The organism is Streptomyces sp. NPDC002793 (genome assembly GCF_040295485.1).
Lineage (GTDB): Bacteria > Actinomycetota > Actinomycetes > Streptomycetales > Streptomycetaceae > Streptomyces.
The window spans coordinates 1-115,343 of sequence record NZ_JBEOVL010000016.1 but is presented as its reverse complement, the minus strand read 5'-3'; the positions used below and the strand labels follow the sequence as shown (position 1 = coordinate 115,343).

At 71.2% G+C, this 115,343-nt stretch carries 92 protein-coding genes and 3 pseudogenes (1 of these 95 running past the window's edge); 35 read left to right on the top strand and 60 right to left on the bottom strand.

Annotated features, from left to right (window positions below; genetic code table 11):
- The 3 genes from eccD to ABT001_RS18145 form a co-directional block, all read right to left on the bottom strand.
- Positions 1–1,161 carry the 5' portion of a type VII secretion integral membrane protein EccD gene (gene eccD / locus ABT001_RS18155; RefSeq protein ID WP_351278353.1) on the bottom strand. It extends 180 nt beyond the left edge of the window, so the window shows 1,161 of its 1,341 coding nt (coding positions 1–1,161); it begins with the start codon at positions 1,159–1,161; its stop codon lies off the left edge, out of view.
- 170 nt (positions 1,162–1,331) lie between these two features.
- The gene (locus tag ABT001_RS18150; protein ID WP_351278227.1) at positions 1,332–1,595 is read right to left on the bottom strand and encodes a hypothetical protein; all 264 of its coding nucleotides are present in this window, start codon (positions 1,593–1,595) and stop codon (positions 1,332–1,334) included.
- 109 nt (positions 1,596–1,704) lie between these two features.
- On the bottom strand, positions 1,705–3,189 hold the full coding sequence (locus tag ABT001_RS18145) for a PucR family transcriptional regulator ligand-binding domain-containing protein (protein ID WP_351278224.1): 1,485 nt from the start codon (positions 3,187–3,189) through the stop codon (positions 1,705–1,707).
- A gap of 188 nt (positions 3,190–3,377) precedes the next feature.
- Between ABT001_RS18145 and speB the strand changes: the two genes are divergently transcribed.
- The 5 genes from speB (at position 3,378) to ABT001_RS18120 (ending at position 12,026) form a co-directional block, all read left to right on the top strand.
- Positions 3,378–4,349, top strand: coding sequence for an agmatinase (gene speB, locus ABT001_RS18140; protein WP_351278222.1), 972 nt, complete (start codon positions 3,378–3,380; stop codon positions 4,347–4,349).
- Positions 4,346–6,019: a thiamine pyrophosphate-binding protein gene (locus ABT001_RS18135; RefSeq protein WP_351278219.1), complete on the top strand. Its 1,674-nt coding sequence runs from the start codon at positions 4,346–4,348 to the stop codon at positions 6,017–6,019. Before speB ends, ABT001_RS18135 begins: the two co-directional genes overlap by 4 nt.
- 131 nt (positions 6,020–6,150) lie before the next feature.
- On the top strand, positions 6,151–9,939 hold the full coding sequence (locus tag ABT001_RS18130) for an ABC transporter ATP-binding protein (RefSeq protein WP_351278217.1): 3,789 nt from the start codon (positions 6,151–6,153) through the stop codon (positions 9,937–9,939).
- 132 nt (positions 9,940–10,071) lie between these two features.
- Positions 10,072–10,461, top strand: a complete 390-nt coding sequence (locus tag ABT001_RS18125) for a hypothetical protein (protein ID WP_351278215.1) — start codon at positions 10,072–10,074, stop codon at positions 10,459–10,461.
- A 77-nt stretch (positions 10,462–10,538) separates the two neighbouring features.
- Positions 10,539–12,026, top strand: a complete 1,488-nt coding sequence (locus ABT001_RS18120) for a S28 family serine protease (RefSeq protein WP_351278213.1) — start codon at positions 10,539–10,541, stop codon at positions 12,024–12,026.
- Positions 12,027–12,067: 41 nt separating this feature from the next.
- Here ABT001_RS18120 and ABT001_RS18115 read toward each other — a convergent pair.
- The 6 genes and pseudogenes from ABT001_RS18115 to ABT001_RS18090 form a co-directional block, all read right to left on the bottom strand.
- Positions 12,068–12,706, bottom strand: a pseudogene (locus tag ABT001_RS18115) (hypothetical protein); the annotation flags it as partial.
- A 98-nt stretch (positions 12,707–12,804) separates the two neighbouring features.
- A complete protein-coding gene (locus tag ABT001_RS18110; RefSeq protein WP_351278210.1) occupies positions 12,805–12,972 on the bottom strand; it encodes a hypothetical protein in 168 nt (55 codons plus the stop codon).
- A gap of 46 nt (positions 12,973–13,018) precedes the next feature.
- Positions 13,019–13,348 (bottom strand): hypothetical protein, encoded by a 330-nt coding sequence (locus tag ABT001_RS18105; protein ID WP_351278208.1) that lies wholly within the window; start codon positions 13,346–13,348, stop codon positions 13,019–13,021.
- On the bottom strand, positions 13,345–13,833 hold the full coding sequence (locus ABT001_RS18100; protein WP_351278206.1) for a DUF6232 family protein: 489 nt from the start codon (positions 13,831–13,833) through the stop codon (positions 13,345–13,347). The genes ABT001_RS18105 and ABT001_RS18100 overlap by 4 nt, the downstream gene beginning before the upstream one ends.
- 207 nt (positions 13,834–14,040) lie before the next feature.
- The gene (locus ABT001_RS18095; RefSeq protein ID WP_351278203.1) at positions 14,041–15,873 is read right to left on the bottom strand and encodes a glycoside hydrolase family 3 protein; all 1,833 of its coding nucleotides are present in this window, start codon (positions 15,871–15,873) and stop codon (positions 14,041–14,043) included.
- A gap of 144 nt (positions 15,874–16,017) precedes the next feature.
- Positions 16,018–16,926, bottom strand: coding sequence for a LysR family transcriptional regulator (locus ABT001_RS18090; RefSeq protein ID WP_351278201.1), 909 nt, complete (start codon positions 16,924–16,926; stop codon positions 16,018–16,020).
- Positions 16,927–17,026: 100 nt separating this feature from the next.
- On the opposite strand from ABT001_RS18090, the gene ABT001_RS18085 reads away from it, so the two are divergent.
- On the top strand, positions 17,027–17,938 hold the full coding sequence (locus tag ABT001_RS18085) for an EamA family transporter (protein ID WP_351278198.1): 912 nt from the start codon (positions 17,027–17,029) through the stop codon (positions 17,936–17,938).
- Positions 17,939–17,941: 3 nt separating this feature from the next.
- On the opposite strand, the gene ABT001_RS18080 is transcribed toward ABT001_RS18085, so the two are convergent.
- Together ABT001_RS18080 and ABT001_RS18075 are read right to left on the bottom strand one after the other, a co-directional pair.
- Complete coding sequence (locus ABT001_RS18080) at positions 17,942–18,730, bottom strand: sugar phosphate isomerase/epimerase family protein (RefSeq protein WP_351278195.1); 789 nt, start codon at positions 18,728–18,730, stop codon at positions 17,942–17,944.
- A gap of 59 nt (positions 18,731–18,789) precedes the next feature.
- Complete coding sequence (locus tag ABT001_RS18075; protein ID WP_351278193.1) at positions 18,790–19,857, bottom strand: LacI family DNA-binding transcriptional regulator; 1,068 nt, start codon at positions 19,855–19,857, stop codon at positions 18,790–18,792.
- Between the two features lie 111 nt (positions 19,858–19,968).
- Here ABT001_RS18075 and ABT001_RS18070 point away from each other — a divergent pair, with 111 nt between their 5' ends.
- The 4 genes from ABT001_RS18070 to ABT001_RS18055 all read left to right on the top strand — a co-directional run bounded on the left by ABT001_RS18070 (position 19,969) and on the right by ABT001_RS18055 (position 23,870).
- The gene (locus ABT001_RS18070; protein ID WP_351278191.1) at positions 19,969–21,120 is read left to right on the top strand and encodes a Gfo/Idh/MocA family protein; all 1,152 of its coding nucleotides are present in this window, start codon (positions 19,969–19,971) and stop codon (positions 21,118–21,120) included.
- The gene (locus ABT001_RS18065) at positions 21,117–22,259 is read left to right on the top strand and encodes a dihydrodipicolinate synthase family protein (protein WP_351278189.1); all 1,143 of its coding nucleotides are present in this window, start codon (positions 21,117–21,119) and stop codon (positions 22,257–22,259) included. The genes ABT001_RS18070 and ABT001_RS18065 overlap by 4 nt, the downstream gene beginning before the upstream one ends.
- The gene (locus ABT001_RS18060; protein ID WP_351278186.1) at positions 22,256–23,089 is read left to right on the top strand and encodes a sugar phosphate isomerase/epimerase family protein; all 834 of its coding nucleotides are present in this window, start codon (positions 22,256–22,258) and stop codon (positions 23,087–23,089) included. The genes ABT001_RS18065 and ABT001_RS18060 overlap by 4 nt, the downstream gene beginning before the upstream one ends.
- A 214-nt stretch (positions 23,090–23,303) precedes the next feature.
- Positions 23,304–23,870: a hypothetical protein gene (locus ABT001_RS18055; RefSeq protein ID WP_351278183.1), complete on the top strand. Its 567-nt coding sequence runs from the start codon at positions 23,304–23,306 to the stop codon at positions 23,868–23,870.
- Positions 23,871–23,929: 59 nt separating this feature from the next.
- Here the strand turns inward: ABT001_RS18055 and ABT001_RS18050 are convergent, their stop codons facing one another.
- Positions 23,930–24,316 (bottom strand): winged helix-turn-helix transcriptional regulator, encoded by a 387-nt coding sequence (locus tag ABT001_RS18050; RefSeq protein WP_351278180.1) that lies wholly within the window; start codon positions 24,314–24,316, stop codon positions 23,930–23,932.
- A gap of 123 nt (positions 24,317–24,439) precedes the next feature.
- On the opposite strand from ABT001_RS18050, the gene ABT001_RS18045 reads away from it, so the two are divergent.
- Positions 24,440–24,847 carry a RidA family protein gene (locus ABT001_RS18045; RefSeq protein WP_351278178.1) on the top strand — a complete coding sequence of 136 codons (408 nt, stop codon included), beginning with the start codon at positions 24,440–24,442 and terminating at the stop codon, positions 24,845–24,847.
- A gap of 374 nt (positions 24,848–25,221) precedes the next feature.
- Complete coding sequence (locus ABT001_RS18040) at positions 25,222–26,526, top strand: hydrogenase expression protein HypA (protein ID WP_351278175.1); 1,305 nt, start codon at positions 25,222–25,224, stop codon at positions 26,524–26,526.
- 109 nt (positions 26,527–26,635) lie between these two features.
- Here ABT001_RS18040 and ABT001_RS18035 read toward each other — a convergent pair whose 3' ends face one another.
- Complete coding sequence (locus ABT001_RS18035) at positions 26,636–27,271, bottom strand: SMI1/KNR4 family protein (RefSeq protein WP_351278172.1); 636 nt, start codon at positions 27,269–27,271, stop codon at positions 26,636–26,638.
- Between the two features lie 144 nt (positions 27,272–27,415).
- On the opposite strand from ABT001_RS18035, the gene ABT001_RS18030 reads away from it, so the two are divergent.
- On the top strand, positions 27,416–28,039 hold the full coding sequence (locus tag ABT001_RS18030; RefSeq protein ID WP_351278169.1) for an RNA polymerase sigma factor: 624 nt from the start codon (positions 27,416–27,418) through the stop codon (positions 28,037–28,039).
- On the top strand, positions 28,036–29,091 hold the full coding sequence (locus tag ABT001_RS18025; protein ID WP_351278166.1) for a CU044_5270 family protein: 1,056 nt from the start codon (positions 28,036–28,038) through the stop codon (positions 29,089–29,091). The genes ABT001_RS18030 and ABT001_RS18025 overlap by 4 nt, the downstream gene beginning before the upstream one ends.
- A gap of 306 nt (positions 29,092–29,397) precedes the next feature.
- On the opposite strand, the gene ABT001_RS18020 is transcribed toward ABT001_RS18025, so the two are convergent.
- The 14 genes from ABT001_RS18020 to ABT001_RS17955 form a co-directional block, all read right to left on the bottom strand.
- Entirely contained in the window at positions 29,398–30,150 is a 753-nt protein-coding gene (locus ABT001_RS18020) for a metallophosphoesterase (RefSeq protein WP_351278163.1), read from the bottom strand.
- Entirely contained in the window at positions 30,147–31,124 is a 978-nt protein-coding gene (locus ABT001_RS18015) for an EamA family transporter (protein WP_351278161.1), read from the bottom strand. Before ABT001_RS18015 ends, ABT001_RS18020 begins: the two co-directional genes overlap by 4 nt.
- Complete coding sequence (locus tag ABT001_RS18010; RefSeq protein WP_351278160.1) at positions 31,114–32,373, bottom strand: ATP-grasp domain-containing protein; 1,260 nt, start codon at positions 32,371–32,373, stop codon at positions 31,114–31,116. Before ABT001_RS18010 ends, ABT001_RS18015 begins: the two co-directional genes overlap by 11 nt.
- A 102-nt stretch (positions 32,374–32,475) precedes the next feature.
- Positions 32,476–33,843, bottom strand: coding sequence for a cation:proton antiporter (locus ABT001_RS18005; protein ID WP_351278158.1), 1,368 nt, complete (start codon positions 33,841–33,843; stop codon positions 32,476–32,478).
- Entirely contained in the window at positions 33,830–34,357 is a 528-nt protein-coding gene (locus tag ABT001_RS18000) for a dCTP deaminase (RefSeq protein WP_351278157.1), read from the bottom strand. The genes ABT001_RS18005 and ABT001_RS18000 overlap by 14 nt, the downstream gene beginning before the upstream one ends.
- Positions 34,354–34,914, bottom strand: coding sequence for a hypothetical protein (locus ABT001_RS17995; protein ID WP_351278154.1), 561 nt, complete (start codon positions 34,912–34,914; stop codon positions 34,354–34,356). The genes ABT001_RS18000 and ABT001_RS17995 overlap by 4 nt, the downstream gene beginning before the upstream one ends.
- Positions 34,911–35,984, bottom strand: a complete 1,074-nt coding sequence (locus ABT001_RS17990) for a hypothetical protein (protein ID WP_351278152.1) — start codon at positions 35,982–35,984, stop codon at positions 34,911–34,913. Before ABT001_RS17990 ends, ABT001_RS17995 begins: the two co-directional genes overlap by 4 nt.
- Positions 35,985–35,986: 2 nt before the next feature.
- On the bottom strand, positions 35,987–36,436 hold the full coding sequence (locus tag ABT001_RS17985) for a type II toxin-antitoxin system RatA family toxin (RefSeq protein WP_351278150.1): 450 nt from the start codon (positions 36,434–36,436) through the stop codon (positions 35,987–35,989).
- A 32-nt stretch (positions 36,437–36,468) separates the two neighbouring features.
- The gene (locus ABT001_RS17980; RefSeq protein ID WP_351278148.1) at positions 36,469–37,089 is read right to left on the bottom strand and encodes a DUF6031 family protein; all 621 of its coding nucleotides are present in this window, start codon (positions 37,087–37,089) and stop codon (positions 36,469–36,471) included.
- Entirely contained in the window at positions 37,086–38,195 is a 1,110-nt protein-coding gene (locus ABT001_RS17975) for a DUF6001 family protein (protein WP_351278146.1), read from the bottom strand. Before ABT001_RS17975 ends, ABT001_RS17980 begins: the two co-directional genes overlap by 4 nt.
- Before the next feature lie 5 nt (positions 38,196–38,200).
- Positions 38,201–39,892, bottom strand: coding sequence for an alkaline phosphatase family protein (locus ABT001_RS17970; RefSeq protein WP_351278143.1), 1,692 nt, complete (start codon positions 39,890–39,892; stop codon positions 38,201–38,203).
- Entirely contained in the window at positions 39,889–40,671 is a 783-nt protein-coding gene (locus tag ABT001_RS17965) for an HAD-IIA family hydrolase (protein WP_351278140.1), read from the bottom strand. Before ABT001_RS17965 ends, ABT001_RS17970 begins: the two co-directional genes overlap by 4 nt.
- Positions 40,668–41,921: a hypothetical protein gene (locus ABT001_RS17960; protein ID WP_351278137.1), complete on the bottom strand. Its 1,254-nt coding sequence runs from the start codon at positions 41,919–41,921 to the stop codon at positions 40,668–40,670. The genes ABT001_RS17965 and ABT001_RS17960 overlap by 4 nt, the downstream gene beginning before the upstream one ends.
- Positions 41,918–44,431 carry a dCTP deaminase domain-containing protein gene (locus tag ABT001_RS17955; RefSeq protein ID WP_351278136.1) on the bottom strand — a complete coding sequence of 838 codons (2,514 nt, stop codon included), beginning with the start codon at positions 44,429–44,431 and terminating at the stop codon, positions 41,918–41,920. Before ABT001_RS17955 ends, ABT001_RS17960 begins: the two co-directional genes overlap by 4 nt.
- A gap of 395 nt (positions 44,432–44,826) precedes the next feature.
- Here ABT001_RS17955 and ABT001_RS17950 point away from each other — a divergent pair, with 395 nt between their 5' ends.
- The 3 genes from ABT001_RS17950 to ABT001_RS17940 all read left to right on the top strand — a co-directional run bounded on the left by ABT001_RS17950 (position 44,827) and on the right by ABT001_RS17940 (position 50,443).
- Entirely contained in the window at positions 44,827–45,822 is a 996-nt protein-coding gene (locus ABT001_RS17950) for a LuxR C-terminal-related transcriptional regulator (protein WP_351278133.1), read from the top strand.
- A 73-nt stretch (positions 45,823–45,895) separates the two neighbouring features.
- Positions 45,896–47,071, top strand: coding sequence for a serine hydrolase domain-containing protein (locus tag ABT001_RS17945; protein ID WP_351278132.1), 1,176 nt, complete (start codon positions 45,896–45,898; stop codon positions 47,069–47,071).
- 312 nt (positions 47,072–47,383) lie between these two features.
- The gene (locus ABT001_RS17940; protein ID WP_351278129.1) at positions 47,384–50,443 is read left to right on the top strand and encodes an AfsR/SARP family transcriptional regulator; all 3,060 of its coding nucleotides are present in this window, start codon (positions 47,384–47,386) and stop codon (positions 50,441–50,443) included.
- 28 nt (positions 50,444–50,471) lie between these two features.
- Here the strand turns inward: ABT001_RS17940 and ABT001_RS17935 are convergent, their stop codons facing one another.
- The 11 genes from ABT001_RS17935 to hemA form a co-directional block, all read right to left on the bottom strand.
- Complete coding sequence (locus ABT001_RS17935; RefSeq protein ID WP_351278126.1) at positions 50,472–50,663, bottom strand: hypothetical protein; 192 nt, start codon at positions 50,661–50,663, stop codon at positions 50,472–50,474.
- Positions 50,664–50,761: 98 nt separating this feature from the next.
- Positions 50,762–51,412 carry a hypothetical protein gene (locus ABT001_RS17930; RefSeq protein WP_351278124.1) on the bottom strand — a complete coding sequence of 217 codons (651 nt, stop codon included), beginning with the start codon at positions 51,410–51,412 and terminating at the stop codon, positions 50,762–50,764.
- Positions 51,409–52,674, bottom strand: a complete 1,266-nt coding sequence (locus tag ABT001_RS17925) for a M20 metallopeptidase family protein (RefSeq protein WP_351278121.1) — start codon at positions 52,672–52,674, stop codon at positions 51,409–51,411. Before ABT001_RS17925 ends, ABT001_RS17930 begins: the two co-directional genes overlap by 4 nt.
- Positions 52,671–53,945 carry an aminotransferase-like domain-containing protein gene (locus ABT001_RS17920; protein ID WP_351278119.1) on the bottom strand — a complete coding sequence of 425 codons (1,275 nt, stop codon included), beginning with the start codon at positions 53,943–53,945 and terminating at the stop codon, positions 52,671–52,673. Before ABT001_RS17920 ends, ABT001_RS17925 begins: the two co-directional genes overlap by 4 nt.
- A 49-nt stretch (positions 53,946–53,994) precedes the next feature.
- Positions 53,995–55,257 (bottom strand): MFS transporter, encoded by a 1,263-nt coding sequence (locus ABT001_RS17915; RefSeq protein ID WP_351278116.1) that lies wholly within the window; start codon positions 55,255–55,257, stop codon positions 53,995–53,997.
- Positions 55,254–56,252: an NADP-dependent oxidoreductase gene (locus ABT001_RS17910; protein WP_351278113.1), complete on the bottom strand. Its 999-nt coding sequence runs from the start codon at positions 56,250–56,252 to the stop codon at positions 55,254–55,256. The genes ABT001_RS17915 and ABT001_RS17910 overlap by 4 nt, the downstream gene beginning before the upstream one ends.
- Positions 56,253–56,333: 81 nt before the next feature.
- The gene (locus tag ABT001_RS17905; protein ID WP_351278110.1) at positions 56,334–58,256 is read right to left on the bottom strand and encodes a phenylacetate--CoA ligase family protein; all 1,923 of its coding nucleotides are present in this window, start codon (positions 58,254–58,256) and stop codon (positions 56,334–56,336) included.
- Positions 58,253–59,461, bottom strand: coding sequence for an ATP-grasp domain-containing protein (locus ABT001_RS17900; RefSeq protein WP_351278107.1), 1,209 nt, complete (start codon positions 59,459–59,461; stop codon positions 58,253–58,255). Before ABT001_RS17900 ends, ABT001_RS17905 begins: the two co-directional genes overlap by 4 nt.
- The gene (locus ABT001_RS17895; protein ID WP_351278104.1) at positions 59,458–60,411 is read right to left on the bottom strand and encodes a 3-oxoacyl-ACP synthase III family protein; all 954 of its coding nucleotides are present in this window, start codon (positions 60,409–60,411) and stop codon (positions 59,458–59,460) included. Before ABT001_RS17895 ends, ABT001_RS17900 begins: the two co-directional genes overlap by 4 nt.
- Entirely contained in the window at positions 60,399–61,286 is an 888-nt protein-coding gene (locus tag ABT001_RS17890) for a TauD/TfdA dioxygenase family protein (RefSeq protein WP_351278101.1), read from the bottom strand. Before ABT001_RS17890 ends, ABT001_RS17895 begins: the two co-directional genes overlap by 13 nt.
- A 40-nt stretch (positions 61,287–61,326) precedes the next feature.
- On the bottom strand, positions 61,327–62,547 hold the full coding sequence (gene hemA / locus ABT001_RS17885) for a 5-aminolevulinate synthase (protein WP_351278098.1): 1,221 nt from the start codon (positions 62,545–62,547) through the stop codon (positions 61,327–61,329).
- Positions 62,548–62,743: 196 nt separating this feature from the next.
- Between hemA and recD2 the strand changes: the two genes are divergently transcribed.
- Positions 62,744–65,005 (top strand): SF1B family DNA helicase RecD2, encoded by a 2,262-nt coding sequence (gene recD2 / locus ABT001_RS17880; RefSeq protein ID WP_351278095.1) that lies wholly within the window; start codon positions 62,744–62,746, stop codon positions 65,003–65,005.
- 168 nt (positions 65,006–65,173) lie between these two features.
- On the top strand, positions 65,174–66,472 hold the full coding sequence (locus ABT001_RS17875; RefSeq protein ID WP_351278092.1) for a citrate synthase: 1,299 nt from the start codon (positions 65,174–65,176) through the stop codon (positions 66,470–66,472).
- A gap of 773 nt (positions 66,473–67,245) precedes the next feature.
- Here the strand turns inward: ABT001_RS17875 and ABT001_RS17870 are convergent.
- Both ABT001_RS17870 and ABT001_RS17865 read right to left on the bottom strand, forming a co-directional pair.
- The gene (locus tag ABT001_RS17870) at positions 67,246–67,551 is read right to left on the bottom strand and encodes a heavy-metal-associated domain-containing protein (protein WP_351278089.1); all 306 of its coding nucleotides are present in this window, start codon (positions 67,549–67,551) and stop codon (positions 67,246–67,248) included.
- Between the two features lie 278 nt (positions 67,552–67,829).
- Positions 67,830–68,756, bottom strand: a complete 927-nt coding sequence (locus ABT001_RS17865) for a sugar phosphate isomerase/epimerase family protein (RefSeq protein WP_351278086.1) — start codon at positions 68,754–68,756, stop codon at positions 67,830–67,832.
- 170 nt (positions 68,757–68,926) lie between these two features.
- Between ABT001_RS17865 and iolC the strand changes: the two genes are divergently transcribed.
- Genes iolC through ABT001_RS17835 form a run of 6 tightly spaced genes read left to right on the top strand, consistent with a single transcriptional unit; the run spans position 68,927 to position 76,285 of the window.
- On the top strand, positions 68,927–69,946 hold the full coding sequence (gene iolC, locus ABT001_RS17860; protein WP_351278084.1) for a 5-dehydro-2-deoxygluconokinase: 1,020 nt from the start codon (positions 68,927–68,929) through the stop codon (positions 69,944–69,946).
- Positions 69,943–70,833 carry a Cgl0159 family (beta/alpha)8-fold protein gene (locus ABT001_RS17855; protein WP_351278082.1) on the top strand — a complete coding sequence of 297 codons (891 nt, stop codon included), beginning with the start codon at positions 69,943–69,945 and terminating at the stop codon, positions 70,831–70,833. Before iolC ends, ABT001_RS17855 begins: the two co-directional genes overlap by 4 nt.
- A gap of 44 nt (positions 70,834–70,877) precedes the next feature.
- Entirely contained in the window at positions 70,878–71,762 is an 885-nt protein-coding gene (iolB, locus tag ABT001_RS17850) for a 5-deoxy-glucuronate isomerase (protein WP_351278079.1), read from the top strand.
- 32 nt (positions 71,763–71,794) lie between these two features.
- Positions 71,795–73,675 (top strand): 3D-(3,5/4)-trihydroxycyclohexane-1,2-dione acylhydrolase (decyclizing), encoded by a 1,881-nt coding sequence (gene iolD / locus ABT001_RS17845; protein WP_351278351.1) that lies wholly within the window; start codon positions 71,795–71,797, stop codon positions 73,673–73,675.
- Positions 73,676–73,687: 12 nt separating this feature from the next.
- Complete coding sequence (locus ABT001_RS17840) at positions 73,688–75,187, top strand: CoA-acylating methylmalonate-semialdehyde dehydrogenase (RefSeq protein WP_351278076.1); 1,500 nt, start codon at positions 73,688–73,690, stop codon at positions 75,185–75,187.
- A 51-nt stretch (positions 75,188–75,238) separates the two neighbouring features.
- On the top strand, positions 75,239–76,285 hold the full coding sequence (locus tag ABT001_RS17835) for a phosphotransferase family protein (RefSeq protein ID WP_351278074.1): 1,047 nt from the start codon (positions 75,239–75,241) through the stop codon (positions 76,283–76,285).
- On the opposite strand, the gene ABT001_RS17830 is transcribed toward ABT001_RS17835, so the two are convergent.
- The 4 genes from ABT001_RS17830 to ABT001_RS17815 form a co-directional block, all read right to left on the bottom strand.
- On the bottom strand, positions 76,286–77,233 hold the full coding sequence (locus ABT001_RS17830) for a hypothetical protein (protein ID WP_351278072.1): 948 nt from the start codon (positions 77,231–77,233) through the stop codon (positions 76,286–76,288).
- 272 nt (positions 77,234–77,505) lie between these two features.
- Positions 77,506–78,021, bottom strand: a complete 516-nt coding sequence (locus ABT001_RS17825; protein ID WP_351278069.1) for a YwqJ-related putative deaminase — start codon at positions 78,019–78,021, stop codon at positions 77,506–77,508.
- 13 nt (positions 78,022–78,034) lie between these two features.
- On the bottom strand, positions 78,035–78,508 hold the full coding sequence (locus ABT001_RS17820; RefSeq protein WP_351278067.1) for an SUKH-3 domain-containing protein: 474 nt from the start codon (positions 78,506–78,508) through the stop codon (positions 78,035–78,037).
- Positions 78,509–78,838: 330 nt separating this feature from the next.
- Entirely contained in the window at positions 78,839–79,432 is a 594-nt protein-coding gene (locus tag ABT001_RS17815; RefSeq protein WP_351278064.1) for a hypothetical protein, read from the bottom strand.
- Positions 79,433–79,509: 77 nt separating this feature from the next.
- Here ABT001_RS17815 and ABT001_RS17810 point away from each other — a divergent pair, with 77 nt between their 5' ends.
- Genes ABT001_RS17810 through ABT001_RS17800 form a run of 3 tightly spaced genes read left to right on the top strand, consistent with a single transcriptional unit; the run spans position 79,510 to position 82,295 of the window.
- Positions 79,510–80,121 (top strand): DUF4291 domain-containing protein, encoded by a 612-nt coding sequence (locus tag ABT001_RS17810; RefSeq protein ID WP_351278062.1) that lies wholly within the window; start codon positions 79,510–79,512, stop codon positions 80,119–80,121.
- 52 nt (positions 80,122–80,173) lie between these two features.
- Entirely contained in the window at positions 80,174–81,604 is a 1,431-nt protein-coding gene (locus ABT001_RS17805) for a sensor histidine kinase (RefSeq protein WP_351278060.1), read from the top strand.
- A 7-nt stretch (positions 81,605–81,611) separates the two neighbouring features.
- A complete protein-coding gene (locus ABT001_RS17800) occupies positions 81,612–82,295 on the top strand; it encodes a response regulator transcription factor (RefSeq protein ID WP_351278057.1) in 684 nt (227 codons plus the stop codon).
- An 87-nt stretch (positions 82,296–82,382) separates the two neighbouring features.
- Here the strand turns inward: ABT001_RS17800 and ABT001_RS17795 are convergent.
- A pseudogene (locus ABT001_RS17795) lies at positions 82,383–82,964 on the bottom strand (phosphatase PAP2 family protein); the annotation flags it as partial.
- A gap of 90 nt (positions 82,965–83,054) precedes the next feature.
- On the bottom strand, positions 83,055–83,489 hold the full coding sequence (locus ABT001_RS17790; RefSeq protein ID WP_351278055.1) for a GNAT family N-acetyltransferase: 435 nt from the start codon (positions 83,487–83,489) through the stop codon (positions 83,055–83,057).
- A gap of 131 nt (positions 83,490–83,620) precedes the next feature.
- Here ABT001_RS17790 and ABT001_RS17785 point away from each other — a divergent pair, with 131 nt between their 5' ends.
- From ABT001_RS17785 to ABT001_RS17775, 3 genes are all read left to right on the top strand, one after another.
- Positions 83,621–86,305: an alpha/beta fold hydrolase gene (locus ABT001_RS17785; protein ID WP_351278052.1), complete on the top strand. Its 2,685-nt coding sequence runs from the start codon at positions 83,621–83,623 to the stop codon at positions 86,303–86,305.
- Positions 86,302–87,192: an ABC transporter permease gene (locus ABT001_RS17780; protein WP_351278051.1), complete on the top strand. Its 891-nt coding sequence runs from the start codon at positions 86,302–86,304 to the stop codon at positions 87,190–87,192. The genes ABT001_RS17785 and ABT001_RS17780 overlap by 4 nt, the downstream gene beginning before the upstream one ends.
- Positions 87,193–87,317: 125 nt before the next feature.
- Positions 87,318–88,907: a vWA domain-containing protein gene (locus ABT001_RS17775; protein WP_351278049.1), complete on the top strand. Its 1,590-nt coding sequence runs from the start codon at positions 87,318–87,320 to the stop codon at positions 88,905–88,907.
- A gap of 370 nt (positions 88,908–89,277) precedes the next feature.
- On the opposite strand, the gene ABT001_RS17770 is transcribed toward ABT001_RS17775, so the two are convergent.
- From ABT001_RS17770 to ABT001_RS17760, 3 genes are read right to left on the bottom strand one after another with little or no spacing between them, the layout of a single operon-like run.
- Positions 89,278–89,835 (bottom strand): hypothetical protein, encoded by a 558-nt coding sequence (locus ABT001_RS17770; protein ID WP_351278046.1) that lies wholly within the window; start codon positions 89,833–89,835, stop codon positions 89,278–89,280.
- 50 nt (positions 89,836–89,885) lie between these two features.
- Entirely contained in the window at positions 89,886–92,198 is a 2,313-nt protein-coding gene (locus ABT001_RS17765; RefSeq protein ID WP_351278044.1) for a DUF6571 family protein, read from the bottom strand.
- A 21-nt stretch (positions 92,199–92,219) separates the two neighbouring features.
- Positions 92,220–92,729, bottom strand: coding sequence for a hypothetical protein (locus ABT001_RS17760; RefSeq protein ID WP_351278041.1), 510 nt, complete (start codon positions 92,727–92,729; stop codon positions 92,220–92,222).
- A 325-nt stretch (positions 92,730–93,054) separates the two neighbouring features.
- Here ABT001_RS17760 and ABT001_RS17755 point away from each other — a divergent pair, with 325 nt between their 5' ends.
- The 3 genes from ABT001_RS17755 to ABT001_RS17745 all read left to right on the top strand — a co-directional run bounded on the left by ABT001_RS17755 (position 93,055) and on the right by ABT001_RS17745 (position 95,453).
- Positions 93,055–93,201: a hypothetical protein gene (locus tag ABT001_RS17755; RefSeq protein WP_351278039.1), complete on the top strand. Its 147-nt coding sequence runs from the start codon at positions 93,055–93,057 to the stop codon at positions 93,199–93,201.
- A gap of 43 nt (positions 93,202–93,244) precedes the next feature.
- Positions 93,245–94,201, top strand: coding sequence for an STM4015 family protein (locus ABT001_RS17750; RefSeq protein ID WP_351278037.1), 957 nt, complete (start codon positions 93,245–93,247; stop codon positions 94,199–94,201).
- 61 nt (positions 94,202–94,262) lie between these two features.
- A complete protein-coding gene (locus tag ABT001_RS17745) occupies positions 94,263–95,453 on the top strand; it encodes a wHTH domain-containing protein (protein ID WP_351278034.1) in 1,191 nt (396 codons plus the stop codon).
- 79 nt (positions 95,454–95,532) lie between these two features.
- On the opposite strand, the gene ABT001_RS17740 is transcribed toward ABT001_RS17745, so the two are convergent.
- From ABT001_RS17740 to ABT001_RS17700, 9 genes are all read right to left on the bottom strand, one after another.
- Positions 95,533–95,847, bottom strand: a complete 315-nt coding sequence (locus tag ABT001_RS17740; protein ID WP_351278032.1) for an L-rhamnose mutarotase — start codon at positions 95,845–95,847, stop codon at positions 95,533–95,535.
- A gap of 17 nt (positions 95,848–95,864) precedes the next feature.
- A complete protein-coding gene (rhaS, locus tag ABT001_RS17735) occupies positions 95,865–96,956 on the bottom strand; it encodes a rhamnose ABC transporter substrate-binding protein (protein WP_351278029.1) in 1,092 nt (363 codons plus the stop codon).
- A 53-nt stretch (positions 96,957–97,009) separates the two neighbouring features.
- Positions 97,010–98,062, bottom strand: a complete 1,053-nt coding sequence (locus ABT001_RS17730; RefSeq protein ID WP_351278027.1) for an ABC transporter permease — start codon at positions 98,060–98,062, stop codon at positions 97,010–97,012.
- Positions 98,046–99,098: an ABC transporter permease gene (locus tag ABT001_RS17725; protein ID WP_351278024.1), complete on the bottom strand. Its 1,053-nt coding sequence runs from the start codon at positions 99,096–99,098 to the stop codon at positions 98,046–98,048. The genes ABT001_RS17730 and ABT001_RS17725 overlap by 17 nt, the downstream gene beginning before the upstream one ends.
- Positions 99,095–100,618, bottom strand: a complete 1,524-nt coding sequence (locus ABT001_RS17720; protein ID WP_351278021.1) for a sugar ABC transporter ATP-binding protein — start codon at positions 100,616–100,618, stop codon at positions 99,095–99,097. The genes ABT001_RS17725 and ABT001_RS17720 overlap by 4 nt, the downstream gene beginning before the upstream one ends.
- A 339-nt stretch (positions 100,619–100,957) precedes the next feature.
- Positions 100,958–102,685: an alpha-L-rhamnosidase gene (locus ABT001_RS17715; RefSeq protein ID WP_351278018.1), complete on the bottom strand. Its 1,728-nt coding sequence runs from the start codon at positions 102,683–102,685 to the stop codon at positions 100,958–100,960.
- Positions 102,686–102,700: 15 nt separating this feature from the next.
- Entirely contained in the window at positions 102,701–104,236 is a 1,536-nt protein-coding gene (locus ABT001_RS17710; protein WP_351278015.1) for an alpha-L-rhamnosidase N-terminal domain-containing protein, read from the bottom strand.
- Between the two features lie 32 nt (positions 104,237–104,268).
- Positions 104,269–107,673 carry a glycosyl hydrolase gene (locus ABT001_RS17705; RefSeq protein WP_351278013.1) on the bottom strand — a complete coding sequence of 1,135 codons (3,405 nt, stop codon included), beginning with the start codon at positions 107,671–107,673 and terminating at the stop codon, positions 104,269–104,271.
- 44 nt (positions 107,674–107,717) lie between these two features.
- Positions 107,718–110,381: a glycoside hydrolase family 127 protein gene (locus tag ABT001_RS17700; protein WP_351278010.1), complete on the bottom strand. Its 2,664-nt coding sequence runs from the start codon at positions 110,379–110,381 to the stop codon at positions 107,718–107,720.
- 378 nt (positions 110,382–110,759) lie between these two features.
- Between ABT001_RS17700 and ABT001_RS17695 the strand changes: the two genes are divergently transcribed.
- Positions 110,760–113,846, top strand: coding sequence for a glycosyl hydrolase (locus ABT001_RS17695; RefSeq protein ID WP_351278007.1), 3,087 nt, complete (start codon positions 110,760–110,762; stop codon positions 113,844–113,846).
- 18 nt (positions 113,847–113,864) lie between these two features.
- Here the strand turns inward: ABT001_RS17695 and ABT001_RS17690 are convergent, their stop codons facing one another.
- Together ABT001_RS17690 and ABT001_RS36085 are read right to left on the bottom strand one after the other, a co-directional pair.
- A complete protein-coding gene (locus ABT001_RS17690) occupies positions 113,865–115,139 on the bottom strand; it encodes a phosphoribosyltransferase family protein (protein ID WP_351278004.1) in 1,275 nt (424 codons plus the stop codon).
- A gap of 15 nt (positions 115,140–115,154) precedes the next feature.
- Positions 115,155–115,343, bottom strand: a pseudogene (locus ABT001_RS36085) (acetylornithine transaminase); the annotation flags it as partial.

The following is a 115,343-nucleotide window of genomic DNA, read 5'->3' as shown; positions in this document are numbered from 1 at the left end:
GATCGGCCCGGCGCCCCCGCCGTGCTCCATCCACAACATCACCAGGCGTACGAAGAGGACCGCCGCGGCGGCGAAGAGCGCCACCACCTCGGCGACCAGGGGAAACGCGCGCGCCCGGGACAGCAGGACCACGGCGACGACCGTGGTCAGCACCACGGTCCACACCGTCTGCGTCCCTGCCCGGGTGATCAGCCAGCCGGCGCCCGCGGCCGAGACCGAGGCGGCCAGCGTCGCGAGAGCGAGGCCGCGGTGCGTGGCCGCGAGGGCGTTCCCCACCTCGTGACGGCTGACGGAGACGCCGCCCGAACGGCGGTCGTCGAGTGCGGTCAGCCCCGACGCCATCAGCGCCAGGCGGGGCAACAGGCCGAGCAGGACCACCGAGACGACCGCCATGACCGCTCCGAGCCGGGCCGGGTCACCCTGGACGGCGGCGACACCCTCCCACACCACGGTGAGCGCGGCGGTCGTCGCGGCGCCGATGAGCCCGCCGCGGCCGAGCGGTGAGAAGTGACCGAGCAGCACCAGCGTCAGGATCACCGCGGCCGCGACGGCGGCGAGACGCAGGGCGCCCGGCCACGTGTAGGCGTCGGCAGCGGTCCACGCGGCGAGGATGCCGAGCGTGCCGGAGAGAACCAGGAGCGCCGTCGCCAGGCCGCGGTTCCCCTGCCCGGCCTTCGCGACGAGGGCACCGGTCGCCATCAGTACGCACGTGACCGCGGCGAGGGAGACGGCCAGGGTTCCGAGCGGGAATTCGCGGCGGGCGAGCAACGCGGAGATCACGGCGAGGACGACGGCGGCCACACCCCCCGCGGCCCGGCGTGCGGCGGGCCGCCAGCGCCATGCCCGCAGATCGAGGTCGTCGGCCACCTGGTCGGTGACGTCGTGCACCACCGGGGCGGGCGGCGCGGAGTGCGTCCGGACGAGCCGGAGCACGGCCCCGTCGGCGACCCCGGCCGATGCCAGTGTGCTGTCGTGCGGCAGCGCCGATCCGTCCGCCGTCATCAACTGCCGTGTCAGCGGGCGCGAGGCGACCCGGTCGTCGAGCACGTGGAGGATGTCCGGGAGCAGTTGGCCGATCGGGGTGTCCGACGGGAGGACGATGTCGGCCCGGCGCCGCTCGCCGACCAGGGTCACCCGGCTCAGTTCGGTCCGGGAAGTTATCGCTGTGGTCACCACTTACGGGAACCTATCATCACGGCTTCGAATACTTTCGGGGTCAAAGGTGCGTAACGGTATCGGCGGTCATTCCGCTCAACTCGGCTGAATCATCCGGTATTTCCCCGGAACTCCTGGAACTCCCGGAACTCCATGAGTGCTTCCGCCGCTTCCTCTCAGCCGGTGCGGTCGTACTGCTGCGCCTGGCGTTGCTGCCCCTCCTGCTCCGCCTTCTGCTTGTCCAGCGTGTGCTGGAGGAAGGACCACCCGACGCACCCCGCGCACATCACGGCTGCCAGGGCGATTCCCGCGAACACCTTCCCGAGCCGCTCGTCGGCCGTGCGCCGCGCCCGTTGCGCGCCGAACAGCAGCGCGTCGCGCATTCTGCGTCGGCGTACTCCCACCGACTCCAGCAGCTGGCTGTCGTAATCCCGTGCCATTGGTCGTCCGTCGCCTCGGTCGCTCGTTGCGTCAGTCGTCGCCCTGAAACATGTCGTCGCCCTGAAACATAAGGCACGGGTGGGACACACGGGTGGGACAGGGGCGGGTTCAGGGCCTGCGGTCCCGCAGCGCGAACCACAACTCCGTGCGTACGTCCATGTCGTCCAGGTCCATGTCCAGCAGCGCCCCGCACCGCGCGATGCGCTGGCGGACCGTGTTGCGGTGGACCCGCAGGGCCACCGCCGTGCGGTCCCAACTGCCGTGCAGGCTGAGCCAGCAGCGCAGCGTCCCGGCCAACGGCTCGGTGAGGGGGGCCAGCAGGGCGCGGGCGTGGGCCTCGGCGCGGTCGGGCGGGATCAGGGCGGCGAGGCCACCGGTGCCCGGGCGGTGCGTGGTCAGCGCGGTGCGGGTCGCCTCCGCGTGCCCCAGGGCGCGGGACGCCTCGGCGTCGGCGTCGGGCAGGGCCGTGACCGGGCCGGGGCCCGAGACGCCGAGGGTCCAGCCGGGCTGCGCGGTCACCGCCTCGTGGGGGCCGGGCAGCAGGACCCGTACCGTCTCACGGTCCACGTCCGACAGTGCGGAGCCCAGCGCCGCGCCGAGGGCCCCGGCGTTCAGCGCTCCGGCCGGGGTGCCGTCGGCGCGGCGGGCGTGGACCACCGTCCAGGAGTCGCCGTCACCCAGCAGCGGTGCCACGTCCTGCGGGGTCGCGCCCAGCAGCAGCCGTACGAGCGCCGCCGAGCGGCCCGCGCCGTCGGCGCCCTGGTGCGGGGCGGTGAGCAGGGAGAGCAGCACGACGGCGATCCCCGCGACGGTGTGGTCGCCGGCGTCGCGGCGGGGCGTCGCCAGGGTGAGGGCCAGCCCCTGTCCGCCGCCCAGCGCGTAGGCGGACAGGTGGGTGCCGTCCAGGGTGTCGGCCGCCGACGACGGGCTCGGCTGCCGGGCGGGAGCGGTGGCGGGCGGTCCGGCGGGAGTGGCGGGAGCCACCACCCGTGCCAGCCGGACCAGGGCCGCCCGTACGCCGGCCGGCGGGACGTCGCCCGCTCCGTGCAGCACGTCACCGTCCGCCGAGAGGAGCTCGACCCGGCCCTCCAGCTGTACGGCGAGCTGGCGCAGCACCGCGGGCACCGGGTCCGGCCGGGCCGCCGCCGTCGCCAGGGCCTGCTGGGCCCGGGTCACGCGGCGCAGTTCGCGGTGGCGTGCCTCGGCCATGAGCTGCCACACCGCCCGTGCGACGGCGGCGAAGCGGGTCCCGGGATCCACCTCCAGGAGCGGCAGCCCGTGCCGGTCGCACGCCTCCACCAGGGCGTCGGGCACCGTGTCGTGCACCGGTGCCAGCCCGAAACCGAGCGCCGACGCCCCTCCCTGGACGAGCCGGGACACAAAGGTGTCCGGGTTCGCGAGCTGGACACCGGCGGTCAGCAGCAGCTCACCGCCCAGCAGATACGGATACGGATCGGCCATCTCCGAGGTGTGCACCCACAGCAGCTCCGCGTGGTCCGGACCGGCGATCCGCCGCAGCCCGAGTTCCTCCCGGGCCAGCAGCGCGGCGAGCGGGATGGGAGGAGCGGGAGGCCCGGCGGGGGAGTCCGGCATGGACGATCCCTCCATTCGGTGTGACAAGAATGGAGGAAACGTACACTTCAGCGTCGGCTTCCGGCCACCTACCGTCTTGACCACCACACCCGACCCCGGAGGGGCCGCCACCCGTCGGCCCCTGACCGGAATCGAGCCGGAGAAGAGCTCACGGCTGTCGACCGGTTCAACGAAAGGCACCCGCACCCATGAGCAACAGCAACGGAGCGCCGCGCGGCCCCGTCGACTCCTCCCGCGTCCCGCGCTACGCCGGACCCGCGACGTTCGCGCGGCTGCCCCGGCTCGACGAGGTCGGCTCCGCCGATGTCGCCGTCGTCGGTGTGCCCTTCGACAGCGGGGTCTCCTACCGGCCCGGCGCCCGCTTCGGGGGCAACGCCATCCGCGAGGCATCCCGCCTCCTGCGCCCCTACAACCCGGCGCAGGACGCCTCCCCCTTCGCGCTCGCCCAGGTCGCCGACGCGGGCGACATCGCCGTGAACCCCTTCGACATCAACGAAGCCGTCGAGACCGTCGAGGCCGCCGCCGACGCCCTGCTCTCCACCGACGCCCGGCTGATGACACTCGGCGGCGACCACACCATCGCGCTGCCGCTGCTGCGTTCCGTCGCCAAGAAGCACGGCCCGGTCGCCCTGCTCCACTTCGACGCCCACCTGGACACCTGGGACACCTACTTCGGCGCCGAATACACCCACGGGACCCCGTTCCGCCGGGCCGTCGAGGAAGGCGTCCTCGACACGGAGGCGCTGTCCCACGTCGGCACCCGCGGCCCGCTGTACGGCAAGCAGGACCTCACCGACGACGCCAAGATGGGCTTCGGCATCGTCACCTCCGCCGACGTCATGCGGCGCGGCGTCGACGAGATCGCCGACCAGCTCCGGCAGCGCATCGGTGAACGGCCGCTCTACATCTCCATCGACATCGACGTCCTCGACCCGGCGCACGCCCCCGGCACCGGCACCCCCGAGGCCGGGGGTCTCACCTCGCGGGAGCTCCTGGAGATCCTGCGCGGACTCTCCTCCTGCCACCTCGTCTCGGCCGACCTGGTCGAGGTGGCCCCGGCGTACGATCACGCGGAGATCACGTCCGTCGCCGCCTCGCACACGGCGTACGAGCTGACGACGATCATGTCCCGCCAGATCGCGGAGGGCCGCAACCGGTGAGTCACGACCACGACGACCGGCCGCAGCTCACGGCCGCACAGGCCGAGGCGGCCCTGAACGTCCAGCCCGGGCGCAACGGCGGAGACCTCGTGGTGGAGACCCTCCAGGGCCTCGGCGCCACCGCCGTCTTCGGGCTGCCCGGCCGGCACCCGCTCGGCATGTCCGACGCGCTGAGCCGCTCCTCCCTGTCGTACGTCGGACTGCGCGTCGAGAACAACGCGGGCTTCGCCGCCGACGCCTACGGCCGCATCACCGGCGAGGTGGCGACCCTGCTCCTCTCCGCAGGTCCGGGCGCCCTGACCTCCCTGGCCGCACTCCAGGAGGCGGCCGCCGCGTCGGCGCCCGTGCTGGCCGTCTCCAGCCAGGTCCCGACCGCCGGGCTCGGCGGCGGGCGCCACGGCCATCTGCACGAACTCCGCGACCAGCAGGCGTCGTTCCGCGACATCGTGAAGTCCGTGCACACCGTGCGCACGGCGTCGCAGATCCCCTCCGCGATCGCCGCCGCCTGGGAGTCCGCGCTGACCGCCCCGCACGGGCCGGTCTGGGTGGAGATCCCGCAGGACGTGCTGCTCGCCGAGACCGTCCTGCCCGTCGTCAGCGCGCTCGACGCCACCCCGCGCGAGCTGTACCCACGCCCCGAGCTGACCCTCGTCGCCGCCGATCTGCTGTCGAAGGCCGAGCGTCCGGCGATCATCGCGGGCGGCGGAGTCGTACGCTCCGACGCGTCCGGCAAGCTGCGCGCGCTCGCGGAGAAGCTCGACGCCCCCGTCGTCACCACCTTCGGCGGCAAGGGCGCCTTCCCCTGGCAACACCCGCTCTCGCTCAGGTCCTGGCTGGAGGACCGGCACACCACGGAGTTCCTGGAGTCCGCGGACGTGCTGCTCGTCGTCGGCTCGGGACTGGGCGAGCTCTCCTCGAACCACCACACGTTCGCCCCGCGCGGCCGGGTGATCCAGATCGAGGCCGACGCCGGGAAGCTGGAGTCCAACCACCCCGCGCTCGGCATCCACTCCGACGCCCGCGAGGCCCTCGCCGACCTGCTGGACGCGGTGGAGCCCCGCGAGGACGACACCGCGGCCGAGCGTGTCCGGGCGCTGCTTGATCAGGTCCACGCGCGGATCGCGGCCCAGGACCTCACGCCGGAGCAGCGGGTGCTCGCCTCCGTCCGCGAGGCGCTGCCCGACACCTCACCCAGCTTCTGGGACATGACGCCCCTCGCCTACTGGGCCTGGTCCGCCTTCGACGCCCGGCATCCCAACACCATGCACTCGGCGCAGGGCGCGGGCGGCCTCGGCTACGGCTTCCCCGCCGCGATCGGCGCCGCCGCGGCCGACCCGACGAAACCGGTGCTCGCGGTCTCCGGCGACGACGGTGCGATGTACTCGATCGCGGAGCTCGCCACCGTCCGGCAGTACGGCCTGCCCGTCACCTGGCTGATCGTCGACGACGGGGGCCACGGCATCCGGAGTACGCACCTGACGGGCGCCTTCGGTGAAGCGACGGCGCCCGGACACTGCCGCCCGGACTTCGTCGCCCTCGCCGAGTCCTTCGGCGTCCCGGCCGTCCGCACGACGCCGGAATCCCTGGCCACCGACCTCGGGAAGGCCCTGGCGGCCCCGGGGCCGTCGGTGGTGGTGCTCCCGGTGCTGCTGAGGGGGCCGTCCGGCTGACGCCCTAGGACCATCCGCCCTCCGCCTCCGCCCCCCGGCCGAGATTTGTTGCGGAAGGATGAAATCCGCTGCTGACCGCGTTGGGGACATGCGGTAGATCAGGCGGGGCGACGGGGAAAGCTGGAGGCACGATGCCGGGCGCTGAACAACAGGCCACGGAACGACAGGCCACGGAAGGACAGGGCGCGGAGAAGCGGGACGCCGGCCGGCAGGGCTGGGGCCGTCGGCTGACCGGGTACGCCTGGCGCTACCGGCGCAACGTCGTGCTGGCACTGGGCTCGTCCCTCGCGGGGATGGCCGTGATGGCGCTCGTCCCGCTCATCACCAAGGTGATCATCGACGACGTCGTCGGCAGCCACACCCGCTCCCTCGGCGTCTGGACCGGCCTCCTCATCGGCGCCGCCGTCCTCGTCTACATCGCCACGTTCATCCGCCGCTACTACGGCGGCAAGCTCGCCCTCGACGTCCAGCACGACCTGCGGACCGAGATGTACGGCACCCTCACCCGGCTCGACGGGAAGCGGCAGGACGAGCTCTCCACCGGACAGGTCGTCGGGCGGGCCACCAGCGACCTGCAGCTGATCCAGAGCCTCCTCTTCATGCTCCCGATGACCATCGGGAACATCCTGCTCTTCCTCATCTCCCTGGTGATCATGGCGTGGCTCTCGCTGCCCCTGACCCTCGTCGCCCTCGCCGTCGCCCCCGCCCTGTGGTTCATCGCCCGCCGCTCCAGGACCCGCCTCTTCCCCGCCACCTGGTACGCCCAGAGCCAGGCCGCCGCCGTCGCCGGAGTGGTCGACGGGGCGGTCTCCGGGGTCCGGGTCGTCAAGGGCTTCGGCCAGGAGGACCAGGAGACCGGCAAGCTCCGTGAGGTCAGCCGCCGGCTCTTCGCGGGCCGGCTGCGCACGATCCGCCTGAACTCCCGCTACACCCCGGCGCTCCAGGCCGTCCCCGCGCTCGGCCAGGTCGCGATGCTGGCCCTCGGCGGCTGGCTGGCCACCCGGGGCGAGATCACCCTCGGCACGTTCGTCGCCTTCTCCACCTACCTCGCCCAGCTCGTCGGCCCGGTCCGGATGCTCGCCATGGTCCTCACCGTCGGCCAGCAGGCCCGGGCGGGCGTGGAGCGTGTCCTGGAGCTGATCGACACCGAGCCGTCCATGGAGGACGGCACCAAGGAACTCCCCGCCGACGCCCCCGCCCGCGTCGAGTTCGACGACGTCCGCTTCGGCTACGACGACGAACGTCCGGTCCTGGACGGCTTCTCCCTCACCATCGAGCCCGGCGAGACCGTCGCCGTCGTCGGTGCCTCCGGAAGCGGCAAGTCCACCGTCTCGCTCCTGCTGCCCCGCTTCTACGACGTGTCGCACGGAGCCGTCCTGGTCGGCGGCCACGACGTACGCGAACTGACCCAGGACTCGCTGCGGGCCGCGATCGGCCTCGTACCGGAGGACAGCTTCCTCTTCTCCGAGTCCGTCGGCGCCAACATCGCGTACGGACACCCGGACGCCACCCAGGAACAGATCGAGCGGGCCGCGAGCGCCGCCCAGGCGCACGGCTTCATCTCCGAGCTGCCCGAGGGGTACGACACCAAGGTCGGTGAGCACGGGCTCACCCTCTCCGGCGGCCAGCGCCAGCGCGTCGCCCTCGCCCGCGCCATCCTCACGGACCCCCGCCTGCTGCTCCTCGACGACGCCACGTCGGCTGTCGACGCCCGGGTCGAGCACGAGATCCACGAGGTCCTGGCCCAGGTCATGGAGGGCCGCACGACCCTGCTCATAGCCCACCGGCGGTCCACGCTCGGCCTCGCCGACCGCATCGCCGTACTCGACCGGGGGCGTCTCGCCGACATCGGCACGCACGCGGAGCTGGAACGCCGCTCGGCGCTCTACCGCCGGCTGCTCACCGACCCGGACGAGCTGGGCGGGACCTCGCCCGGCCACCAGCCGTCGGCGTCCGCGGCACCCGAGGACGACCGGGCGCTCCAGGAGGAGCTGGACGCCGAGTTCGACGCCGAGCGCGGGGTCACCCCCGAGCTGTGGATCCGCAAGGAGGAGCAGCGCGACGCGGCGGCCGCCGGGATGCCCGCCACCCCCGAGCTGCTCGCCCAGGTCGAGGCGCTGCCGCCCGCCACCGATGCCCCCGGCATCGACGAGGCGAGCGCGGTGCGCCCGGAGAAGTCGTACGGCCTGCGCAGGCTGCTGCACGGCTTCGGGGCCCCGCTGCTGGTGAGCCTCGCGCTGGTCGCCGTCGACGCGGGCATGGGCCTGCTGCTGCCCGTGCTGATCCGGCACGGCATCGACGACGGTGTCACCAAGATGGCGCTCGGCGCGGTCTGGGCCGCCGCCGGACTCGGACTGCTCGCCGTGCTCGTCCAGTGGGCCGCGCAGATCGGCGAGACCCGGATGACGGGCCGCACCGGCGAACGCGTGCTGTACTCCCTGCGCCTCAAGATCTTCGCGCAGCTCCAGCGGCTCGGTCTCGACTACTACGAGCGCGAGCTGACCGGCCGCATCATGACCCGGATGACGACGGACGTGGACGCGCTGTCCACGTTCCTCCAGACCGGCCTGGTCACCGCCTTCGTCTCCCTCGTCACCTTCTTCGGCATCACGGTCGTCCTGCTCGTCCTCGACGTCCAGCTGGCCCTGGTCGTCTTCGCGACGCTGCCGCTGCTGATCGTCGGTACCTTCTTCTTCCGCCGCACGAGCGTGAAGGCCTACGAGCTCGCCCGGACACGCATCGGTGTCGTCAACGCCGACCTCCAGGAGTCCGTCTCCGGGCTCCGCATCGTCCAGGCGTTCCGGCGCGAGCGTGACGGCGCCGAGCGGTTCGCGGCCCGCAGCGACCACTACCGTGAGGCCAGGGTGCGCGGGCAGTGGCTGATCTCGGTCTACTTCCCGTTCGTGCAGCTGCTGGCCTCGGTCGCGGCTGCCGCCGTGCTGATCGTCGGCGCGGGCCGTGTCGACGACGGCACGCTGACCACGGGCGCCCTGGTCGCCTACCTGCTGTACATCGACCTGTTCTTCGCCCCCGTGCAGCAGCTGTCCCAGGTCTTCGACGGGTACCAGCAGGCCAGCGTCTCCCTCGGCCGGATCCAGGAACTCCTGCGGGAGCCGACCTCCACGGCCGACGACGACGAGCCGCAGGGCGTGACATCGCTGCGCGGCGAGATCGCCTTCGAGGGCGTGTCGTTCGCCTACGCCGACGAGGACGAGGCGCTCAGCGGCATCGACCTGCGGATCCCGGCGGGCCAGACGGTCGCCTTCGTCGGGGAGACCGGGGCGGGCAAGTCCACGCTGGTCAAGCTCGTCGCCCGGTTCTACGACCCGACGAGCGGACGGGTCACGGCCGACGGCACGGACCTGCGGAAGCTCGACAGGACGGCGTACCGGCACCGGCTCGGTGTGGTGCCGCAGGAGGCCTACCTCTTCGAGGGCACGGTCCGCGACGCCATCGCGTACGGCCTCCCGGAGGCCACCGACGCCCAGGTGGAGGCGGCGGCCCGTGCGGTCGGCGCGCACGACATGATCGCCACCCTGGAGGACGGCTATCTGCACGCGGTCGCGGAACGGGGCCGCAACCTGTCCGCCGGTCAGCGCCAGCTGATCGCGCTCGCCCGCGCCGAGCTGGTCGACCCCGACATCCTGCTGCTCGACGAGGCGACCGCCTCCCTCGACCTCGCCAGCGAGGCCCAGGTCAACCAGGCCACCGACCGGCTCGCGGGACGGCGCACCACCCTGGTGGTCGCCCACCGGCTGACGACGGCCGCCCGTGCCGACCGGGTCGTGGTGATGGACCGGGGCAGGGTCGCGGAGGACGGCACGCATGACGAGCTGCTGGCCAGGGGAGGCACGTACGCACGGCTGTGGCGCACCTTCATAGGGGAGGGCATAGGCGAGGACGCCCCGGCGGGCGTGTGACCTCGCACCGCAACCTGAAGGCGCGCCTTCAGCGTCGTACGCCCATACGTATACGGGTGTGACGGGGGTCGATGTGTGCGAAGGGGTGACGGTGTGGCACGACGACTGAGGCGGCCATCGGGGCGACGGGGGATGCCGGACGTCCGGCGGACGGCGGCGGCGCTCCTCGTCGTGCCGCTCCTCGGGGCGTTCGGCCTGGTGCTGGGGCCCGCCGGATCGGCCCCGGCGCAGGCCGCGTCGTCCTGTTCCGGACGGCTGGTCAAGACGGTGGCGTTCTCCACGGGTTCGCTGCGCGTCTACGAGAGCCGCGCCTACGCGTGCGCCGTCACCGTCGCCAAGAAGCCGGGCACGCGCCGGGCGATGCGGGTGTCGTTGCAGCCCCGGGGCGGCCGGGCGGTCGTCGACAGCGGCAGGTTCACCGAGCTGGCCGGTCCGGTGAAGGTGCACGCGCTCAACCGCTGCGTCCGTGCCACGGGTTCGATCGGGGGATCCTCCGGCTCGACGGGATGGATCATGTGCTGACGTGCGCGTGGGTCTGGCGTGGCAGGTGTCACCCCCGCTAAGTTCACGGCGACTGTCGTGAATCAAGGGGAGGGTGCATGCGCAAGGCGCTCAGAGGCGTTCTGTCGCTCGCGGTGCTCATAGGCACAGTGAGTGCGACCGGGGCCTCGGCCGGTGCGGCCACCGCCGCGGAACCGGCCGCGAAGCAGAGCAGCGGCTTCACCACCAGCAGCAGCGAGAGCAGCGGCGAGGACATCAAGGACCGCATCCTGGCCATCCCGGGAATGAGTCTGATCGAGGAGAAGCCCTACCCCGGCTACCGCTTCTTCGTCCTCGGATACACCCAGCCCGTCGACCACAAGAACCCGTCGAAGGGCACCTTCCAGCAGCGCGTCACCCTGCTGCACAAGGACACGAACCGGCCCACGGTCTTCTTCACCAGCGGCTACAACGTCTCGACCAACCCGAGCCGCAGCGAGCCGACGCAGATCATCGACGGCAACCAGGTCTCCCTGGAGTACCGGTTCTTCACCCCGTCGCGCCCGGCGCCCGCCGACTGGTCGAAGCTCGACATCTGGCAGGCCGCCAGCGACCAGCACCGGGTCTTCAAGGCGCTGAAGAAGATCTACTCGAAGAAGTGGCTCTCCACCGGTGGCTCCAAGGGCGGCATGACCGCCACCTACTTCGAACGCTTCTACCCGAAGGACATGGACGGCGTCGTCGCCTACGTCGCCCCCAACGACGTCGTGGACAGGGAGGACTCGGCGTACGACCGGTTCTTCGCGGGCGTCGGCACCGAGGAGTGCCGGGACCGACTGAGCGGCGTCCAGCGCGAGGCCCTCGTCCGCCGGGAGCCGCTGGAGAAGAAGTTCGAGGCCTTCGTCGCCGAGAACGGCCTGACGTTCGACACGGTCGGCACGCTCGACAAGGCGTACGAGGCCGTCGTCCTGGACTACGTCTGGGCGTTCTGGCAGTACAGCCTGCTCGCCGACTGCGAGGCCATCCCGGCCGACGCCCCGAACGCCACCGACCAGGAGATCTGGGACTCCGTCGACGGCATCTCGGGCTTCGCGGCCTTCGCCGACCAGGGGCTCAACACGTACACGCCGTACTACTACCAGGCCGGCACCCAGCTCGGTTCTCCCGACATCGAGCAGCCCTGGCTGGGCGATCTGAGCCGCTACGGCTACCAGCCGCCGCGCAACTTCGTGCCGCGCTCCATCGCGATGAAGTTCCAGCCCTCGGTGATGCGTGACGTGGACCGCTGGGTCAGGAACAACGCCAGGCAGATGATGTACGTCTACGGCGAGAACGACCCGTGGGGCGCCGAGCCCTTCCACCTCGGCAAGGGCGCCCGGGACAGCCACGTCTATACCGTGCCCGGCGGTAATCACGGCTCGAAGGTCTCCGGTCTCGTCGCCGACGAGAAGGCCGAGGCCACCGCGGCCATCCTGCGCTGGGCCGGGGTCGCGCCCGCGGCCGTCGAGGCCGATCCGGCGAAGGCCAGGCCCCTCGCGAAGTTCGACGCGCGTCTGGACGTGCGGGACGCCGAACTCCAGCGGGACCGGGGCACGCTGCGACCGTAAGGCGCGTTCCGAAGTGGGCCGTGCCCGCCGGGTGTTGTTCGCACCCGGCGGGCACAGCCCACCGGCTCGTCCCCGCCCAGCTGCACGAAGAGATCCGTCGTGTCGGGGCAGAGGGCTCGCCGGGTCACCGCCGAGCCCACCTCGAACTGCGGGGGCCGCTCGCCCGATCCGTCGCAGGCCGTCTCCCGCACCTCGCCCTCGCGGAAGCTGTAGACGCAGTCCCCCACGATCGTCAGCGGGCCGCCGCCCTGCCCCGGATCGCCGGGGTGCGGGGACTCCAGATTGCGCATGCACGCGTACCCACGGGGCACGGCGGGGCTGCTCGACGATGCCTCAGGCCCGCTCCGGGACGGCACCGGTGGGGTGGTGGGGCCGTTCTGCCCGATGTGCAGGACGAAGTCCGTCGTCGGCGGACAGACCGGCCCGCCCGACGGTGCGCCCGTGTACCGGGCCAGCACCCGCGCATGCGCCTTCTCGCTGCCGCACCACACCTCGCGGAACACCTCGCCGCGCGAACTGCAGTCGGCCGGCCCGAGGAACTCCACCCCGTAGCCCGAAGGTGCAGTGCCGACGGGCGTGTCCGACGCGCTGTTCGCCGGTTGCCGACAGGCGCCCAGGCAGAGCACCGCGACGACGGGCACGAGGGCGCGCAACACCCCCACGGCACGGCGCTCTCCCATGATCAACCCCCCGATGCGCCCGCAAGGGCGTGCACCCAGCGTGACCCGCAGGAGCGGGGCACGCCAGGTGCACGGGTGTTTTTAGCTCTTTGGGGTGATTAGGTCGAGGGTGTGGCGTAGGGGCGGTACGACAGTCCGTAGCCGACGGGGTACAACGCCTGTGTGGGGGCGTCCGCCCGCTGCACCGGGACCGGCTGCCTGCTCTCCGGCCGTGTGCCCGGAACGTCGAGATCGGCGCCGGCCACACGGCCCGCGGGTTCTGTCATGCCCCTGAGTCGCCGCGGTCGAGGCGGGGGTCCCAGGTGATGCGTGTCAGCCGAGCATCAGACTTCTGACAGCCGCGACCACAGGGGCACCCGCCTCCACGAGCCCCGCGATCCCGTTGATCTGCTGGAGCATCCTTCTGAAGCGACCTGGCTCGGGGTCGGAGCCGAGTTCCGCGACCGCCTCTTCCATACCGGCCCGGTCCTCGTCGCTCAACTGCGGCATGAGCGATTCGATCCGGTCCAGCAGTTCCCGGAGTCTCGGGTCCGCCGAGGCGGGCCCTGCGCTCTTGCCCCCCGCGACGATGTCACCCGAACCGTGGTGTTCGGCCTTGCCGATGTTGTGATCACCGGTCTGCTGGAAGACGTCACCGGTCATCGTCCACCGATATTTCCCGGCCCGCTGTGCTGGGCCTTGCCGATGTTGTGGTTTCCGTACTGCTTGATCAGGTCACCGTGCACCGCGTGCTCCACGTTGAAGACCACTTGTGCCGCCTCGGGCTTGCCGACCGCGCTGGTGACCGTGTGCACCAGTTCGTCGATCTCGCTCTGCCGCGTGGACCAGACCGCGTCGAACTGCGTGCCCGACGTGTTGAGGATCAGGCCGTACAGGGGCGGCTTGCGCAGGTCGCCCACGAGTGACCAGATGATCAGCCCTTCCACCGCGAGCAGGATGAGCGTGCCGATCACATCGAAGACGGCGGCGATGATCCCGCCGATGAACAGCCAGCCCAGCGAGATGAGGAAGAATTCCTTCCAGGCCTTGCCCAGGTCGACCGTCAGGCGCCGCTGTGCCACATGCGAGATGTTCCGCATCGGATAAGCCTCGCCTCCCACCCACAACACACCCTCTTTTATGCGCACTTGAACCACGAGACGCGCCCCCCCCAGGTTGTTTTCGGTGTGCCTCGATTGTGCCTGAGGCGACGCGTGGCAGCGTATGGAAACGGAGGCCCGTGATGCTTCGGTTACCAGCGGGACGTCCGCGTGGCTACCCACCCGGCCGAGAGGCCCGGCACACGCTGATGTGCCGGGCTCCCGGTCGTGTCATCGGCCGGCCGGTCGGAGCGCTCAGTACGACAGTCCGTAGCCGACGGGGTACAACGCCTGTGTGGGGGCGTCCGCCCGCTGCACCGGGACCGGCAACCGCCCCTCCGGCCGGGCCCGCCCCGCGATCACGCGGGCGGCGGCCCGCAGTTCGACGTCCGTCCAGGAGTACGCGGCGAGGCTCGCGGCGTAGCCCGTCCCGGCCAGCTGGGCGATGTCGTACGGATTGCGGATCGCCAGTGTGATCACCGGGACGCCGGTCGCCGCGAGGGCGCTGACCAGGGTGCGCTGGGAGCTGGTCGCGGTCACGTTGTACGTGCCCACGATCACCGCGTCCTTGCCCTCCGCTGCGGCCACGGCCTCCGCGATCTTCGCCTGGGAGGGCGCCGTGCCGGTGGACAGGGCGGTCGCGGTGTACCCCAGCTCCTCGAAGGCCCCGGCCAGCGTGGCCGTCGGGGGGCCGGTCGTACCGGAGGGCGAGGCCGGGTCGGCGCCGACCACCAGGAGCTTCCGGTGGGACCGTCGGGAAAGGGGCAGCACCGCACCGGTGTTGGCCAGCAGTGTGGTGGTCCGCTCGGCGATCCGGTCGGCCGCGGCGAGGTGCGCGGGGACGCCGACGGTCCGGTCGACGCCCCGGCGGGTGACGTACGGGTCGCGGAACAGCCCGAGCTTCGCCTTCAGCCGCAGGATGCGCAGGATCGATTCCTCGATGCGGGCCTCGCTGATCTCGCCGCTCCTCACGGCGTTCAGGACGGCGGTCCACGCGACCTTCAGATCCGGCGGGTTGAGGAGCTGGTCGACCCCGGCGAGCAGGGCGAGGACGGGGACGCGCTCGTCGCCGTACTTCGTGCGGACGCCCTCCATGCCCAGGGCGTCCGTGACCACGACACCGTCGTAGCCGAGTTCCTCACGCAGGATGCCGGTGAGGATCGGGCGGGACAGGGTGGCCGGGTCCTCCGACGGGTCCAGGGCCGGCACCACGATGTGCGCCGTCATGATCGAGTCGATACCGGCCGCGACGGCTGCCCGGAACGGCGGTGCGTCCAGCTCGGCCCACTGCTCGCGGGTGTGGTGGATGTAGGGCAGACCGGTGTGGCTGTCGGTGCTGGTGTCGCCGTGGCCGGGGAAGTGTTTGGCGGTGGAGGCGACCCCGGCGCTTCGGTACCCCTTCACCTGCGCCGTGACCAGCCCGGCCACCGACTCCGGGTCGGAGCCGAAGGAGCGTACGCCGATGACGGGGTTGGCCGGGTTGACGTTGACGTCCGCGTCCGGCGCGTAGTTCTGGTTGATGCCCAGCGCCGCCAGTTCGGCACCGGCGATCCTGCCCGCCCGGCGCGCGTCGGAGCGTGAGCCGCCCGCGCCCAGGGCCATCGCGCCCGGCAGCAGCGTCGCGGGTTCACCGACGCGGCACACGATGCCGTGTTCCTGGTCGGTGGAGACGAGGAGCGGCAGCGGCGTGGGCCCGGCGAGCCCGGCCCGCTGGATGCCGTTGGAGAGCTCGGCGATCTGGTGCGGGTCACGGGTGTTGTGCGCCCAGGCGAAGTAGATGATGCCGCCGACGTGATACGTCGAGATCAGCTCGGCCGCGTCCCGGACCCCGATCTCTTCGAGGTTGGCGTCGACGTCCGCCTGGTCCGGCTCGGTGGCCGAGTGCCCGTACACCCGCATCACGAAGAGCTGGCCGACCTTCTCCTCCAGGCTCATCCGGGCGATGAGCCGCTTGAGGCGGCTGTCCGGGGAGGTGGCCGAGCCGGCTGCCTGTGCGGCGCCGGGAAGAGCGGCGACGCCGGTCGCCGCGGCTGCGGCGGTTGCCGCGGTGGCGGTGAGGAGGGTGCGTCTGGAGGTGCGGTGGTGCACGTGAGCCCCTTCCGGTGCTGAAAGAAACTTCCAAGAAGGTACGGATATATGGAAAGTAACTACCAGTCAAGGGGGCGGCCCGGAAACGGCGTGACTCGCGGAGGGACGAGTGGTGTCCCGGCGGGACGGGCACCGGGCACGGCCTCAGGAGAGACCCGCCCCTGTGCCGTGCCCCTGCAGCGCCGACACCGCGGCGATGATCGCGGGCCGTCGCGCCGCCTCCGTGCGCCACAGCGCGTACAGCCGCCGCACCGGCACGGGGTCCAGCCGCACCGCGATCACGCCCGGCGGCAGCGGCCCCCGGCCCAGCCGGGGGATCATCGCCACGCCGAGCCCCGCCGCGACCAGGGCCAGCTGCGTGTGGTTCTCCTCCGCCCGGTGCCGGATGTCCGGCTCGTACCCCGCCGCCCGCAGCGTCCGTACGAGCCAGTCGTGGCACACCGTGCCGGGCGGCTGGCACACCCACCGCTCCTTGGCCAGCTCCTCCCGTCGCACCGCCTCCCGGCCGGCGAGCGGGTGCCCCTCGGGCACCAGCAGATCGCAGCGGTCGTCGCCGAGCACCGCCTGCGCGACGCCCTCGGGGGCGGGCAGCGGGCTGATGTCCCAGTCGTGGGCCACCGCGAGATCGATCACGCCCTTCGCCACCAGGTCCACCGAGAGATGCGGATCGACCTCGGTGAGCCGCGCGTCCAGCGCCGGGTGCTCCCGCTCCAGCTCGGCCAGCACGCCCGGCAGCAGCCCTCGCGCCGCCGAGGCGAAGGCGGCGATGGACAGCCGCCCCGTCGGCTGCCCCCTGCGCTGTTCCAGCGTCGTCTCGGCCTGCTCCACGATCGCCAGCAACCGCTGGGCGGTCTCCGCGAGATGAAGGGCCTCCTCGGTGAGCGCCACCCCGCGCCCCCGCCGCTCCAGAAGCATCGTACGGGTCTCCCGCTCCAGTTTGGTGATCTGCTGGGAGACCGCGGAAGCGGTGTAGCCGAGTGCGGCGGCAGCACCCGCGACGGAGCCATGGACGGAGACGGCGTGCAGGGCACGCAGCCGGGACAGGTCGAGCACGGGGGCCTCCGGGCGGAGCGGAAACAGTAAGCGGTACTCAATCGAACCATGAAGGAATCCGCGCTGGTGCTACACGGTCCTGGCGTCGGATGCTCGGTCCATGCGTCCCCTCCACATCGCCCTGGCCGCGCTGGTCGCCGCCGTCTGGGGTGTGAACTTCGTCGTCGTCGAGCTGGGTCTCGACCACTTCCCGCCGCTGCTCTTCTCCGCCCTGCGCTTCCTCGTCGCCGCGGTGCCCGCCGTGTTCCTCGTCGGCAGGCCCACGGTGGCCTGGAGGTACATCGTCGGCGTGGGTCTCGCCCTGGGGGTGGCCAAATTCGGGCTGCTCTTCATCGGCATGGACCAGGGGATGCCGGCGGGGCTCTCCTCCCTGGTCCTCCAGGTGCAGGCCGTCTTCACCGCACTGTTCGCGGCCCTGGTCCTGTCCGAACGGCCCGGCAGGACACGGGTCCTGGGCATGGGTGTCGCGCTCGCGGGCATCGGCGTGGCCGCGGTCGACGAGGGGGCGGGCGGGCCCGTCCTCGCCTTCGTCCTGGTGATCGCGGCGGCTGCGTGCTGGGGCGTCTCCAACGTGATCACCCGCAAGGCGGCCCCGCCCGACTCCCTCAACTTCATGGTCTGGGTCTCGACCGTGCCCGTACTGCCGCTCCTCGCGCTGTCCCTGCTCTTCGAGGGCTGGGACCGTGACATGGCGGCCCTGGCCGCGCTCGACCGGAGCGGCGTCGGCATCATCGTCTACGTCGCCTGGGTCTCCACCGTCTTCGGCTTCGCGGCCTGGGGCTTCCTGCTCCGCCACCACCCGGCCTCGTCCGTGGCGCCGTTCACCCTGCTCGTGCCCGTCTTCGGGATGTCCTCGGCCGCGCTCCTCCTCGGCGAGCCGGTCAGTCCCCTGCGGTGGTGCGCGGCGGTGCTGCTGGTCGGGGGAGTGGCCCTGACCTCGCTCACCGGGCCCCGCCGCGCTGCCGCACCACCGCTGCCGGAGCCCCAGGAGGTTCAGGAGGCGCGGGCCTGAAACCTACTGCTTCGGCGCGCCCAGCCGCAGCAGGTGCTCCCGGCCCGCCGCCAGCAGCCCCGGCAGCTCGGCGGCCCCGGCGTACCAGCGCTTCTCGTACTCCCAGCAGACCCAGCCGTCCGTGTCCACGGTGTCCAGGCAGGCCTTCAGCGGCAGGACCCCCGCTCCGAGGGGCAGGGGCAGGGTGTCCTCGGCGGAGGCGATGTCCTTCACCTGTACGTATCCCAGGTGCGGGGCCAGCACCGCATGCGAGGCCACGGGCTCCTCGCCGGCCAGCCAGGTGTGCATGACGTCCCAGATGGCGCCGATCTGCCCGTGCCCGACGGTGCCGACCACCCGGGCCACATCAGCACCGGCGCGGTGCGAGTCGTGGGTCTCCAGGAGGATGCGTACGCCGTGATCGGCGGCGTGCGGGGCGGCGGCCCCCAGCCGCCGTGCGCCGATCGCATCGGCCTCCGCGGGGTCCTGGTCCCCGCCGCCCGGGAACACCCGGACGTACGCCGCGCCCAGGTCGTGGGCCAGCTCCACCAGCTGGGCGAGCTCGGCGAGCACCGGTTCGTCCTCGCCCTCGGCGGCGACCCGCGCATACCCGGCGACGGTCAGGATCTCCACCCCGCCCTGCGCGAACTCCTCGACCACGGAGGCCCGTTCGGGCCGCGTGAGGCCGGGGTGGACCGGCTCCTCCGGGTGGGCGCGCAGCTCCACGCCCTGGTAGCCGGTCCCGGCGGCGAGCCGCACCACGTCCGCCATGGGCATCCCCGGGACTCCGAGGGTCGAGAAAGCGAGCTTCACGGTCTGTGTCCTTTCGTCGGCGCGGTCTGACCGGTACCCGTGATCCCGGCGGAGAATCCTCAGTCCGCCCGGGGCGGCGCCGTCGAGCCCCGTTCCATCAGCTCCGCGGCGATGGTCGCCACGCCCCCCGGCGGGGGTGTCTCCTTGTCCATCGCCAGCCGGCCGGCCCGGGCCCCCGCCTCGAACAGCGGCAGCCGCACGGTCGTCAGGGCGGGTACGGCGTCCACCGAGAACGGCAGGTCGTCGAAGCCGGCCACCGAGACGTCCTCCGGGATGCGGAGCCCGAGGTCCCGGACGGCCGCGCAGGCACCCAGTGCCACCGTGTCGTTGGCGGCGACCACGGCCGTCACACCGGGCTCGCGGCGCAGGAGTTCGAGCGTGGCGTCGTAGCCGGAGCTCCGGTCGTACGGGCCGTGCACGGTGACGTTCTCCTCGTCGCCGTACAGCCCTGCGGCCTTCATGGCCTCGCGGTGCCCCTCCAGCCGGTGCCGGGTCGTGGTGCGTTCCACGGGGCCGGCGACGTAACCGATGCGGCGGTGCCCCAGGGCGATCAGGTGCTCGGTGAGACGCCTGGCGCCGACCCGGTTGTCGAAGGTCAGCGCGGCGACCACCGCGTCGGAGTCGGGCAGCGGGGGCCGGCCGCAGAAGACGATCCGGGTTCCGGCGTCCGCGAGCTTGGCCAGCTTCGCGGCCATCGCCGCCTGGTGGGCCGGGTCCTCCAGCGCGCCGCCGGTGAGGACGACGGCCGCGGCGCGCTGGCGCTGGAGCAGGGTGAGATAGGTGAGTTCGCGCTCGGGGGAGCCGCCGGTGTTGCAGACGACGGCGAGCTTCTCGCCGCCCGCGCGGCCGGAGCCGTCACCCGGGCCGCCGATCTCGCTCTGCGCCGCTCCGGCCATGATGCCGAAGAACGGGTCGGCGATGTCGTTGACCAGGATGCCCACCAGATCGGACGTGGCGGCGGCGAGCGAGCTGGCCGGCCCGTTCAGCACGTAGTCCAGGTCGTCCACGGCGCGCAGGACCCGCTCCCGGGTGGACGAGGCCACCGGATAGTTGCCGTTCAGGACACGGGACACGGTGGCCGGGGACACCCGGGCGCGGGCCGCAACGTCCGCCAGGGTGACTGTCATCGCTCTCCTCCGGGGAGTTGTGAAGCGGCCCCCCTTGTCCGGGCCGCTGTCGGCAGGCTAGCGTCATACTGCATAGAAAGCGCTTGCTACGGCTGTATGGAGGGAACTTTCGTGACACGCAGGACAGTGCGCATCGCCATGAACGGCGTCACAGGACGCATGGGGTACCGGCAGCACCTGGTGCGCTCGATCCTCGCGATCCGCGAGCAGGGCGGCCTCGATCTCGGTGACGGCGACGTGCTGTGGCCGGAACCCGTGCTCGTCGGCCGCCGCGCCCACGCCCTGGAGGCGCTCGCCGCGCGGCACGGCCTGACCGAGTGGTCGACCGACCTGGACGCGGTGCTCGCCGACGAGTCCATCGACATCTACTTCGACGCCCAGGTCACCTCGGCCCGTGTCGAGGCGATCAAGAAGGCGATCGCCGCGGGCAAGCACATCTACACCGAGAAGCCCACCGCCACCGACGTCGAGGGCGCGCTCGAACTGGCCCGCCTCGCCCGTGACGCCGGCATCAAGCACGGCGTCGTCCAGGACAAGATCTTCCTCCCCGGGCTGCTCAAGCTGAAGCGCCTCATCGACGGCGGCTTCTTCGGCGAGATCCTCTCCGTGCGCGGCGAGTTCGGCTACTGGGTCTTCGAGGGCGACTGGCAGGACGCCCAGCGCCCGTCGTGGAACTACCGCGCGGAGGACGGCGGCGGCATCGTCGTCGACATGTTCCCGCACTGGGAGTACGTCCTGCACGAGTTGTTCGGCCAGGTCACGAGCGTCTCCGCGCACGTGCAGACCCACATCCCGCAGCGCTGGGACGAGCAGGGCAAGCCCTACGCCGCCACCGCCGACGACGCCGCGTACGGCACCTTCCAGCTGGCGGGCGGCGCCGTCGCCCAGATCAACTCCTCCTGGGCCGTGCGCGTCAACCGTGACGAGCTCGTCGAGTTCCAGGTCGACGGCACCCACGGTTCCGCCGTCGCGGGCCTCCGCAACTGCCGTGTCCAGCACCGCTCGGCGACCCCCAAGCCGGTCTGGAACCCGGACCTCCCGGTCACCGAGCCCTTCCGCGACCAGTGGCAGGAAGTCCCCGACAACGCCGAGTTCGACAACGGCTTCAAGGCCCAGTGGGAGCTCTTCCTGCGCCACATCGTCCTCGACGAGCCCTACACCTGGGACCTGATGGCCGGCGCCCGCGGCGTCCAGCTCGCCGAGCTCGGCCTCAAGTCGTCCGCCGAGGGCCGCCGCTTCGACGTACCGGAGCTGAGCCTGTGACCATCCATCTCCCCCAGGGGCCCTACGAACCCCGGGCCACCCCGCTCGACCTGGCACCGTCCGGGGTGCCGCTCGCCTCCCGCACGGTCTTCTCCGCCGCCCATGTCGTCGCCGACCCGTACGCCGACATCAGCCCCGACGACCCCGTCGCCGTCGACTGGGACGCCACCCTCGCCTTCCGCCGGCACCTCTGGGCGCACGGCCTGGGCGTCGCCGAGGCCATGGACACCGCGCAGCGCGGCATGGGCCTGGACTGGGCCGGAGCGGCGGAGCTGATCCGCCGCTCGGCCGCCGAGGCGAAGTCCGTGGGCGGCAGGATCGCCTGCGGCGTCGGCACCGACCAGCTCACCGGCCCCGCCACCCTGCCCGAGGTGCGCGCCGCGTACGAGGAGCAGCTCGCCCTGGTCGAGGAGAGCGGCGCGCAGGCCATCCTGATGGCCTCCCGCGCGCTCGCCGCCGCGGCGAACGGCCCGGAGGACTACCTGGAGACGTACGCCCATCTCCTGCGCCAGGCCACGGAGCCGGTCGTCCTGCACTGGCTCGGCCCCATGTTCGACCCGGCGCTGGAGGGCTACTGGGGCAGCTCGGACCTCGACGCCGCCACGGACACCTTCCTGAAGGTCATCGGCGAGCACCCGGACAAGGTCGACGGCATCAAGATCTCGCTCCTGGACGCGGAGCGCGAGATCGACGTACGGCGCCGCCTTCCCAGCGGGGTGCGCTGCTACACCGGCGACGACTTCAACTACCCCGAGCTGATCGCGGGTGACGACCGGGGCTTCAGCCACGCCCTGCTCGGCATCTTCGACCCGCTGGGCCCGCTGGCCGCGCACGCGGTGCGGGTCCTGGACACCGGGGACACCGAGGGCTTCCGCGCCCTCCTGGACCCCACGGTCGAGCTGTCGCGCCACCTGTTCGAGGCCCCGACCCGCTTCTACAAGACGGGCGTCGTCTTCCTCGCCTGGCTCGCGGGCCACCAGGACCACTTCACGATGGTCGGCGGTCTGCAGTCCGCCCGGTCGCTGCCGCACCTGGCGAAGGCGTACGAACTGGCGGACCGGCTCGGGCTGTTCCCGGACCCCGAGCTGGCCGAGGCGCGCATGCGGGCGCTGCTGTCCGTCCACGGAGGAAGCCGATGAGCACCGATCTCTCCCGCCTGTCCATCAACCAGGAGACGGTCCGGCAGCTGTCACTGCCGGAGCTCGTCGAGGGCTGCGCCAAGGCGGGCATCGGCAACGTCGGCCTGTGGCGCGCGCCGGTGCAGGAGTACGGCGTCGAGCGCGCGGGACGGCTGATGAAGGACGCCGGCCTCACCGTCACCAGCCTCTGCCGCGGTGGCTTCCTCACCGCGACCGACCCCGCCGAGCGCGCCCGCGCGCTGGACGACAACCGTGCGGCGGTCGACGAGGCGGCCGGGCTGAACACCGACACCCTGGTCCTGGTCTCCGGCGGGCTCCCCGACGGGGAGAAGGACCTGTACGCCGCGCGGGAGCGCATCGCCGAGGCGCTGGGCGAGCTCGCCCCGTACGCCTTCGAGCGTGGCGTCCGGCTCGCGATCGAACCGCTGCACCCGATGTTCGCGTCGGACCGCTGCGTCGTCTCCACGCTGTCGCAGGCCCTGGACCTCGCGGAGCGCTTCCCCGCCGAGCAGGTCGGGGTGGTCGTGGACGCCTACCACATCTGGTGGGACGACCAGGTGCCCGCGCAGATCGCGAGGGCGGGGGCCGGTGGCCGGATCCACTCGTTCCAGCTGGCCGACTGGGTCACTCCGCTTCCGGCGGGCGTTCTGGTGGGCCGGGGCCAACTGGGGGACGGGAGCGTGGACTTCCGCGCGATGCGCCGTCAGGTCGAGGCGACCGGCTTCGACGGGCCGATCGAGGTGGAGATCTTCAACGAAGGGCTCTGGGCCCGTGACGGCGCCGAAGTGATCGCCGAAGTGGCCGCCCGGTATCTGGAACACGCCTGCTGAGAGCCGGTTGGTCACGCAAAGGTAAAGAGATCGTCAAGGCGTGCAACCTTTGCGTACCTCCCCCGGTCGTACTCAGCGTCGGGACTTCCGGGGAGGGGTCCGGGGGGATCGGGAAGCCCGACGGAGGGGGAGAGCGAGGGGGGTCCGGCCTGTGGGCCGGGCCCCATTCCGCTTTCCGGACCGCGCGCGTTCTGCGGCTGGCAGGATCTCCAGGATGCCGAAAGAATTCACCAAGACCTACAGGTGCATAGGCGCGCTCCTCCACGAGACCGGCATGGTGTCCGAGGAGAAGGCGCACAGCGTTCTCGAACGCGCCGCCGCCTATGCGGACGTCCAACTGGACCAGTACGCGGCGGCCCAGGCGTTGGAGAGCTTCGGAGTCGCGGTCTCGGTGCACGCCGACGACATCGACTCCCTCCGCGACGGTTACGCGAGCCTGCTGGCGGCTGCCGCCGAGGCCGCCGGCGGCAGGGTCACCATCTCCGACGTCCGGATCGTCGCGGGCGAAGGCGACTTCGCGGGCGGCCGCCGCGATGCTCTCGCGTTCGAGAGGGACGGTGAGCCGGTGTCCGTCCCGGCCGAGCACTTCGCGGAGGACTACTACGACCACGGGGCGGCCTGCCGGGCCATCGCCGAAACCGCCCACGGCGACGATCCGCGCTCTTGGCGCCAGGTCGGCTTCGCGCGCGAGTCAGGCGCCGGCTACGGCAGCGTCATGGTCCTCGCCACGCCCGACCAACGGGAAGCGCTCCACCAGTACCTGGGTCTGACGTCCACCTGAGGGGCGGGCGCCGGGCTCCGGGGCAGGGATCCTCGGGCCCGGCGGCGCGTCGTCCGGCGTCAGCCGCCGTCGAAGCCGCTCCGGGCCGCCTCGATGTGCCCGATGTTCCGGTGGGTCCAGTCACACATCACGTCGACCGTCTTCCGTAGCCCCTGGCCCGGCTCGGTCAGGGTGTACTCGACCTTCGGCGGAACCGTGGGGTACACGGTCCTCTCGACCAGGCCGTTGCGCTCCAGCATGCGCAGGTTCTGGGTGAGCATCTTGTGGCTGATCCCCTCGACCTCGGACCGCAGCTCGCTGAAGCGCAGAGTTCCCTCGCCCAGGACCTCGATGATCAACAGCGCCCATTTGTTGGCGACGTCCGAGAAGATCTCCCGCGCGAGCGAATCCGCCCGCCTCAGGTCGGCCTGTTCCTCGGGAGTGCCGCTGAACTGCTTGGTCACCATGAGGTTCCCCTGTCACTGAAAAGTGCGTTCTTCCACGTCAGCGCTCACTCTCCTACAGTTCCTGAGTAACCACAAGAGAGCAAGTGTGGGCCGCTCGGCCTGCGCGACAAGGAGGCGTACGACATGGCCATCACCCTGGTGAACCCCGCCGGACTTCCCGAGACCGGTATCTACCACCACGTGTCCGTCGCGACCGGCACGAAGCTGGTCTCCGTCGCCGGCCAGGTCGCCTGGGACGTCGACGGCGTCACGGTCGGCGAAGGCGACCTCACCGCCCAGGTCGAGCAGTGCTACGTGAACGTCAGCACCGCGCTGGCGGCAGTCGGCGCCACCTTCGACGACGTGACGAAGCTGACGGTGTACGTCGTCGACTGGACCCCCGACAAGATGGACCTGGTCCTCGCGGGCATCGCCCGGGCCACCGAGAGGCTGGGGATCACCGCGGCTCCGCCGGCCTCGCTCTTCGGGATCGTGGCGCTCGACATCCCGGAGCACCTGGTGGAGGTGGAGGCCACGGCGGTCATCGACTGAAGCGGCCGGGCACGCTCCCCACCGGGGGTGGGGTGCGCTCCTCCAGCTGACGCGCCGGTGGGACGGCAGATGGTGGGAACAGCCCGAGACGGAGATCAAGTATCCCCGCAGCGGGCGGACACACTTCCAGCCACCCGGGGGCTCGAAGGGGCGGGCCGTCGGTGGCAGGCTCCGTCGGCCGACCATGGCCGACGGAGTTCCTGTACCGTCGCCCCGGGCTCGAACCGTTCAGGAGTGTCAGCCCTTACTGCCTGCCAATATGCTGGCTCCGCCCGGGACTTCGCTCATCCGTCGACGGGGGAGACCGAGGTCCGGTCGTGCGTGGGTGCGGAGCGGGACACGACGCCGAACCCACATATGAGTGAGGAAATTGCATGGCACGTGAGCATGATCCTTCCAGACGCATACCGCCGAGTTCGGGCACGTCCTCCGGTGCGTCCGGGAGTTCGCCGGATTCGGCCCGCCGGGCGGTGCCGATGCAGGGGGCGGCCGGGGACCCAGGTGACGCCCTGAAGCCGGGCGGTACGGTCGGCCGCAAGGACACGTCGTCCACGGCGGCCGACCCGGACGCCGGCGCGCAGGGCCCGACGAGCGAGAGCTCCGAGAACGAGGCTCCCGAAGGTGCGGGCACCGCCGGAGTCACGGCTTCCGGCGCCGGTGCCGCGCGCGGCACCGGCGTCCCGGAGCCGTCGGCGGCGAAATCCGAGGAAGCCACGTCGGCTTCGGCTTCGGCTGCATCCGCCTCCGACCCGGCCGCAGCGCAGACGACCACCGGTGCCGTCGACCGGACCCCGGTCGTCGCAGTCGCGGCGGCATCGGTCAGCGGCAGTGCGGGCGCGGGTACGCGCGCGGACGGCGAACCGCTCAGCAGCCGACCGAAGAAATCGATACTGGCCGCGGCCGCGATCATCGGCGCGATCCTGATCTCCGTACCGTTCCTTGTGTCGGGCCAGGACGACCGCAAGCCCGAGAAGGACCGTACGCAGAACGTGGCAGGCACGATCCTGGGCACCGAACGCTCAGAGCCCCCGGAGACCTACACCAGCAAGTCGCCGAGCCCTTCCGTGACTCCGAGCAAGGAGAAGGCGCAGGGGAAGCCATCGGAGTTGCCGGTCGCCGAGCCGGTGATGGTGCCTCCGCCGACCAAGCCTGAGCGCAAGCCCGCGGCCACGGTGACGGCGAAGGCGCCGCCGAACACGGCTGCCGGCGCGTTGAGCAGCCTCGCCCAGGCCGACCCCGAGGGGCGGCACATCTGCTACCGGGCCTTCGTGTCCGGGAGTGGCTGGCAGGCACCGGTGTGCGACGGGACGATGGCCGGGACGGCGGGCCAGGGCAAGCAGATCACGGCCCTCAACATCGCGGTGTGGAACGTCGGCGGATCCTCCGCCAACGCCCTTCTGCACGACCAGGGTTCGACGAGCGGCAACGCCAAGTGGGCCCCGAGCTGGACGGCCCTCGTCGCGGACGGCAAGGACAACTACATAGGCAGTCCGCAGCAGGGCGCCCCGTTCCTGACGGGCTTCGCCATGAACGTCGGCAAGGGGAGCGTCTGCCACTCGGCCAGGTTGCGCGGCGGCGGCTGGGGCCCGCAGTTCTGCAAGAACAGCCGCCCCGAGTACATGTTCGTCGGCACCACCGACAACAAGAGCTGGTTCGAGGCTGTGAAGCTCACGGTGTGACCACCGAGCTTCGGCCCGCGAGGCGGAGCCCCCTGGTTGTCACCGGGGGGCTCGCCGAGAAGTGGCCTCCCGGTCGCCTTGGTGCCCGGGAGGCCCGGGGTGCCGGTGGTCAGGCTTCGATCTCCCACTCGACGCAGTGGTGGCCCGACTCCTGTTCGTAGGTCGACGGCCGGTAGTACAGGAAGGGGGAACCCTTTTCCAGGGAGTCGGCCAGGACCCGGAAGAGCTCTGCCGGACCGGTGGCCCAGAGCGTGCCGTCGAGGTCGCCCGACCCGATGCCCATCTCGTACACGTGCCCGTACGAAGGCCCCGGGCGGTGATCGACGAAGGCGACGCCCCCGTCGTTGGGCAGGGCGATCGGCACGCACAGGTGCAGATTCACAGCCAGTTCCTCGTCATCCCATAGATCGGCTTCGATGTTGCTCTCGCCGACGCCCACGAGGATCTCGTGCATCATCACCATGTCGTCCACCCCGCTCAGGCGGTGTCCCAACGGCAGAAAGGTCCCGGCGGGCAGGGGGAACGAGCCCGGTTCGGCCACAGGCGGGGCCGCGCCGTCATGAAGCTCCAGAAGCCTCCTCAGCTCCGGGTGCAGGGCGAAGCCCAACCGCGATTCCAGCCTGGCTATCGCCTCAGGGGCCGCCGGCCCTCTCAAGGCCGCTTGATCGGCGGGCGAATGAGCCGAAAGCCATGACTCGAAGCGAGCCCACTCGTGATCGAACGCTGCGGTGTCCACCTGAGTCATGCGCCGACGATAGATGTGCCCACTGACACCAGGGGGTCAGGGTGGCAGTTGGTTTCCACCCCTACAGGAGATGCTGCCGGCCGAAGCCGCTGCAGTGACCTGAGTCACGGGAACCGCCCCGAACCCCCGGACAGATAAGGGGACATGGAGAGACCACTGCGGGTCCGCATTCGGGACGGCGACGAGGATGCCTTCGCCGACCTGTTCGACAGATACGCGCGTTCCGTCTACAACCACGCGTTCCGGCTGACGGGGAACTGGTCCATGGCCGAGGACGTGGTCTCGTTGACGTTCCTCGAGGTGTGGAGGCTGCGAGGCCGGGTGAACGCCGAAGGCGGATCGTTGCGGCCCTGGTTGCTGGGGGTCGCGACGAACATGGTGCGCAACACCAGGCGGGCAGCGGCCCGGCACGCAGCCGCGATGTCACGTCTGCACCCAAACCCCCAGGGTGGCGCGGTCGGGGACTTCGCCGACGAGGTCGCGAGCCGTATCGACGACACGGAGTTGCTGGCCGCTGTCCGGCTGGCCCTGGACACCCTGCGGCGCAACGAGCGCGAGGTGCTGGCGCTCTGTGTGTGGGAGGGCCTCGACTACGCGGCAGCCGGTGAGGCGCTCGGAATTCCCACGGGAACGGTCCGCTCACGGCTGTCCAGGGCCCGGCGGAAGCTCGCGGCATCCGCAGAAAGCGGGGAACCGCTGCGCGCAGCCGGACAGATGAAAGAGGGCCGCACCGATGCGGCCCTGCCCGTACAGGAGGGAAACCGATGACGCACGACACCTCGTCGCTCCCCGAGAGGGACCTCCCCCCGGGCCGTCACCGCCAGCTCAAGGAGCATGTGATGCGCGAGATCAGGCAAGCCCGGGCCGAGGACGAGACGACGAGCCGTCGCAGGAGGTGGGCGCGGCCGGTCGTCGCGGGACCCGCGATCGCGGCCGTACTGGCCCTCGCCGTGATCACGGGAGTGACGGTGACCGGAGGGGACAGTGGCTCCGGCGCCGGTCCCGGCTCGAGTACCAGCGCCAGCACCAGCTCCCCGGTGGGCAAGGACGGCAGGGCGACCTACGCCTTCGCCCCTCTGGTCAACGGCGACACCAAGGGCGGTGCGGCGGCGTTGCTCGACCGCGTCGCGACGGTCGCGGCGCAGTCACCGGCGGACGACGTCCGGGACGACCAGTTCGTCTACATCCGAAGCCTGGTCGCCTACGCGACGATGTCGGAAGCCATCGGGGCCGAGCTCGAACCCCTCCACGAGCGTGAGGTGTGGATGTCCGTGGACGGCACCCGCCCGGGGCTGTCCCGTGAGCCGGGCGACAAGTTCGGTGACGAGAGGGAGCTGGAACCCGCCCCGGCACCCGGTGAGCCCGGCTACGAGACGAGCACCCACTACCGGCACCTCCAGACACTGCCGACGGACGCGGACGCGATGCTGAAGTGGCTGCGCTCCCAGGGGGGTGAGAGTGGTGAGGAGCGCAATCCCGACCAGGACGCGTTCGTCCTCGTCGGTGACCTCCTCCACGAGTCGCTGATGCCGCCGGACGTCAGCGCCGCGTTCTTCCGCGCGGCGGCGAAGATCCCCGGGGTGGTCGTGGTGCCCGACGCGGTCAACGCCGAGGGCCGTCACGGTGTCGCGGTGGCGCGCTACGACTCGTACAACCCGGGGGTCCGCGACGAGCTGATCTTCGACAAGAAGACCCTGGAACTCATCGGGGTGCGCAACGTGGCGACGAAGGCGATCGACAAGATCGAGGCGGGCCAGGTGCTGGGGACCACGGCGGTACTCCAGCGCGCCGTGGTGGACACGAAGGGGGAGCGCCCGTAACCGGCGGAATCTCGTGACGACTTGGTAGCGGTGGCGGCGGGTGCGCGTTCCCCACCGCCACCGGCCGGGACACAGGCTGCCATCAGCTCACCGGGCCTGGCGCCCGGCCCGGTGAGCCTCCGGACGACGCAGCACGCCCAGTACGAGACCGACCGCAAGCAGCAGGACCGCCCCCGCGCCCGTACCCGGGCGGCCGCCCGCCGCCAGGCCGCCCCGGCTGATGGTGGTTCCGTCAGAGGCCGACCGGCCCGGTCACACGGTCGCGCACCGGGAGCCCTCCGGTTCGCGGGCTGTCAGGGTGCGGACTCACACCACGCGGACATGGCTCGTGAGCCTGCCTTCCTCGTAGAGGTGGAACGTGAGCGAGGGCGGCGCGTCGTAGGTCTTCCAGGAGGAGTCCGGGCCCTGTTCCCAGGGCATCAGGGCCGTCGAGGCGATGCCCGGGGCGCACAGGAGCGGGAGACCGGCGAAGGTGGTCGCGGCGGCCGTGTGGGCGTGTCCGCAGAGCACCGCCGCCACCTGCGTGTGGCGCCTCAGGACCTTGGCCAGGGCGTCCGGTTCGCGCAGCCCGATGCGGTCGATGTACGGCAGGCCGAGCGGCACGGGCGGATGGTGGAAGGCGACGAAGGCAGGCCGGTCGGGGGCCGCGGCGAGCGCGTCGTCCAGCCACTCCAGCGTCTCGGGTTCCAGCAGGCCCTCGGGCCGGCCGGGGACCGAGGAGTCGCACATCAGCACCCGGACCCCGTCCGCTCCGACGGTCCGGGCCTCGTTGACCGGAGCCGTGCCGCTCCCGCCGAGCAACACCTCCCGGTACTCCGCGCGGGAGTCGTGGTTGCCGGGGCACAGCAGTACGTGGTGGCGCTCGTACAGCGGGGCGAGGAGGTGACCGGCCTGGCGGTACTCCTCGGCGCTGCCCCGGTCGGCGATGTCCCCGGTGACCAGCACGGCGTCCACCGTGCCCGGCAGCCCGGTCAGGTGGGAGACGGCCCGGCGGGTGCGTCCGGCGGTCTCCTCGGTGCCGTCCAGGTGCAGGTCGCTGAGGTGGGCCAGTACGGTCACATATTCGCCTCTGCCCGGGCCGGCACGTCCTGTCCGGGCTTCTCGGCGCCACGCCTGCCCACCCGCCAGCGTGCCCAGGTGCCCAGGCACATGGCCAGCGAGATCGCGAGGACGCCGTAGAGGGTGTCCTGCGACTGGTGCAGCCGCGGGTCGACGTACTGGACCACGTAGGTGATCGCCAGGTTCGTTCCGAACAGCAGCGAGACGGTGATCGGTTCGGACCGGACGATGCCCTGCTGGAGCAGGTACAGGGAGATGATCACGCCGACGAGGCTGATCGCGAGGATCGCGCCGACATTGCCCGGGGAGTACGGGCCGAAGCTGTCCCGCACCACCAGCAGGACGAAGGTCGCGACGACGAGGACGACGAACCGCGAGGCCATCATCTGCCGTACCGACATCCCCGCGTCGCCGAGCCGCTTGGTGTAGTAGGTCACACCGGACAGCGAGATGGTCGTCAGCACGCACATCACGATCCCGAAAACCAGCTGCCCGGTCGGTACCTCCCCGATGGCCGACTCCCCCTGGTAGGCCGTGACCAGCAGGTACACCATGGCGGCGATCATCCCGCCGGCGGCGACGAGTTCGAGCGGCAACGCCTTCGTACCGGGCCGCAGCTTGAAGCCGAGGGCGATGGTGACGGCCGGGCCCAGACCGATGATCATCGAGTTGGCCAGGGCCGGTTCGAAGACGGTGAAGGCGTACAGCACCGCGATCCAGCACACCGCCGTGGACAGGTTGAGCATCACCACGTCCGGCAGGCAGCGCCTGATCACGTCCCTCAGCTCCCGCTTGTCGCGCAGGGTGAGGAAGTAGAAGGCCTGCGCCACCAGGAAGGAGTTGAAGGCGATGAACTCCGGCGAGAGGTCCTGGACCAGCGCACCCTCGAACACCGACTTGGTCGAGTTGATGACGCAGTAGCCCAGCACCAGCAGCGGACCTGCGGCCAGGGCGAAGCGGCGGCTAGACGACATCGTAGAAGCCCTCCCCGTCCAGGTAACGCGCCGTCATGTAGTCGTGCGTGACGACTCCCTCCACCTCGTGCAGGAGATGCACCAGCATCGGGTACGTCATGTCGTTCACCGTCCGTGCGATCTCCTCGCCGGGCCGCACCTTCAACAGGACGTCGTGGAAGCTCTCCAGGGCGCGCAGCTCGGCCATCTTCGGGAACTCGACGAGTTTGCCCGCCTCAGGCGCGACCATGTTCACGCAGACCGCGTGCCGGGCCACCTCGTACTCGGTGTGACGGCGGGCCTCGAAGCCCTCCGGGTCCGTGTACGCCAGCACCGTCCACTCCAGCTGGCTCTCGCCGATGGCCGCCCGGGTGAGCAGCGGGAGCATGGCGCCGCACACCCGGGCGCCGGTCTCGACCAGCCGGGGGCCCTGCGGAGTCAGCTTCAGTTCGGTGTGCGCCGGGCCGTTACGGATACCGAGCGCGTCCAGCACGGAGAACGCGTACTCCGTCAGCAGGTCCTGTTCCGGCCCCCGGCGGACCATCAACGCCGACCCTCCCAACAGGTCACGGACGCCGTTGACTCCGAGGTGCTGGGTCTTCCAGAGGTCGCACACGTAGTGCTTGCCGTCCAGACTGACCGAGTTGACGTAGTACTCGGCGCCCACCAGGTACTCCTGGGCGACCACGGCGTCGTTGCGCAGACCGAGCGCGCTGTCCGCGCCGACCAGTCTCTCGAAGGCGGCCCGCACCTCCCCGGCCGTACCGCAGAAGGACACCCCGTCGTTCAGCGCGCTGCGGACCGGCTTGAGGACCACCGTCCGGTCGGCCGGGCCGTACCAGTCCAGCAGCGTGTCCAGGTCCGTGGCCAGGATCTGGTCGACGGCGGGGATACCCGCCGCCCTGACGGTCTCCATCATGCGGAACTTGTCCCGCCTGGCGATGCTCAGATCGGTGCCGTTGCTCCGCAGTCCCAGCGCCTGGCTGAGCACGTCGGCCAGTTCGACACCGATCTCCGCCCCGGGCAGCAGGGCGACCGGCGCGTACGGGGCGATGGCTGCCAGGGTCCGGGCCGTGTCGCCGCGGTGGACCACCGTGGAGAGGAAGTCGTCGGGCCGGAAGGACGTGCCGAAGACGGTGGGCGGCTGCTCCAGACTCTGCACGTGCAGACAGTCGTAACCGGCTTCGTGGAAGAGCGGTGCGAGATGGCCGGCGCTCGAGTAGGCGTCGACTATCGCGACGACCGGCCTGGGCTTCTGGGGGTTGCTCACGCGAGGGTTTCCTTTACCGGTGGGGCGGGATGATGCGGATTCAGGTGATCGGGCGAACGATGGCACCGACGGGTGTCCGGGCTGGGGCGGGCGGCGGGCCGTTCAGCCCGTCCTGGTCTCCACGGGCGGTCCCTTCGCGGCCTTCGTGTCCGGTGCGCGCGGCACGAAGGCGCTGTCCGCGTCGAAAGACCCTCTGGAGACGGCCCGTTCGAGCCACCAGCCGGCCAACTGCGACGTGACGATCGCGGTCAGTACCAGGGTCGTGAAGAGCGAGGCGTTGACGATACCCGCGTCGAAGGAGACCGTGGCGAGCACGATGCCCGGCCCGCCCCGAGCGTTCAGGGCGATCGCGAGGTCGAGTGACTCGGACTTCGGCCGGTCCGAGAGCCGGGCCCCGGCATACGCGCTCGTGGCCTTCGCCAGGCACGCGGTCAGGATGAAACCGATGGTGAACCACAGGTCGAAGGAGTGCACCAGGTCCAGCTTGAGGCCGACCGTCGCGAAGTAGACGGGGACGAAGAACCCCGTGGCGAACCCCCGCAGCTGTCCCAGGGAATCGTCCTGTGCGCCGGCCTGGCCACTCGTACCGGGGTCGTTCATCCCGGAGAGCAGCCCCACCACGAACGCCCCGAACATGGGGGCGACCCCGAGAAAGACACAGCTCGCGCACACCGCCAGGAGCATGGCCATCCGCACCGCGACCGTGGCAGGCCGGGCGGGCGCGACCGTCCTGCCGCGAGCGTGGCGCCGTACCGCCATGGCCCCCAGGGTCATCAGCCCGAAGAAGGCCACCGAGGCGACCGAGTGGTAGGCGGCCGAGGCGTTGGCGGACTCGATGCCCAGGGCGTGCGCCAGTCCGAAGCCGCCCTCCCCGCCTCCCGCGACCATGCCGAGCGCGACGGAGAGGATCACGTTCAGGATGACGTCCTCGACCACCGCGACCGACAGCACCACCCGGGCGAACCGGGTCCGGATGATGCCGAGGTCGAGCATGATCCGGGAGATCACCGGGATACTGGTCACGGCGATCGCGCAGGCCAGGACCAGGGTCAGCGCGGGCACGTCGCCGGCCGGGCCGAGAAGGGCTTCGGTGTCGACGGCTCCGACGGCCAGCAGACCGATGCCGAAGGGCACCGCCATCCCGGCCACCGCGATCACCGCGACGGACCGGCCGTCCTGCCGGGAGAAGACCCGGCGCATCTGGGCCCCGGCGGTGAACATCAGCAGGAGCATCCCGAGCTGGTGGACCAGCTCGATCCCCGACGCCACCGGCCCGTCCTCGGGGAACAGCCAGTTCCCCGTTCCGGGCAGCACCTGCCCCAGCACCGTCGGCCCCAGCAGGAGACCGCCGAGGATCTCACCGATCACGGGCGGCTGACGGAAGCGGGCGAACAGCCTGCCCATGGCGTGCGCCGCGAACAGCAGCAGGGCGATACCCGCCAGGACGCGGAAGAGCTCAGTCTGCGTCATGGGCGTCCTGACTGAAGCGGGAAGCGACAGCCGAGGTGGAGCCCGTGTACTTGCCGTCGTAACCAGCCGCTTCGCCCTGCATCGACCAGAAGGCCAGCTTCCCGATGACCATCCCCGGATACACCCGCACCGGGTGCGCGACCTTCATCTCCAGGGTCCACGGGAAGATCGCCCCGCTGTGCCCGAGCGGCGCGGAGAACTGGATCCAGATGCCGAGCGTCGAGGCGGACCGGCAGGCGTAGAGGGTCGCCGCGTAGTGCGGGCTGCCCATGGACTCCATGGTGCCGCCGAGGTAGAAGCGGCCCGGCTCCAGGACCATGCCCTCGGGACCCATCTTCAGGTGCTCGGCCTTCGGCGGTTCGAAGCAGTCGATCACCTCCTGCTCGTACCGGAGGATGTCGTCGGCGAGCCGGAAGCCGTAGCTGTTCGGCTCCAACCGCTCCGGGACGAAGTCACCGATGTGGATCCGTCCGGCGCGTACCTCGGACAGGATCTCGGGCCCGCTCAGAATCACAGCCAGCTCCCCAGCAGCGTGCGGACGGCCGACCTGTACGCGTCCAGACCCCGGCTGTTGTCGATCACGGCGTCCGGGGTGATCAGGTCGATCTGCCGGGTGGATCCTTCGGCGTGCGAGAGGTCGCCCCGCCCGGCCAGGCGCTTGCGGCGCAGTTCCTCGTCGCAGGTGACGCGCAGGACACGGAAGCCCTGCCCGCGCAAGGCCGGGGCATCCACGTGAGGGTCGCGCAGGTCGTCGTTGACGACGAGCCGGGCGTCGGTGTCCGCGAGCCGGGCGGTGAAGTCCGCGGCGAGCGAGTCGGGGCGGACGCGCCGCATCGCGTCGGCGAGCGCCTCCATCAGGACCTGGTCCTGCGCCCCTTCCCCGAGCACCGCGCCCGCCCGCCGGTAGACCTGCTCCTGGAGGTCGTACAAGGGCTTGGCGAGCTTGATCCGGGCGTGTGTCAGGCCCGTGTCCCGCGCGTACTCCTCCATGAGGGAGGCACAGGTGGACTTGCCGGAACCGGTCAGACCCACGACGGATATCCGGAGCGAGGAGCCTCTGTCCGCCGTCATCGTGTTCCCTCCCCACCGGGGGCGCGGCCCAGCACGGCGTCCGGGTCGACGTCGAGGGTGCCCCGCAGCCGCACCATGTCCACGGACCCGAGAGCCGTGCGCAGGTCGGCCAGGCCCCGGTAGAAGGCCGCGTAGTCGGGGACCAGGTAGGTCTGCCAGGTGAAGAAGGTCGTGTCGACCTGACGGTCCACGATCTTGTTCAGGTGTGCCCAGCGCTCGTTCCCGTCGGTCAGGTGCCGCGCGGTCAGCGGCTCCCCGGGGACGACCTCGGGCAGCAGCAGCGCCGCCAGCCGCTTGGGCTCGCCCGTGAACTCCGTGCCGAGCCAGGACTCGAACACATCGGGGTCCATCAGGATCTTGTGGCCGGGCTCGTGCGTGTCGATCAGGGCATCGACGTCGTCGCGGACCATCTTCTCCAGACGGGCGTCCGCCCGGATCGTGCCGACCCCCACGTACGGGTAGTCACGCCAGGGGTGGACGAACACCTCACCGTCCTCGATCGTGCAGAACAGCTTGTCCCCGGTGAAGTACTCCCAGCCCGGCCGGCGCAGGGCGGACAGCAGGGTGGTGGTCTTCCCCGCCCCCTTCGGACCGGCGATGATCACGGCCTCGCCGTCGCGGTGCAGGCCGGAGGCGTGCAGGACCACCGTGCCGAGGTTCTCCTCGTGCCGGATCACGAGATCGCGCACGAAGTCGAGGATCTGCACCGTGGACCGCTCGGTGATCCGGACCAGGAAAAACGTGTCCTTCGCCGTGTCGGCCGGGGCGTCGAGCAGGGTGGCGCGGTTGACGTACTGCCGGCGGCCCTCGGTGTCGACGAGGTGCGCGTCGAAGTTGAACTCGGCCGCGTTGCTGCGCCGGATGACCGACTGCGGCAGGTCCCACACCTCGGGGGCGACGTCGGTGTCCGGGGCGTAGGAGCGTACGTCGACCGAGAAGGTCACCTCCCCGGCCGGTGCCGGGGCCATCAGATGCCGGAAGAAGCGGCGGACGGGCTCGAACACCTGCTGCGCGTCCTCGGCCACGTCGAACTGCACGGTCGTGTGGAGGAAGTTCAGGTAGACGATCATGCTCAGGTCGCTCTCTTCTGCGCGGCGCAGGCCGAGAGGGCTCGCAGCAGCTCGTCGGCATGGGCTCGGAAGGACTGGGACCAGATGGGGTCGAGCAGGGGCGCGAGACCGTCGACGCCCAGTTCGTAGGCGAGGGTCAGCGAGACACGGGTGCCGGTGCCGGCCGCGGCCAGTGACCACTCACCGGACAGCCTCTCCAGATCACCCTCGGTCTGCTCGAAGCCCAGTCGCAACCCGGGCCCTGCCGCCTCGCGCTGGCGCCAGGTCACCTCGCTGCCGTTGAGCCGCACGGTCCAGTCGTTGGTACGGAACGCCCTGCCCGGCTCGGACACGGGGCTGACGGCCACCACGTGTCTGGCCCGGGACGCCACACGCGAGCCGTCCTTGACCCAGGCCCACACCTCGTCCGGGGTACGTCCCTCAATCAGCGTCTCCGCCTGAATCTCAGGCATGTGCACCTCACTGCTTCTCTGTCGCGGACGGTTCAGGCTGCCTTCATCAGCGGGGCCAGGAATCCGATGTCGAGCCCGGCGGCGCGGGCGAGCTCCGCCCAGACCCGCAGGGTCCGCAGCATGTCCCGCTGCCCCTCGGCGACCAGGCGGTCGGGCAGCTCGCCGGGGAAGCCCTCCAGCAGCCGGTCCCACAGCACGTGGATGTCCTCCACCGCACAGGTGCCACCCCCGAACTCCTCGTGGAGGCCGAAGACCTCGGCCAGTTCGGGACCGGTCGCGTCGACCACCTCACGCATCCCGTACTCCAGCGCCAGCGCCAGGCAGTGCTCGTCGTCCACCGCGACCCGTCCCGACAGCCGCTGGTCGATGTCCAGGAGCTGCTCCAGGAACCGGAGCTTGGCGGCCTGCTGCATCTGTGGCTGCTCGGTGCCCCCTTCGAGGTCCTCGACGTACGCCCGCCCTTCGGCGAGCATCAGCCACGCGGCCTGCACCCAGACCTCGACGGACTGCGGGCCCGCCATGACGTGTCCGGCCCGCACGGACGGGAACGGCGTCAGTTCCCGGGCGCCGCGCGATGTGCGCGGTGCCCCACTACGGTCGTCGCTCATGTGCTGCCGGCTCCTGTCCGTCGTGGTGGTGGTCTGTCCTGTCATCGCCCGGCCTCCTCGTCCCGGTAGCCGATCCGCAGCCGGGCGGCGCCCGCCCGCAGCGCCCGCAACAGGGAGGCGGCGGTCGGCGCGTCGAGCGCGGCCAACGCGTCGAGCCCCACGGGACCACGGGTGAAAGGCAGGTCCGACTCGCCGCCCACGCCGGGCAGCACCACACCGCCGTCCGCTCCGACCAGGAGCGAGGCGCCGGGCAGGAAGGCCTTGACCCGGGCGGTTACTTCGACCTCGACCGTGACGGCCCCGGCGGTGCCCGTCGCCCGGAGCGCCTCCAGGGTCAGCTCCGCGAACCGGGCGGCGATCGGCTCACCCGCCCGGGCGGGGCCGAGGAAGGTGTGGACGTCCCGGCGGAGCCGTTCCAGAGTGGAGGCCACCGCCCGGAGGGACGCGTCGTGCCATCCGCCCTCCGCCATCAGCCGCGTCCAGCGCAGCACGTACCACTTGCGTGTGGTGTACACGTCTCCGTGGTGCGAGAGCAGGCCGTCCATGAGGTGCAGCAGCACGTTGTAGGCGTAGCCCACACGCCCCCGGGTCTCGCCCGCCCTCTCGGCGAGCGTGGTGTGCGCCACCTGCTCGACCGCGGTGTGCAGTGCGGCGCGGCACCAGACACGGCTGAGGGCGGGCAGCGCGCCGAGATAGGGCGCGGTGCCGTCCATGGCGATGCCGTTGACGATGCGTTCGGTCTGCTTGCGGCGAGGCTCGCGCTGTCTGTCCCAGGCGCGGAGGCCCGCCACGGTCTCCTCGGGCAAGAGGCCGGCGAGGCGTTCCAACTCAACGATGTTGGAGGCGAGTTCGGTTTCACTGAAGGAGACGACCTCCAGGTGGTGACCCTCCTCGAAGATCTTGGTGGCTATCCGGGGGCCGTCGACGGCGGCCTTCTGGATCCGGATGAAGTCCAGGTCGCTGGTCGGATTGGCCAGTCCGTGGACCGGAGAACTCGTGAGCAGCAGCAGGCCGTCGCCGACGCGCTCGCGCATCAGCTCCGACAGCCACAGGCGGTCCAGGGCGCGGCCCTCCAGGAAGGCCGTCACCTGCCCGTGGCGGCGGGCTGTCAGCTCGTCGGCGGAGAGGAAATGAGGAAAGCTGGACGGCATGACCATCATCTTTCGTCGGTCGGTTCGGGAGTGCGGGTGCGGTACATGGACCCGGCGTCCGGGCCCAGGCCGAGCTGCCCGAGGACCAGGGCGGCCACAAGGGTGTTGTCGACCGGACCCGCCGCGGTGCCGGGCCCGATGCCTGGGCCGACCGCCGCGTGGACGGCGTGGAGCCTGCTGTCACCGGTGTTGACCACATGGGCTCCGGTCTTGGCCAGCCGCCGCACCGTCGGTGCCTCCCCCAGCAGTTGGGCACTGGGCTGGTAGTCGTCCGCCAGCGCGACGTAGGCCACCCCGGCACTCTCCTGAGCACCGCTGAGCGGTTCCCCGTCCCGGTCGAGGAAGCCGGTCACCACCCGGCGGCCCGTCTCGGGATCGGTGATCGACGACAGGGCCTCCCGCGCGCGCGACATCACCTCGCTGACCTGCGCGGGATCGTCGGCTGTGCCCTCGGAGACCCACAGGGAGCCGTTGTTCGCCGGGTGGTAGAAGACCTGAGAGCCCTCCGGGTCGAGGTCTCCGGAGAAGTCACGGGCCGCCAGACCCGCGTCGACCAACCGGTCGTTGAGATGCACCAGATGGGTGCTGCCGACCATCCCGTGGTCGGCTCCGAGCACTACGGTGTCCTCGGGCCCTGCCCGGTCGAGGACCTGACCGAGGAGAGTGTCCGACCAGGTGTAACAGCGCCGGATGTACGACCACACCCGGGTGGATATGTCGGGGCGGTGGGCCGCGCTCCGCTCGTCGCACCAGCCGAGTAACTCGTGGCCCACGTCGTCGGTCATCGGCAGGTAGATGACGACCAGGTCCGCGTCGTGCGTCTCCAGGACCGCCTCGGCCGCGGCACCGAAGGACCGTGCGACGCATTCCACCGAGGAGAGGAAGACCTCCTCGGCCGAACCGTCCCCGCCCTCGGCCAGCCGGGGGCCGAAGGCAGCCCCGCGGTAGAGCGGGCCCACCCCCTCGCCCGCGAAGGGCGGGCCCTGCCCGAAGCGGTGCAGCAGCTTGGGGTTGCGTCCGGCGGTGCGCGTCCTCCACACCCCCGTGTGCACCAGCACCAGTCGCCCGGCCACCCGGAGGCAACGCACCCAGGTGCCGTGGTACCGGTCCAGGCCCAGGGGCCGCCACCCCTCGTCCGCCACGAGCAGCAGCCGCTCACCGCCGGTGATCCGCACCCGGGCCGCCCCGTCCGCGCCGTGCTCGACGGTGGCTTCCACGCGGAACGTACCGATGTCCCAGTGCTGTGCCCCGGCACGGGTCTCCGGCGTGTACAGCGCGGGCCTGGTCAGCCGGCCGCTGTACGCCTCCACGGCGCCGTCGACGTGCGGCCCGACCCGGTCATGGGCGTCGAAGACCCAGGGGACATGGACCAGGGCGCTGGTCAGGTCGTTCTCGGATATCGCCTCCCACACCGGCGGCGTGGCCGGGTAGGCGGGCGCGAAGCCGCTGACATGGCTGGCGACACCGCTGCCCGCCCCCGGAACGGTGTATCCGGTGACCTGGTGCTCCGCCGGCCAGGTGCCGGTGAACAGGGTCGCGAGGGACGGCGGGGTCTGGCAGTTGGGGCGTGCGGGCCGCGCGGCGCCGAAGGCACCCCGCTCGCGCATCCGGGTCACGGCGGGCAGGGCGCCCTCACGCTCCAGACGGTCGACGACCCAGTGCGCCCCGGCATCCCAGACCACCCAGTAGACGGTCATACGACGCCCCACTCCCGCACGAGCCGCGCGATCCCCGCCACGGAGTCCAGCTCGTGGGTGGCCCGCCCGGTCAGGCCCTCGGCCCGCTGGTCCTCGTACTTGCCCGTGCGTACCTGCACGGTCCCGCACCCGGCGGCGCGACCGCCCGCGATGTCGGTGGTGGCGTCGTCTCCCACCACCACGCACGCGGACACCGGCACCCCCAGGGACGCGGCGGCGAGCTCGAAGAAGTCGGTGGCCGGTTTCCCGAGCACCCTGGCCTCGGCCCCGGAGGCGTACGTGACGGCCGCGACGACCGCACCGGTGTCCAGGTGGTCCCCGTCGGCCCGCTTGAAGTAGCGACCCGTCTGGAGGGCGAGCAGCACGGCCCCGTCCCGTACGGCCCTGAACGCGCCGTCGAGGGCGGCGTAGTCAAGGGTGTCCCGGCAGTCGCCGATCAGCACATGGGTGTAGGGGGGTTCGTCGGCCAGGGTCGGCAGTACCTCGCGCAGTTCCCGCGAGACCAGGGGATAGGTGCGGGCACCGGCGGCGGACAGCAGCTGCGCGGCCGCCACCACCGGTGTGAAGAGTTCCTCCGCCGCCACGTCGAGCCCGTAACCGGCCAGTTCCGCCTGGATCCGTTCCGCCGGCTTCGAGTCGGTGTTGGTCAGGAAGCGCAGCCCCACGCCCAGCTCACGCAGCGCGGCCACCGCGTCGGCCGCGCCCTCGATCACGCTGCCCCGGGCGTACAGGGTGCCCTCCAGGTCGAGCAGGACCGCCCGCACCGCTGCGTCGGTCATCGGCCGACCTTCCGCGCCAGCTCGGGCCTGGCCGCGACGGCATCCTTGAGGAAGGTGCGCTTGGAGTAGAAGCCGCGCGCGTCGTCGAGACCGTGCGCCCGCAGGAAGGCCTCCAGCCGGACGGCGATCTCGTCCATCTCGGTCAGCACCTCGGCCGGGTCGGGCTCGACGGCGACCCGGCTGCGCAGGTACTCCAGCTCGCACTGGTTGAGCGTCACCTCACGGGCATCGACCAGGCTGCAGTGGTCGAAGAAGATCCCGTAGACGTGACCGGTGCGCACCGACTCGAAGTTCACGTCGTAGCGGACCCGCCGGAACGAGGGCAGGCGTACGGCCTCGACCTTCAGCTCCTCCAGGATGTGGCGCTCGAAACCGCCGTCGTCCGCCAGGTCCAGCCCGTAGGTGTGGCTCTCCCTGCGGTCGAAGGTGTCCTGCGCGTACCACTTCCGTTTGAGCAGGTGCTTGCCGTCGGTGGTGGGGATGAAGGAGGCGTAGCCGAGCTCGGCCTCGGTGGGGCCGGTGACCTCGAAGAGGTGGTTGAGGTAGTCCCAGGCCTGGTACTCGTCGCGGTACTCCATGATGTAGCCCGGCAGTCCGCCGTTCAGCAGGGTCTGGTACAGCTCGACCGTCAGTGTCCAGACGTCCACCGGTGGGGTCAGCGTGTACTTGTACTCGAGCTCCTGGCCGCTGAAGCACTTGCGGTAGTAGCGCTGGTGGTTGTTGAGGAAGAGGAAGCCCTCCGCGTGCAGCCGGACCGCGTCCGCAAGCCATCCGAGGGTCTCGACGTCCGCCGTGGCCACGGGCTCGGGGGTGACCCGGATGAAGCAGGCGTCCTCCGCCAGGAAGCGGATCTGGCTGTGCACGTGGGCCCGGTCGCCGTCCGCGGTGACGTAGAAGAGCGGGACGACGGGGCCGGCGGGCAGGCCGGTGACCCCGGTGACCGCCTCGCGCAGGGCACTGCCCACCAGCATGCCGGGGAAGAGCTCGTCCCCGCGGGCCTTCGCGGTGTGCCGGCGCGTCCCGTCGACCGTGCGGACCGCCAGTTCCAGTTCCCCGAGCCGGTCCCAGCGCAGGACGACGGTGTTGCTCGGGAAGTCCTGTTCCACCGGCGCGCCGAGCTCCACGAGGACCACGGGGTCGGCGCCGGACAGGGGGGCCGTGCCGTTGAGGAGGTGCAGCCCGCCCAGGATCAGCCAGGACCGTCGTCCGCCGGGGGCCGCCTGGGGGGTGGATGTGGGGGTGTCGCTCACGGTCGTTCTCCCTCGTGGCCGGTCGTGGCGACCGTGCCGTCACTGATCACTGCTTCGGTCCCTGAGATCCCCGCGGCGGTCACCGCCGGGATACCGGCCTCGCGCAGCAGGATCGCCAGGTGCCCCAGCACGGAGCCCTGGTCGAAGACGAATCCGGCGACGTGGTCGAGCAGGACGGAGAGCACCGCGTAGGGCCGTGCGGCGCTGATCACGGGCTTCTCGTCGTACGACGTGACCAGGGCCAGGACGCGTGCGAGCCCTTCGTGCTCGGTGACGTCCTGGGACTTGTCGATGCTCACGGCCGGGCCGATGGAGAGACGCCGCAGCAGCGCGTCGTCGTCCAGGCGCAGGAGCGGACCCCGGGCGGTGCCGGGCGAGATGCAGACCTCCCCCCGCGTGACGGAGACGGTGTCGTCGCCGCCGAGTACGGAGTAGTCGACGAAGTACAGCGTGCCCTGGTCGAAGACCCACTCAAGGGTCACCGGTCCGTGCTCGGCGTGCATGGCCGCCGTGAAGCGGGCGAGCTCCCCGAGGTGCGGAAGGAGGGCCTCCCCGCCGGCCGGGCAGGTCACGTTGGCCGCGTCGTCGAATCCCGCCGCCACGTCCGTGACGATGACGGCCTCTCCGCCCGCGGTGCCGCGGTTCAGCGCCATCAGGCCCTCGTCGGTGTACTCGACGACGAGGCCCCGCTCGCCCGCCTTGCGGGAGATCACACCGAGTTCGCCCCGTATGAAGTCGCGTACGACGACCGTGTGCAGCCCGGTGCCGTCCGCGGTCACCCCGGTGGTGACGGCCAGCTGGCGCGGCACCTCCTCCTTGGGCACCACGATCTGGCGCAGCGTGTCGCCGAAGTCCAGTACGCATTCGTCGGTGCCGCCCGAGAGCGTGTCCGCGAGGGCGGCCCTGCCTGCGGCGCCGTGCAGACCACGGCCGTTGAAGCGCAGGACCCAGCCCGCACCGGTGGACACCTCGTGCGCGTGTGCCAGCCGGTGGGCGGGGCCGCGCTTGGCGGTGTACCCGCTGTAGACGGCGGCCACCGCGCCGAGGCCGAAACCGGCGGGGAGGTCGGCGGTGTACAGCGGGTGCGCCTCGGTGACCGGTTCGGCGGAGCTCCGGGAGATGTCACGGGACGCGGTCAGCGGGCGCACCTGGACGAGGTGGACGCCGTCCGCGTCGGCCGCCCATTCGACGTCCACGTCGTGCCCACGGCTCTCGCGCAGGCTCCGGGCCAGGCCGACCACCTCGACGAGGACGTCGTGTTCGGCCGGTCCGCGTCCCGGCGGGCCTGCGGTGAGCTGTGCGGAGTCGGTGCGCCGGGGCACGGCCACGCCGGCGACGAGCTCGTCGGCGAGGCCCTCGACGTACTCGACGGACACCAGGTCCTGGTCGCCGTCGAGGCCGGTGAACGCGACACCCGCGAAGGCCGGGCGGACGAGCTTCTGCACGATCACGGCCAGGCGCGGGGCCGGGGAGAAGTGCCCCGCCCGGATGCGGGCGGCGACGGCCGGTGCGTCGTAGTAGGAGCGCCAGCACTGCTCGACGGCGTCGATGACGGCCTCGGCCCCGCCGACACCCAGGACGGTCCGGTGGATCCCGGCGAGACTGGAGCCCGCCGTGTCCTCGTCCAGTCCCGAGGACCGCACGGCCAGTTCGGTCTCCGTGCCCTCGGAGCCGGGGAACATCTCGTTCAGCCGGGCGGTCAGCAGGGTGCGGGCGGACTCGGGGACCCGGATCTCGGCCCCGATCTTCTGGATCTTCGCCACGGAGTCGGTGAAGAAGGCGCCGACGGTGGCCTTCAGGTCGCCGAAGGCGTCGGCGAGCGCGGCGTTCTGCTCGGCGGTGAGCGCGTCGGTGAACTCGCCGGCCGGTATGCAGAAGGCGGTCGGCACGCGGAAGTCATGGCTGGAAGCGGAGAGCTGGGCGAACTTCGGCCCCAGCTCGGCCCCCTCGATGCTCGCGCCGAGCCCGGGGAAGCGCTGCCGGGCGAACTGCTTGTCGAAGTCGACGTGGATGTCGCTGGAACGGGGGCCGACGGAGCCCTGGTACTTGCCGTCGTAGAGGACGATCTCGCCCTGCGGGCGCCACCACATCATCTGGCCGATGTTGATCCCGGGATACACCCGGACCCGGTTCATGGTGTAGAGCTGCAGCGTCCACTGTCCCGTGTAGCCGATGTCACCCAGGCTGGCGGACAGGTTGATGAAGAGACCGAGCCGGGCGACCGACGAGCGTGCCGCGAAGGTCGGCGCGTAGTGCTCGCTGCCCAGCACCTCGATGGTGTGCGCGAGATAGAGACGGCCGGGCTCCAGGACGTATCCGTCGTCCGGGATGACGATCTCTTCGAAGTCGTTCGTGCGCCGGGCGTCGAGCGATGTGCCCCGATAGGTTCGCAGGGTCTTTCCGAGACGGAAGTTGTAGCTGTTGGGGTTGACCTGCTCCGGAGTGAACGGCTCGATGGTGATGCGGCCGTTCGTCCGTTCTCGCTCGATCTCGGAACCCGTCAGAATCATGGGGCGCCCCGTTCGCTCGTTCTCGGCGGATGGTGTGGAAGAGCCTTTGCGGCCGAAGTGGATACCGGCCGAGGGGGTGTCAGCCCCAGCCGGTGTCGAGGACGCGGCCCGTGATCGTGTACGCCTCGCCGTGGCTGTCGGTCGCCTCGGCCGCACGGCTGCCGGCGACAGGGACCGCCTGTAAAGCAATCATCAAGATGCCTTCTTCGCACGCGTGTTGATTTCTGTTCATCCGCTCACCGTGCACACTCCCTTGTGCCACGGGACTGCGGGATGAATCACCATGCCAGAGCTTGTAGAGGCATGTGTGGGAAGAATGGAGCAGCAAGCTGCATGGCAGCATGCTGCCACGCTACGTAGTGGGGGGAATGATGGGGAATATCGCCAATGCGGACATGAGTGGACCACCTGAAGCGAACCTGCGGACGGTGTATGAATATGCGCTGCAATGCGCCGCCGAAGAGACACTTTCGGCCAATTCCATCAGCGGCCGTACGGGCCGGCCCTCCGCGCAGGTGGGAGACGCCGTGCGGGAGCTCCTCGGCATGGGCCTCCTGCGCGTCGGTCCCGGGGGCGAACTCCGTGCGGTGGCACCGGAGGAGGCCGTGGCCGGGGTGGTCGGTCCCCTCGACCGTGACATCCGCACCCGCCGCGCCGTCGCGGAGCGGAAGCGGGAGTCGATCATGGCTTTCCTGCCGGTCTTCCAGTCGAGCCAGTACTCCCGCGAGAGGGAGAGCAGGTTCGAGGTGCTGGAGGACCTCGGCCAGGTCCGCGGGGTCATCACCGACCTGGCCGCGCGGTCCCGCACCGAGATACTCACGGCGCAACCGGGAGGGGGTCGCGACGAGGGAAGTCTCAAGGAGGCGGAGCCCCGGGACCAAGAGGTCCTGGATCGGGGCGTGCGGATGCGCGTCCTCTACCAGCACACCGCACGCTTCAGCCCGTACACGGCGGTCTACATCGATCGCATGCTGGAGTTGGGGGCGCAGGTCAGGACCCTGGACGACCACTTCAGCCGTCTCCTCGTCTTCGACGCGGAGACGGCCATCATCTCCCTCCCCGCCGACCCCCAGGGTGCGGTGGTGATCCGTGAGCCGCACACGGTCGCCTTCATCGTGGAGACGTACGAGCGGCTGTGGCTCTCGGCCGATGCCTGCACGGGCACCGCGGGTGCGCGGGCCGGGGTCGCGGGCGATGTCAGGCAGGCCATCGTCCGCCTCCTGGTCGAGGGGATGACGGACGCCTCCATCGCGACGCGCCTGGGCATGTCGGTACGGACCTGCCGTCGGCACATCGCCGACGTGATGGAGGAGTTGGGTGCTCAGAGCCGGTTCCAGGCCGGTTACCTGCTAGCGTCCCCGCCCGGCGGGACCGGCGATGCGCACGCGTAGGGCGTCGGCATGCCCCGCGACCATCCGGGCAGAACTGGGCGACCGCATCCGCATGGGAACGAACAGGGGAAGCATGTTGACGAGCGACCACGAGAACGGCCCGGTCCAGGGGCACGGGGAGGCACGGGTGCACGGGGAGGTGCACGCCGGCTTCGAAGGAGTGCGCGCGGCCTTCGCGCACGTGGTGCGGGAGCAGCCCCTGCCGACCGGGCAGCAGTTGGCGGTTCACCGGGACGGGGTGCGCGTCGTGGACCTCTGGGCCGGACCGGGGGTGGACGGGGACACGCTGACCGGTGTGTTCTCGGTGAGCAAGGGGGCCGTGTACATCGTCGTGGCCCTGCTGGTCCAGGACGGCGTGCTCGACCTGGACCGTGCGGTGTCCTCGTACTGGCCCGAGTTCGGCGGCGCGGGGAAGGAGCGGATCACGCTGCGGCAGGTGCTCGCCCACCAGGCGGGCGTGGTCGGTGTGGACGAGGTCTTCACCATCGAGGAACTGGCCGACGACCGGCTCATGGCCGGACGCCTCGCCGCACAGGCCCCTTACTGGACACCCGGTACGGCGTTCGGCTACCACGGGCTCGTCGTCGCCGCCCTCGTGGGCGAGGTCGTCCGCAGAGCCACCGGGCGGAGCCTGCAGGACTGGTGGGAGTCGCGTGTCCGCCGACCGCGCTACGTCGACTTCTTCCTGGGACTTCCCGAGGAACTGGAGCCCCGCTACCTGCCCGTGACACCCGCGGTGCCCGAACCGGGGGCCGAGGAGCCCGCGCAGGAGCCGCGCAGGCTGAGAGACATAGCCTTCAGCACGGCCCACCTCCCGGACCTGTCCCCCTTCCCGAACTACCGGCTGACCAGGGCACTCGGTCAGGGGTCGGCGGGCGGTGTGGCCTCGGCCCGGGGAGTGGCGGCCGCCTACGCGGCGGTCATCGGCGCCCTGGACGGCAGCCCCGCGCTCCTCGACCCTGACACGATCGAGACGTTCACCCGGATCCACTCGGAGGGGACCGACCTGGTGGGCGGTGGGGAGAGCTGTTTCGCCCTGGGCTTCCAGCCCCTCGGCGAGCGGTACGCGGCGCTGGGTACGGACGCCTTCGGCCATGGAGGCGCGGCCGGCGCCATGGCGTTCGCGAGCCCCGGTCAGGGCCTGGCCTACGCCTACATCCGGAGCCGGTTCGCACTGGGGGACAGCGCGGACAAGGAGAACACCCTGCTGGTCGAGGAGGTGCTCTCGGCCGTTCGCGGTCGGAAGTAGGGAAGACGCGGCGGCGGGGCGGCGGGGGCCGGTCGTGTCCGGCACGCCGCCCCGTCGCGGGGGCGCCGCGCGGTCATGAGCGGTGAGGGCGGCGTCCTCCGGCGTTCTCCTGGCGTTCTCCTGGCGCCCTCCTGGCGCCCTCCCGGCGTCAGGGACGCGGCCGGGCCTCCGCCGGGCGCCCGCAGGCGGGTCCGCGTACCGCACTTCGGGAGTGACGTCCCGTTTCTGCATGTTCAGACCGATGAGCCAATATCATCGTCCGGGCGGTGCCCCCGCAAGGGGCCTGTCCGGTCCGTAAACGGGGGGGGCGAAATGAACAGAGAAGGAACGGAACCACCGGCGGCGACATCCGGGACGAAAGACCTGCGATTCCGGATCCTCGGGCCGCTGGAGGTCTCGGCCGACGGGGTGAGGCTGTCGTTGGGGGGCGCGGTCCAGGAGCGGGTGCTGTCCGTCCTGCTCCTGGAGCCCGGCCGGGTGGTGCCCATGCCCCGCCTCGTCGAGGCGGCCTGGGAGGACGACCCGCCGGCGACCGCCTCGCACCAGGTGCGCAAGGCGGTCTCGGACCTGCGGCGCCGGATCCCCGGTGACGGGGTCATCTCCACCGAGGGCAGCGGCTACCGCATCACCATGACCGCCACGCAGCTCGACCTGCTGGAGTTCAACGACCGCGTCCGGACCGCCGAAGCGGCCCTGCGCGAGGACCGGCGGCCCGAGGCCGCCGCCGAACTGGAGGCCGCACTCGCGCTGTGGCGCGGGGCCGTCCTCTCCGGCCAGGGCGGAGCGGTCATCGAGTCGGCGGCCACCGTGCTGGAGGAGCGCCGACTGGTGGCCACGGAGGAGCTCTTCGATCTGCGACTCGGCCTCGGCCTCAGCAGCGAACTGGTCGCCGACCTCAGGAACGCCGTCGCCGCGCACCCGCTCCGCGAGACCTTCCACGGCCATCTGATGCTGGCCCTGTACCGCAACGGGCGGAAGGCCGAGGCGCTGAACGAGTACGCCCGGGTCCGCGAGATCTTCGCCGACCAGCTGGGCGTGGACCCCGGGCCCCCGCTGGCCAGGCTCTACGAGGACATCCTGCGCGACGACCCCGGGCTGCTCCTGCCGCAGCAGCCACCGCCGCCCGCCCGGGAGAGACCCCCGGCCCAGCCGCTCACGGTCTGCACCCTGCCCCAGCCGCTGCCCGACTTCACCGGCCGCCAGAGGGAACTGACCGAGCTGCTGGGCTACGCCCTCGCGTCCGACGCCGGCGACCGCTCCGCAGGGGTCGTGGCCGTCGACGGCATGGGCGGCTCAGGGAAGACCTCGCTCGCGGTGTGGGCAGCCCACCGTCTCGCCGACCGGTTCCCCGACGGTCAGCTCTACGTGGACCTGCGCGGATTCACTCCGGGTGAACAGCCCCCGGTGCCGGCCGGCGCGGCGCTCGACCACCTGTTGCGGTCCTTCGGCGTCAGCGACGACCGCATCCCCGGCGACACCGAGGCCAGGGCCCACCTGTGGCGGGCCACCGTCGCCGGCCGCAGGCTGCTGCTGCTCCTGGACAACGCGGCCCACGCCGAACAGGTCATCCCGGTGCTCACCGCATCGCCGGGCTGCCTGGTCCTGATCACCAGCCGCTCCCGGCTGCTGGACCTCGACGGAGTCAACTGGGTGTCCGTCGGCCTGATGACGCCTCAGGACAGTGCCGCCCTGGTCGCGGCGACGCTCGGCACGGACCGGGTCGAGGCCGAACCCGAGGCGGCGGCCGAGCTGGCCGAGCTCTGCGGACACCTGCCCCTCGCCCTGCGTATCGCCACCGCCCGGCTGCGGAACCGGTCGTCGTGGACGCTGCGCTACCTCGCCGAACGCCTCCGGGACGAGACCCGCAGGCTCGACGAGCTGCGCTCGCCGCAGCGCAGTGTCGCCGCGACGCTGCGCCTGTCGTACATGGCGCTCAACGTACGGCAGCGGGTCGCCTTCCGTACCCTCGGACTCCACCCGAGCACCGGGATCGACGTCCACTCGGCGGCCGCCGTGCTCGGCACCGACGTCCACGATGCCGAGTCGACCCTGGAGATCCTGCTGGACATGCGGCTGGTGCAGCAGCCGGTGGTCGGCGTCTACACCCTGCACGACCTGGTCCGCAGCTTCGCCCGGAGCCTGTTCGGGCCCGGGACGGCGGAGCAGGACTCCGCAGCGGTGGAGCGGCTGCTCGGCTACTACCTCACGGCGACGGACGTCGCCTGCCAGATCCTCTTCCCCGGCCGGGAGCAGCGCGGCACCGGCATACCGCCGTACGACGGCAGTCTTCCCCCCCTCGCGGACGCCGAGGCGGCTCGCGCCTGGTTCGACCGCGAGCACAGCGGGCTGCTGGCGGCCGTCTCCCTGGCGGAGCTGAACCAGCTGCACCGACACACCGTCTGCCTCACCCGCAACCTCAGCTTCCATCTGAACGCGCGCGGCCAGTTCGACGAGATGTGGAACATCTGCCTGACCGCGCTGACCGCGGCCCGCGGGCTGGACGACGCGCAACTCCTCTGCGTCACCCTGTCGAACGTCGGGGTGGCCTGCTGGAAGGTGGGCCGGTTCGAGAGCGGTCTGGAAGCGGCTCAGGAGGCCAGGGACGTCGCCGTCTCGCTCGGCGACCGGCGCATCCAGGCCCACAGCGAGTCGACCATCGGCCTTCTCGCGTCGATGCTCGGCCGGTACGAGGAGGCGCTCACCCTGCTGAGCGAGGCCGTGGCCAGGTCCGAGAAGCTGGGTGCCATCCGTGCCGAGGCCGAAGGGCTGTCCACGCTGAGCACGCTGTACGAGAAGTGGGGCCGTTACGACGAGGCCGCGCAGACCGCCCGCCGGTCCCTGGAGATCAGCCGCTCCCTCGGCTACCACGGGAACCTCGTCATGGCGCTGACGGACCTCGCCTTCGCCCAGGTGGGCCTCGGTGAGCTGGAGGAGGCCGACGCGAGCCTGGAGGAGGCGCGCCGGCTGAGCGAGATGCGGACGGCTCCGGGGGATGTCGGTCTGGTGCTGGCGCTCTCCGCCCGTGTGGCGCACGCCTGGGGGAGGACCGCCGACGCGGAGGGCTTCGCGGTGCGTGCGCTGGAGCTGTCGCGGACCGGTGCCACCCCGGTGCGGCGGGCGGAGGTGGAGAACATCATCGGTCACCTGCGGTGCGCGCTGGGTGATCCGGCGTCGGCCCTCGAACTGCACGGCCACGCCCATCGTGCCGCCGTGGACATGGGCTTCCGCTCGGAGGAGGCGTCCGCTCTGAGCGGTCTCGCCCGGTCCCTGGAGCTGCTCGGCGACGTGGTGGCGGCCGAGGAGCGTCAGGCAGAGGCCGACCGGCTCTACGTGTTGATGGGGGTCCGGAACCCGCGGGCCGTCTCCGCCTGATCCCGGAGGGGCCGCGCCGGCCGGTGCGTCAGGGGGAGACGGGCGGCGCGGCGGGGCCGGCGTTGTTGGCGAGCACCACCGTGGCGCCGGCCGCGCCGCTCCTGGGCACGTCGTTGCCGGCGACCACGGTGAGGGCGAGCCCGGTCATCATCAGGGCCACGATCACGCCGGCGACGCCGCGGGCGGTCCGGACCGGGTTCGTGTTCAGGTTCTCGCTCATTTTTCGCTCCTGTGAAGGTGTTCGGGACGGGGTGAGCGGTCCGGGGTTCCGGCCCGCTCTCGATGGATCCCAAGGTGCCCGGAGCCGTTCCTGAGCGGCTACTGCGTCGTTCCCGCCGTCAGGGAAGCAACCAGGAACGGCGTCCTGGCCATCTCCACGGGGCGGGGACCGGCCGCGGTGAGCGCCACGCTCGTCCTCATACCTCCCGATTCATGCCCGATCAGATCCAGCACACCGCGGACCGTCTCCCGGACGCCACCCCGCTCCGGCCCCTCGAACGGCTCGACCGTGTCGGGCCAGGCGATGGCCAGCAGGAGGTGCATGCCGTCCACGGACACCGAGTCGACGTGGCACACCGGTGTCGGGCCGTCCTCGCCCGGAGCGGCCGGCGGCGCCGGGGAGTCGTCGAGGAGCCGCCGCAGTTCGGCCTTGTCCGGGAGCCACGTCCCCGTACCCGTCGGCGGGGGGACGAGGTCGCGGACGGCGTCGAGCACGGCCGGTTCGGCGTCGCCGCCGCACAGGACGAAGTCGATGCCGTGCTCCGCGCGGACATCGGTGGCCAGCTTCCTGAGGGTCCGCGCCGGGTCCTCGTCGGTCAGTGTCCGCTCCGGCGGCACTCCGTCGTGCGTCCCGGACAGGGAGCCGCCGGAGCGGCGGAGCGCCCAGGCCTCCAACCCGATGTCCGACACGGCACGGGCCAGGACGGCGTCGGGGGTCAGCAGGAGGACTCTGCGTGGATTGCGCATCATGACCGTCTCATTCGTGGATCGGCCCCGTCGGAAGGATCGGGGTCGTCGGGGGTGGTGTCGTGCAGGCGTCCGGTGGCCAGCGCCGCGTAGAGGGCTGCTCCCGGGCCGAGCACGGACTCGTCGAAGTCGGCCAGCGGGGAGTGGTTGTCGGGTGCCGTTCCGGGATCGGCGCCGGGAGTCGTGGCCCCGAGGAACACCATCGCGCCGGGTATCTCGTCCACGACCCGGGAGAAGTCCTCCGAACCCGTCATCGGCCGGGGCAGGGTTTCGTAACCGTCCTCGCCGAAGAGCTCGGAGACGGTCCGGGCGACGGTGTCCACCGCGGCCGGGTCGTTGACGGTGACCGGGTACAGGGGCTGCCATCGCACCTCCGCCTCGATCCCGTGCGCGGCGGCCACGCCGTGGCACACCTCCGTCAGGCACCGCTCGGCCCGCTCCCGGGCCTCGGGGGAGAACGTGCGGACGGTGGTCTCGAAGACCGCGGTGTCCGGGATGATGTTGTTCTGTGTCCCCGCGTGGAAGGACCCGGTCGTCACCACGACCGGGTCGAAGACGTCGAACGCGCGGGTGACCCTGGTCTGCAACGCCACGACCATCTCGCACGCCACCGGCACCGGATCCTTCGCCGAATGCGGCATGGCCCCGTGCCCGCCGGCCCCGCGGACCGTGACGGTCAGGTTGTCGACGGCAGCCATGGTCGGGCCGCCCCTGGCGCTGAACCGGCCCGACGGCCGCCCGGAAGCGGTGACGTGCAGGGCGTAGGCCGCCACCGGCCGGGTCCCCGAGGCGTCCAGGATCCCCTCCTCCAGCATGTGGCGCGCCCCGTCGTACCCCTCCTCACCGGGCTGGAACATCAGGACGACGTCACCGGCGAGACGGTCCCGGTGGTGGGCCAGAAGCCGGGCCGCGCCGGCCAGCATGGCGGTGTGCAGGTCGTGTCCGCAGGCGTGCATGGCGCCGTTGCCCGCCGCGAAGTCCAGCCCGGTGCGTTCCGTCACCGGCAACGCGTCCATGTCGCCCCGCAGGAGGACCGTCGGGCCGGGCCGGGCACCGCGCAGCACGGCGGTCACGGAGCTGAGCCGTCGCCCCGTGGTGATCTCGAGCCCCAGTCCGTCCAGTGCCCGGAGCACCGCCTCCTGGGTGTGCGGCAGATCCAGACCCACCTCGGGCCTGGCGTGCAGGGTCCGCCGCAGTCGGACCAGGTCGTCCTGGACGCCCCGTGCGTCGTCCAGCAGTCCGTCGGTGGGGCGCCGCCCGTTCATCGCGCCACCGCTTCGCGCAGTCGGGCCGCGCCGCGGGGCTCCGGCTCGGCGCGGATGACGTCGGCCAGCCGCCGCACGCCCTCCCGGACCTGGCTCACGGAGGGGTAGGAGTAGGAGAGCCGCAGGTTCCGCTCGCCGCCCCGGGTGTGGAACCCGGTGCCCGGCACGTAGGCCACCCCGCCCCCGATCGCCCGGGGCATCATCGCCCGCGCGTCGAGGTTCCCCGGCAGCGTCAGCCAGACGAAGAACCCTCCGGCGGGCACCGTCCAGGACACGCCCTCCGGCATGGTGGCGGCCAGCTCTTCGAGCATGGCGTCCCGACGGACGCGGTACAGGTCCCTCGCCACACCGAGGTGCCCCTGCCACGACCGGGTCTCCAGGAAGTGGCTCACCGCCCGCTGGGTGAGCCTCGAGTGGGAGAGCATCGCGCTCTCCGCCGCGAGGACGAGTTTCCCGGTCACGGTCCGTGGAGCACGGACCCATCCCACGCGCAGTCCGGGCGCGAGGGTCTTGGAGAACGACCCCAGGTAGATCACCCCTTCCGGGGCGTCGGCGCACAGGGCCCGGTGCGGCCGCTCGCCGAAGTGCAGCAGCCCGTACGGGTTGTCCTCGACGACCAGGACGCCCGCCCGCCGGCAGATCTCCAGGACCTCCTTCCGGCGGTCCGCGCCCAGCACCCGGCCGGTGGGGTTCTGGAAGGTCGGCACCGTGTAGAAGAACTTGGCCGGACGCCCCTCGGCGGCGAGCAGGGCGAAGGCGTCGGCAAGGGCCTGGGGGACCACCCCGTCGCGGTCCATGGAGACCTCGACGACCCGCGCCTGATGGGCGGCGAAGGTGCTGAGCGCGGTGACGTAGGTGGGGCCCTCGGTCACCACACTGTCCCCGGGGTTGACGAAGACGCGGGTCACCAGGTCGAGCGCCTGCTGCGACCCGACCGTGACCAGGACCTCGTCCGGTGTCGTCTTGACACCCTCGGCCGCCATGACCTCGCACATCCGCTCGCGCAGCGCCAGGTCCCCCTGCGCGGAGCCGTACTGGAGGACGCTCGGCCCTTCGGTGGCGAGCACCTCCTGCAGGACCGCGCGCAGCGCCTCCGCGGGAAGCGCCTCCGGGCTGGGCATCCCTCCGGCGAGGGAGACGACGTCCTCCCGGGCGGCCATCGAGAAGAGGGCCCTGGTCTCGGAGGGCACCATCCGGTGCGTCCGGTCGGCGAAGAACAGCGGCGGGGAGGGGACCGTGTCCGGGGGCGAGGACGGCTGGAACGAGAGCATGGCGTCTCCTGGTGGCTCGGGTGAGGGCGGGGGAGCGAGGGGCAGCGGGTCAGGCGGCAGGCGTCAGCTCCGGCTGCCGCTGTGCCTCGTCCTCCGCCCTGTCCGCGGCCCGGGGGCGGAAGCGCAGCGCGGCCCACAGACCACACGCCGCGAACGGCACCAGCAGGGCGGCGACGGTGAGGAAGGCGGAGGTGAGCGACTGACGTGCGGCCAGTCCCACCACGGGCATCAGGGCGGCGGTCCCGAGACCGATCGCCAGCAGCCGCAGCGACGCCATCTTGGCCTTGTCCAGGGGACCGGCCTGCTGCTGAAGAAGGGTCAGGAGCAGGGTAATGGCGTTCAGGTTGGCGAAGCCGGCCAGGAAGAATCCCGCGTAGTGCAGGGCCGGGGTGGTGGTGAAGGCCAGCCCCGCCGCGAGCACCGCCTGGAGCGACACCCAGACCGGCAGCAGTGACAGACGCACCGTCCAGCGGGTGAAGAAGGTCGCGGCGATCATCCCTGCGCCCAGCGTGCCCTCCAGGGCCGACACGGCCCACGGCTGTCCGCCGTGCCAGGCGTCGACCAAAGGCACCACGAGGGTGGAGAGGCTGTAGGAGTACACGAAGTCACCCGCGCACATCAGCACCATCGCGAAGACGACGACCTCGTGGCGGTGCCTGCTGAACAGTCCCGCCCAGTCCCGGAGCATTCCGGGCAGGGCCGAGCGCAGGGTGCTGTCGCGCAGCCGGCCCGCGGACTCCTGACGCGGCGCTCGCAGCCGCGAGACCACCAGCGCCGCCACCAGGGAGACCGCCACGTCGATCAGGAGGGCCTGGGTGGCCGTGCCGATCATCAGGACCAGACCGAGCGACGCCATGCCGATGAGGCTGCCTGCCTGGATCGCGATGCCGATCAGGCTGTTGAAGGCCACGGCGCGGTCCCCCGCGATGTGGTGCGCGGTGAACTTGAAGAAGGCGGTGCGCTGTACGTTGTCGAACACGGCCAGGAACACGGCGGCCGTGCCCACCACGCTCACCACGGCACCGTCTCCGGTGGAGAGCGCCACCACGATGACGCCCACGGTCAGCGCGCGCAGGAGACTGCACAAGACGTAGACGGTCCTGGAGTCGAGGGCGTCGACGAGCGGCCCCGAGAAGGGGAGCACCGCCACCGCCCCCAGACCCTGGAGGGCGAAGATCATGGCGAACGCCTGGGCGTCGCCGGTCTGCTGGAACAGTGTCTGGCCGAGTGCCAGTGTGTACAGGCCCATGCCGATGCTGGAGACGAGCATCGAGCCGAGCATGGTGCGCGCAGTGGTGTCCCGCAGGATCATGACGCCGTCACCCGGACCATCGCCTTGCCGGTGTTGCCACCGGCGAGCATTCCCAGGAAGGCGTCGACGATCCCGTCGAAGCCCTCGGTGACCGTGTGCCGGTCGGTGACCGTGCCGGCGGCGAGGGCGGGAAGCAGCAGCTTCTCCAACTCGTCCTGCGCGTCACGGTGGTTGCGGACCAGGAAGCCCTCCAGCCTGACGCTCTTCTCGACCAGGTCGAACAGGTTGCGAGGCGCCGCCGGAGGCTCGGTCGCGTCGTACTGGGCGATCGCGCCGCACCAGGCGATCCGCCCGTACTCGCGCATCGCGCCGATCGCGGCCTCCAGGTGGTCGCCGCCCACGTTGTCGACGTACACGTCGATTCCGTCGGGCGCCGCCTTCGCCAGCTGCTCGGGAAGCCGTCCGTCGCGATGGTCGAACGCGGCGTCGAAGCCCAACTCCTCGGTGAGCAGGCGGACCTTGGCCGGCGAGCCGGCGCTGCCGACGACCCGGCCGGCTCCCATCATCCTCGCCAGCCGTCCCGCCGCGCTCCCCACGCCCCCGGCCGCCGCGGAGATGTAGACCGTCTCGCCGGGGACGAGCTCGGCGATCCGGGCGAGGGCGACGTAGGCGGTGAGACCCGTGCCGCCGAGGATCCCCAGGAAGGCCTCGACCGGTACGCCGGGCACCTCGGGCAGGACGCGTACGTCCTCGGGGCGCACCACGGCGTGGGTACGCCATCCCTGCCGGTGGAACACCAGGTCGCCCTCGGCCAGCCCGTCGGTCCGTGAGTCGGTCACCCGCCCGATGGAGCGGCCCTCCAGCGGGGAGGACAACTCCCAGTCGCCGTCCATGTTCTCGCGCATGTACGGGTCGACGGAGAGCAGGACGTTCTCGACCAGCGCGGCGCCCGGCTCAGGGACCGGCACCGGTCCCTGGGTGAAGGCGAACTCTGCGCCGGTCGGCCGGCCGGCGGGGCGGCTCACCTGCTGGACGAATCGTGCGGTCTGTGACATCAGGGGGCTCCAGGAGTGTGCGAGTGGGAACGGGCGGAAAGAGAGGACGGGGTGGAGGGGCGGATCACGCCGGTGGAGCCGTCAGCCCAGCCGGCGGTCGATGACGGTCCGGATCTTGCCGCTGACCGCGTTCCGCTCCAGCGCCCCCTCGGGGTGGCACTCGACGACGAGCTCGAACATCCGCAGCCCGTCGTCGTAGAGGTGGGCGTCGCTCAGGGGCGGGAACGCCTCGGCGAGCGCGGCCCGCAGGACGTCCGGGTCCAGCTCGTCGCGCGACTCGGTGCGCAGCACGAGCGTCTCGGTGCCCTCCCGCGTCATCAGTTCCGCCTGGAGCTGGGACACCCGGAACTCCTCCAGCGCGGCGAGGATGTCGCCGTAGAGCACCGTCGCCGACTTGAACTTCAGCAGCCCGTCGCTGCGCCCGAGGTATTCCAGCACGCGTCCGGACACCCCGCAGGGGCATTCACGGACGTCCATCCTGCCGATGTCACCGATGCGGTAGCGGATCAGCGGTCCCTCGAACTTCTGCATGGAGGTGATCAGCAGATGCCCGGTCTCCCCGTCCGGCAGGGGCTGGTCGTCCTCGCCGACCACTTCGACGAGGTTGTAGTCGTCGTTGACGTGGTGCAGCGTGCCGCCGAGCCGCTCGCACTGGTAGCCGATCTGGGCCCCGTCGTTGGCGGCCAGGATGCTCGTGATCGACCGTGTGCCGAGCTCGTCGCGCAGCCACTGTTTGTCGGACTCTGTCATCGGGGTGCCACCGTAGACGACCTTCTCCAGGCGCAGCCCCGGATCCCTCCGCCTGGCCTCACGGAGCAGGGGCAGGACGACGGCGGGCTGACCCAGCAGGACGTTCACCGAGAAGTCGCGGGTCAGCATCAGCAGCAGGTCCGCGGTGACCTGCTGCCCGGCCGAGAACGCTTCCACCCGCATCCGGGTCAGCTCGCTCGACGTCGTCATGAGGCCGCCGTACAGACTGCCCCCGACCAGCGCGTTGAGGACCCGGTCACCGTTGTGGATGCCCAGAGCCCGGAGCAGCGGGATCGCCTCGCGGACCATGTTCTCCCAATCGGTCCGCGAGTAGACGATGTACCGCGGCTCCCCGCCGGAGGCCCCGCTGCGCAGCACCTCTCCGCTCGGACCGTCACCGCTGGACATGGCCCGGGCGCGAGGCAGCGAGCCGGCCTCCAGCGTCGCCTTCTCCAGGACGGGCAGCCGGGCCAGATCGGCCATCCCGTCGACCTGCGGCAGGTCGCGGTAGTGGGCCGTCCGGCGGGCCATTCCGACGAGGTAGCGGATCCGGGCGTCCATCCGCGCCGCCCCGTCGGGGTCGCCGTGACGCGCGGCGTCCAGCGAGGTTCCGGCCAGGTAGACGGAGGTGAACAGCTCCCGGAACCAGGGCGAGCGGCAGTCGAGGTCCGCGACGGGCGCCTGCGGGCCGTCCGCCCCGGGCGTGAGGCGGATACGGACCGCGGGCACCCCCGGGCGCCCGGATCCCGCGTACAGCTCGCCCGAGACGGTCGCCGAGTCACCGGAGAGCACCACCAGGTCAGGAACGGTGACCACGACGCCCTCGGCCCGTGCTCCGGGCTCCGCCGTCCGGGCCGCGGGCAGCGGGAACCCGGGCTCGCGCAGTACGTCGAACACGTCGCGCCACAGACCGGGGCGGGCGGTACGGACGGTGACCGAGTTGCCCACGGACCAGGCCAGCAGCAGGCCCCGGAGCGTGTTGCCGGCCCTGGTGTCGTCGAGGAGCACGTGGCCCACGGGCGACTGCTCCCAGACGTCCCCGGTGTCGGTGAGCGGGCGGTAGGGGAACTGGCTGAGACCGCCGAGTGCTTCGTCGAGGGCCTGCGCCAGCGCGTCGGCGTCGAACAGACAGCCGAGTTCGAGGAGGTCGGCCTCCTTCAGGAGACGGGCCGTCGCGGAGGCCGGGTCGGAGGCCAGATCACGCTGGACACGGCCCACGGCCAGCAGGAGGTCGGTCGGGTAATGGCGTGTCATGCCGCGCTCCCCAGCTCGGCGTGGACACGGGACCGGGAGAAGACGGCGATGCCGTCGGCGCAGGCGCGCAGGAACCGTCCCAGCTCCTCGGCGTCGGTGTGCGAGGCCTCGACGAACACCGGGCACTCCCATTCCTGGTAGGTGATGTGGCCGGGCAGCGGACGGTCGGGGGGCAGGACGTACAGCTGGTCCACGCAGGGGTGGCCGGCGAGACCTGCGGGGAGCACGACCTCGGCCGTGCCGGCGGGCAGGTGATGGCCCGGGAAGGCCAGCCAGCCGTGGTAACGGCCACTGGGCGGCGCCGACGGCGGACGCTCCAGCCCCAGCCGTACGGCGATCTCGTGGGACGGCAGGTGCACGCCGTAGCGCCGCTCGTGCGCGGTGACCACACCGGCCCCGCCGACCCGGTTGGCGACCTCCAGGAAGACCAGCTCGTCCGAGGCGGTGTGGAACGCCTCCAGGTGGACGCAGCCGTCCTCGACACCGAGGGCTGTCGCCACCTCCGACGCGAGGTCGCGGTGCGCCTCGGTCAGCGGGATCTGGTGCGAGCCGAGCGGCAGACCGCCCGCGAACTCCACCGGCTTGTTGACGTACCGGCTGGCCGCCAGTTCCAGGAACCGGCCGTCCTGCATCAGCCCGTCGATGTGCAGGATGTCGCCCTCGATGTGCTCCTCGAGCTGGTAGTTCCCCGGGTCGGGCAGCTTGCGGTAGGCGCTGAGTGCCTCCCGGGCCGTCTCCAGCACCATGACGCCCTCGCTGGAGGCACCGGCACGCGGCTTGAGCACGGTCTTCCCGCTCCACGGCAGCGGCCCGCACGCGGGGGGCGCGCTCACGAAACGGGGGTACCGGATCCCGGAACCCGCCAGGGCCTCCTTCATCCGGACCTTGTCCCGCACGAGCTCGACGCGGGCCGGCGAAGGGCCGGGCAGCCCCAGGTGGCGGCGTATGTGCACCGCCTCCAGGATCCCGAACTCCGAGAGTGACAGCACCTTCTCGTAACCGTCCGACGGCTGCACACGGGCCGTCACACCGTCGACCAGGGCGTCGTCCTCCCCCAGCGGGATCCGCGAGCAGCGCAGGTCACCGGGGATCTGCCGCAGCGACGCGGGACGGCCGACGTACGTCACCTCGTGCCGGTCGTGGTCGATGCCGAGGTGGTAGGAGATCTTGCGGTAGGGGACCTGGTGGATCACGAGAATCTTCATCCGGAGTACTCCAAGGCTGTGACGCCCCAGCTGAATCCCATGGCACTGGTGGCCAGCAGGATCAGATCCCCTTCACGGAGTTTCTTCTCCTCCATGAGGTCGTCCAGGGCGATCAAGGTGTCGGCTCCGCCCATGTGGCCGAGCCTTCCGTAGTTGAAAACGCTGCGCTCTGCGGGGATGCCGAGGGTCTTCATCAGACGTTCGTGCATCCCCTTGTCGCCCTGGTTGATCAGGAACCAGGCGATCTCGTCCGTCTCGCGTCCCGTCACCGTCAGCGTCTCGCCGACCAGGCGGGTGAAGTTCTCCACGTAGGCGGTCGCGAGCCCCCGCCGGTGTTCACCCCGCCGAATGACGACACGGCCGTCGCGCCACTCGCCGTGGTAGTAGTCGGACCAGCGGGGATCGGTGCGCATCGCCGAGTGGAGGACCCGGAAAGCGCACCCGTCATCCGCCAGCAGTACCGCCGCGCCCGCATCACCGAAATTGAAGAGCGCCTTGGAATCCGGGTCACGGTAGTCCACCATCCTGCTCAGCCGGTCCCCGATGAGGACGAGCGTGTACGCGCCCGGCCGGGACGATTCGGCCGCCAGCCGGATCGCCGTCAGGCCCGCGTTGCAGAAGTTCCCGACCTCGTAGCAGTGCGCGTTCCTGATGTCGAGCTCGCCGGCCACCCTGGCGGCCGGCGACCAGAACGGGATGTCCCATTCGCCGGAGCCCGCGTAGACCACCTCCCGGATGGCCGAGCGGTCGGTACCGAGCCGGTCCAGCAGTCGGGAGGCCGCCCTCAGGGCCAGGTCCGAGGACGCCTCCCCGTCCGCGAGGACCGGGAACGACTCGGTGTGGGTGATGGCCGCGAGGTCCGCGACGGGCACACCCGAGACCAGATGCATGTCCCGGATGTCCGCCGTCGCGGACGGGAAGCACACGTCGAAGTCGACTATGCCGCCCACGGATCCCTCGCCTCGATGCTCACGCGGTGCACGGTGCGGTCCACACCGGGCGCCACCGCGGTGGCCGCGTGGTAGGTGAGCTCGCACTTCCAGACCACCAGGTCACGAGGGGTCCACCGGTGCTCGTACACTCGCTCGGGGTCCTGGATCAGCTGGTCGAGCAGGGCGAAGAACTCCTCGTTCTCGTTCGCGTCGAAGCCGATCACCCGCTCCATGTACTCCGGAGCGCCGTACACGTAGCGCCGGCCGGTGGTGGGGTCCGTCTTGATCAGCGGGTGCTGGACGGGCGGGTGCTGCTCCTCCACCAGCGCCTTGAACTCCGCGATGGAAAGGCCGGCGTGCTCGGGGGAGATCCGCTGGCGCTTGGAGACGGTGTGCACCGCGACGCGGCCCTCGACCTTCGCCTTCCACTCCTGGGGCAGGCGGTCGTAGACGTCGGCCGCGTTGGCGTACAGGGTGTGGCCGCTGTCGCCCGGGACGTCGACGCCGTGCAGCATCGTGTAGGGCGGCGCCTCCTGCTGGTAGGTGGAGTCCTGGTGCCAGAAGTTGCCGACCCGGGCGACACCGATCGCCATGTCGTTCTTCTTGGCGTTCGAGGAGATCATGATCTCCTCGTGCTCCGGGTGGCGGTACTTCGCCATCAGGAAGGGCTTGGGCCGGCCGATGCGGTTCGCCAGCTCGATCTGCTGCTCCGGGGTGATGTCCAGGGAGCGGATGACGACCAGCTCCCGCTCGTGCAGCAGCGTGGTCACCCTGTCCCAGAGCACCGGGTCCAGGAGGTCCTCGTACGTCGCCCCGGTCATCTCCGCTCCGATGAACGGCGTGAGGTCGTTGATCCGGACGGTGCTCTCGGTCATGGTCTCGGTCATGGTCATGGTCGCTTTGTCTCCTTGGTCGGAAAGTGGGGAAACAGCTTCAGCTGGGGTCGTCCGCCAGGCACTTCGCGAGCGCCTCGACGAACCGGTCGATCTGCGCTTCCGTACGGAAGGGGGCGACGGTCACGCGGAAGCGCTCGCCGCCCTTCGGCACCGACGGGAAGTTGATCGGCTGCACGTAGACGGAGAACTCGTCCAGCAGCCGGCGGGAGATGCGCTTGACCCGTTCGCCGCCAGGAACCAGGACCGGGACGAGATGGGTGGGCGCGGGGACGTGGGTGATGCCCGCCTCGGTGAGCCGGCGGCGCATCAGGTCGGCGTTGGCGCCCAGTGCCGCCCGCATGACGACGCCCTCGGGACCACGGATCACGGACAGGCTCGCCAGGACGGCGTCCAGGGAGGCCCGGGGAATGGTCGTGGTGAAGATGAACCCCGGGGCGTGGGACCGCACGTAGTCCAGGGGGACGTCGGGCCCGGCCACATAGCCGCCGGTGCTGCCCACGGCCTTGCCGAACACTCCCTGGACGAAGGTCGCCCGGGTCTCGCCGATCGCCTCGCAGATGCCGGCTCCGGTCGCCCCGGACACACCGATCGCGTGGGTCTCGTCGAGGTAGGTCTGCGCGTTGTAGCGCTCGGCCAGGTCGCAGATCTCGCGGATGGGCGCGATGTCGCCGTCCATCGAGTACACCGACTCGAAGACGATCAGTTTCGGGCGGTCCAGGGGCTGTGCGGCGAGCGCGAGTTCGAGGTCCGTCAGGTCGTTGTGGGCGAAGATGTACTTGGTGTTGCCCGAGGTCCGCACACCCTCGATCAGGGAGCGGTGGTTGAGCGCGTCCGAGAACACCATCGTCTCCGGCTCGGCGCGCAACAGGGTGGACAGGGTCTCGACGTTGGCGACGTAACCGCTGGTGAAGACCAGAGCCCGCTCCTTGCGGTGCCAGACGGCGAGCAGCGCCTCCAGCTCCACGTGCGCCTCGCTGGTTCCCGCGATGTTGCGGGAGCCGCCGTTGCCGGTTCCGTGCCGCAGGGTGGAGGCGATCTGGGCCCGCATCACCTCCGGGTGCTGGCTCATGCCCAGGTAGTCGTTGGTGCACCACACCTGGATGCGGCGTCCCTGGTGCAGCGCGTGCCCCCGGTCCTCCGCGAGGTAGGAACAGGCGACGAAGTCACGGTAGAGGCCTTCCGCCTTCAGCCGGTCGAGACCGGCCCGAAGACCGGCGTACACGTCCACTGCGTGGGGCGGAGCAAGGGTGGAGATCACGGTGCTGCCCTCTCGGGTCGGATGACTCGGTCTGGGAACACCATGGATCCCGCCGTTCCCGTTCCGGTCCCGGCTCCGTCCCGGCCCGACGGAGCGGAGCGGTACGCCGGGGTGGCGCCGTCACGCCGGCGGTCCTGCGGCCCCCGCAGGGGCGGGGTCCCTGCGGGCTGTCGGTCGCAACGGATACCGTCGGCACATGTCCAACACCGCCGTCCTCGAAGGTGTCCTGGAGCGGATCACCTACGCCAACGAGGAGAACGGGTACACGGTCGCCCGCGTCGACACCGGGCGAGGGGCGGGCGATCTGCTCACCGTCGTCGGGTCGCTGCTCGGTGCCCAGCCCGGTGAGTCGCTGCGGATGGAGGGGCGTTGGGGCTCCCACCCGCAGTTCGGCAGGCAGTTCACCGTCGAGAACTACACGACGGTCCTCCCCGCCACCATCCAGGGCATCCGCCGTTATCTCGGCTCAGGGCTGATCAAGGGCATCGGGCCGGTCATGGCCGACCGGATCACCACCCACTTCGGCGTGGACACCCTGGACATCATCGAGCAGGAGCCGAAGAGGCTCGTCGAGGTGCCCGGGCTCGGGCCGAAGCGGACGAAGATGATCGCCGCGGCCTGGGAGGAGCAGAAGGCGATCAAGGAGGTGATGATCTTCCTCCAGAGCGTCGGTGTCTCGACCTCCATCGCCGTGCGCATCTACAAGAAGTACGGGGACGCCTCGATCGGCGTCGTCAAGAACCAGCCCTACCGGCTGGCCGCCGACGTCTGGGGCATCGGCTTCCTCACCGCCGACCGCATCGCGCAGGCCGTCGGGATTCCGCACGACAGCCCGGAGCGGGTCAAGGCAGGGCTTCAGTACGCCCTGTCGCAGTCCACGGACCAGGGGCACTGCTTCCTGCCCGAGGAACGGCTGATCGCGGACGGGGTGAAGCTGCTCCAGGTCGACACCGGGCTCGTCATCGACTGTCTGGCCGAGCTCGCCGAGGATCCTGAGGGCGTCGTACGGGAGAAGGTGCCGGGTCCCGAGGACGGGCAGCCGGTCACCGCCGTGTATCTGGTCCCCTTCCACCGGGCCGAGATCTCGCTGGCCGCCCAGGTGCAGCGGCTGCTGCGTACGCCGGAGGACCGGATGCCGGGCTTCCAGGACGTCGACTGGGAGAAGGCGCTGGCCTGGCTCGCGCGGCGTACGGGGGCGTCTCTGGCGCCCGAGCAGGAGGCGGCCGTGCGGCTCGCGCTCAGCAGGAAGGTCGCCGTCCTCACCGGCGGTCCCGGCTGCGGGAAGTCGTTCACCGTCCGTTCCGTGGTCGAGCTGGCCCGCGCCAAGAACGCCAAGGTGGTGCTGGCCGCGCCCACCGGGCGGGCCGCGAAGCGGCTCTCGGAGCTGACCGGGGCCGAGGCGTCCACCGTGCACCGGCTGCTGGAGCTGAAGCCGGGCGGGGACGCGGCGTACGACCGTGACCGGCCGCTGGACGCCGACCTGGTCGTCGTCGACGAGGCGTCGATGCTCGACCTGCTCCTTGCCAACAAGCTCGTCAAGGCGGTGGCACCCGGTGCGCACCTCCTGCTCGTCGGCGATGTGGACCAGCTGCCCTCGGTCGGCGCCGGGGAGGTGCTGCGGGATCTGCTCGCCGAGGGCGGGCCGGTCCCGGCGGTCCGGCTGACCACGATCTTCCGACAGGCCCAGAAGTCCGGCGTCGTCACCAACGCCCACCGGATCAACTCCGGGGTGCCTCCGCTGACTCAGGGGCTGGACGACTTCTTCCTGTTCGTGGAGGACGAGACGGAGGACGCCGGGGTGCTCGCCGTGGACGTGGCGGCGCGTCGCATTCCCGCCAAGTTCGGCCTGAACCCCCGCCGTGATGTGCAGGTCCTCGCCCCGATGCACCGGGGCCCGGCAGGCGCCGGTCATCTCAACGGGCTGCTCCAGCAGGCCATCACCCCGGGCCGGCCTGACCTGCCGGAGAAGAGGTTCGGCGGCCGGGTCTTCCGGGTCGGCGACAAGGTGACCCAGATCCGGAACAACTACGACAAGGGGGAGAACGGGGTCTTCAACGGCACGGTCGGTGTCGTCACCGCTCTCGACGTCGACGAGCAGAAGCTGACGGTCCTCACGGACGAGGACGAGGAGATCCCGTACGAATTCGACGAGCTGGACGAGCTGTCCCACGCCTACGCGATGACCATCCACCGCTCGCAGGGCAGCGAGTACCCGGCGGTCGTCATCCCCGTCACCACCAGCGCGTGGATGATGCTCCAGCGGAACCTGCTGTACACCGCGGTGACCAGGGCCAAGAAGCTGGTCGTCCTGGTCGGTTCGCGTAAGGCGATCGGGCAGGCCGTCCGCACTGTTTCCGCTGGCAGGCGCTGTACGGCGCTGGATTTCCGGCTTCGTGGCGGAACCGTCGAAGACTCCTCCGAAAAAATGATCGATCAAAACGGTGGGATACGTCACTGAGCCCTTCCGGAACCGGATCTCAGCGGGCAGGATGAGAAAGTTGACGGCACTCAGTGCCGCCAGTAGGTCCAATGGACGACCCCGAGTGCACTCTCCTGCGCCAAATGGGGGAGGGTGGAGACAGTCAGGGCACCTCGAAGAAGAGGCACTACGTCGGTGAGGGATGACGTGAGCGAGCACACCAACAACGCTGTAGTACTGCGGTACGGCGATGACGAGTACACCTACCCGGTGATCGACAGCACCGTCGGCGACAAGGGCTTCGATATCGGGAAGCTCCGGGCCAATACGGGCCTGGTCACGCTGGACAGCGGATACGGCAACACGGCCGCGTATAAATCCGCCATCACCTATCTCGACGGCGAGCAGGGCATCCTGCGGTACCGCGGATACCCGATCGAGCAGCTTGCGGAGAGCTCGACGTTCCTCGAGGTCGCGTACACGCTGATCAACGGTGACCTTCCCAAGGCCGAAGAGCTGGCGGCCTTCAAGAACGAGATCACCCAGCACACGCTGCTGCACGAGGACGTCAAGCGCTTCTTCGACGGCTTCCCGCGCGACGCCCACCCGATGGCCATGCTGTCCTCGGTCGTCAGCGCGCTGTCCACGTTCTACCAGGACAGCCACAACCCGTTCGACGAGGAGCAGCGTCACCTCTCGACGATCCGGCTGCTGGCCAAGCTCCCGACGATCGCGGCGTACGCGTACAAGAAGTCGATCGGTCACCCGTTCGTCTACCCGCGCAACGACCTCGGTTACGTCGAGAACTTCCTGCGCATGACCTTCTCCGTGCCGGCTCAGGAGTACGTGCCGGACCCGGTCGTCGTCTCGGCGCTGGAGAAGCTGCTGATCCTGCACGCGGACCACGAGCAGAACTGTTCGACCTCCACCGTGCGTCTGGTCGGCTCCTCGCAGGCGAACATGTTCGCCTCGATCTCCGCCGGCATCTCGGCCCTGTGGGGCCCGCTGCACGGTGGCGCCAACCAGTCGGTGCTGGAGATGCTCGAGGGCATCCAGGCCAACGGCGGCGACGTCGACAGCTTCATCCAGAAGGTGAAGAACAAGGAGGACGGCGTCCGCCTGATGGGCTTCGGCCACCGGGTGTACAAGTCCTTCGACCCGCGCGCCAAGATCATCAAGGCCGCGGCCCACGACGTGCTGTCGTCGCTCGGCAAGTCCGACGAGCTGCTCGACATCGCGCTCAAGCTGGAGGAGCACGCGCTCTCCGACGAGTACTTCGTCTCGCGCAACCTCTACCCCAACGTGGACTTCTACACGGGCCTGATCTACCGCGCGATGGGCTTCCCGACCGAGATGTTCACCGTGCTGTTCGCGCTCGGCCGGCTTCCCGGCTGGATCGCCCAGTGGCACGAGATGATCAAGGAGCCGGGATCGCGCATCGGCCGCCCGCGCCAGATCTACACCGGCGAGGTCCTGCGCGACTTCGTCCCGGTCGAGGGCCGCTGACGCTCTCAGGACCGCTGCTGTAACCGGCCGCTCCCGGCCGGCATCCTTCGCCCCGCGTGCCGCGCTCGAACCCTCGGAGCGCGGTGTCCGGGGCGATTCGGCGCTCCGGCCCCCTCGCGCTCGTGTTCCGGGCCCGCCGTCGTCCGTGCGTGGACGCGAGAAACGCCCCGCCGTCGATCCCCCCACGGGTCGACGAACAGGGCGTTTCCCATATCCCGGAGCGGATTCCCCCCACGGGATCCGGCCGGGCGTCTGGAGGGAGCCTGAAACTCCCGTTGTCCTTGCGGTGGTGCGTATTCAGTTGGTCCTGCTGCGCGGCTGCCGGGGTACGTACGCACGGGAGGGCCGCTCAAAGCTCCCCGGTGGACGTGCCCCGGCCGAACGCTTGCCAGGAGCGTCCCCCAAGACACTCCATCGGACGTCCCCCAAGACATCCTTGGCATCGCACTCTTAGACTCACCAACCCATCAGATGGTTACCCTCAAATCGGTGTGATCTAAGTCTCTTTGTGGAAATTGTGTGAAGGGGTGCGACCTCAGGCCGTCAGCTCACGCCGAAGATCGGCGTGAATGCTGCCGCCGCTCCCGTGATCAAGGGCCTGATCAGCGTGAACGCGTAAGAGGTGGTGCGGTCACGTGGTGGCCGAAGCCCCGGAAGAGGTTGCTTCCGATGGGTCACAGGGTACGCCTCCACGGCCGAACGGCGGCACGGTTCACCTTGAGATCTTCATGAACGGGCATGAGAGTGCCCCCTCCTGGCCGCCTCGGCGGGTTTCAGGCGCGGCCCACGAGCTCGTAACCCGCCTCGTCGACGGCGGCGCGTACGGCGTCGTCCGCCAGTGGTGCGACGGATGCGACGGTCACCCGGCCGGTGGCGGCCTCGGCCGTCACCGAGGTGACTCCCTCGATCTCCGTGATCTCCTCGGACACCGCCCCTTCGCAGTGGCCGCAGGTCATGCCCTTCACCTCGTACACCGTGGTGACACCCTCAGCCGGGGCGCCGGTCGCGCCGTCGTGGCGGGGGTCGGTGGACGAGCAGCAGGAGCCGGTGGTCCGGGGCGTGTCGGTCTCGGCGGTCATGACGTTCTCCTCTTCGCTGGTGCATGTGGATGGGGCGGGTGTGGCGCGAGGGGTGTCGGGGGCGCCCGGTGTGCCGGCCCGCGGAATCCACTATACCCCTAGGGGGTATGACGTGCTCACGGTCGTCCCCCGTCGCGATCCGACGCCGGACATGGTGGTGCCATGCGCGGGGGTGGGTGTGCGGGGCGGCCGGGCTCAGCGCTGCGACAGCCCGGCCGGGACGCGGTCCAGGCCAGGACGGTGCCGGCCCGCCGGCGGGATCCGGAGGTGCGGGCGGCTCAGGAGGACGGGCGTGCGGGCCCGCAGGCGCGGAGGAACTCACGGGTACGGCGTGCGATGGGCAGCGGCTTGTCGGGCGGGCAGGGATACATGTCCTGCTCGACGATGGCGAACAGGTCCGTGCCCAGGGCGCGCGCGGCGTCCAGTACGGGCTCGAGCGCGGGCACTCCGCCCGGCGGCTCGCACATCACGCCGCGCGCCACGGCCGGGCCGAACGGCACCTCGTCCGCCACGACATCGGCGAGCACAGCCGGGTCGACCTGCTTGAGGTGCAGATAGCCGATCCGCTCGCCGTAGGTCCTGATGAGCTTCACGCTGTCCCCGCCGCAGTACGCGTAGTGGCCGGTGTCGAGGCAGAGGGAGACCAGATCGGGATCGGTGGCGTCGAGGAAGCGGTTGACGTTCTCCTCGCTGTCGATGTGCGTGTCGGCGTGCGGGTGCACCACGATCCGCAGTCCGTAGCGGTCCCGCACCTCGCGGCCCAGGCGTTCCGTCTGGGTGGTGAGGTCACGCCACTGCGCGGGGGTGAGCGTGCGGTCCTCCAGCACCTCGCCCGTCCTGTCGTCCCGCCAGAACGACGGGATGACCACCAGGTGCCCGGCGCCCATCGCCCGGGTGAGTGCCGCGATGCCCGCGACATGCTCCCAGGTCCGGTCCCAGACCGCCGGACCGTGGTGCAATCCGGTGAAGACGGTCCCGGCGGAGACGGCGAGGTTCCGGCGGGCGGTCTCGTCCGCGAGCCGGGCGGGGTCGGTCGGCAGATAGCCGTACGGGCCGAGTTCGATCCACTCGTAGCCCGCCTCGGACACCTCGTCGAGGAAACGCTCCCAGGACACCTGCTGCGGGTCGTCGGGGAACCACACCCCCCACGAATCGGGTGCCGAACCGATGCGGATGCGGGCCGGGGAGGGTGCGGAGGAGGTCATATCGCCCACCCTCCAACCCCCGGAGAACAGTGTCAAGAGTACGTCCGAATGTCCGGACAAAGTGTTGACAGCGCCCCGGGCGAGGGCTAGACCTGGGAGCGGCCGCCCGGCCGTGACCGGTCCCCGCGGAGCGACGCGCGGGGCCGGAGCACCGCGTCGAAGGGATGCGTATGCCTGAGCCGTACGACGTGATCACCATGGGGCGCATCGGGGTGGACATCTACCCGCTGCAGACCGGTGTGCCGCTGGCCGAGGTCGAGACGTTCGGGAAGTTCCTCGGGGGCTCGCCGTCCAACGTGGCGGTGGCCGCCTCCCGGCTGGGACGGCGTACGGCGGTGATCACCCGGACAGGCCGGGACGCCTTCGGCGACTACCTCCACCGGGCGCTGGGGGAGTTCGGGGTGGACGACCGGTGGGTGAGCGCCGTGGCGGAGTACCCGACCCCGGTCACCTTCTGCGAGATCTTCCCGCCGGACCACTTCCCCCTCTACTTCTACCGGCAGCCCAAGGCTCCCGACCTGGAGATCCGCAGCGGTGAACTCGACCTGGACGCGGTGCGGGCCGCCCGGGTCTTCTGGATGACCGGCACCGGACTCTGCGCCGAACCCAGCCGCACCGCGACCCTCACCGCACTCCGGGCCCGCGGTGCGCCGACGGCGCCGGACGCGCCCGGGCAGCCGCGCGTCACCGTCTTCGACCTCGACTGGCGCCCCGTGTTCTGGGGCGAGGGCAAGGACGGTGACGAGGAGACCGCCCGGGCCCACTACCGCGAGGCGCTCGCCCACGCCACGGTCGCCGTCGGCAACCTCGACGAGTGCGAGATCGCCACCGGGGAGCGCGAACCGCACAGGGCCGCCCGCGCCCTGCTCGCCGCCGGACCCGAACTCGCCGTCGTCAAACAGGGCCCGGCGGGTGTCCTCGCCGTCCACCGTGACGGCACCACCGCCGAGATCCCGCCCCTCCCCGTCGACGTCGTGAACGGGCTGGGCGCCGGGGACGCCTTCGGCGGCGCCCTCTGCCACGGGCTCCTGGCCGGCTGGGACACCAAACACGTCATGCGCTACGCCAACGCCGCCGGGGCCATCGTCGCCTCCCGCCTCGCCTGTTCGTCCGCGATGCCGTACCCGCACGAGGTGGAACAGGCCCTGGCCGACGGCGTGGTCGGCGCGGCCACCGGAGACACCCGATGACCCCGCCCGCCGCGGCCGGCGTCGCCGATCTCGTACGGCTGCGCACCCACCGCCCCGAGGCCGTCGCGGAGTCCGCAGCCGCCCGCCGCCGACGCCCCCTCGTCGGACCCTCCGGACGGCTGATGATCATCGCGGCGGACCATCCGGCCCGCGGCGCCCTCGCCGTCGGAGACGACGACCTGGCCATGGCCGACCGCTTCGACCTGCTGGAACGCCTGTGCCTCGCCCTGGCACGCCCCGGCGTCGACGGAGTCCTCGCGGGTGCCGACGTCCTGGAGGACCTCCTGCTCCTCGGCGCGCTGGAGGACAAGGTCGTCCTCGGCTCGATGAACCGCGGCGGCCTCGCGGGAGCCGCCTTCGAGCTCGACGACCGCTTCACGGGCCACCGCCCCGCCGACCTCTCCCGCCACGGCTACGACGCGGGCAAACTCCTGCTCAGGATCGACCACGACGACCCGGGCTCCCTGGACACCCTGCACACCGCCGCGCGCACGGTGGACGAGATGGCCGCCCTCCGACTGCCGGTCTTCGTCGAGCCGTTCCTCTGCCACCGCACCCGGGACGGCCTCCGCACCGACCTGACGGCCGCAGCCGTCACCACCTCCATCGCCATCGCCTCGGGCCTCGGCGGAACGTCCGCGTACACCTGGCTCAAGGTCCCCGTCACCGACGACCCCGAGGACATGGCCCGCGTGATGCGGGCCTCGACCCTCCCCGCCGTGCTGCTCGGCGGCGAGGTCACCGGAGACCCGGACACGGCGTACGAGCGATGGCGCGGCGCGCTGCGGCTGCCGACCGTCCAGGGGCTGGTGGTGGGCCGCTCACTGCTCTACCCCGCCGACGGGGACGTGACCGGCGCGGTCGACACCGCCGTGGGACTTCTGTGAACGAGCCTCTGTGAGCGAGCGGGACGACGGGTAGGGATGCGGCCATGACGACGACCGAAGAGCAGCGGAGACACCACCTCAGGGCCGGCGAGACCGCACAGGGCCCCTACGCCCTCGACATCGGCCCGGAGCGCGCCGGGTGGGAGCGGTCGAGCCTGCGCGTCCTCGAGCTGGAGCCAGGTGGTGTTCATACGCTGGTAACCGGGGAGAGCGAATGGATCATCCTTCCGTTGTCCGGTGGCTGTACCGTGCGGGCAGCAGGTGAGATCTTTGAACTGCTGGGCAGAACAGACGTGTTCGGCGCGGTGACCGATTTCGCCTACGTCCCACGTGACGCCCGCGCCCAGATCGCCTCCGGCGCAGGAGGCCGCTTCGCCCTGGCAGGAGCGAAGTGCGAGCGACGACTCCCCGCTCGCTACGGCCCCGCGCCGGAGGTACCGGTCGAGCTCCGCGGCGCCGGAGCCTGCTCGCGCCAGGTGAACAACTTCGCCGCCGCCGACACCTTCGACTGCGACCGGCTCATCGCCGTCGAGGTCCTCACCCCCGGCGGCAACTGGTCCTCCTACCCGCCGCACAAGCACGACGAGCACCACCCCGGCACCGAATCCGTGCTGGAGGAGATCTACTACTTCGAGGTCGAGGGCGACGGCCTCGGCTACCACCGGGTCACGCCGTCCCGCCCCGGGGGCACGGACGTCCTCGCCGAAGTCGGCACGGGGGACGCCGTCCTGATCCCCGACGGCTGGCACGGCCCCTCCATCGCCCCGCCGGGCCGCACCCTGTACTACCTGAACGTCATGGCCGGCCCGGGCGAGCAGCGTGAGTGGCTGATCCGCGACCATCCGGACCACCGCTGGATCCGCGACACCTGGCCCGCCCAGCCCGTCGACCCACGACTGCCGCTCCCCGGCCCGGAGGCCACCCGGTGACCACACCGCAGAGCACGCCCCGCACCACCGCGATGCCGACCCGCAGGCTCACCACCGCCCAGGCCCTCATCGCCTTCCTCGCCCGCCAGTACACCGAGCGTGACGGCCGCCGGCACCGCCTGATCGACGCCACCTGGGGCATCTTCGGCCACGGCAACGTCGCCGGCATCGGGCAGGCCCTCGTCGAAGCGGGCCCCGCGATGCCGTATCTCCAGGGCCGCAGCGAACAGGCCATGGTGCACGCCGCCGTCGGATACGCCCGCCAGTCGGGCCGGCTCTCCGCCCACGCCGTCACCACCTCCATCGGCCCCGGCGCCACCAACCTCGTCACCGGTGCCGCGCTCGCCACCGTCAACCGCCTGCCGGTACTGCTCCTGCCCGGCGACACCTTCGCGACCCGCCCCGCCGACCCCGTGCTCCAGCAGCTCGAAGTGCCCCACACGGGCGACGTGTCGGTCAACGACTGCCTGCGCCCCGTCTCCCGCTACTTCGACCGGATCACCCGCCCCGAGGCCCTGATCCCGGCCGCCCTCCAGGCCATGCGCACCCTCGCCGACCCGGCGGACACCGGCGCCGTCACCCTCGCGCTGCCCCAGGACGTCCAGGCCGAGGCGTACGACTGGCCGGCGGAGTTCTTCGCGACGCGCGTCTGGAACGTCCGCAGGCCCGCCCCCGATCCGTACGAGCTGGAACAGGCCGTGCGCGCCGTGCGCTCGGCGCGGCGCCCCCTGATCGTCGCGGGCGGCGGCGTCCACCACAGCGCCGCCGAGGAGGCCCTCGCCGCGTTCGCCGCCGCCACCCGCATCCCCGTCGCCTCCACCCAGGCCGGCAAGGGCTCCCTGCGCCACGACCACCCCGCCGATGTGGGCGGCATCGGCCACACCGGCACCGCCACGGCCGACGCGCTCGCCCGCGAGGCCGACCTGGTCATCGGCATCGGCACCCGCTACACCGACTTCACGACCGCGTCCGGCACCCTCTTCGCCGACCCCGCCGTCCGCTTCCTCAACCTGAACATCACCGGCTTCGACGCCCACAAGCTCGCCGCCCTGCCCCTCGTCGCGGACGCCCGCACCGCGATCGAAGCGCTCGGCGAGGCCCTCGGCGCCCGGGGCCACCACGTCGACCCCGCCTACGAGAGCGCGTACACCGACGCCAAGGACCGCTGGGGACAACGGGTCGACGCGGCCTTCGCCGCCGACGACCCCGACGCCCGGCCCACCCAGGCACAGGTCCTCGGGCTGCTGGACGAGCTGGTCACCGAGGACGACATCCTGATCAACGCGGCGGGCTCCCTCCCCGGTGACCTGCACAAGCTGTGGCGGACCCGCTCCCCCCGCCAGTACCACGTCGAATACGGCTACTCCTGCATGGGATACGAGATCCCCGCCGCCCTCGGGGTGCAGCTCGCGGCGCCGGGCCGTCCCGTCTGGGCGCTGGTCGGCGACGGCACCTACCTGATGAACCCCACCGAGATCGTGACCGCCGTGCAGGAGGGCCTGCCCGTCAAGCTCGTCATCCTGCAGAACCACGGGTACGCGTCCATCGGCGGCCTCTCCGAGTCCGTCGGTGCCGAACGCTTCGGCACCGCCTACCGGTACCGCACCCCGGAAGGGGCGTTCACCGGCGCCCCGCTGCCCGTCGACCTCGCCGCCAACGCGGCCTCGCTCGGCATGGACGTACTGCGTGCCGGGACGGTGGGGGAGCTGCGCGAAGCCCTCGCCGAGGCGCGCGGCGCGGACCGTCCCACTTGTGTCTACGTCGAGACCGAAACGGCAGACACAGTGTCGGGGCCTCCGCCGGCACAGGCGTGGTGGGATGTTCCCGTAGCCGAAACCGCGACCCGCCCGTCGGCGGTCGAGGCCAGGAAAGAGTACGACCGGCAGACCGCAGCCCGCCGCCGCCACCTGTGAAGGAGCACGCTCATGAAGACCGTCAACCACTGGATCGGTGGCAAGAGCGTCGAGGGCACGTCGGGCAACCACGGTCCGGTCACCGACCCCGCGACCGGAGCCGTCACGACCCAGGTGGCGCTCGCCTCCACCGAGGAGGTCGACGCGGCGGTGTCCGCCGCCAGGACCGCGTACGCGACGTGGGGCACCTCCTCGCTGTCCGCCCGGACCGCCGTCCTCTTCCGCTACCGCGCCCTGCTGGACTCCCACCGCGACGAGATCGCCGCACTGATCACCGCCGAGCACGGCAAGGTGCACTCCGACGCGCTGGGCGAGGTCGCCCGCGGCCTGGAGATCGTCGAGCTGGCCTGCGGCATCACCACCCAGCTCAAGGGCGAGCTGTCGACCCAGGTCTCCAGCCGGGTCGACGTCTCCTCGATCCGGCAGCCGCTCGGTGTCGTCGCCGGCATCACGCCGTTCAACTTCCCCGCCATGGTGCCGATGTGGATGTTCCCGCTGGCCGTCGCCTGCGGTAACACCTTCGTCCTGAAGCCCAGCGAGAAGGACCCCTCGGCAGCCAACCTCCTTGCCGAGCTGGCGTCCGAGGCGGGGCTCCCCGACGGGGTGCTGAACGTCCTGCACGGTGACAAGGTCGCCGTCGACGGGCTCCTCGCCCACCCCGACGTCGCAGCCGTCTCCTTCGTCGGCTCCACCCCCATCGCCCGGTACATCCACGCCACGGCCTCCGCCCACGGCAAGCGCGTCCAGGCACTCGGCGGCGCGAAGAACCACATGCTGGTCCTCCCCGACGCCGACCTGGACGCCGCCGCCGACGCCGCCGTCTCCGCCGCGTACGGCTCCGCCGGTGAGCGCTGCATGGCCATCTCCGCGGTCGTCGCGGTCAGTTCGATCGCCGACGAGCTGGTCGCGAAGATCCGCGAGCGCGCCGAGAAGATCACGATCGGCCCCGGCACGGACCCCGCCTCCGAGATGGGCCCGCTGATCACCGCCGCCCACCGCGACAAGGTCGCCTCCTACGTCACCGGGGCCGCCGCACAGGGCGCCGACGTCGTCCTCGACGGCACCGGCCACACGGTCGAGGGCTTCGAGGACGGCCACTGGATCGGCCTGTCCCTCCTGGACCACGTCTCCACGGACTCCGACGCCTACCGCGACGAGATCTTCGGCCCCGTCCTGTGCGTCCTGCGCGTCGACACGTACGAGGACGGCGTCGCCCTCATGAACGCCTCGCCCTTCGGTAACGGCACCGCGATCTTCACCCGCGACGGCGGTGCGGCCCGCCGCTTCCAGCTGGAGATCGAGGCCGGCATGGTCGGCGTCAACGTCCCCATCCCGGTGCCGGTCGGCTACCACTCCTTCGGCGGCTGGAAGGACTCCCTCTTCGGAGACCACCACATCTACGGCAACGACGGCGTGCACTTCTACACCCGGGGCAAGGTCGTCACCACCCGCTGGCCCGACCCGGCCGACGCCCCGGCGGGCGTCGACCTCGGCTTCCCCCGTAACCACTGACCATCCCTGACACGGCGGACACGGGCACTCGCCGGATGGAAGACTGACCGCGTGGAGACGACGGCGTCGCAGCTTCCGTTCGGCGAACCCCTGAGGGACCGCCTGGGCCCGCCCGCGCACCCGTCGATCCTGGAGAGCAGCCCCCGTTCACAGGTCTGGCGCATCGAGCTCGCCGGGCGCCCGGCCGTACTGAAACAGCTGGTGGCGGGCGCCGGGGCCGACGAGCGGTACGCCCGCGAGGTGGCCGCCCTGACCATCGCCGGCCGGGCGTCCGGCACCCCCGTCGTGCCCGCGCTCCTCGGCACCGACCCCGCCGAGCGGGTCCTCGTCCTCGAACACCTCGACCACCGGCGGCCCTCCGCCGACTGGATCGTCGACTACGCGGCCGCCCTCGCCCGGCTGCACGCCACCGCCGGCCCCGGCGACACGGAAGCCCTGCCCCGCTGGCAGGGCCCGACCGCAGCCGACGTCACCTCCTTCCTGACCCTGGCCGAGGCCCTCGGGGTCTCCGGGCCGTCAGGAGTACGGGACGAACTCCACGCCCTCGTGGAGCGCCTGGGCCGGGCGGAGGGCACCGCCCTGCTCCACGGCGACCCGTGCCCCGGCAACGACCTGCACACCCCGGAGGGCGTCAGGTTCATCGACTTCGAACAGGCGTCCCTGGGCAGCGGGCTGATGGAACTCGCCTACCTCCGCATCGGATTCCCTACCTGCTGGTGCGTCACCAGGGCGGCCGGCCCCCTGCTGGAACGTGCGGAGACCGCCTACCGCACGGCCTGGCACACCGGGACCGGCACGGCCCTCCCGGACACCGGCCTCGCCGACGCCTGCGCGGGCTGGCTGATCCGCGGCGACGCCCTGGTGCAACGCGCCCACCGGGGCAGCACCGACCACCTGGCCCGCGTCGCGGCCGAGGACTGGTCCTGGGGCACCGCCACCGCCCGCCAACGCCTCGCCCACCGGCTCGGCGTGGTCGCAGCCATGACCCCGGACGACGGGGACCTGCGGCATCTCGGGGCTCTCGCGGCGGACCTGCGCCGAGCACTCCTCGACCGCTGGCCTACGGTGCGGCCGGTGCCGGAGCGGCGTCCGGAGTAGTCACTGGAAGCTCAGGCGGTGCGGGTGGGCGGGACCGGCCGGGCAGGTGTGCACGCGCATCAGGCCGCGGCCGAGGTAGACCTCGGTCGGGTTGGTCGCGTACGGGTCTTGGCCGTCCCGGTCCTCGATCGGCAGCCAGCTGCGTGAGGCACCGTCACATTCCCACATGTTCACGGTGAGCAGCGGGGGCATGGCTGCCCCGCACACCTCGCAGTCGACCGGAGCGGGGTCGGTCAGGTGCCAAGAAGCAAAGCCTCCGACCTTCCAACCGGGCGCGATCGACAGATCGCTCATGTAGTCGATCTCTTCCGGTTCCTCGGCCCGGGCCGCGGCCATGGCCGTTTCGTACTCCTCATACGTCGCGTAGCTCCCCGGTGAGGAGGAATCGTCCTCGTCCCCCTCCTCGTCGAGGAGTCCTTCCTCCCACGCGTCGATCTCCTCCTGGAGTTCTTCGTCCAGCAGCCCCAGGTACTCGTGTTCCACGACCTGTTCCGGGTGCATGACGCACCTGGTCGGCACGCATTCCGCACGGCCGGCCACCGGAGGTTCGGGCTGCGGCGTGAGCACCGCACCGACGTCGCCCGAGCACCGCCATTTCAGTACGACGTCGATCGTGCGGTCGTCCCCGTGTACCTCGAAGGGGCACCAGAGGACCTGGAGCACGTCGTGTCCCTCCGGCCCCACGAGGTCCGGGATCTCTCGTGCGTACAACTGAGCAACGGCCAGCATCGGCAACGGGGCGTCGTCATGAAGCTCCGGAACGTGGTTGCCCACGCTCATGCCGTCGAGCAGGCGCTGCTCGTCCTCGGTGTACTCCCGTCCCCGCGCCGCCTCCTCGATCCGACGGCGCAGCCGCACGTCGGAGAGGAGGTGGCCCCTGCCCTTCGGATGTACGGCGGTGCACACCGGCCACGGTTCGTCGGCCGGCCACAGCAGAGGGCCCGCCACCGAACTCTCCCGCACTCCGGGCGAGCCATGACGGGGATGCAGTCGGGTGGCCGTCCGCCGGTGAGCCGCGAGGGCAGGGAAAACCGATTCCACGTCGAGGGGACGTGGCGGGGTGGTGCGGGTCATGAGAGCGCCTTTCGGGTACGGCAGGTGGTGACCTTTCCCCGGACGCAGCGAAAGCTGATGCACGGGCCGGCACGAGGGCTGCCGCGGTCGGTGCACAGGTTTTGGGACGTGGTCCGCCCGCGGACGCGACCCACGACGGGCCCCTCTCACGGGGAGAGGTGCCGGGCCTGTCGGGCCAGATCCTCGGAACACGCCTGGAGGGCTGTCCGGATACGGCCGACCGAGGCGCCCGCACCTGCGGCGAGACACAGCTCCACCGTCGCCGGGGCCTTCGCGAGGTGCCCCGTGCGCACGGCGCAGCTGACAGAAGAGAGCGGAGCGGTGACGTTGCGCGGAGCACACATCTCCACTTTGAGTTCTGCTCCCGGAGTCGATACGCCCTCGGTCTCCGACGGGACGGTCCAAGCCCACCGGCGAGCCGCGAAGTGATATGCGGACTGGTCGAGGGTTGTCGTCCCCCCGCCGACGCGCTGACGGTCCAACCCCCACAACTGGTCCGAGACCAGCGCGGACTCGGCACAGAGTCCGACGAAGTATTCGCGGTGCTCCGCGGGGAGGGCATCGAAGAAGTCCAGCACGGCGTGGTGGAGGTCAGGTCGGCCTTCACCACCGAAACTCGTCTGACTGAAGATCTGCCCGTTGACGAGAAGTGACGCTGCCACCCCGGGAACAAGGTCAGACAAAATAGTCCTCCGCATCTTCCATCTCGCTGCTCATCAGGCTCATCAGGGCCTCGTATTTTTCGCGCCCAAGGTGATATGCACCTGTGTGATGCGAAAAGAAGAAGCGTCCGTTCGTGTCCATGAGCAGGGTGGAACCGTCATAGGTGTCGTACCCCACAGGGAAAAGCTGCACGCCGAGGTCAGCGGCGAGTTCGGAGATCTCCTCGGCATCCCCCTTGAAGGCGAGATGCGGGGTGAAAATGGCGAAGTTCTCTGGTGCGGTGTCGATGACGGCCCGAAGGAACGAGTGCTCCCGAATGAATGCGAGGGAGTGGTCGGAAGGTTCGATCTCCACACCGTAGGAGCGGTATCGCTCGATGACGGTCTTGATCACTTCGAATGCCTCCTCCCCGACATCGCGCCCAGGGTGCCACCCGGCCTCTGTCAGCCAGGCGTCCACTTCTTCTTTTGTGTGCAGAATTGGCATGTTGCCCTCGCCTACGTGTGGGCCGTGACGCCGGTCAACGGGAGGATTCTGGAGCACGACCGGCAGGGTTCTTTGTAGTCCCGTGATTTTTGAACCCGGTGGGGGAGTCCTGCTCCCCGATCTGCAGGGAATACACGAGTGCGTCACTCATGACGCTGCGAATGTCATCCGGTGTGCTGATCTTCACGTTGTCCCTTTCTTCTGTGCTGCGCAGGCGGTGCCTTCGCTCTTGTTCATGGTCCCAGCGTGCTCGCGGGCGGCCGACCTGTCTGGCGGCATTGCGCCGTGGCGTTCCATCACCTTCCGGTCGGCATCAGCCCGACCGTGCTTCTACGCGATGTACGTGGTGCGGGGCCGGTGGACCTCCAGGACAACCGCCGTGCCCCCCACGGACCGGTCCTCGTGCATGGTGATCACCTGGCCCGGCTCCAGGCGCTGCCACCGCGAGGGATCAAGAGGTGCGAGCCGTACCGGGGCTCGGTCGCCGGGCTCCAGCGACGGCACGAACTCGGCCCATATCCGGGCGATGTCGAGGGCCGGTCCGCCGGCCGGGGACCGGTTCCCGATGTCCCACATCGGTCGCAGGACGCCGGCACCGGAGAAGGGCGTCCTCCGGCGCCCTTCGGCGGCAGGGCGGAGCGTGAGCTCGGCCCGGATGGTGCCGTGGCGTGCCTCGTAGCAGCGCCAGTGGCACCAGGCCGCGCTCCTTTCGAGGCACATCTGCTCAGCCGCGGTGGCCAGGGTCTCCCAGAAGTCCGGTGGAAGCGGCCGGACCTCACCGAGCTCCTCCAGCAGCCCGATCGCCACTTCCCACTCGTCATGGGTGAGGTGATCCCAGACGTCGTTCACGGTGATGTCGTTTCCGGTGGCGATCTCCTCGGGGACCAGCAGAGAAGCGGCTTCGAGCAGCGCGGGAACGTCCATGCACCGAGTCTGGACCACCGCCCCGCCGGCGCTAAACCAGATGCCGTGAAGGGGCGGGGTCCCGCATCCTGGGGCGCATGAACGACCAGATCAGCCCGCCCCGTTACGAGATCCGCGCCCAGCACACCGACACCACCGTCACCGTCTACCAGGCCTACCGGCCGGCCATCGGGCTGCCCGCCGCCCGTGACGGACGCTTCCCGTCCGCCTGGAAGCGCGACCGCATGACGTGGATCAAGCCGAGCTTCCTGTGGATGATGTACCGCTGCGGCTGGGGCACGAAGGAGGGCCAGGAGACCGTGCTCGCCGTCGAGATCACCCGTGACGGTTTCGCCTGGGCCCTGGAGAACGCCGAACTCTCGCACTACGTACGTGAGGTGCACGAGGACCAGGACGCGTGGAAGCGGGCGCTGCGGTCCACCCCCGCGCGCGTCCAGTGGGACCCCGAGCGTGACCTGGACCTGAACCCGCTGCCGCACCGGTCGCTCCAGCTCGGGCTCTCCGGGGAGGCCGCGCGGCGGTACGCGGACGAGTGGACCGTGTCCGTCCGCGACGTCACGCCCCTGGCCCGCGAGGTGCACGCGGCCGTCCGGGCGGGGGAGCGGGAGAAGGCCGCGGCCCTGCTGCCCGTGGAGACCCCGCTCGATCTCCGTGCTCCTCGGCCGGTTCCCCCGGCCTCCCGGATGTGACCCTGACTTTCGGCAGTGCCGGACGGGCGACGGATTCCGTAGCGTCGGACCGGTGAACCTGAACCTGATTCCGCGCCGGGACGTGAGCGCGGCACGTGGGGCGGCTGTCCTGGTGCCCGCGGCAGTGGCCGGATTCGGCGGGCTGAGTCTGGTGAGCCCGTGGTGGGCCGCGCCGACCGTGGTCGCGGCGTTTCTGGCGGGGCGGGGCCCCGGGCGTACCGGGGCGGTCCTCTGCTCGCTGGCCGCCGTGCTCGCCGCCGGTGCGGTGGCCGCCTCGCTGGTGCCGACCCTGCTCGCGCTCGGTACCCGGTTCGTGTCGGTGACGGTTCTGGGTGTCCTGCTGCCCTGGTTCGCCGGACGGTTCTGGCGGCAGTACCAGGAGTTGGTACGGGCCGGCTGGGAAAGGGCCGAACGGCTGGAGCGGGAGCGGCAGTTGACCGCGGAACAAGCCCGGCTGGCGGAACGGGCCCGCATCGCGCAGGACATGCACGACGTGCTCGGCCATGACCTGAGCCTGATCGCCCTGTCTGCGGGCGCGCTCCAGCTCGCACCCGGTCTCGACGAGCGGCAGCGGCGCACCGCTCAGGACATCAGGGCGCGGGCGGCCACAGCGGTCGAGCGCCTGGGCGAAGTGATCGGCATCCTGAGCGACCACTCGGAACCGCCGCCGTTGCGGCCGCACGGGCGGAAACTGGCCGAACTGGTCCGCGACGCGGCCGAGTCCGGGCTGAAGGTGGAACTGCGCGTCGACGGGCAGGCCGACGGGCTTCCGCCCGCCGTCGGACCGGCTGTGCACCGGGTCGTGCAGGAAGCACTGACCAACGTGGCCAGGCACGCTCCACGGGCGGCGACCACCGTCCACGTCAGGCATACCGAGAACGAGACCGAGGTGGTCGTGGTCAACGGCGCCGCGCAGGCTCCGGCCGGAAGGCCCCCGGGCTCGGGCGGGCGTGGGCTCATCGGTCTCGACGAGCGGGTCCGGCTCGCCGGAGGCACCTTCGAGCACGGCCCCCGGGACGACGGGGGCTTCGCCGTGTCCGCCAGGGTGCCGCACCGCAGGCCGGACCGTCCCGCACCGGCCGGGGCCGCCCGGCCCGAGGACGGGGCTCCAGCCCGGTTCCGCACCGTACGGCGGCGCGCCCGTCGCACCCTGGCCACCGCGGTCCTCGTCCCCCTGGGGGTGGGCGTGGTCCTGAGCGCCGTGGTGACGGGGTGGGACATCGTGTCAGCGGCACGGTCGACGCTCGATCCGGGTGACTACGCCCGGCTGCGGGTGGGGCAGGATCGTGCGGAGGTGCAGCGGGTGCTGCCGGAACGCCAGTCGGTCCACCGGCCTCCGGGCGGCGAGCGGCCCGAGGGACGAGGGGTGACATGCGAGTACTACGCGGTGACGGCCGACCGCTTCGACAGGCGGTCCGGAGACGTCTACCGGCTGTGCTTCCACGAGGACACGCTGGTCTCGCTCGACGCGCTGAGCAGGTGAGGACACGATGACCCGGGTACTGATCGCCGACGACGAGCCGATGATCCGGGCGGGGGTGCGGGCCGTGCTGTCCACCGACCCGGACATCGAGATCGTCGCCGAGGCGGGCGACGGACACGAGGCGGTGGAGCTCGTGCGGCTCCACCGCCCGGATGTGGCCGTCCTCGACGTACGGATGCCGAGGACCAACGGCATCGACGCGGCAGCGGAGATCAACCGGGCCGTGCCCGGCACCGGCGTCATCATGCTGACGACGTTCGGTGAGGACGACTACATCCTCCGGGCGCTGGGCTGCGGGGCCGCCGGCTTCCTGATCAAGTCGGGTGAGCCCGAGGAACTCCTCGCGGGGGTGAGGGCGGTGGCCGACGGTGCCGCCTATCTGTCACCGAAGGTCGCCGCGCGCGTGGTCGCGCACCTCGCGTCCGGCGGAGCCGGTGTCCAGGCCGGGCGCCGGGCCGCCGCCAGGGAGAGGGTCGCCGGACTGACCCCCAGGGAACGCGAGGTGCTGTCCTACCTCGGGAGCGGCCTGTCCAACGGTCAGATCGCCCGGCGGCTCCACCTGGTGGAGGGGACCGTGAAGGCGCATGTCAGTTCCGTCCTGTCGCGTCTCGGGGTGGACAACCGGGCGGCTGCCGCCGTCGTGGCCCATGAGGCGGGTGTCGTGCCCGCGCACACGGCGGAAGACCGCTGACGCTGCGTGCTCCAGCGGCTGTTGGGCGACGATCAGGAGTGCCGCGACCACGGCCGCCCCGAGCAGTGCCCCGGCCAGCACGTCGTGCGGGTAGTGGACTCCCGTCAGGACACGCAGCAGCGCAGCCGCCACGGCCAACGGCACGGTCGCGGCGGCCAGTCGGGGCCGCCGGAGCGCGATCCCGACCGCCAGTGCGGCGGCGAGCGTGGAGTGGTTGCTGGGGAAGGACCAGTCGCCGACCTCCGGACACGCGGCGACCGCTTCGGCACCGGGGACGGCCCGGCAGGGGCGCTCCTCGTCGACGACCAGTTTCAGCGCCTCGCTGATCGCGTACGCCGCCACCGTTCCCGCGCCGGTCAGGACGGCCCCGGCAGCCAGGCGGGCGTCGCTGCGGCGCACCGCCGTCCAGCCGAGCAGGAGCAGCAGCAGGCCCAGGGCGACCAGGGTGAGTTCGGTGACCGGTTCCAGGAGTCGGGCAAGCCGGTCGGGCGCGTCCGCGACCGCCGCCGTCAACGACCGGTAGAGGGCCACGGAGGTGCCGTGGGTCACCTCGGTCGGTTCCGGGCGGCCGACCCCGCCCGGTGACAGGAGTGCTACGGCTCCGGCGGCCGCTGTCAGGAGGGCTGTCCCGCTGAGCAGGCGGACGCCCAGGGAAGGTGGGTTCTTCATGCCGCCGAACGTACGAGCGCCGGCAGACCGGGCACCCGGGCCGAACGGCAGGGGCCGCATACGACGATCGTCAGGGGTGCGGGCCCGCCATCAGGCCGTCGCGCCCCCGCCCGTACCGTCGAACTCCCAGGTCATCATGGCGAACACGCCGTCGCCGGACGCCCCCGCCGAGCGGTAGGTGGCGAGCGCCGCCTCGTTGTCGCGCTCCACGCCGACCCACATGTCGTAGCAGCCGCGCCCCCGGGCCTCGGCGGCCAGGGCCCGGGTCAGCTCCCGTCCGATGCCGCGACGGCGGTAGGGCTCGTCGACGGACAGCTCGTACAGGCACATCTCCGTGCCCTTGTCCGGGTGCAGCATCTCGATGCCCGAGACGAATCCGGCCGGGACACCGTCCACGTACGCGATCAGCATCAGGTGACCGTCCGCCGCCAGGAAGCGGGCCGCCCACTCGGGGCGGGGCTCGGCGTCGTAGAGGTGCGCGACGGCGAGGAGCTCCGCGGCGGTGGTGGCGGGGAGGATGTTCATGTTTGAACCTTTCGTGACGGCGGCGTACCGCATGCGGAGTACGGGCGGGCCGTGTCGTACCTCTCAGGGAGGCTGCGGACTTCCCCCTGGCGGCATCCTGGCCCACCTCGCGCTCCGTTTAGGGTCGAGTCATGGATGAACCGACTTCCCGGTGGCGGCACCGGCTGCCCCGTACCCCAGGCCGGTGGGCCGCGGTCGTCGCCGCCCTCGCCGTGCTCGTGGGTGCCGGGACCTGGACCGCCGTCGCCGACGACAGTGAACCGCCCGTGCACCGGCACGACCGGATGATGAAGATGAACGGGGTGTCGGTCGACACCTCGTACTTCACGTCCGGAGGCACGCAGCGCCGGCCCGCCGTCCTCATCGGACACGGCTTCGGCGGCAGCAAGAACGAGGTCCGCGCGCAGGCGGAGAAACTGGCCGCCGACGGGTACGCCGTCATGACGTGGTCCGCCCGGGGCTTCGGCAGGACGAGCGGTGAGATCACGCTCAACGCCCCCGACGGTGAGGTCAAGGACGTGTCCGGGCTCATCGACTGGCTGGCGGACCGGCCCGAGGTCGAGCTCGACGCCAAGGGCGACCCACGCGTCGGTGTCACCGGTGCCTCGTACGGCGGCGCCGTGTCACTGCTCGCCGCCGGGTACGACGACCGGGTCGACGCCATCGCACCCGTGATCAGCTACTGGAACCTCGCCGACGCGCTCTTCCCGGACGGGGTGTTCAAGAAGCTCTGGGCCGGGATCTTCGTCAGCTCCGGCGGCGGCTGCGAGAAGTTCGAGAAGCAGCTGTGCGAGATGTACGAGCGGGTCGCCGTCAGCGGCAAGCCGGACGCCGCCGCCCGCCAACTCCTGACGGAACGTTCCCCCGAGGCCGTGGCCGACCGGATCGACGTACCCGCGCTCATCCTCCAGGGCCAGAGCGACTCGCTCTTCCCGCTCGGCCAAGCCGACGCCATGGCCAGGGCCATCAAGGCCAACGGCGCGCCCGTGTCCGTCGACTGGATCGCCGGCGGGCACGACGGGGGCGACGACGAGGGCGACCGCGTCGAGGGCAGGGTCGGCGACTGGTTCGACCGGTACCTGAAGGACGAGAAGGGCGCCGACACCGGGCCCGGGTTCCGGGTGACCCGGACCGGCGGCGTGGACTCCACCGACGGCGCCGCCCTGAAGCGGGGCGCCAGCAGTGCCACCTATCCCGGACTGGCCGACGGCGGACGGAAGATCCCTCTGACCGGGGCCGGGAACCCGCCCGCCACGGCGGGCGGGCAGGGCGCACAGACCTTCCGCAACCCCGCCGGAGCCAACCCGCCCTCCATCTCCGCCGTCCCCGGCGTCGGCGGCGGGCTCTCCCAGCTGTCCTCGCTCGGCGTCGGCTTCTCCCTCGACTTCCCCGGCCAGTACGCGCGCTTCGACTCCGCCCCCCTGAAGAGCGCCGTACACGTCACCGGATCTCCCACCGTCCGGGTGAACGTGAAGGCGGACCAGGGCGACGCGGTGCTGTTCGGCAAGGTCTACGACGTCTCGCCGGACGGGAAGCAGCAGGTGCTGCCCTCGCAGCTCGTCTCCCCCTACCGGATCACCCCCGAGGAGCAGGGCAAGCCGGTCGAGCTGACCCTGCCCGCCGTCGACCACGAGGTCGAGGCCGGGCACAGCCTGCGCCTCGTCCTCTCCGCGACGGACCTCGCCTACGCCTCACCCGCCGAGCCCGCGACGTACACCGTCTCCCTCGACGGGGCGCTGACCGTCCCCACGGCCCCCGCCGTGAAGACCGCCGCGACCACGATGCCCTGGTGGACCTGGGGCCTCCCGGCGGCCGCGCTCGTCATCGCCGCCGCCCTCCTGCTCACCGCACGCAGGCGGACGGCCACCCCCGCCCCGGACCCGGCGCTGACCGGCGTACCGCTGCGGATCACCGGGCTGTCCAAGAAGTACGCCAAGTCCGCCGACCGGTACGCCGTGCGTGACCTGGGCTTCCAGGTCGAGAAGGGGCAGGTCCTCGGCCTCCTCGGACCGAACGGCGCGGGCAAGACCACCACCCTGCGCATGCTGATGGGGCTCATCACCCCCGACGCCGGTGAGATCCGCGTCTTCGGGCACGCGATCCGCCCCGGTGCACCCGTCCTGTCCCGCGTGGGGTCCTTCGTCGAAGGCGCCGGTTTCCTCCCGCACCTGTCGGGCCGCTCCAACCTGGAGCTGTACTGGCAGGCCACCGGGCGGCCCGCCGAGGACGCCCACATCGACGAGGCCCTGGAGATCGCCGGACTCGGCGACGCCCTGGCACGCGCCGTGCGCACCTACTCCCAGGGAATGCGGCAGCGCCTCGCCATCGCCCAGGCCATGCTCGGCATGCCGGACCTCCTCATCCTCGACGAACCGACCAACGGCCTCGACCCGCCCCAGATCCGCGAGATGCGGGACGTGATGATCCGGTACGCGGCCGGGGGCCGCACCGTGATCGTCTCCAGCCACCTCCTCTCCGAGGTCGAACAGTCCTGCACCCACCTGGTGGTCATGGACCGAGGCCGGCTCGTCCAGGCCGGCCCGGTCGCCGAGATCACCGGCTCCGGTGACACGCTGCTCGTCACCACGGCCGACGAGGTGACCGAGCCGCTCGTGGACAAGGTGACCGCCCTGCCGGGCATCGGCTCCGCCGTCCGGCTCGACGACGGCCACGGCCTGCTGGTCCGCCTCGACGGCGCCACAGCCGCTCAGCTGGTCTCCGAACTGGTGCGTCTCGACGTACCGGTGACGGGGGTCGGGCCGCACCGCCGCCTGGAGGACGCGTTCCTCACCCTCATCTCCCAAGGATCCGCATGAGCTCCGCAACAGAGATCCAGGCCCTCGCCGAAGCCCCCGGATACCACGCACGCCGCACCCTGCCGCTGCGCGTGGAGGCGATGAGGCAGCTGCGCAGGCGGCGGACCCTGCTCATGGGCGGGGTGCTGGCCGCCCTGCCGTTCGTCCTGATCGTCGCCTTCGCGGTCGGCGGCACCCCCGGCGGCGACGAGGGGGGCGGCGGCGGAGGCGGTTCGCGGATCAACCTCATGGATGTCGCGACGGAGTCCGCCGCGAACTTCGCCGCCACCTGTCTCTTCGTCTCCGCCGGCTTCCTGCTGGTGGTGCCGGTGGCCCTGTTCTGCGGGGACACGGTCGCCTCCGAGGCGAGCTGGTCCTCGCTGCGCTACCTGCTCGCGGCACCCGTGCCCCGGGCCAGGCTGCTGTGGAGCAAGCTCGTCGTGGCGCTCGGTTTCAGCCTCGCCGCGATGGTGCTCCTGCCGCTCGTCGCCCTGGGCGCCGGAGCTGCGGCGTACGGGTGGGGGCCGCTGAAGCTGCCCACGGGCGGCGCGCTCAGCACCTCGGACACCGTGCCGCGCATCGCGCTCGTCGTCGCGTTCATCTTCGTCTCCCAACTCGTCACCGCCGGGCTGGCGTTCTGGCTGTCGACGAAGACGGACGCACCGCTCGGCGCGGTGGGCGGCGCGGTCGGCCTGACCATCGTCGGCAATGTCCTGGACGCGGTCACCGCACTCGGTAGCTGGCGCGAGTTCCTGCCCGCGCACTGGCAGTTCGCCTGGGCCGACGCGCTCCAGCCCGAACTGGCCTGGGGCGGGATGGTGAAGGGGGCAGCCGTATCGGTGACCTATGCCCTGATCCTGTTCGCGCTCGCCTTCCGGGGGTTCAGCCGTAAGGACATCGTGTCCTGACCTTGACGTTCCGCCTCGCCGGCGCCCGCTGTTGCGCCATCGAGACGGTTCCGCAACGCTTCTGACGACTCCGCCCGGCCACCTCGTACGTCACATTCACAGTTGTCGACGACGTGGGGGTACACATGGAACACAGGACACGGACACATCGCGGAGCGCTCGCGCTCCTGCTGGCGGGCGGGATCCTGATCACCGGCTGCGGCGCGGGCGGTACGCCCGCCGAGACCGCCCCCGACCGCGGCGTCGCCGAGAACCGCGTGCCGGCGGGGGGCAGGCAGCCCTCCGCCGCGCCGGGGCCGGAGGAGGCCGGGGCGAGTCAGACCGAGGGCGACACGGCGCGGGAGAGCGCGGCCCCCGACTACCTGTCGACCTTCGCCCTCGACGTGGACACCGCCAGTTACGGATACGCGCGCCGCACCCTCGGTGACGGGCAGCTGCCCACCGCCGACACGGTGCGCCCGGAGGAGTTCGTCAACAGCTTCCGCCAGGGCTACGAGCGGCCGAAGGGCAACGGGTTCGCCGTGAGCGTCGACGGCGCCCGCCCCGGAGCAGCAGCCTCCGACTGGTCGCTCGTACGGGTCGGGCTGGCCACCAAGGCGGCTTCGGACACCGCTGAACGCCCGCCCGCCGCACTGACCTTCGTCATCGACATCTCCGGGTCGATGTCCGAACCCGGCCGTCTCGACCTGGCGAAGACCTCGCTCGGCATCCTCGCCGACGAACTGCGCGACGACGACTCCGTATCCCTGGTCACTTTCAGTGGCGAAGCCGAGACCCGGTTGCCGATGACCCGCCTCCAGGGCAACCGCACCAAGGTCCGGGACGCCATCGAGGAGATGGAACCGGCCGACTCCACGAATGTGGCCGCCGGCATCGAGCGGGGCTACGAGGAAGCGGTCGAGGGCCACCGCAAGGGCGCCACCAACCGGGTCGTCCTGCTCTCCGACGCGCTCGCCAACACCGGCGAGACCGACGCCGACGCGATCCTGGAACGCATCGGTGACGCACGCGAGGAGTACGGCGTCACCCTCTTCGGCGTCGGGGTCGGCAGCGTCTACGGCGACGCGCTGATGGAACGGCTCACCAACAAGGGCGACGGCAACACCACCTACATCGCCGACGAGACCCAGGCCAGGAAGGTCTTCGTCGACCAGCTGCCCGCCCATGTCGAACTCCGGGCCCGCGACGCCAAGGCCCAGGTGGCCTTCGACCGCGAGACCGTCAAGCAGTTCCGGCTCATCGGCTACGAGAACCGCAAGGTCGCCGACGACGACTTCCGGGATGACAGCGTCGACGGCGGCGAGGTGGGCCCCGGACACACCGTGACCGCGCTCTACGCCGTACGTCTTCGCGAGGGGGCCTCCGGCCGCGTGGCGACGGCGACGGTGCGCTGGCAGGACCCGAAGACGAGGAAGACGCACGAGGAGACCGGGTCGGTGGAGACCGGCGCGATCGGCGGGAAGCTCTGGGACGGCGCGTCGCCACGGCTCCAGGTCACCGCGGTGGCGGCGTACTTCGCGGACACACTGCGCGGCGGAGACCTGCCGGACACACCCGCACTCGGTGAACTCGCGGACCGCGCACGGAAACTGGCCGCCGCCACCGAGGACAGCTCGGTGGAGAAGCTCGCCACGGCGATCGAGCAGGCCGACCGGATCACGAACGGTGGCGGTGACGAGCCGACCGGCGGCGGGGGCGAGGGCGAAGTCGGCTGACACGGCCGCCCGCGGAGACGACTGCACCGGGCTGTTGGGGGAAGTCGCCTTCACCGGACTCCGTTGAGGCAACCCCGAGGACAGCCGGCCACCCGGCCACCCGGCACGTGGTGAGCCGCTGCGTGCCTCCTCGCCGCTGCTGCTGGTCGACGCGTGCCGCCTGGAGCGAAAACCCGGTCGGGGTTCTACACGTACGGATGGCACGGTGAAGTCGTGGGCCTGACCTGATCTCTTCGGGTCAGGCCCACGCCTGTTCCTGCCCGTGCGATTCCACGGAGAGCGGCCCACACTCACGGGGTGAGTCGTACCCCGGCCCTTCGTGGGACACCGGCATCGGAGGTGTCACCGGCGTTGCGCGGCGACTGGGCTCTCATGACGACTTGCTGTCACACACATCCGACTTCTCGACCTGCGCGGTGAAGGAGACGATCAGACGCTTCATGGCGTCGGCGTCCTCGTGATCGGAACCGTAGGCCTGAACGCCGGTGTAAAGCTCTTGCCCGTACTTCTCGTCAACGCAACCTTCCGTCTTGCCGAAGGCCTGCCAGCCGGAATACATGTACCGCCCCGCGTCCGCGCTCTTCTCCACCCGATCGAGGGTCTGGCTGCCTAGGAAGTACGCCGTGTCAGCGCCGCCCTGCCACCATGTCTGGACCGTTCTGACGGCGAGCTTGCCGTCCACGGACACATCGCACCAGTAATTCGACGACGGGTTGACGTCGGGCTTGACGGAGAGCTTCTTCCCCGGCCGGAGGAACGGAGTGAGCTCCTTGGTGTCGAACGGTATGCCACAAAGGGTTCCTGGCACGGAATAGTCCCTGGTCTCCTCGTCGGCGCCGCATCCTGTGACCGTGGCGGCCAGGACGACGAGAACGACGGCGGCGAAGGCAGGAGCGGAGCGTGTTCCAGGGGCCGGTCGGCGGGTCATGGTGGTACCTCTCGAGGGCTGCTTGGTATCTGGAAGGCTTGGCTGATTCGTCAGGACGTTGTCCGGCTGCCCGGCGTACGGCCGTCGACGAGCGCCTGAGCGTCGTGGAAGCCCCGTGCGCCGCTTTCGCGGGCCCAGGCCTCGGCGTCGGAGGCGTCTACCATGCCGTATTCTTCCGCGGCCAGCCGAGCTGCCTGGCCCGAGCGGTTGCCGTTGCTCGTCAGGCTCTCTTGCCAGAGCTCGCCCCGCGCGTCCTCGGAATCCTCCAGTTCCGTGCCCTTGAAGTCCTGGAACATGGATTCGAGGACGGTGCCGGTGATGGTGGTGGTGGCTCCACCCGCGACGGCTCCGATCCAGGGGGTGGCGACGAAGGAGGTTCCTACGCCGACCGCCGTACCGAGACCACCCGAGATGCCGCCCTTGAGCAGATCCATCGAATCCTTGTACGCCTCATCCGCCTCCTTCCCGGCAGCCGCCAGTTCCTCCTGGCGACCCAGAGCGAGAGTTCCGGAGACCTCCCCCGACTTCTCCGCGATTCGCCGCACAACGTTTTCTGTGTCGTCGTCCACTACCTGACCGGCAGGCAGGTCGGGGTTGAGGTGGTACTCCATCAGCTGGCTCATGTAGGCCTTCTGGCCAACCTCTACCGCCGCGTATCCGTCCGGGCTCTGGCCCACGGTGAAGAGGAGTTTGGTCACGTCTCGCGGGTCGAGTACGGCCTCTTCCCCATGCATCGGGTACATCTTCTGCGCCCGATCCCACGACGTCGATTCGGAGTCGGTCCGATCAGCACCGCTGATGGACCGGCTGATGTCCGGCAGGTACTCGGAGGTGATCTGCCCGACGCTGTCGAGCATGTGTCCGTGCTTGAGCAGACGCTCGTCCGGGTCCTCACCGATGGACGACACGAGTCGTTCCATGAGCTTGGTCTGCTCGGCGTTGTGGTGCGGTGTGTCCAGAGTCGGCCGCTCACCGGCCGGGTGACCTGTGGTGGCTGCCTCAAGGGCCATCGCCAGGTTGTTCCGTCCTGCGATGCTCTCCTCGTGTTCGGAGTCGAAGTCGGTGGGCCAGTCGCGCTCCTCGAAGAGGTAGTCGAAGTTGGTCAGTGACTTCTTGACCTCCTTGTCGTCCTTCTTTTCTGTGAAGTCGTGGTCCTCGTCCTTGGTGAGGAAGCTGTCGTTGAAGAAGGTTGTCGCGGCGTCCGGGTTGTTGGCGAGTGCCTTGAGGTAACCCGTCATCGGGTCCCAGCCGGTATCCGTGCCGGTCCGGTTGAGTGTCGCGTCGGGCCCCAGACGCTGCCAGGCTCCGTGCTGCCCGTTGTCCGTGAGCTTCTTCTCCGTAGCCATGAGCTTGTCGCCGTAGCTGTTCAGGAACTGATCGTCGTAGTCGCCCCATCGCAATAGGTTGCTCATCACCTGTCCGCCCAGAGGGAAGCCCCCGCCGCGGCCTACGGGCTGATCGGCCAGGGCCACCATGTTGCCCTTCCAGGAGGACATCGCAACGCTGTCGCTCTGGGTGGCGTTGGCGAGTGTGAGGCTCAGGTTCTTCTGGAGGTCGTCGAACTGCTCCTGGCGGTCACGGCGCAGGTCCCACCCCGTGTTCGGGTCGGTGACGCCGGTCCAGAAGTCCAGTGTCTTCTGCGGTCCGAGCGTGGTGGCGAAGCGTTCGGCGAACAGTGGGTCGGCTGCGTACTGCTTCAGCCCCGCGTTGAGTCGGTCGAATTCGGCGGTGGAGAGCTCGTCCGGGTCCTTTTTGGCGAGTGCCGCCAGGTCGTCGGCGCTCCCGAGCGCTTCAGCTGCTGCATCCCGGTCCTTGTAACTGGCGTCACCGAAACCGTAGTTGGTTTGATCGGCGAGCGCCTTGAGGACAGCGCTGGCGGAGTTGTCGCTCTCGGTGGCCTTGCCGAGGATGCCTTGGATCTCGTCGCGCAGGGCGGTGACGTCGCTCTGGGCGTGGGAGGGCGGGGTATGGCCCTTCGCCGCGCGGTCCGGGTGGACGTTCATGGTCACCGTGAAACCGCCGTCACCGGTGTTCGTCACGGTGAGGTTCTTCTTCAGGCCACGGTCGATGGCGTCCTTCAGCTGAGTATGACAGCTCTTCAGCTCCCCGGCGGCGTCCTTGAGGATGCTGTGGATGGACTTGCCCTGGGTGTGGGCGTCCTTGATCTCGCCGGCCGTCTTGCCGATGAACTTCTTGGTGACCTGTGAGTTCTCACCGGCCCAGTTCGCCTTGTTGGCCGCCTGGTGCAGGCCTTTTTCGGCGTCCCTGGCGAGAGTCTGGAGGCTGCGGACGATGACCGCCCAGTCCTCGACGGCGTCGTCGAGCAGCTTGAGGTTGGCATGGCGCAGAGTGTCGAAATCCATGAGAGTTCCCCCGTTGTGCGGTTACTTTTTCTCGCCGTAGATCGGGTTCTTGTCCCCGGCCGTTCCGACCCGCTCGTCGAAACCGGCGTCGAGAGCGTCGATGCTGCTCACCTGCCGCAGGATGTAGGACTCGTCACCGTCATGGATCTTCTTGGTGACCTGCATGTGGTTGGAGATGTGCGCGCAGGCGTCGAGGACGCTGTCCAACTGCGTGGACCAGCGGTTCGACACATGCTGGAGCCCGGAGCCGAGCGCGAATCCCTGTGAGATCAGGTCGCTCGCCGCCTTGTCGACGCTCGTGTTGTCCAGACGGGCCTGGCCCCAGAGCTGGCCGTAGAGCGTATGCGCGTGGCTGCCGATCCTGGAGAGATCCTGCTGGTTGACGCTGAGGTCACCTGTGCTGCCGGGCGTCGTCGGGACCGGGCCCGGGCCGGAGTCACCGGGGTACTGGTTGAGCTGCATGTGCGTCGCGCTTGCCTGCTGGCGCTCCAGCGCTTCGGTCTTCAATTGTTCCCACTCGTTCCACGCCACTGACCTGCTCCTTTGCCCCCGACGGCCATCGCCAGCAGGCCGCCGAACGGCCCCGATCGCTAGCGTAGTCATTCGTCCTGGCGTTCGGGACCGCCACACCAAGTCTCCTTCGGATCCTCTACGGCTCGTGGCCCGGGCAGCGTGGGTTTCCAACCCGGAGTCGTTAAATGGCCTTCTCACCTGTGTCCGTGGACGTTGTGCTCTCACCCGTCCACGGGGACACGTAGGGAGCTACCCGTCTGTCCACGGTGTTCCTCGGAAGCCGGCGTCGGGTAGGCGATGAAGGGAGGGTAGTGGTCGTTCAGCCAGCACGTACGTACGGAGCATGCGCACACCCCTGCCCGCCCCCACGGCATCCGAGGACGGCAGGCGCACCGTCGTATTGAACGAGATCGTGGTGCGCAAGGCGTGGCAGGGGCGGGGCGTCGCGTGGCAACGGCACGGGGCCCGCAATGTCGGTGGCGGCTGGTAGAACACGTCGGACAGCCATCGAACGGACTGTCAGGAGCACTGCCTTGTCCTATGTCCACCATGTCCACCACGTCGAGCAGTTCCACGGGCTGCCCGCCTTCACCTTCCCGGCCTACGCGAACCCCGTGGACCTGCCCGACGCGGACGCCGTGGCCTGGCGGCTGCACTGCGACCCGTATTCCAGCGACGAGCGCTTCGATTCCTACTGGAAACGGTTCACCGAATCCGTCGACCTCGGGAAGATACGTGCCCTGATCCTCGGCAGCCCCTGGTACGACAGCGACGGCGGAGGAGGTCTGGACGGGCTGATCGGTCTGCGCGAGACGTTCTCGGGGTTGGAGGCGCTGTTCCTCGGCGACCTGGAGGACGAGGAGTCGATGATCTCCATGATCGAACTGGAGGACCTCACCGAACTCCTGGAGGCGTTCCCCGGTCTGCGGGAGCTGGCCCTGCGGGGCGGTGACGGCCTGGAGTTCCCCGTGACGGGCCATGCGGGGCTGCGGGTGCTGCGTGTCGAGTCCGGTGGGCTGCCCCCCGAGGCGGCGGCCCAGATAGCCGCCGCCTCGCTGCCCTCGCTGGAGCGGCTGGAGCTGTGGCTCGGCGACGACTACTACGGCGGCGGCACCACGGCCGAGCACCTGGCCCCGCTGCTCACCGGCGTCGGCAAGCCGGCCCTGCGCCACCTGGGGCTGCAGAACAGCACGGTGCAGGACGAGTTGGCGGCGGCCCTGGCCACCGCGCCGGTGGTACGCCGGCTCATCTCGCTGAGCCTGTCGATGGGCACCCTCGGCGACGAGGGCGCCGAGGCGCTGCTGGCCGGGCAGTCGCTGGCCCACCTCCGGGAGCTCGACCTCTCGCACCACTTCCTGAGCCAGGACATGATGCTGCGGATCTGGACGGAGCTGGAGCCGCAGGGGGTGCGCGTGAACCTCGACGGCCGTCAGGAGGAGGACACCGACTTCGGCGACGAGACGCGCCGGTACGTGGCGGTCTCCGAATGACGCGCCCCGCACCGTTCGCCCGCCCCGCACACCGCCCCCTCGCAGACGGAAGGCCCGCCCGATGAACGACGTCCCCACGCCCGAGGATCCGGACGACCGCCGGATCGCCAGCCGTGACCTGGACGGCACGCGCCCGCTCGAACCCGGCAGGCAGGTCCCGTACGGACACGTGCTGCACGCGGCCGCTCTGCTGGGCCGGAGCCCCGCGGAGGTGGTCGCCCGGCTGACCGCGCTGGGGTACGCCGACATCCAGGGCGCCGGCGTGCCGCTGCCCGAGACGGTCGCCCTCGACGACGCCGCGCTGACCAGGAAGAAGAACGTCTCCTCGTTCACGCATTCATGGATCGACGTGTCCGAGCCCGTCTCCCTGCGCCAGCTCCTCGAAACGGCGGAGCAGTTCCGGCGCGGCCCCGCCCATGTCGCGCGCAGGCTGACGGCCCTCGGCTACCGGATGGGCGGCGCCGGGCCGCTCCCCGAGACCCCGGACCCCCGGGACGTCATGCTGATCCGCGTCGACGCCAGGGGGGAGGGGAACTGGCTCCGCTGGGGCGACGAGGTGTCCGCCGCCCAGGTGCTGGACGTGTCCCGGCGTCTGTCCTGCAGCCCGCACGCCGCCGCCGCGCGGCTGGCCTCCCTCGGACTCCGGCTGCCGTACACCCCCGGGGCCGACGACGAACGGCTGCTCGGGACCGGCGACACCGGTGCGGGCCGCTGGCTCGGTGGGTCCGTGTGGCCGACCGTGGGCCACGTCCTCGCCGTCGCCAGGGAGACGGGGCGGAGCCCTCAGGACGTCGTGGACCGGCTGAAGGTGCTGGGGCTCGGCATGCCGGACGGATCGGTGCCCGGCTCCCCGGACGACGACGACCTGGTGCTCCTCAGCGAGAACCTCGACGGTTGCCGGCCCTGGCTGCGGAAGGACACCGTCGTCGGGCTGCGGGTCGAGCACGTCCTGCGCGGGTCCCTCGCCACGGGGCGCAGCCCGGCGTCGGTCGCCGACAGGCTGGCGGAGCTCGGCCACCGGCTGCACGAGGACGCGAAGCTGCCCGAGGCCGCCGACGAGGCGGACATCCGGCTGCTGGCCACCGTCGACCGCTCGTACCGGAAGGGGGTCCGCCTGGAGAAGGTGCTGCGCAGCGCGAGCCTGACGGGCCGGAGCCCCAAGGACGTCGCGGCCCGGCTGACCGCCCTCGGCTACGACCTCGTCGACGAGGTGGAGTACCCGGACGTGCGGGGGACTCCGGCCACGTCCTGACAGACGTCCGCCCTGGCTGTCGGGTGACAGCCAGGGCGGGCATCGGCCACGGAGGCGTCCCAGGCCGGACCGAGGCGTCTCAGGCCAGGTGGAACACCTCGGTCAGCGGGACCATGGCCTCGTCGGCGGCCTCCGACTGCTCGAAGAACTCGCCCATCTCCCGCTGCCACCGCGCGTTGATCTCCGTCGCGGCCATCGCCTCCCGGGCCGCGTCGAAGTCCTCCGTCTCCAGATAGCCGACCAGCAGGCCGTCCTCGCGGAGGAACAGCGAGTAGTTGTGCCAGCCCGCCTCCGACAGCGCGGACAGCATCTCCGGCCAGACCGCCGCGTGGCGCTCGCGGTACTCGTCCTTGCGGTCCTCGCGGACCTTCAGCAGAAAGCAGACGCGCTGCATGGAGTCCGGGCCCCCGATCAGAAGTTGAACGTGTCGATGTTCTTGGAGTCGAACACGGTCGGCTCGCCGAGGATGATCTCGCCGTCCTTGCCGATGGTGTACTCGCCGAGCTTGCCCGCCTTGAACTTCTCGCCCTCCGCACCGGTGATCTGCCCCGACGCCAGCGCCGCGGCCGCGTACGAGCCGAGGTAGCCGAGCTCCTCCGGGTTCCAGAGCGAGAACTGCTCGACGGTGCCGTCCTTGACGTACTTGCGCATCTGGTTCGGGGTGCCGAGCCCGTTGAGGACGACCTTGCCCTTGTACGAGGAGTCGCTCAGGTAGCGGGCCGCGGCGGCGATGCCGACCGTGGTGGGCGAGATGATGCCCTTGAGGTCGGGGTAGGCCTGCATGAGGCCCTGGGTCTGCTGGAAGGACTTCTGGTCGGCGTCGTCGCCGTAGGCGACCTTGACCAGCTCCATGTCCTTGTACGCGGGGAGCTTCAGCTCCTCCTTCATGTAGTCGATCCAGGTGTTCTGGTTCGTCGCGTTCTGGGTGGCCGACAGGATCGCGATCTTGCCCTTGTGGCCGAGCTGCTCGCCGAGGCGCTGGACCAGGCTGCGGCCGATCTCCTCGGAGCTCGCCTGGTTGATGAAGAGCTGACGGCAGTCCTTCGCGGTGTCCGAGTCGTACGCGACGACCTTGATGTTCTTCTTCATGGCCTGCTTGAGCGGGCCGCACACCGCGTTGGGGTCGTTCGCCGAGACGAGGATGGCGTCCTGGCGCTGCTGGATCAGGGTGTTGATGTAGGAGACCTGCGAGGACGCGTTCGCGTCGGAGGGGCCGACCTCCTTGCCCGTGCCGCCGTACTCCTTCGCCGCCTCGATGCCCGCCTCGTCGACGATCTTCTCGTACGGGTTGTTGATCTGCTTGGGCAGGAAGGCGATCTTCAGGCCCTTCTTCAGCGGCGCGTTCGGGTCGGCCTTCGCGGAGCTGTTGCCGGCCTTCTCGCTGCCGCCGCTGTCCTCGCTGTCCTTCGTGGTGCCGGAACAGGCGGTGAGGGCGAGGGCGAGGGAGACGGCGGTGGCTGCGGTCGCGACGGCGCGGCGCCCAGCGGCATTGCGGAGCATCATGGCGGCGTGTGCCTTTCGAGGAGGGAGCGAAGAGGTAGGGGGAAGGGGGCGGGTCACGACTGCGGTGCAGGGGTGTTCGCGGCCCGCCGGTGCCGTCGTTCGACGACCGCGGCGATGATGCGCGGGGTCAGGACGGACGCCACGAGCAGCAGCCCGGTGACGATGACCTGCACCTCGTTGGCGATGTCGTTGAGCGTGAGCAGGTTCTTCAGCACGCCGATCAGCAGGACACCGGCGACCGCGCCGAAGAGCGTGCCCTTCCCGCCGTCGAAGTCGATGCCGCCGAGCAGGACCGACGCGATGACGAGCATCTCGAAGCCGAGTCCGTTGTCCGCGCGGGCACTTCCGTACCGGAGGGTGAAGACGATCCCCGCGAAGGCCGAGAACAGGCCGGTGACGACGAAGAGCAGCAGCTTGATCCGCTTGACCCGGATGCCGGCGAAGTACGCCGCCTCCTCCTGGGCGCCGATCGCGAAGAGCGAGCGGCCCAGGCCGGTGGCGTGCAGCACGACCGCGGTGACCGCGGCCAGGGCGATGAAGAGCAGCACCGGATACGTGAGGAAGGTGCCGGGGACGGTCGTGGTGTCGACGGCCCAGTCGGCGTAGACCTGCGGGAAGTCCGTCACCGCGTCGCTGCCGAGCGCCACCGAGGCCAGGCCCCGGTAGAGCGCCAGGGTGCCGATGGTGACGGCCAGGGACGGCAGCCCCACCTTGGTGACCAGCCAGCCGTTGAGGAGACCTCCGGCGATGCCCACCAGGAGCACCACCGGCACGATCGTCTCGAAGGCCCAGCCGGCCTCCCACAGCGCCCCGGTCAGGGCGCTGCCCAGGCCCAGCATGGAGGCGACGGACAGGTCGACCTGTCCGGCGACGACCAGGAGGGTCATCGGCAGGGCGATGATGGCGACTTCGGCGATGTCGTTGAAGGCGAACGCGAGGTTCTCGGCCGAACCGAAGCCCTCCGTGCTCCCGAGTCCGACGACGAGGACCGCCACCAGCAGGACACCGACCGCGGTGTCCCAGCGCAGCGCCAGGCTGCGCACCAGGGAGGGTTTCGTTCCGGCCCGCGGCGTGGGAGCCGTCTTGGTGTCAGGCGCCGTGGTCATGACGGGCGTTCCTCTTCCTCAGTGCGGCGGTCATCCGCAGGTTCACGATCCGGTCGACGCTGATGGCCAGCAGGAGGAGCGCGCCGGTGATGGCGCCCTGCCAGAAGGAGTCCACCTTGAGCACCACCAGGACGCTGCCGATGGTGGTGAGCAGCAGGGCGCCGAGCGCGGCGCCCCAGACGGTGCCGGTGCCGCCGGTGATCGCGACACCGCCGACGACGACGGCGCTGACGACGGTCAGCTCCCAGCCGTGCGCGTTGTCCGCGACGACGGTGCCGAAGCGGGCGAGCCACAGGGCCCCGGCAAAGCCGGCGACGGCCCCGGAGAAGGCGTAGGCGGCGAGCACCCGGCGGCGGATCGGGATGCCGGCGAGACGGGCGGCCTCGGGGCTCGACCCGATGGCGTACAGCTCACGTCCCGAGCGGTAGCCGCGCAGGAAGTACGCCGTCGCCGCGAGCAGGACGAGTGCGATCAGCGGCAGGTAGGGGATACCCAGCACACTGCCGCTGCCGAGGCCCAGGATCGCCTCCGGCACGTCGGAGGCGCTGATCTGCTCGCCCTGCGCCCACCAGTAGTCGATGCCCTGGATGATGTAGAGCATGCCCAGGGTCACGACGAGCGCCGGTACCTTGCCGAAGCTGACGAGGGCGCCGGAGACCAGGCCGCAGACGACGCCGATGGCGATGCCCAGCAGCATCACGGTCAGCACACCGTGGTCGCTGCCCGCGACGAACTTGCCGCAGGCGAAGGCGGACAGGCCGACGACGGAGCCGACGGACAGGTCGATGTTGCGGGTGATCACGACGGCGGACTGGCCGACCGCGAGCAGCACCAGGATCGACGCGTTGAGCAGCAGGTCCTTGACGCCCTGGTCGGACAGGAAGAGCGGGTTGGCCAGGTAGGTGCCGAGGATCAGCAGGACCAGCGCCCCCGCGATGGAGATCTCGCGTGCCCGGAAGACCGCGTCCACGAGCGAGGTGGCACTCCGCTCCGGCGCTTTCGCGGTGTCCGGGGGGCTCTCGATGGTGGTGGTCATGCCGCTGCCCTCTCGTTACGTCCGGTGGCCGCGGCCATGACCGACTCCTCGGTGGCGCTCGCGCGCGGGATCTCGGCGACGAGCCGGCCCTCGTGCATCACGAGCACCCGGTCCGCCATGCCGATGACCTCGGGGAGGTCGGAGGAGATCATCAGTACGGCGAGGCCCTCCGCGGCGAGCGAGGAGAGCAGCCGGTGGACCTCCGCCTTGGTGCCGACGTCGATCCCGCGGGTCGGTTCGTCGACGATCAGCACGCTGGGGCCGGTCGCCAGCCACTTGGCCAGCACGACCTTCTGCTGGTTGCCGCCGGACAGCACCCCCACGGTGTCGGCGAGCCGGTTGTACTTGAGCTGGAGGCGCACCGCCCAGTCGGCGGCCCGGTCGTGCTCCAGGGCCCGGCTGACGAGCCCGCGCTTGCGGACCTCGTCCAGGCCGGTGAGCCCGATGTTGCGCTCGATCGACATATCCATGACCAGCCCGCGCTGGCGCCGGTCCTCGGGTACGAGCGCGAGTCCGGCGTCCATCGCGGCGGTCGGCGAACCGGGGCGCAGCACCGTGCCCGCCACCTTCACCTCGCCCGCGTCGGCACGGTCCACGCCGAAGACCGCCTGCGCGACCTCGGTGCGTCCGGCGCCGACGAGTCCGGCGAGCGCGACGATCTCGCCGCGCCGGACCTCGAAGGAGACGTCGCGGAAGACACCCTCGCGGGTCAGCCGGTGCACCGACAGTGCGACGTCGCCGACTTCGGCGTCCTGCTTGGGGTAGAGGTCGTCGAGGTCACGGCCGACCATCCTGCGCACCAGGTCGTCCTCGGTGAGGCCCTCCAGCGGCTCGGAGGAGATCCACCGGCCGTCGCGCAGGGTCGTGACCCGCTGGCACAGCTCGAAGATCTCGTCCAGGCGGTGCGAGATGAACAGCACCGCGGCGCCTTCGGAGCGCAGCGTGCGGACGACGGAGAAGAGCCGGGCGGTCTCGCTGCCGGTCAGGGCGGCGGTCGGCTCGTCCATGATCAGGACGCGGGCGTCGAAGGAGAGGGCCTTGGCGATCTCGACGATCTGCTGGTCCGCGATCGACAGGCCGCGGGCGGGCCGGTCCGGCGCCAGGTCGACGCCGAGCCTGCGCATCAGCCCCGCGGTGGTCTCGTGCACGGCCTTGCGGTCGATGCGGCCGAGGGACCGCCGGGGCTGCCGGCCCATGAAGATGTTCTCGGCGATGGACAGGTCGGGGAAGAGCGTCGGCTCCTGGTAGATGACGGCGATGCCGGCGTCACGCGCGTCCGCCGGGCCGTGGAAGACGACGGGCTTCCCGTCGAGGAGCACGTCGCCGCCGTCCGGGCGGTGCACTCCGGCGAGGGCCTTGATCAGGGTCGACTTGCCTGCGCCGTTCTCACCGGCGAGCGCGTGGGCCTCGCCGGGGAACAACTGCAGGGAGACGTCCTGCAGGGCCCGTACGGCACCGAAGGACTTGCTCACGCCCTGCAGGGCCAGGACCGGGGCCGGGTCCGGGGCGGACTGGTTCATGGATGCTCCTCAGCGGTGGGACCGTTCCGCTCCACCCGCCGTGAAAGGTTTCAATGAGGTTGCTCGGAAGCTAAACGGGGATTGCGGGCGCAGTCAATGGGTTGATGGCGAGAAGTTCCAGGAAGAGGGGTGATGTACGACCTGAATGGGGGGAATGGGTGGGCGCTCTTGACAGCCTTCGGGGCGGAGCACTATCTTCCAGGGCGCTTGAATCGATTCACATAACGGTCGCGTATCGCTCAACTCACAAGTGCGCACCAGGTGTTCTCGCCGCGAGGGCGCCCGCACGCCACGGGGCGCCCCCCGGTCCTCCGGAGGGCGCCCCGTGCCGGGCCCGGATCAGGACGCGTCGGGCACACCCGTGTACGCCGACGTGAACGTCCAGTCGCCCGAGCCCACTTCGTACACGGCCTCGCCGTTCTCCGTGCGCAGCAGCCGCGCCCCGGCCGTGGCACCCGGACGCCCGGAACCGACCGGGACATGGACCTCGGCCGTCGAACCGGCCGGCACGGTCACCCGCAGCCGGTAGCGCTCGCCGTCCCGCTCCCAGGACGTCGACGCCTTGCCGTACGGCGTCGTGTACGACCCCGAGGCGGAGGTGAGGTCACCCACGACCGCCGGGTCCACCAGCAGCCTGCGGTAGCCCACCGAGCCCTCCGCCTGCTGGATGCCCGCCACCCGGCCGGTGAACCAGGAGTCGATGGCACCCAGCATGAAGTGGTTCTGCGACTGCCCCGGGCCGCCGTCCCAGCTCTCGCCGAGCGTGGTGTTGCCCGCCAGTACCTGGTAGCCGTAGCTCGGGCTCGTCGTCCGCGTGGCGATCCGGTGCACCACGTCGTCGCGGCCCGCCCCCGACAGGACCCGGAAGACGGCCGGGAGCGAGATCTCACCCAGCAGCAGGTGGTCGCCCGCGGCCTCGATGCTGCCGACCAGATGACCCAGCAGCCGCTCCCGCTCGCCCTCCGGATAGGCCCCCATGTCCAGGGCCAGCGCCTCGGCACCCTGCCCGCCGCCGCCGAGCGTGCCGGACGCCGGGTCGTAGTACGCGTCGGAGACCGCCTTCGCGCTCGCGTCCGCCTTCGCGCGGTACAGCGCCGCCGCCTCCGCGTCGCCCAGGACGCCGGAGATCCGGCTGAGCGCGTCGACGACCCGCCAGTAGCCGTACGTCCCCGCCACCGCGCGCGGGAAGGTGCGGTCCGGGGTGAACCAGTCGCCCAGGCCGTAGTCGAGGATGCCGGCCTTCACCTGCCCCTCCAGGAAGGCGGCGTAGGCCTTCATCCGCGGGTAGTACGCGGACAGCGTGTCCTTGTCGCCGTACGTCGTGTACATCTGCCACGGGACGAGGACGACAGCGCCGCCCCAGTTGGAGTCGTTGCGGTAACTTCCGGGCAGGTTCGTGTACTCCGGGACCGTGCTCGGGACCAGACCGTCCTCGGTCTGCGCGTCACCCATGTCCCGCATGATCTTGCGCATGTAGGCCTGCATGTCGAAGTTGCCGGCCAGGGCGGGGAAGACGAGCTGGTTCTGCTCCAGCCAGCCGAGCTTCTCCCGGCTGGGGCAGTCGGTGAGGACGCTCATCATGTTGCCCTCGATCGACCGCCGGATGATCGAGTGGATGCCGTTGATCAGCTCGTCGGAGCTGGTGAAGTCCCCGGCCGAGGCGTTGTCCGCCCGGAGGACCTTGCCCCGCACCGAGACGGTGGCGCCCTCGGGGAGCCCTCTCAACTCCAGGTAGCGGAAGCCGTGGTAGCTGAAGGACGGGTGCCACGTCTCCGACCCGGAACCGCCCGTCGTGTAGCTGTCCCACAGGGGGCCGCCCACATTGCTGATCGACTGGAAGGCACGGCCGTCCTTCAGCGACTCGGACGGGTAGATCCGCACCGCGGTGCCCTTCGGCGCCCGCACCGTGATCTCGGGCCAGCCCGCGATGTTCCGGCCCAGGTCGAACACCCGGCTCCCCGCAGCGCCCTCGACCTCCCTCCCCTCCAGGGTCTCGACCACCCGGACCGGCTCGGTCTCCCGCGCGCTGAGGACCGCGGGCCGCTCCGGCGTGCCGGGGGCAGCCACCTCGGCGGCGCGCTCTCAGCCCGCGCGCGACCCGCGCGGCTCGTCCCAGTGCGGGATCGCGCGGCGCGCGTCGTAGTCCTCGCCGCCGTACCAGTTCGACGACGTCGTCGCGCCGAGCGTGGTCCGCCAGTCGTCGCCGCTGCGGACCGTGCGCACCGAACCGTCGGACAGGGTGATCTCCAGCCGGGCGATCAGCTTCGGGTCGCTGATGTTCCCGTACAGCTTGCGATAGCGGTCGGCGGTGGACACCACGTTCGACATGCCGTTCCCGAGGGCCACCGCGAGGGTGTTGGCGCCCTTTCCGAGCTGTTTCGTCACGTCGTACGTGGCGTACTGCACCCGGTCCCGGTAGTCGGTGTTCGCGGGTTCGAGCACGGCGTCACCGACGGGCCGGCCGTTCAGCGTCGTCTCGTGGATGCCGAGCCCCGACACGTACAGCCGGGCGCTGCGCACCTTCCGCTCCAGTGCGAAGTCCTTCGCGAACAGCGGCAGTCCGGCCGGCAGATAGGGCTTCGGCGGTCGCTGCCCGGTGACCCCGGCGATCCGGGTGAAGCCCGAGTCCGGAGCGTCCGACGCGGAGACGGTGTAGTCGACCGGGAAGTTCGGCACCCTGCCGTCCTCGGTCAGGACGTCGGCGCGCGGATACAGGACCACCTCGTCGAACGTCTTCGCTGACTTCATGTCGAGGGTGAGCACGACGGGCTGCCCGGAGACATCGGGACCGGAGTGCGCGGCGCTCGCGTAACCGGCGGCCGTCTGCAGGGCGCTGTTGGGCAGCCCGTCCACGGCGAGGGCGGGCTCCCACGTCTTGCGGAGGGTGTTCGTCTCGGACGCGGTGACCGCCGAGCCCTTCGCCAGCCCGGAGGTGCCCGTCGTCGAGTCCCGTACGTCGATCTCGCCGAGCTGCACCCGCCACGTCTGCCCGGGGAACGTGTCGGCGAGCGGCAGCCCGAGCTCTGTCACGTCCAGCCGGACGTAACGCGCGGTGGTGCGTTCCACCTCGACCACCACGGGGGTGACGGCGCGCTCGCTCAGCGCCCAGTCCTGGTGGGTGATCCAGTCGGCGCCCTTCCAGTCCCGCTGCTGCGTCAGGCCCGTCTCGAAGACGGCCGCCTCGCTCCACCCCGAGTCACGCCCGGACCCGCCGGACCAGAGCATCACCCGCCAGTGGACACGGGTGCGCGAGCCGAGCTTCTCACCGGCGTACGTCGCCTCCGGCACGGCGGACTTCACCTTGCCGGAGTCCCACAGGTCCGCCCGCCCACGCCGCAGCTTGTCCAGGGAGGTGGCCGCCTGGATGCGGTAGGCGGACTGGACGGCCGACCGGGCACGGGCGGTGGTGCGCCAGCTCAGCGAAGGGGTCGTGTCGTCGATGCCGAGCGCCTCGGCGAGGTGCTGGGTGCGCAGCCCGGTCGCCGAGAGGGCGGCCGGGGCGACCGCGTCCGCGGTGACGGCTGTCGGCAGGACGGTCACCAGGGCGGTGAGCCCACTGGCGGCGAGCAGCGCGGGGCGGCGCCGGGCGCGGGAGGGAAGGGGTCTGGACCTGGGCACGCGGGTGCTCCTTGTACGTAGGGGAGGGCGGATCAGACGCGGGGGAGCGCGGCCGTCGCACGGCGGTAGGGGCGGAGGACGACGGGGCCGAAAAGACCCGACGGGATGGGCTTGTTCCGCTCGTTGGACAGGGTGTTGGAGACCTTCACGGAGAGCGTGTTGCGGCCCGGCCGCAGCAGCTCGGTGACGTCGGCGGTGTAGGGGCTCCACAGCAGCGGCGGCAGTTCCGTGCCGTTGAGCGTGACCGCGGCGACCTCCCGTACGACGCCGAGGGCGAGCCGGAACCCCCGGTCCCGCAGCGCCGCCCGGTCCAGGGTGAACGCGGTGGAGTAGGTGCCGCTGCCGGAGAACAGTGGTTCCAGATCCGTCCAGCTGCCGAGCGGCCGGGTCACCGGCTCGGCACCCTCGCGGGCCAGCCGCAGCGTCCACTCGCCGTCGAGCGGGACCGGGGTGAGCGGATCGGTGACCACGACGGTGCCTCGGTAGCCGTGCGTACCGTCGGTGCCCGCCACGGGGTACCGGCCGGGTGCGTCGGCGACCGCGGTGACCCGCAGCTCACGGCCGTGCCGGGTGACGGTCTCGACGGGGAGCGCGGCGTCGGTCAGATGGGGACCGGACCGTGCTCCGTGGCGGAGCACGACGGCCTGCGTCTCGTACGGCGTGAGGCGCAGCGGCACCCGTACGCCGGTCCCGCCCTTCCCCCGCCGGTCCGTGCGGTACACGGGCGCCGGGCGGGCGGTGCCGGTGGCCGGGTCCCACAGCTCGGGCACCCCGGCGGCCGGCAGCGCGGCCACGGTCTCGACCGTCTCGCCGCTCTCGTTGTTGATGAGGAAGGCGGTGTCCCCGCCGCGCACGGTGCGCAGGACCCGCAGGGCCGGTGCGGCCGGTTCGAGGACGGCGGCGGCCACCCCGGCGGCGTACGCCACGTCCCGCAGCCCGCCGGTGTCCGCCACGCGTACGGCCTCGCCCTTCCCGGAGCGGCGACGGCTCGGCACGCTGTCGCCGAACAGGCCGCTGAACGCCCGCTGCAGGGAGCGGTCCTCGCCGTTCGCGTCCTCCAGGGGCAGCTCGCCCACGGCGACGACGGTGCCGCCGTCGCGGACGAACTCGGCCAGCTTCCGCACGGTCGCCGCGGTGAGGGCGGGGGTCACGGGGAGGACGGCCAGGTCGTAGCGGGCCGCGCCGACCACCAGCCGGCCGTCGCGCACCGCACCGTGCGCCCGCAGGCCGCGGTCGCCCGAGAGCGCCCCCTCGTGCACGAGGTCGAAGTCCACCTGGGCCTGCTCCAGCGCCTCGGCGGCGCCGTTGAACGCACCGTCGACCTCACCCTGTCGCTCGGTGCCCGTGAACTGCTCGGTCGCCCGCTGCGGCTGCACGAGCGCCGTGCGGGCCGCCGAGGTCCCCCGGGCCAGCTCCATCACCCGGCCGATCCAGTCGGAGATCGGCTCCATCGCCCACCACCACGGCGAACGCGGCCCGAACGGCGGCGGGAAGAACACCCGGGTCTCGTCCGTCCACAGGGCGTGCAGCACGGTGAGATTGATCCCCCGGGTGGCGTACGCGCCCAGCAGGGCGCGTACGAAGTCGGGGGCCACGGCCCAGCCCATGTTGCCGAAGGCCTCCATCAGCACCCGCTCGCGGCCCATCTGGTGGCCGGAGGACGCCGGGTTGCGGGGCGCCATCGTCGAACCGCCCGCCACGTACTCGGCGGTGATGACGTCTCCGCCGGGGATCTGCGCCCACTGATTGACCTTGTGCAGGTCCCCGGTCGACCGGATGCGCTTGGAGGGCGAGGTCTCGTCGTACAGCGGATTGGTGATCAGGACGGTCTTCCGCTTCTCGTACCAGCGGGCCTGCTTCTCGAACGCCGCGGCGAAGCGGTCGGAGACCGCCTGCCAGAAACGGCCGCGTTCGATCCGGCCCGTGCGGCCCAGGTCGTCGAAGGCGCACGCGTACGCCAGACCCGGTCCCGTGCCCACGGCGTGCAGGGCGTCCTCCAGGGCGGGCGACCAGGGCAGCCGCTTGAAGTGGGCCTCGGCGGAGGCGAAGAACGGCTCGTCGTCCCAGAAGCCGGGGACGACCGTGCCGAAGTACCGTCCGAAACGGCGGTGGTACTCACCGGGCACGATGTCCAGCAGCAGCTCGACCGGTTCGTCGGCGAGCAGGTCGACGTAACTGCGGCTGTAGCCCTGGCTGTCGTCGATGAGCGGGGACCCGCCGAACAGGTCGATCTGCCAGCGGCCGGCGGGGACCTGCCAGTCCCCGCCCGCGCCGAGCAGGGGCGTCAGATCGGTCAGTTCCCCGGTGCCGGTGGCGCCGATCGGGCGCGCCGCCGCGGCGACGGGCTCACCCGCGATGCCCGTCCTCGCCGGGAAGTCGCCGGCCGAGGAGGGGTCGGTGAAGTCCTGCGCGTACAGCGAGGCGCCCGACGCGTCGGTGACGGCGAGGCTGTCCCACAGCGAGCGCTGGGTGCCGGTGGCGCGGACCCCGGCACCGCCCGAGCCGTACGCGGAGTCGGTGACCGTCCCCTTGTCCTTGCCGTCGAGGGTGACGGAGAGGTCGGACCCGGACACCTTCACCACGAGGGTGTGGAACTTCGTGCTGTTGAAGCCGTCGGTGCGGGTGGTCCTGGCGAGTTCGGTGGCCTCGCCGCCGGTCAGCCGGGACACGGTGACGACACCGGTCCGGTCGAACTCGACGGCGTAACCGGCCGTGCCGTCCGCGTTCGCCCGCACGACGAGGGTGACGGTGGAGTTGTGATCACCCTTGGCGCTCGCGGTGACCGTGACATCGGTCCACCCGGCGCCGGCCCGCAGCACGGCGGAACCGCCGAGCACGTCCGCGTCGGCCACCAGGCGGCCGGACTCCGTGCCCACGCCGGTGGTGCTGAGCAGATCGGCGCGGACGGGCCCCTCCACGACGGTGGTGGAGCGCCACAGGGCCTTGAGCCGCAGGTCGGGGCGTGGCTCGTAGGTGCGTGAGCCGACCGTGCCGCCCTTGACGATGTACTCGCCGGCGCGGCCGCTGGGGAAGTGGTCGTCGTTGAAGATCCAGACCCGCATACCGGTGCGCTCCGCGACCCGCAGGACGTGCTCGACGATGTCGAACCAGCCCTCGGTGAAGAACTCGGGCTTCATCTCGGCGTTGTCGAAGGGGAAGATGATCACCTCGAACATCCCCTTGGAGCGGAGGTCGGCGAGCTGGGTGTCGACCAGCTCGGGGGTGACCGTGCCGTTCCAGTACCAGTAGACGGCGGGGCGGCTGTCGCGCGGCGGGTCGGTGAAGCGCGCGGGGGAGTAGCCGGAGGAGGCCGGGGACGCCGTGGGGGACTGCCCCGGCGCGGCGGACGCGCTGCCGGTCGGGCCGACGGCGAGGACCGTGCCCGCCACCCCGGCGGCGGCCACGAACGTACGTCTGGACAGGGGGAATTCAGGCATGCGGGAGCTCCGTGTATCAGTGATCGGGGTGCGGGGGAGGGGAGTCAGAGTGCGGCGACCTGCGCCGCCGTCAGGGCCCGGTTGTGCAGCCGGAAGTCGGCGACCGCGCCGTGCAGGGCCGGGTGCGTCGAGTTCTGCGAACGGCCCAGGTAGTTGCGGGTCGAGGCGCCGAGGAGCAGCGGACTCTGGGTCATCGCCGCGTTGCGGCCGGCCTCCGCCCCGTCGACGTACAGCACGGCCGTGCCCGCGCCGATGGTCAGCGCGACGTGGATCCAGCGGCCGGTGGGCAGGGGGCCGGCCGCGTCGATGACGTCCTCGCCCTCCATGCCGGAGATCTTCAGCGCGGCGCGTGCCGTGCCGGCCCCGGTGCGAGGGGTGAGGAAGAGGTAGGTGCCCTTGTGGTACCCGAGGTCGAAGATCCGGGCCGAGTTCGCGAGGCTGTCCAGACGGACGCGGACGCTCACGGTGAGGGCGTCGAGCCCGGACGGCAGGGACCGGGGCAGGACGACATGGCCGCCGGTGCCGTCCAGCGCGACGGCGGCGTGGCCGTCCGGCCCCTGGCCCGTCCAGGAGGCCCCGGCCGCGAGCAGGGCGGGCGGGAAGGCGCCGGCCCGGTCGGCGGAGGTGGTGCCCTCGCCCTCGTCCAGGGTGTGGCGCGCGACCTCGTGCGGGCGGGCCGGGCCGGGGGCGACGGCCCAGTAGACCGAGTAGTTCTGGTGGTGGACGCGGTGGAAGGGCAGCAGGCGGATCCGCTGCCCGTCGGCGAGCACGGTGAACTCCCCGGGCCGGCCGGCGGCCGGCCGCAGCGAGCCGGGCCGTACGAGCGGAACGGTCGCGAGGGCGGTGTCACCGTGGGCGCCCGCCAGCACGTGCGGCCCGTAGGAGACCGACTGGACCTGCGGGTTGTCCGGGGCGGGACGCCAGACCGGCTCACGCGGCAGGTGGAGCTCCACCGTGTCGCCGCGCTTCCAGGTGCGGCGGACCGTGAAGTAGGTGCCCGGCTCGGCCGGATCTCCGCCCGCCGGGCGGCCGTTGACGCGCACGGAGGCGGCCCGGCCCTTCCCGTCGGCCAGCCAGCCCGGTATCCGCAGCCGGAGCGCGAATGTGCCGCCGCCCTCGGTGACCGTGATCCGGGTGAGGTCTCCGGCCGGATCGGCTGCGGACTGACGGAGCGTCACGCCTTTCTCGCGCCAGCGCACTTCGGAGGGGATGTAGAGATTGACGTACAGCGCGTCCCCCGTCCTGCCGCCCTTCCCCGTCCTGTCGTTGTCCGGCTTTCCGCCACCGTCCGGCTTCCCGCCCCCGTCCGCCGACCGGAAGTACACGGAGTCGGCGAACTTCGTGTGGGTCTCCAGGCCCGTCCCGTGGTCGCAGGAGAAGTTGTCGTAGTCGCTGCTGTAGCTGCCTGGCGCGGCGCCGAGCCCGCCCTTGGGCTGCCGGCGCGACCCCGCCCAGAGGCCCGTGTAGTACGTGACGTACCCGTGCGCGGAGTCCGGGTCCTGCTCGGCGAGGAGCTGGTTGATCAGGGTCCACTCGTAGTGGTCCATGTAGGCGGCCGTGTCCGGGTCGTGCAGGAACAGCTGCCGTCCGAGCTTGAGCATGTTGTAGCTGTTGCAGTTCTCGCAGGTGTCCGCGGACAGCCGGCTGACGATCTCGCCGGGCGGGCCGAAGAGCTCCTGGTTGGAGTTGCCGCCGATGGCGTAGGAGTGGTCCTCGACGACGGTCTTCCAGAAGTGGGCGGCGATGTCGTGGTAGCGGCGCTCCCCCGTCGCCTCGTAACTCCGGGCCGCTCCGACGATCTTGGCGATCTCGGTGTTGGCGTGCCGCCCCGCGAGCTCGTCCCGGCCGGCGGCCAGCGGACCGTACAGCTCCTCGTGGTCGAAGCGCCGGGCCGTCGCCAGGTGCGCCGGGTCGCCGGTCGTCAGGTAGAGATCGGTCAGCACCTCGTTCATGCCGCCGAACTCGACCTTCAGGACCGTCTGCATCCGGTCGTACGGGAGGGGCGCGGTCCGGCCGTCGACCCAGTCGGCCATGGCCCGCAGCACGTCCAGAGCCTGGGTGTCGCCGCACAGTCGGTACTGGTCGAGCAGCCCGGCCATCACCTTGTGCAGCGTGTAGTACGGGGCCCATGGCTTCCCGCCCGCTTCGAGCTGGTCGAAGACCTCCTCGGGGAAGGCGGAGAGGTAGCCCGGCCGGTGCCCGGCGGCGGGTGCCGCCGCCTGGCACTCGGCCAGCGCGGCCACGATGCGGCGGCCCTTGGCCGCGTACGCCTCCTCGCCGGTGTGGGCGTGCGCCTGGGCCAGGGCGGTCAGCAGATGGCCGGTGGTGTGCCCGCGCAGCAGTACGTCCGGCGCCTCCCAGCCGCCGCAGGGCTCGGCGTCCGAGGGGAGCCCCGCGTTGAGGCGGAAGGTGTGCAGCAGCCGGTCCGGGTCGACGAAGAGCAGATAGGCGCAGGTCCGCCGCATGTTCTCGCGGAACGGGCTGTCGAGCAGCCGGACGTCGCCGAGGGGCAGGGGGACGAGCGCGGGAGCGGCGGCGACGGCCGCTCCGGGCGTGGCCGCACGCGGTGGGTCCGTGCGCGGCACGGCCGTGGCGGCTGCGGAGCCGGACAGGGCCAGGACCGCCGTGGTCGCCGCTGTCGCGGTCAGCACCTGGCGGCGGGAGGGGATCGGCGGACGGTACGGATGCGGGGGAGGCGAGGCAGTCAAGGACCGGGCTCCTTCCGGCGGGGAGCGGCCGTCGGACGCTGAGGCCCGGTCGGCTGTGAACGAGGCATCCCCGAAGATGAGTTGAAACGTTTTACGACGTCCGGTGGCAAGCTAAGTGCTGCCGATGCAAGCGTCAAGACTTCGCGCGGGAGGGGTGCGCTGGGGCATCACCTACCGCTTGGTCTGCGTATGTGCACGCTGTTGGTGGGTTTGCCGGCCGTGTCGGCGGTGTGTGCGGGGGAGAAAATCATGCATACCTCTTGTGGTCGGTCATGGTGGACGCATATGTTCCAGCCGGGATATTGAATCGTTCAAACCTCTCAACGTGTCTGCACGGCGGCATGCGTGCCGGCACGGGCGAACCAGCAGGGTGGCGAGATGCAGAACAGACCGGGCATCGGCGAGACGGCCGTGAGCGACGAGGCGGCGCACGCCGAGCCGGACGGCGGTACGGGTCCGCACACCGGCCTCGGGCGGCGCGCCGTCCTCAGGATGGCCGCGGCGGCGGGCGTGCTCACCGCCCTGCCCTTCTCCGAAGCCGTCGCGACGGCCGCACCGGCGTCCCCGGCAGCGGGCCCCGCCGCCCGGGGCGCCTTCGCCCGACGCTTCGCGTCCCCCGCCGCTCCCGTGCGCCCCAAGTTCCGCTGGTGGTGGCCGGACGCCCTGGTCGACGCGGACGAGATCGAGCGGGAGATCGACCAGATCGCCGCCGCAGGCTTCGGCGGGGTCGAGATCGCCGCGGTCACCCACAGCGTCTCCGAACCCATCGACCCGGTCCGCCACGGCTGGGGCACCCGTGCCTGGACCGACGCCGTCGAAACCGCCCTCCGCCGGGCCCGCAAGCGCGACATCGTCGTCGACCTCACCCTCGGCCCGGCCTGGCCCGCCGCCGTCCCCGGCATCACGCCCGACAGCCCCGGCGCCGTCAAGGAACTCGCGCACGGCATCACGGTCCTCCCCGCCGGCACCGCGCTTTCCGGCCCGCTGCCCGAGCCCGTCACCGCCCCGAGCTCCGGTGTCACCACCCGCACGCTCCACCGAGCCCTGGCCGCCCGGGTCACCGCCGGCACCTCGCCCACCGCCGCCCAGGTGCAGCTCGACCTCGACACCGTCACCGACCTCACCTCCCGCGCGGCGGCTGCCGGAACCCTGGAGTGGACGGCCCCCGACGACGGCACCTGGCTCGTCATCGCCTGCTGGCTGCGCGGCTCCGGCCAGCGCCCCGAGGGCCCCGCCCACACCGCACCGCTCAGCTACGTCGTCGACCACTTCAGCGCCGCGGGCACCCGCGCGGTCATCGACTACTGGGAGGAGCACATCCTCACCTCCCGCATGCGCGCCCTGCTGAAGGAGAACGGCGGCGCGCTCTTCGAGGACTCCCTCGAGATGGAGACCCACGCCACGCTCTGGACCCCCGGCATCGAGGCCGAGTTCGAACGCCGCATGGGCTACGCCCTCGCCCCGTACCTCCCCGCGCTCCTCCAGACGAAGGAGAAGTACGTCTTCGCCTTCGACGCCGTCACCAACAAGGCGATCCGGCGGGACTTCATGGAGGTCGTCACCGAGCTGTACGTCGAGAACCACCTCCGCCCGGTGCAGAAGTGGGCCCACGGCCTCGGGCTGCAGCTGCGCATCCAGCCGTACGGACTCCAGACCGACGCCATGTACAAGGCGGCCCTCCTGGACATCTCCGAGGGCGAGTCGCTCGGATTCAAGAACCTCGACGACTTCCGCACCCTGGCCGGCGGCCGGGACATGGGCGGCAAGCTCATCCTCTCCAACGAGGCCGGCGGCACCGCGGGCGGTGCCTACGCCACCACCTGGGACGCCACGCTCAAGAAGCTCGTCATCCAGTACGCCGCCGGCGTCAACCAGGCCGTCTTCCACGGCTTCGCGTACGCCTCCGCACCAGGCGCCGCCTGGCCCGGCTTCGCCGCCTTCTCCCCGTACAACGGCGGTACCGGCTACGGCGAGGCGTGGGGACCGCGCCAGCCCACCTGGGGCCACGCCCCCGACATCGCGGGCTATCTGAGCCGCACCCAGCAGGTGCTCCAGACCGGGGTCAACAAGGTCGACGTCGGCGTCCTGTGGCAGAAGGGCTACGCCGGCTCCGGACTCGGCGCGTCCTGGTTCACCGCCGACGGCATCCCCGTCGGCTGGACCCACCTCTTCCTCAGCCCCCGCCTGCTGAGCCTCCCGAACGCCGTGGTGAAGAACGGCAGGCTCGCCCCCGAAGGACCGGCGTACAAGGCGCTCCTCGTCGACGGCGACGTCATGATCGGCCGTGAGCACACTCTCCAGACCGACGTCGCCGAGAAGCTCCTCGGCTACGCCCGCAAGGGCCTGCCGATCATCGTCATCGGCGACTGGAGCGACGGCCACGTGCCCGGCATGCCCCGCACCGGCGACAACGACCGGCTCCTCGCCCTGATCCGCGAACTCCTCGCCCAGCCCACCGTGAGCAACGTCCCCGACCGCCCCGACGTCCCGCAGGGCATCGCCGCGCTCGGCCTCACCCGCGACGTCGAGTACGCGGAGTCCTCGATGCTGCTCCACAACCACCGCGCCGACACCGACGCCGACTACTACTTCTTCGCCAACGACGCCGTCAGCAAGAAGGGTTCGACCGGCACCCGCATCAGCCACGACGTCACCCTCACCACCCGCCACCGTGAGGTCGTGCCCTACCGCCTCGACGCGTGGACCGGCACGATCGAGCCGCTCGCGGCGTACACGCGGCTGCCCGACGGGCGTCTCAGGCTCCGCGTCACCCTGGAGCCCGGCGCCACCACGATCATCGCGACCGCCCGCCCCGGCCGCTGGGCCACCGGCCCCGCCCCGCAGTGGTACGCCACCGCGACCGAGGCCGCCGAGGTGCGCCGTGCGGGCGACGGCAAGGTCGAGATCCGGGACACCCGCCCGGGGACGTACGCCACGACCCTCGGCGACGGCCGTACGGTCCGGGCGCGCATCGACGACGTACCCGCGGCGATCCCGCTGACCCGCTGGACCCTGTCGGCCGAGGACTGGACCCCGGGCGCCACGTCCTCCACCACGCGGAAGACCCGCCGAACCGTCGAACTCGACGGGCTCGTCCCCTGGACGGAGATCCCGGATCTCGCCGACTCCTCCGGCATCGGCCGCTACCGCACCACCGTCCGCCTGGGCCGGCCCTGGACCGGCGGCCACGGCGCGACGCTGGAGCTGGGCGAGGTCTTCGACACCTACCGGGTCACCGTCAACGGGCGCCATCTGCCGCCCGCCGACCAGGTGACCACGACCGTCGACGTCGGCCCGTATCTGCGCAGCGGCACCAACACCATCGAGGTGGAGGTCGCCACCAGCCTCCTCAACCGGCTGCGGGTGTCGAACGCGCCCGTCTTCGGGGTGGCGCAGCGGCAGAAGTACGGCCTGGTGGGGCCGGTGCGGCTCGTCCCGTACGGAAGGGCGTCGGCCCGCCGCTGAGTGAGGGCCGCCGGGGCATCAGCCAGCCGGCCGCACCAGATGCGTGGTGAACCAGTCCTGGGCCAGCTCCGCGACCCGGTCCAAGGCACCCGGCTCCTCGAACAGGTGCGTGGCGCCCGGGACGATCTCCAGCCGGCTCTCGCACCGCAGCGCGGACCGCGCCTGCCGGTTGAGCTCGATCACCGTGGTGTCGGCGCCACCCACGACGAGCAGGGTCGGCGCACGCACCCCGGCGAGGGCCGCCCCGGCCAGATCGGGGCGGCCGCCGCGCGAGACCACGGCGCCGACACCCGAGCCCGTCCCGGCGGCGGCCCGCAGAGCCGCCGCCGCCCCCGTGCTCGCCCCGAAGGAACCAACGGGGAGGGCCACGCGCCGCCGCAGCCAGTCGGTGGTGTCCGCCAGCCGCCCGGCCAGCAGGCCGATGTCGAAGACATTGGCGCGGTAGACCTCCTCACCGGGCGTGAGCAGGTCGAAGAGCAGGGTGCCGAGACCGGCGCGGTTCAGGGCGGTGGCCACGGCGCGGTTGCGCGGGCTGTGGCGGCTGCTGCCCGAGCCGTGGGCGAAGACGACGACCGCCCCGGCGCCGCCGGGAAGTGCGAGATCACCGGGGAGCGGGACCCCGCCCGCGTCCACCTCGACCTCCTCGGTCTCGGTGCGGCCTCCGGAAGCCCGCGCCAGCAGCGCGACGACCTCGGCGTCGGAGGTCTGGGAGAAGTCCCGGTACCACTCACCCACGGCCGAGAAGAGGTGTGGGGTGGAGAGGCAGGCCATCTCGTCCACGTCCTCGCGCAGTGCGGCGGCGACATGGGGCGACGCGACCGGCACGGCCAGCACGACATGGGCGGCGCCCTGCGCCCGTACCACCTGGCAGGCGGCCCGCGCGGTCGCCCCGGTGGCGATCCCGTCGTCCACGACGACCACCGCGCGCCCCTTCAGCGGCAGACGCGGTCGACCCTCCCGGTACGCCTGGGCCCGCCGCCCGAGCTCCGCCTCCTCGGCGCGCTCGACGGAGGCGAGGTCCTTCTCCCTGACCCCGGCGTGGCGGACGATCTCGTCGCTGATGACCCGGACCCCGCCCTCACCGATGGCGCCGAACCCCAGCTCGGGGCGGTACGGCACACCGAGCTTGCGGACCACGATCACATCGAGCGGGGCGCCGAGGGCCTGCGCCACCTCGTACGCCACCGGGACCCCGCCACGCGGCAGACCCAGGACGACGGGATCGCGCCGCTCCAGATGCCGCAGCGCCGCGGCGAGCCGCCGCCCGGCGTCCGTGCGGTCGGTGAACAGCACGGTGGTTCACCTCCAACAGGGGCGCGGGCTTCCACCTCCGAGACCACCGCATGTGCCGGGGTTCGGCAAGTCGTGGGCGGTGGGCGCACGGGGCGAAGCGGGGTGGTGCGGGCGCGCGCCCTTGGCCAGGGTGACCACGTCGGGCTCGACGCCCTGGTGTGCCTGGTGCTCGAACCAGTGGCCGCAGCGGCCGATCCCGGTCTG

Excerpts from the sequence above, each read along its gene's own strand:
- ABT001_RS17995 (WP_351278154.1), bottom strand. The coding sequence starts at position 34,914 with ATGACGGCGGACAGAGGCTCCTCGCTCCGGATATCCGTCGTGGGTCTG.
- ABT001_RS18025 (WP_351278166.1), top strand. The coding sequence starts at position 28,036 with ATGACGCACGACACCTCGTCGCTCCCCGAGAGGGACCTCCCCCCGGGC.
- ABT001_RS17780 (WP_351278051.1), top strand. The coding sequence starts at position 86,302 with ATGAGCTCCGCAACAGAGATCCAGGCCCTCGCCGAAGCCCCCGGATAC.
- ABT001_RS18005 (WP_351278158.1), bottom strand. The coding sequence starts at position 33,843 with ATGACGCAGACTGAGCTCTTCCGCGTCCTGGCGGGTATCGCCCTGCTG.
- ABT001_RS18145 (WP_351278224.1), bottom strand. The coding sequence starts at position 3,189 with ATGCCGGACTCCCCCGCCGGGCCTCCCGCTCCTCCCATCCCGCTCGCC.
- ABT001_RS17890 (WP_351278101.1), bottom strand. The coding sequence starts at position 61,286 with ATGACCATGACCGAGACCATGACCGAGAGCACCGTCCGGATCAACGAC.
- ABT001_RS18015 (WP_351278161.1), bottom strand. The coding sequence starts at position 31,124 with ATGTCGTCTAGCCGCCGCTTCGCCCTGGCCGCAGGTCCGCTGCTGGTG.
- rhaS (WP_351278029.1), bottom strand. The coding sequence starts at position 96,956 with ATGATGCTCCGCAATGCCGCTGGGCGCCGCGCCGTCGCGACCGCAGCC.
- ABT001_RS18045 (WP_351278178.1), top strand. The coding sequence starts at position 24,440 with ATGGCCATCACCCTGGTGAACCCCGCCGGACTTCCCGAGACCGGTATC.
- ABT001_RS17930 (WP_351278124.1), bottom strand. The coding sequence starts at position 51,412 with ATGATGCGCAATCCACGCAGAGTCCTCCTGCTGACCCCCGACGCCGTC.
- ABT001_RS17775 (WP_351278049.1), top strand. The coding sequence starts at position 87,318 with ATGGAACACAGGACACGGACACATCGCGGAGCGCTCGCGCTCCTGCTG.
- ABT001_RS18130 (WP_351278217.1), top strand. The coding sequence starts at position 6,151 with ATGCCGGGCGCTGAACAACAGGCCACGGAACGACAGGCCACGGAAGGA.
- ABT001_RS18060 (WP_351278186.1), top strand. The coding sequence starts at position 22,256 with ATGAGCACCGATCTCTCCCGCCTGTCCATCAACCAGGAGACGGTCCGG.
- ABT001_RS17725 (WP_351278024.1), bottom strand. The coding sequence starts at position 99,098 with ATGACCACCACCATCGAGAGCCCCCCGGACACCGCGAAAGCGCCGGAG.
- ABT001_RS18085 (WP_351278198.1), top strand. The coding sequence starts at position 17,027 with ATGCGTCCCCTCCACATCGCCCTGGCCGCGCTGGTCGCCGCCGTCTGG.
- ABT001_RS17840 (WP_351278076.1), top strand. The coding sequence starts at position 73,688 with ATGAAGACCGTCAACCACTGGATCGGTGGCAAGAGCGTCGAGGGCACG.
- ABT001_RS17935 (WP_351278126.1), bottom strand. The coding sequence starts at position 50,663 with ATGAGCGAGAACCTGAACACGAACCCGGTCCGGACCGCCCGCGGCGTC.
- ABT001_RS17790 (WP_351278055.1), bottom strand. The coding sequence starts at position 83,489 with ATGAACATCCTCCCCGCCACCACCGCCGCGGAGCTCCTCGCCGTCGCG.
- ABT001_RS18050 (WP_351278180.1), bottom strand. The coding sequence starts at position 24,316 with ATGGTGACCAAGCAGTTCAGCGGCACTCCCGAGGAACAGGCCGACCTG.
- ABT001_RS17765 (WP_351278044.1), bottom strand. The coding sequence starts at position 92,198 with ATGGATTTCGACACTCTGCGCCATGCCAACCTCAAGCTGCTCGACGAC.
- ABT001_RS17815 (WP_351278064.1), bottom strand. The coding sequence starts at position 79,432 with ATGGACGTTCCCGCGCTGCTCGAAGCCGCTTCTCTGCTGGTCCCCGAG.
- ABT001_RS17755 (WP_351278039.1), top strand. The coding sequence starts at position 93,055 with ATGCGCACACCCCTGCCCGCCCCCACGGCATCCGAGGACGGCAGGCGC.
- ABT001_RS17915 (WP_351278116.1), bottom strand. The coding sequence starts at position 55,257 with ATGATCCTGCGGGACACCACTGCGCGCACCATGCTCGGCTCGATGCTC.
- ABT001_RS17970 (WP_351278143.1), bottom strand. The coding sequence starts at position 39,892 with ATGACCGTCTACTGGGTGGTCTGGGATGCCGGGGCGCACTGGGTCGTC.
- ABT001_RS17920 (WP_351278119.1), bottom strand. The coding sequence starts at position 53,945 with ATGCTCTCGTTCCAGCCGTCCTCGCCCCCGGACACGGTCCCCTCCCCG.
- ABT001_RS18030 (WP_351278169.1), top strand. The coding sequence starts at position 27,416 with ATGGAGAGACCACTGCGGGTCCGCATTCGGGACGGCGACGAGGATGCC.
- ABT001_RS17800 (WP_351278057.1), top strand. The coding sequence starts at position 81,612 with ATGACCCGGGTACTGATCGCCGACGACGAGCCGATGATCCGGGCGGGG.
- ABT001_RS17770 (WP_351278046.1), bottom strand. The coding sequence starts at position 89,835 with ATGACCCGCCGACCGGCCCCTGGAACACGCTCCGCTCCTGCCTTCGCC.
- ABT001_RS17980 (WP_351278148.1), bottom strand. The coding sequence starts at position 37,089 with ATGACAGGACAGACCACCACCACGACGGACAGGAGCCGGCAGCACATG.
- ABT001_RS18110 (WP_351278210.1), bottom strand. The coding sequence starts at position 12,972 with ATGACAGAACCCGCGGGCCGTGTGGCCGGCGCCGATCTCGACGTTCCG.
- ABT001_RS17705 (WP_351278013.1), bottom strand. The coding sequence starts at position 107,673 with ATGCCTGAATTCCCCCTGTCCAGACGTACGTTCGTGGCCGCCGCCGGG.
- ABT001_RS17905 (WP_351278110.1), bottom strand. The coding sequence starts at position 58,256 with ATGACACGCCATTACCCGACCGACCTCCTGCTGGCCGTGGGCCGTGTC.
- speB (WP_351278222.1), top strand. The coding sequence starts at position 3,378 with ATGAGCAACAGCAACGGAGCGCCGCGCGGCCCCGTCGACTCCTCCCGC.
- ABT001_RS17810 (WP_351278062.1), top strand. The coding sequence starts at position 79,510 with ATGAACGACCAGATCAGCCCGCCCCGTTACGAGATCCGCGCCCAGCAC.
- ABT001_RS17990 (WP_351278152.1), bottom strand. The coding sequence starts at position 35,984 with ATGATCGTCTACCTGAACTTCCTCCACACGACCGTGCAGTTCGACGTG.
- ABT001_RS17945 (WP_351278132.1), top strand. The coding sequence starts at position 45,896 with ATGTTGACGAGCGACCACGAGAACGGCCCGGTCCAGGGGCACGGGGAG.
- ABT001_RS17940 (WP_351278129.1), top strand. The coding sequence starts at position 47,384 with ATGAACAGAGAAGGAACGGAACCACCGGCGGCGACATCCGGGACGAAA.
- ABT001_RS17730 (WP_351278027.1), bottom strand. The coding sequence starts at position 98,062 with ATGACCACGGCGCCTGACACCAAGACGGCTCCCACGCCGCGGGCCGGA.
- ABT001_RS18125 (WP_351278215.1), top strand. The coding sequence starts at position 10,072 with ATGCCGGACGTCCGGCGGACGGCGGCGGCGCTCCTCGTCGTGCCGCTC.
- iolD (WP_351278351.1), top strand. The coding sequence starts at position 71,795 with ATGCCGACCCGCAGGCTCACCACCGCCCAGGCCCTCATCGCCTTCCTC.
- ABT001_RS17925 (WP_351278121.1), bottom strand. The coding sequence starts at position 52,674 with ATGAACGGGCGGCGCCCCACCGACGGACTGCTGGACGACGCACGGGGC.
- ABT001_RS18150 (WP_351278227.1), bottom strand. The coding sequence starts at position 1,595 with ATGGCACGGGATTACGACAGCCAGCTGCTGGAGTCGGTGGGAGTACGC.
- ABT001_RS17985 (WP_351278150.1), bottom strand. The coding sequence starts at position 36,436 with ATGCCTGAGATTCAGGCGGAGACGCTGATTGAGGGACGTACCCCGGAC.
- ABT001_RS17855 (WP_351278082.1), top strand. The coding sequence starts at position 69,943 with ATGACCCCGCCCGCCGCGGCCGGCGTCGCCGATCTCGTACGGCTGCGC.
- ABT001_RS18105 (WP_351278208.1), bottom strand. The coding sequence starts at position 13,348 with ATGACCGGTGACGTCTTCCAGCAGACCGGTGATCACAACATCGGCAAG.
- ABT001_RS17785 (WP_351278052.1), top strand. The coding sequence starts at position 83,621 with ATGGATGAACCGACTTCCCGGTGGCGGCACCGGCTGCCCCGTACCCCA.
- recD2 (WP_351278095.1), top strand. The coding sequence starts at position 62,744 with ATGTCCAACACCGCCGTCCTCGAAGGTGTCCTGGAGCGGATCACCTAC.
- ABT001_RS17695 (WP_351278007.1), top strand. The coding sequence starts at position 110,760 with ATGCAGAACAGACCGGGCATCGGCGAGACGGCCGTGAGCGACGAGGCG.
- ABT001_RS17720 (WP_351278021.1), bottom strand. The coding sequence starts at position 100,618 with ATGAACCAGTCCGCCCCGGACCCGGCCCCGGTCCTGGCCCTGCAGGGC.
- ABT001_RS17950 (WP_351278133.1), top strand. The coding sequence starts at position 44,827 with ATGAGTGGACCACCTGAAGCGAACCTGCGGACGGTGTATGAATATGCG.
- ABT001_RS18040 (WP_351278175.1), top strand. The coding sequence starts at position 25,222 with ATGGCACGTGAGCATGATCCTTCCAGACGCATACCGCCGAGTTCGGGC.
- ABT001_RS17910 (WP_351278113.1), bottom strand. The coding sequence starts at position 56,252 with ATGTCACAGACCGCACGATTCGTCCAGCAGGTGAGCCGCCCCGCCGGC.
- ABT001_RS18055 (WP_351278183.1), top strand. The coding sequence starts at position 23,304 with ATGCCGAAAGAATTCACCAAGACCTACAGGTGCATAGGCGCGCTCCTC.
- ABT001_RS17955 (WP_351278136.1), bottom strand. The coding sequence starts at position 44,431 with ATGATTCTGACGGGTTCCGAGATCGAGCGAGAACGGACGAACGGCCGC.
- iolB (WP_351278079.1), top strand. The coding sequence starts at position 70,878 with ATGACGACGACCGAAGAGCAGCGGAGACACCACCTCAGGGCCGGCGAG.
- ABT001_RS17740 (WP_351278032.1), bottom strand. The coding sequence starts at position 95,847 with ATGCAGCGCGTCTGCTTTCTGCTGAAGGTCCGCGAGGACCGCAAGGAC.
- ABT001_RS18075 (WP_351278193.1), bottom strand. The coding sequence starts at position 19,857 with ATGACAGTCACCCTGGCGGACGTTGCGGCCCGCGCCCGGGTGTCCCCG.
- ABT001_RS18120 (WP_351278213.1), top strand. The coding sequence starts at position 10,539 with ATGCGCAAGGCGCTCAGAGGCGTTCTGTCGCTCGCGGTGCTCATAGGC.
- ABT001_RS17975 (WP_351278146.1), bottom strand. The coding sequence starts at position 38,195 with ATGCCGTCCAGCTTTCCTCATTTCCTCTCCGCCGACGAGCTGACAGCC.
- ABT001_RS17900 (WP_351278107.1), bottom strand. The coding sequence starts at position 59,461 with ATGAAGATTCTCGTGATCCACCAGGTCCCCTACCGCAAGATCTCCTAC.
- ABT001_RS17865 (WP_351278086.1), bottom strand. The coding sequence starts at position 68,756 with ATGACCTCCTCCGCACCCTCCCCGGCCCGCATCCGCATCGGTTCGGCA.
- ABT001_RS17820 (WP_351278067.1), bottom strand. The coding sequence starts at position 78,508 with ATGCCAATTCTGCACACAAAAGAAGAAGTGGACGCCTGGCTGACAGAG.
- ABT001_RS18035 (WP_351278172.1), bottom strand. The coding sequence starts at position 27,271 with ATGACTCAGGTGGACACCGCAGCGTTCGATCACGAGTGGGCTCGCTTC.
- ABT001_RS17965 (WP_351278140.1), bottom strand. The coding sequence starts at position 40,671 with ATGACCGACGCAGCGGTGCGGGCGGTCCTGCTCGACCTGGAGGGCACC.
- iolC (WP_351278084.1), top strand. The coding sequence starts at position 68,927 with ATGCCTGAGCCGTACGACGTGATCACCATGGGGCGCATCGGGGTGGAC.
- ABT001_RS17745 (WP_351278034.1), top strand. The coding sequence starts at position 94,263 with ATGAACGACGTCCCCACGCCCGAGGATCCGGACGACCGCCGGATCGCC.
- ABT001_RS17870 (WP_351278089.1), bottom strand. The coding sequence starts at position 67,551 with ATGACCGCCGAGACCGACACGCCCCGGACCACCGGCTCCTGCTGCTCG.